At 62.3% G+C, this 114,716-nt stretch carries 102 protein-coding genes, 1 pseudogene and 2 riboswitches (2 of these 105 only partly in view); of the genes and pseudogenes, 48 read left to right on the top strand and 55 right to left on the bottom strand.

Annotation, left to right across the window (positions count from 1 at the left end; all coding sequences use genetic code 11):
* A protein-coding gene (locus tag G3O01_RS16875; RefSeq protein ID WP_205806278.1) for a hypothetical protein crosses the window boundary here: on the top strand, positions 1-128 show its 3' portion. The gene continues 25 nt to the left of window position 1, outside the view; 128 of the gene's 153 nt are visible here — the last part of the coding sequence; the start codon falls outside the window, past its left edge; it ends in the stop codon at positions 126-128.
* A 192-nt stretch (positions 129-320) separates the two neighbouring features.
* Here G3O01_RS16875 and G3O01_RS16870 read toward each other — a convergent pair whose 3' ends face one another.
* The 3 genes from G3O01_RS16870 to G3O01_RS16860 all read right to left on the bottom strand — a co-directional run bounded on the left by G3O01_RS16870 (position 321) and on the right by G3O01_RS16860 (position 3,628).
* Positions 321-1,463 (bottom strand): CmpA/NrtA family ABC transporter substrate-binding protein, encoded by a 1,143-nt coding sequence (locus G3O01_RS16870; protein ID WP_205806277.1) that lies wholly within the window; start codon positions 1,461-1,463, stop codon positions 321-323.
* Between the two features lie 10 nt (positions 1,464-1,473).
* Positions 1,474-2,049 (bottom strand): ANTAR domain-containing protein, encoded by a 576-nt coding sequence (locus G3O01_RS16865; RefSeq protein WP_205806276.1) that lies wholly within the window; start codon positions 2,047-2,049, stop codon positions 1,474-1,476.
* Positions 2,050-2,365: 316 nt separating this feature from the next.
* The gene (locus G3O01_RS16860; protein WP_205806275.1) at positions 2,366-3,628 is read right to left on the bottom strand and encodes a cyanate transporter; all 1,263 of its coding nucleotides are present in this window, start codon (positions 3,626-3,628) and stop codon (positions 2,366-2,368) included.
* Between the two features lie 177 nt (positions 3,629-3,805).
* On the opposite strand from G3O01_RS16860, the gene G3O01_RS16855 reads away from it, so the two are divergent.
* Entirely contained in the window at positions 3,806-4,510 is a 705-nt protein-coding gene (locus G3O01_RS16855) for a GntR family transcriptional regulator (RefSeq protein WP_205806274.1), read from the top strand.
* 146 nt (positions 4,511-4,656) lie between these two features.
* On the opposite strand, the gene infA is transcribed toward G3O01_RS16855, so the two are convergent.
* From infA to G3O01_RS16840, 3 genes are all read right to left on the bottom strand, one after another.
* The gene (gene infA, locus G3O01_RS16850; protein ID WP_205806273.1) at positions 4,657-4,923 is read right to left on the bottom strand and encodes a translation initiation factor IF-1; all 267 of its coding nucleotides are present in this window, start codon (positions 4,921-4,923) and stop codon (positions 4,657-4,659) included.
* Positions 4,924-5,047: 124 nt separating this feature from the next.
* A complete protein-coding gene (locus tag G3O01_RS16845) occupies positions 5,048-5,335 on the bottom strand; it encodes a hypothetical protein (protein WP_205806272.1) in 288 nt (95 codons plus the stop codon).
* Between the two features lie 520 nt (positions 5,336-5,855).
* Positions 5,856-6,074: a hypothetical protein gene (locus G3O01_RS16840; RefSeq protein ID WP_205806271.1), complete on the bottom strand. Its 219-nt coding sequence runs from the start codon at positions 6,072-6,074 to the stop codon at positions 5,856-5,858.
* 177 nt (positions 6,075-6,251) lie between these two features.
* Between G3O01_RS16840 and G3O01_RS16835 the strand changes: the two genes are divergently transcribed.
* Positions 6,252-6,659, top strand: coding sequence for a hypothetical protein (locus G3O01_RS16835; RefSeq protein WP_205806270.1), 408 nt, complete (start codon positions 6,252-6,254; stop codon positions 6,657-6,659).
* A 7-nt stretch (positions 6,660-6,666) separates the two neighbouring features.
* On the opposite strand, the gene G3O01_RS16830 is transcribed toward G3O01_RS16835, so the two are convergent.
* Positions 6,667-7,242 carry a histidine phosphatase family protein gene (locus G3O01_RS16830; RefSeq protein WP_205806269.1) on the bottom strand — a complete coding sequence of 192 codons (576 nt, stop codon included), beginning with the start codon at positions 7,240-7,242 and terminating at the stop codon, positions 6,667-6,669.
* A gap of 88 nt (positions 7,243-7,330) precedes the next feature.
* Positions 7,331-7,416, top strand: a riboswitch (cobalamin riboswitch).
* 63 nt (positions 7,417-7,479) lie between these two features.
* Between G3O01_RS16830 and G3O01_RS16825 the strand changes: the two genes are divergently transcribed.
* Both G3O01_RS16825 and G3O01_RS16820 read left to right on the top strand, forming a co-directional pair.
* Positions 7,480-7,704, top strand: a complete 225-nt coding sequence (locus G3O01_RS16825; protein ID WP_205806268.1) for a CbtB domain-containing protein — start codon at positions 7,480-7,482, stop codon at positions 7,702-7,704.
* Between the two features lie 21 nt (positions 7,705-7,725).
* Positions 7,726-8,499 (top strand): CbtA family protein, encoded by a 774-nt coding sequence (locus G3O01_RS16820; RefSeq protein ID WP_205806267.1) that lies wholly within the window; start codon positions 7,726-7,728, stop codon positions 8,497-8,499.
* 53 nt (positions 8,500-8,552) lie between these two features.
* Here G3O01_RS16820 and G3O01_RS16815 read toward each other — a convergent pair whose 3' ends face one another.
* Positions 8,553-9,422 carry a LysR family transcriptional regulator gene (locus tag G3O01_RS16815; protein ID WP_205806266.1) on the bottom strand — a complete coding sequence of 290 codons (870 nt, stop codon included), beginning with the start codon at positions 9,420-9,422 and terminating at the stop codon, positions 8,553-8,555.
* 107 nt (positions 9,423-9,529) lie between these two features.
* On the opposite strand from G3O01_RS16815, the gene G3O01_RS16810 reads away from it, so the two are divergent.
* Together G3O01_RS16810 and G3O01_RS16805 are read left to right on the top strand one after the other, a co-directional pair.
* Entirely contained in the window at positions 9,530-10,480 is a 951-nt protein-coding gene (locus G3O01_RS16810; RefSeq protein WP_205806265.1) for an AEC family transporter, read from the top strand.
* A 188-nt stretch (positions 10,481-10,668) separates the two neighbouring features.
* Entirely contained in the window at positions 10,669-12,225 is a 1,557-nt protein-coding gene (locus G3O01_RS16805) for a methyl-accepting chemotaxis protein (protein ID WP_205806264.1), read from the top strand.
* Positions 12,226-12,234: 9 nt separating this feature from the next.
* On the opposite strand, the gene G3O01_RS16800 is transcribed toward G3O01_RS16805, so the two are convergent.
* Together G3O01_RS16800 and G3O01_RS16795 are read right to left on the bottom strand one after the other, a co-directional pair.
* The gene (locus G3O01_RS16800; protein ID WP_205806263.1) at positions 12,235-13,479 is read right to left on the bottom strand and encodes an FAD-binding oxidoreductase; all 1,245 of its coding nucleotides are present in this window, start codon (positions 13,477-13,479) and stop codon (positions 12,235-12,237) included.
* 104 nt (positions 13,480-13,583) lie between these two features.
* Complete coding sequence (locus G3O01_RS16795; protein ID WP_205806262.1) at positions 13,584-14,363, bottom strand: ABC transporter substrate-binding protein; 780 nt, start codon at positions 14,361-14,363, stop codon at positions 13,584-13,586.
* A gap of 1,006 nt (positions 14,364-15,369) precedes the next feature.
* Here G3O01_RS16795 and G3O01_RS16790 point away from each other — a divergent pair.
* The 3 genes from G3O01_RS16790 (at position 15,370) to G3O01_RS16780 (ending at position 17,331) form a co-directional block, all read left to right on the top strand.
* Positions 15,370-16,335, top strand: a complete 966-nt coding sequence (locus G3O01_RS16790) for an ornithine cyclodeaminase family protein (RefSeq protein WP_205806261.1) — start codon at positions 15,370-15,372, stop codon at positions 16,333-16,335.
* Positions 16,336-16,426: 91 nt separating this feature from the next.
* The gene (locus G3O01_RS16785; RefSeq protein ID WP_205806260.1) at positions 16,427-17,071 is read left to right on the top strand and encodes a PAS domain-containing protein; all 645 of its coding nucleotides are present in this window, start codon (positions 16,427-16,429) and stop codon (positions 17,069-17,071) included.
* 62 nt (positions 17,072-17,133) lie between these two features.
* The gene (locus tag G3O01_RS16780) at positions 17,134-17,331 is read left to right on the top strand and encodes a DUF1653 domain-containing protein (RefSeq protein ID WP_205806259.1); all 198 of its coding nucleotides are present in this window, start codon (positions 17,134-17,136) and stop codon (positions 17,329-17,331) included.
* Here the strand turns inward: G3O01_RS16780 and G3O01_RS16775 are convergent.
* The 3 genes from G3O01_RS16775 to G3O01_RS16765 all read right to left on the bottom strand — a co-directional run bounded on the left by G3O01_RS16775 (position 17,328) and on the right by G3O01_RS16765 (position 20,898).
* Positions 17,328-17,693 carry a 2Fe-2S iron-sulfur cluster-binding protein gene (locus tag G3O01_RS16775; RefSeq protein ID WP_205806258.1) on the bottom strand — a complete coding sequence of 122 codons (366 nt, stop codon included), beginning with the start codon at positions 17,691-17,693 and terminating at the stop codon, positions 17,328-17,330. The two genes, G3O01_RS16780 and G3O01_RS16775, sit on opposite strands and share 4 nt — an antisense overlap.
* A gap of 5 nt (positions 17,694-17,698) precedes the next feature.
* Positions 17,699-18,835, bottom strand: coding sequence for a VIT1/CCC1 transporter family protein (locus G3O01_RS16770; protein WP_205806257.1), 1,137 nt, complete (start codon positions 18,833-18,835; stop codon positions 17,699-17,701).
* Between the two features lie 95 nt (positions 18,836-18,930).
* Positions 18,931-20,898 (bottom strand): sigma-54-dependent Fis family transcriptional regulator, encoded by a 1,968-nt coding sequence (locus G3O01_RS16765; RefSeq protein ID WP_205806256.1) that lies wholly within the window; start codon positions 20,896-20,898, stop codon positions 18,931-18,933.
* Positions 20,899-21,193: 295 nt separating this feature from the next.
* Between G3O01_RS16765 and G3O01_RS16760 the strand changes: the two genes are divergently transcribed.
* Both G3O01_RS16760 and G3O01_RS16755 read left to right on the top strand, forming a co-directional pair.
* Positions 21,194-21,460 (top strand): DUF2964 domain-containing protein, encoded by a 267-nt coding sequence (locus G3O01_RS16760; protein WP_205806255.1) that lies wholly within the window; start codon positions 21,194-21,196, stop codon positions 21,458-21,460.
* 311 nt (positions 21,461-21,771) lie between these two features.
* The gene (locus tag G3O01_RS16755) at positions 21,772-22,062 is read left to right on the top strand and encodes a DUF1488 domain-containing protein (protein WP_205806254.1); all 291 of its coding nucleotides are present in this window, start codon (positions 21,772-21,774) and stop codon (positions 22,060-22,062) included.
* Between the two features lie 814 nt (positions 22,063-22,876).
* Here G3O01_RS16755 and G3O01_RS16750 read toward each other — a convergent pair.
* The 5 genes from G3O01_RS16750 to G3O01_RS16730 all read right to left on the bottom strand — a co-directional run bounded on the left by G3O01_RS16750 (position 22,877) and on the right by G3O01_RS16730 (position 28,615).
* Positions 22,877-24,178: an NCS2 family permease gene (locus G3O01_RS16750; protein ID WP_205806253.1), complete on the bottom strand. Its 1,302-nt coding sequence runs from the start codon at positions 24,176-24,178 to the stop codon at positions 22,877-22,879.
* A 404-nt stretch (positions 24,179-24,582) separates the two neighbouring features.
* Entirely contained in the window at positions 24,583-24,843 is a 261-nt protein-coding gene (locus G3O01_RS16745; protein WP_205806252.1) for a DUF4148 domain-containing protein, read from the bottom strand.
* A 203-nt stretch (positions 24,844-25,046) separates the two neighbouring features.
* A complete protein-coding gene (locus G3O01_RS16740) occupies positions 25,047-25,826 on the bottom strand; it encodes a slipin family protein (RefSeq protein WP_205806251.1) in 780 nt (259 codons plus the stop codon).
* Positions 25,823-27,469 carry a nodulation protein NfeD gene (locus G3O01_RS16735; RefSeq protein WP_241024020.1) on the bottom strand — a complete coding sequence of 549 codons (1,647 nt, stop codon included), beginning with the start codon at positions 27,467-27,469 and terminating at the stop codon, positions 25,823-25,825. Before G3O01_RS16735 ends, G3O01_RS16740 begins: the two co-directional genes overlap by 4 nt.
* Before the next feature lie 84 nt (positions 27,470-27,553).
* Positions 27,554-28,615, bottom strand: a complete 1,062-nt coding sequence (locus tag G3O01_RS16730) for an AraC family transcriptional regulator (protein WP_205806250.1) — start codon at positions 28,613-28,615, stop codon at positions 27,554-27,556.
* Positions 28,616-28,859: 244 nt separating this feature from the next.
* On the opposite strand from G3O01_RS16730, the gene G3O01_RS16725 reads away from it, so the two are divergent.
* From G3O01_RS16725 to G3O01_RS16700, 6 genes are all read left to right on the top strand, one after another.
* Complete coding sequence (locus tag G3O01_RS16725; RefSeq protein ID WP_205806249.1) at positions 28,860-29,993, top strand: acyl-CoA dehydrogenase; 1,134 nt, start codon at positions 28,860-28,862, stop codon at positions 29,991-29,993.
* A 65-nt stretch (positions 29,994-30,058) separates the two neighbouring features.
* Positions 30,059-31,774 (top strand): AMP-binding protein, encoded by a 1,716-nt coding sequence (locus G3O01_RS16720; protein ID WP_205806248.1) that lies wholly within the window; start codon positions 30,059-30,061, stop codon positions 31,772-31,774.
* A 65-nt stretch (positions 31,775-31,839) separates the two neighbouring features.
* Positions 31,840-33,369: a CoA-acylating methylmalonate-semialdehyde dehydrogenase gene (locus G3O01_RS16715; protein ID WP_205806247.1), complete on the top strand. Its 1,530-nt coding sequence runs from the start codon at positions 31,840-31,842 to the stop codon at positions 33,367-33,369.
* A 686-nt stretch (positions 33,370-34,055) separates the two neighbouring features.
* Positions 34,056-35,081 carry a 3-hydroxyisobutyrate dehydrogenase gene (mmsB, locus tag G3O01_RS16710; RefSeq protein ID WP_346779199.1) on the top strand — a complete coding sequence of 342 codons (1,026 nt, stop codon included), beginning with the start codon at positions 34,056-34,058 and terminating at the stop codon, positions 35,079-35,081.
* On the top strand, positions 35,078-35,875 hold the full coding sequence (locus G3O01_RS16705; RefSeq protein WP_205806246.1) for an enoyl-CoA hydratase: 798 nt from the start codon (positions 35,078-35,080) through the stop codon (positions 35,873-35,875). Before mmsB ends, G3O01_RS16705 begins: the two co-directional genes overlap by 4 nt.
* Entirely contained in the window at positions 35,872-37,026 is a 1,155-nt protein-coding gene (locus G3O01_RS16700; protein WP_205806245.1) for an enoyl-CoA hydratase/isomerase family protein, read from the top strand. The genes G3O01_RS16705 and G3O01_RS16700 overlap by 4 nt, the downstream gene beginning before the upstream one ends.
* A 13-nt stretch (positions 37,027-37,039) precedes the next feature.
* Here the strand turns inward: G3O01_RS16700 and G3O01_RS16695 are convergent, their stop codons facing one another.
* Positions 37,040-38,047, bottom strand: coding sequence for a hypothetical protein (locus G3O01_RS16695; RefSeq protein ID WP_205806244.1), 1,008 nt, complete (start codon positions 38,045-38,047; stop codon positions 37,040-37,042).
* A gap of 334 nt (positions 38,048-38,381) precedes the next feature.
* On the opposite strand from G3O01_RS16695, the gene G3O01_RS45765 reads away from it, so the two are divergent.
* Together G3O01_RS45765 and G3O01_RS16685 are read left to right on the top strand one after the other, a co-directional pair.
* Complete coding sequence (locus G3O01_RS45765) at positions 38,382-39,728, top strand: site-specific integrase (protein WP_205806243.1); 1,347 nt, start codon at positions 38,382-38,384, stop codon at positions 39,726-39,728.
* Between the two features lie 130 nt (positions 39,729-39,858).
* The gene (locus tag G3O01_RS16685; protein WP_205806242.1) at positions 39,859-40,563 is read left to right on the top strand and encodes a hypothetical protein; all 705 of its coding nucleotides are present in this window, start codon (positions 39,859-39,861) and stop codon (positions 40,561-40,563) included.
* 67 nt (positions 40,564-40,630) lie between these two features.
* Here the strand turns inward: G3O01_RS16685 and G3O01_RS16680 are convergent, their stop codons facing one another.
* From G3O01_RS16680 to G3O01_RS16665, 4 genes are read right to left on the bottom strand one after another with little or no spacing between them, the layout of a single operon-like run.
* Entirely contained in the window at positions 40,631-40,891 is a 261-nt protein-coding gene (locus G3O01_RS16680) for a hypothetical protein (RefSeq protein WP_205806241.1), read from the bottom strand.
* Positions 40,892-40,924: 33 nt separating this feature from the next.
* The gene (locus tag G3O01_RS16675) at positions 40,925-41,404 is read right to left on the bottom strand and encodes a hypothetical protein (protein WP_205806240.1); all 480 of its coding nucleotides are present in this window, start codon (positions 41,402-41,404) and stop codon (positions 40,925-40,927) included.
* 2 nt (positions 41,405-41,406) lie between these two features.
* The gene (locus G3O01_RS16670) at positions 41,407-41,724 is read right to left on the bottom strand and encodes a hypothetical protein (protein WP_205806239.1); all 318 of its coding nucleotides are present in this window, start codon (positions 41,722-41,724) and stop codon (positions 41,407-41,409) included.
* On the bottom strand, positions 41,721-42,707 hold the full coding sequence (locus G3O01_RS16665; protein WP_205806238.1) for a hypothetical protein: 987 nt from the start codon (positions 42,705-42,707) through the stop codon (positions 41,721-41,723). The genes G3O01_RS16670 and G3O01_RS16665 overlap by 4 nt, the downstream gene beginning before the upstream one ends.
* A gap of 229 nt (positions 42,708-42,936) precedes the next feature.
* On the opposite strand from G3O01_RS16665, the gene G3O01_RS16660 reads away from it, so the two are divergent.
* A complete protein-coding gene (locus tag G3O01_RS16660) occupies positions 42,937-48,060 on the top strand; it encodes a hypothetical protein (RefSeq protein ID WP_205806237.1) in 5,124 nt (1,707 codons plus the stop codon).
* Positions 48,061-48,108: 48 nt separating this feature from the next.
* Here G3O01_RS16660 and G3O01_RS16655 read toward each other — a convergent pair.
* From G3O01_RS16655 to G3O01_RS16635, 5 genes and pseudogenes are all read right to left on the bottom strand, one after another.
* A pseudogene (locus G3O01_RS16655) lies at positions 48,109-49,889 on the bottom strand (ShlB/FhaC/HecB family hemolysin secretion/activation protein).
* Between the two features lie 29 nt (positions 49,890-49,918).
* The gene (locus tag G3O01_RS16650; protein ID WP_205806236.1) at positions 49,919-50,344 is read right to left on the bottom strand and encodes a hypothetical protein; all 426 of its coding nucleotides are present in this window, start codon (positions 50,342-50,344) and stop codon (positions 49,919-49,921) included.
* Between the two features lie 7 nt (positions 50,345-50,351).
* Positions 50,352-59,600 carry a hemagglutinin repeat-containing protein gene (locus G3O01_RS16645; RefSeq protein ID WP_205806235.1) on the bottom strand — a complete coding sequence of 3,083 codons (9,249 nt, stop codon included), beginning with the start codon at positions 59,598-59,600 and terminating at the stop codon, positions 50,352-50,354.
* A gap of 277 nt (positions 59,601-59,877) precedes the next feature.
* On the bottom strand, positions 59,878-60,261 hold the full coding sequence (locus G3O01_RS16640; RefSeq protein ID WP_205806234.1) for a hypothetical protein: 384 nt from the start codon (positions 60,259-60,261) through the stop codon (positions 59,878-59,880).
* 1,054 nt (positions 60,262-61,315) lie between these two features.
* On the bottom strand, positions 61,316-62,212 hold the full coding sequence (locus tag G3O01_RS16635) for a LysR substrate-binding domain-containing protein (protein WP_205806233.1): 897 nt from the start codon (positions 62,210-62,212) through the stop codon (positions 61,316-61,318).
* Between the two features lie 117 nt (positions 62,213-62,329).
* On the opposite strand from G3O01_RS16635, the gene G3O01_RS16630 reads away from it, so the two are divergent.
* Both G3O01_RS16630 and G3O01_RS16625 read left to right on the top strand, forming a co-directional pair.
* Positions 62,330-63,172 carry a class II aldolase/adducin family protein gene (locus G3O01_RS16630; RefSeq protein ID WP_205806232.1) on the top strand — a complete coding sequence of 281 codons (843 nt, stop codon included), beginning with the start codon at positions 62,330-62,332 and terminating at the stop codon, positions 63,170-63,172.
* Positions 63,173-63,254: 82 nt separating this feature from the next.
* Positions 63,255-64,568 (top strand): MFS transporter, encoded by a 1,314-nt coding sequence (locus tag G3O01_RS16625; RefSeq protein WP_205806231.1) that lies wholly within the window; start codon positions 63,255-63,257, stop codon positions 64,566-64,568.
* Positions 64,569-65,377: 809 nt separating this feature from the next.
* Here the strand turns inward: G3O01_RS16625 and G3O01_RS16620 are convergent.
* Positions 65,378-66,322 carry a LysR family transcriptional regulator gene (locus tag G3O01_RS16620; RefSeq protein WP_205806230.1) on the bottom strand — a complete coding sequence of 315 codons (945 nt, stop codon included), beginning with the start codon at positions 66,320-66,322 and terminating at the stop codon, positions 65,378-65,380.
* 103 nt (positions 66,323-66,425) lie between these two features.
* Here G3O01_RS16620 and G3O01_RS16615 point away from each other — a divergent pair, with 103 nt between their 5' ends.
* A complete protein-coding gene (locus G3O01_RS16615; RefSeq protein ID WP_205806229.1) occupies positions 66,426-67,847 on the top strand; it encodes an aldehyde dehydrogenase family protein in 1,422 nt (473 codons plus the stop codon).
* A gap of 216 nt (positions 67,848-68,063) precedes the next feature.
* Positions 68,064-68,552: a hypothetical protein gene (locus G3O01_RS16610; RefSeq protein WP_205806228.1), complete on the top strand. Its 489-nt coding sequence runs from the start codon at positions 68,064-68,066 to the stop codon at positions 68,550-68,552.
* Between the two features lie 36 nt (positions 68,553-68,588).
* Here G3O01_RS16610 and G3O01_RS16605 read toward each other — a convergent pair whose 3' ends face one another.
* Positions 68,589-69,092, bottom strand: coding sequence for a hypothetical protein (locus G3O01_RS16605; RefSeq protein ID WP_205806227.1), 504 nt, complete (start codon positions 69,090-69,092; stop codon positions 68,589-68,591).
* A gap of 109 nt (positions 69,093-69,201) precedes the next feature.
* Positions 69,202-69,549 (bottom strand): gamma-glutamylcyclotransferase family protein, encoded by a 348-nt coding sequence (locus G3O01_RS16600; RefSeq protein ID WP_205806226.1) that lies wholly within the window; start codon positions 69,547-69,549, stop codon positions 69,202-69,204.
* Between the two features lie 203 nt (positions 69,550-69,752).
* On the opposite strand from G3O01_RS16600, the gene G3O01_RS16595 reads away from it, so the two are divergent.
* On the top strand, positions 69,753-71,987 hold the full coding sequence (locus G3O01_RS16595) for a TonB-dependent receptor (protein ID WP_205806225.1): 2,235 nt from the start codon (positions 69,753-69,755) through the stop codon (positions 71,985-71,987).
* 93 nt (positions 71,988-72,080) lie between these two features.
* Here G3O01_RS16595 and G3O01_RS16590 read toward each other — a convergent pair whose 3' ends face one another.
* Positions 72,081-72,671 (bottom strand): hypothetical protein, encoded by a 591-nt coding sequence (locus G3O01_RS16590; RefSeq protein WP_205806224.1) that lies wholly within the window; start codon positions 72,669-72,671, stop codon positions 72,081-72,083.
* Positions 72,672-72,683: 12 nt separating this feature from the next.
* The gene (locus G3O01_RS16585) at positions 72,684-72,830 is read right to left on the bottom strand and encodes a hypothetical protein (RefSeq protein ID WP_205806223.1); all 147 of its coding nucleotides are present in this window, start codon (positions 72,828-72,830) and stop codon (positions 72,684-72,686) included.
* Positions 72,831-73,049: 219 nt separating this feature from the next.
* Here G3O01_RS16585 and G3O01_RS16580 point away from each other — a divergent pair, with 219 nt between their 5' ends.
* The 3 genes from G3O01_RS16580 (at position 73,050) to G3O01_RS16570 (ending at position 76,814) form a co-directional block, all read left to right on the top strand.
* Positions 73,050-73,550: a GNAT family N-acetyltransferase gene (locus tag G3O01_RS16580; protein WP_205806222.1), complete on the top strand. Its 501-nt coding sequence runs from the start codon at positions 73,050-73,052 to the stop codon at positions 73,548-73,550.
* 57 nt (positions 73,551-73,607) lie between these two features.
* Positions 73,608-74,243 (top strand): glutathione transferase, encoded by a 636-nt coding sequence (gene yfcF, locus G3O01_RS16575; RefSeq protein ID WP_205806221.1) that lies wholly within the window; start codon positions 73,608-73,610, stop codon positions 74,241-74,243.
* A 225-nt stretch (positions 74,244-74,468) separates the two neighbouring features.
* On the top strand, positions 74,469-76,814 hold the full coding sequence (locus G3O01_RS16570; protein ID WP_205806220.1) for a bifunctional diguanylate cyclase/phosphodiesterase: 2,346 nt from the start codon (positions 74,469-74,471) through the stop codon (positions 76,812-76,814).
* Positions 76,815-76,827: 13 nt separating this feature from the next.
* Here the strand turns inward: G3O01_RS16570 and mnmH are convergent, their stop codons facing one another.
* Positions 76,828-77,901, bottom strand: coding sequence for a tRNA 2-selenouridine(34) synthase MnmH (gene mnmH / locus G3O01_RS16565; protein WP_205806219.1), 1,074 nt, complete (start codon positions 77,899-77,901; stop codon positions 76,828-76,830).
* 165 nt (positions 77,902-78,066) lie between these two features.
* Between mnmH and G3O01_RS16560 the strand changes: the two genes are divergently transcribed.
* Complete coding sequence (locus tag G3O01_RS16560; protein WP_205806218.1) at positions 78,067-78,636, top strand: CBS domain-containing protein; 570 nt, start codon at positions 78,067-78,069, stop codon at positions 78,634-78,636.
* A gap of 6 nt (positions 78,637-78,642) precedes the next feature.
* Here the strand turns inward: G3O01_RS16560 and cobA are convergent, their stop codons facing one another.
* Positions 78,643-79,404, bottom strand: coding sequence for a uroporphyrinogen-III C-methyltransferase (gene cobA / locus G3O01_RS16555; protein ID WP_205806217.1), 762 nt, complete (start codon positions 79,402-79,404; stop codon positions 78,643-78,645).
* Positions 79,405-80,043: 639 nt separating this feature from the next.
* Here cobA and G3O01_RS16550 point away from each other — a divergent pair.
* From G3O01_RS16550 to G3O01_RS16515, 8 genes are all read left to right on the top strand, one after another.
* Complete coding sequence (locus G3O01_RS16550; protein ID WP_205806216.1) at positions 80,044-80,244, top strand: hypothetical protein; 201 nt, start codon at positions 80,044-80,046, stop codon at positions 80,242-80,244.
* An 86-nt stretch (positions 80,245-80,330) separates the two neighbouring features.
* A complete protein-coding gene (locus tag G3O01_RS16545) occupies positions 80,331-81,221 on the top strand; it encodes an SMP-30/gluconolactonase/LRE family protein (protein WP_205806215.1) in 891 nt (296 codons plus the stop codon).
* A 160-nt stretch (positions 81,222-81,381) separates the two neighbouring features.
* Positions 81,382-82,395 (top strand): LacI family DNA-binding transcriptional regulator, encoded by a 1,014-nt coding sequence (locus tag G3O01_RS16540; RefSeq protein ID WP_205806214.1) that lies wholly within the window; start codon positions 81,382-81,384, stop codon positions 82,393-82,395.
* Positions 82,396-82,514: 119 nt separating this feature from the next.
* Complete coding sequence (locus G3O01_RS16535) at positions 82,515-84,302, top strand: IlvD/Edd family dehydratase (RefSeq protein WP_205806213.1); 1,788 nt, start codon at positions 82,515-82,517, stop codon at positions 84,300-84,302.
* 41 nt (positions 84,303-84,343) lie between these two features.
* Entirely contained in the window at positions 84,344-85,537 is a 1,194-nt protein-coding gene (locus G3O01_RS16530; RefSeq protein WP_205806212.1) for a fumarylacetoacetate hydrolase family protein, read from the top strand.
* Positions 85,538-85,712: 175 nt separating this feature from the next.
* Positions 85,713-85,791, top strand: a riboswitch (cyclic di-GMP riboswitch).
* A gap of 60 nt (positions 85,792-85,851) precedes the next feature.
* Positions 85,852-86,673 (top strand): spherulation-specific family 4 protein, encoded by an 822-nt coding sequence (locus G3O01_RS16525; protein WP_205806211.1) that lies wholly within the window; start codon positions 85,852-85,854, stop codon positions 86,671-86,673.
* A gap of 956 nt (positions 86,674-87,629) precedes the next feature.
* Entirely contained in the window at positions 87,630-88,448 is an 819-nt protein-coding gene (locus G3O01_RS16520) for a hypothetical protein (RefSeq protein WP_205806210.1), read from the top strand.
* Between the two features lie 148 nt (positions 88,449-88,596).
* Positions 88,597-89,037, top strand: coding sequence for a PRC-barrel domain-containing protein (locus G3O01_RS16515; RefSeq protein WP_205806209.1), 441 nt, complete (start codon positions 88,597-88,599; stop codon positions 89,035-89,037).
* Between the two features lie 121 nt (positions 89,038-89,158).
* Here G3O01_RS16515 and rpoD read toward each other — a convergent pair whose 3' ends face one another.
* Both rpoD and G3O01_RS16505 read right to left on the bottom strand, forming a co-directional pair.
* Positions 89,159-91,156, bottom strand: coding sequence for an RNA polymerase sigma factor RpoD (gene rpoD / locus G3O01_RS16510; RefSeq protein ID WP_205806208.1), 1,998 nt, complete (start codon positions 91,154-91,156; stop codon positions 89,159-89,161).
* Between the two features lie 300 nt (positions 91,157-91,456).
* A complete protein-coding gene (locus tag G3O01_RS16505; RefSeq protein ID WP_346779198.1) occupies positions 91,457-91,717 on the bottom strand; it encodes a hypothetical protein in 261 nt (86 codons plus the stop codon).
* A gap of 396 nt (positions 91,718-92,113) precedes the next feature.
* Here G3O01_RS16505 and G3O01_RS16500 point away from each other — a divergent pair, with 396 nt between their 5' ends.
* Genes G3O01_RS16500 through G3O01_RS16490 form a run of 3 tightly spaced genes read left to right on the top strand, consistent with a single transcriptional unit; the run spans position 92,114 to position 94,288 of the window.
* Positions 92,114-92,728 carry a nitroreductase family protein gene (locus G3O01_RS16500; RefSeq protein WP_205806206.1) on the top strand — a complete coding sequence of 205 codons (615 nt, stop codon included), beginning with the start codon at positions 92,114-92,116 and terminating at the stop codon, positions 92,726-92,728.
* Positions 92,729-92,786: 58 nt separating this feature from the next.
* On the top strand, positions 92,787-93,776 hold the full coding sequence (locus G3O01_RS16495; RefSeq protein ID WP_241024018.1) for a zinc-binding dehydrogenase: 990 nt from the start codon (positions 92,787-92,789) through the stop codon (positions 93,774-93,776).
* Positions 93,773-94,288, top strand: coding sequence for a nuclear transport factor 2 family protein (locus G3O01_RS16490; RefSeq protein WP_346779197.1), 516 nt, complete (start codon positions 93,773-93,775; stop codon positions 94,286-94,288). The genes G3O01_RS16495 and G3O01_RS16490 overlap by 4 nt, the downstream gene beginning before the upstream one ends.
* Before the next feature lie 26 nt (positions 94,289-94,314).
* Here G3O01_RS16490 and G3O01_RS16485 read toward each other — a convergent pair whose 3' ends face one another.
* From G3O01_RS16485 to G3O01_RS16450, 8 genes are all read right to left on the bottom strand, one after another.
* The gene (locus tag G3O01_RS16485; RefSeq protein WP_205806205.1) at positions 94,315-94,620 is read right to left on the bottom strand and encodes an RNA-binding protein; all 306 of its coding nucleotides are present in this window, start codon (positions 94,618-94,620) and stop codon (positions 94,315-94,317) included.
* Between the two features lie 14 nt (positions 94,621-94,634).
* Positions 94,635-95,414, bottom strand: a complete 780-nt coding sequence (fabI, locus tag G3O01_RS16480; protein WP_205806204.1) for an enoyl-ACP reductase FabI — start codon at positions 95,412-95,414, stop codon at positions 94,635-94,637.
* A 2-nt stretch (positions 95,415-95,416) separates the two neighbouring features.
* Positions 95,417-96,598: an acetate/propionate family kinase gene (locus tag G3O01_RS16475; RefSeq protein ID WP_205806203.1), complete on the bottom strand. Its 1,182-nt coding sequence runs from the start codon at positions 96,596-96,598 to the stop codon at positions 95,417-95,419.
* Positions 96,599-96,627: 29 nt separating this feature from the next.
* A complete protein-coding gene (locus G3O01_RS16470) occupies positions 96,628-97,569 on the bottom strand; it encodes a phosphate acetyltransferase (RefSeq protein ID WP_205806202.1) in 942 nt (313 codons plus the stop codon).
* Positions 97,570-97,659: 90 nt separating this feature from the next.
* Entirely contained in the window at positions 97,660-99,963 is a 2,304-nt protein-coding gene (locus G3O01_RS16465) for a DUF3141 domain-containing protein (protein WP_205806201.1), read from the bottom strand.
* Between the two features lie 398 nt (positions 99,964-100,361).
* Positions 100,362-101,516 carry an acyl-CoA dehydrogenase family protein gene (locus tag G3O01_RS16460; protein ID WP_205806200.1) on the bottom strand — a complete coding sequence of 385 codons (1,155 nt, stop codon included), beginning with the start codon at positions 101,514-101,516 and terminating at the stop codon, positions 100,362-100,364.
* Positions 101,517-101,594: 78 nt separating this feature from the next.
* Complete coding sequence (locus G3O01_RS16455; RefSeq protein WP_205806199.1) at positions 101,595-102,443, bottom strand: IclR family transcriptional regulator; 849 nt, start codon at positions 102,441-102,443, stop codon at positions 101,595-101,597.
* A gap of 231 nt (positions 102,444-102,674) precedes the next feature.
* Positions 102,675-103,547 carry a DUF4148 domain-containing protein gene (locus G3O01_RS16450; RefSeq protein ID WP_205806198.1) on the bottom strand — a complete coding sequence of 291 codons (873 nt, stop codon included), beginning with the start codon at positions 103,545-103,547 and terminating at the stop codon, positions 102,675-102,677.
* A 235-nt stretch (positions 103,548-103,782) separates the two neighbouring features.
* Here G3O01_RS16450 and G3O01_RS16445 point away from each other — a divergent pair, with 235 nt between their 5' ends.
* The 4 genes from G3O01_RS16445 to G3O01_RS16430 all read left to right on the top strand — a co-directional run bounded on the left by G3O01_RS16445 (position 103,783) and on the right by G3O01_RS16430 (position 106,322).
* Positions 103,783-104,505: a sulfite exporter TauE/SafE family protein gene (locus tag G3O01_RS16445; protein ID WP_205806197.1), complete on the top strand. Its 723-nt coding sequence runs from the start codon at positions 103,783-103,785 to the stop codon at positions 104,503-104,505.
* 30 nt (positions 104,506-104,535) lie between these two features.
* On the top strand, positions 104,536-104,871 hold the full coding sequence (locus G3O01_RS16440; protein WP_205806196.1) for a YbjQ family protein: 336 nt from the start codon (positions 104,536-104,538) through the stop codon (positions 104,869-104,871).
* A 33-nt stretch (positions 104,872-104,904) separates the two neighbouring features.
* A complete protein-coding gene (locus tag G3O01_RS16435) occupies positions 104,905-105,099 on the top strand; it encodes a YqaE/Pmp3 family membrane protein (RefSeq protein ID WP_205806195.1) in 195 nt (64 codons plus the stop codon).
* 110 nt (positions 105,100-105,209) lie between these two features.
* On the top strand, positions 105,210-106,322 hold the full coding sequence (locus G3O01_RS16430; RefSeq protein ID WP_205806194.1) for a DUF484 family protein: 1,113 nt from the start codon (positions 105,210-105,212) through the stop codon (positions 106,320-106,322).
* Positions 106,323-106,337: 15 nt separating this feature from the next.
* On the opposite strand, the gene G3O01_RS16425 is transcribed toward G3O01_RS16430, so the two are convergent.
* The 3 genes from G3O01_RS16425 to G3O01_RS16415 form a co-directional block, all read right to left on the bottom strand.
* Positions 106,338-106,565, bottom strand: coding sequence for a DUF2964 family protein (locus G3O01_RS16425; protein ID WP_205806193.1), 228 nt, complete (start codon positions 106,563-106,565; stop codon positions 106,338-106,340).
* Positions 106,566-106,655: 90 nt separating this feature from the next.
* Positions 106,656-107,264, bottom strand: coding sequence for a hypothetical protein (locus G3O01_RS16420; protein ID WP_205806192.1), 609 nt, complete (start codon positions 107,262-107,264; stop codon positions 106,656-106,658).
* 80 nt (positions 107,265-107,344) lie between these two features.
* Positions 107,345-107,737 carry a hypothetical protein gene (locus G3O01_RS16415; protein WP_205806191.1) on the bottom strand — a complete coding sequence of 131 codons (393 nt, stop codon included), beginning with the start codon at positions 107,735-107,737 and terminating at the stop codon, positions 107,345-107,347.
* Between the two features lie 649 nt (positions 107,738-108,386).
* Here G3O01_RS16415 and G3O01_RS16410 point away from each other — a divergent pair.
* A complete protein-coding gene (locus G3O01_RS16410; RefSeq protein ID WP_205806190.1) occupies positions 108,387-108,791 on the top strand; it encodes a helix-turn-helix domain-containing protein in 405 nt (134 codons plus the stop codon).
* A gap of 27 nt (positions 108,792-108,818) precedes the next feature.
* On the opposite strand, the gene G3O01_RS16405 is transcribed toward G3O01_RS16410, so the two are convergent.
* The 3 genes from G3O01_RS16405 to G3O01_RS16395 all read right to left on the bottom strand — a co-directional run bounded on the left by G3O01_RS16405 (position 108,819) and on the right by G3O01_RS16395 (position 110,104).
* A complete protein-coding gene (locus G3O01_RS16405; protein WP_346779201.1) occupies positions 108,819-109,256 on the bottom strand; it encodes a lytic transglycosylase domain-containing protein in 438 nt (145 codons plus the stop codon).
* Between the two features lie 96 nt (positions 109,257-109,352).
* Positions 109,353-109,733, bottom strand: a complete 381-nt coding sequence (locus G3O01_RS16400) for a hypothetical protein (RefSeq protein ID WP_205806188.1) — start codon at positions 109,731-109,733, stop codon at positions 109,353-109,355.
* 14 nt (positions 109,734-109,747) lie between these two features.
* Positions 109,748-110,104, bottom strand: a complete 357-nt coding sequence (locus G3O01_RS16395; protein WP_205806416.1) for a hypothetical protein — start codon at positions 110,102-110,104, stop codon at positions 109,748-109,750.
* A gap of 419 nt (positions 110,105-110,523) precedes the next feature.
* Between G3O01_RS16395 and G3O01_RS16390 the strand changes: the two genes are divergently transcribed.
* Entirely contained in the window at positions 110,524-111,231 is a 708-nt protein-coding gene (locus G3O01_RS16390; RefSeq protein ID WP_205806187.1) for an MgtC/SapB family protein, read from the top strand.
* Between the two features lie 52 nt (positions 111,232-111,283).
* Here G3O01_RS16390 and G3O01_RS16385 read toward each other — a convergent pair whose 3' ends face one another.
* A complete protein-coding gene (locus G3O01_RS16385; RefSeq protein ID WP_205806186.1) occupies positions 111,284-111,850 on the bottom strand; it encodes a DUF4142 domain-containing protein in 567 nt (188 codons plus the stop codon).
* Positions 111,851-112,112: 262 nt separating this feature from the next.
* Here G3O01_RS16385 and wrbA point away from each other — a divergent pair, with 262 nt between their 5' ends.
* Positions 112,113-112,712 carry an NAD(P)H:quinone oxidoreductase gene (gene wrbA, locus G3O01_RS16380; RefSeq protein WP_205806185.1) on the top strand — a complete coding sequence of 200 codons (600 nt, stop codon included), beginning with the start codon at positions 112,113-112,115 and terminating at the stop codon, positions 112,710-112,712.
* Between the two features lie 38 nt (positions 112,713-112,750).
* Here the strand turns inward: wrbA and G3O01_RS16375 are convergent, their stop codons facing one another.
* From G3O01_RS16375 to G3O01_RS16365, 3 genes are all read right to left on the bottom strand, one after another.
* Positions 112,751-113,305 (bottom strand): YbaK/EbsC family protein, encoded by a 555-nt coding sequence (locus G3O01_RS16375; RefSeq protein WP_205806184.1) that lies wholly within the window; start codon positions 113,303-113,305, stop codon positions 112,751-112,753.
* A 55-nt stretch (positions 113,306-113,360) separates the two neighbouring features.
* Positions 113,361-114,371 carry a LysR family transcriptional regulator gene (locus G3O01_RS16370; protein ID WP_205806183.1) on the bottom strand — a complete coding sequence of 337 codons (1,011 nt, stop codon included), beginning with the start codon at positions 114,369-114,371 and terminating at the stop codon, positions 113,361-113,363.
* 104 nt (positions 114,372-114,475) lie between these two features.
* Positions 114,476-114,716, bottom strand: the 3' end of a protein-coding gene (locus tag G3O01_RS16365; protein ID WP_205806182.1) for a DUF3331 domain-containing protein. It continues 338 nt past the right edge of the window; only the last 241 of its 579 coding nucleotides appear in the window; its start codon lies beyond the right edge, outside the window — the gene reads right to left on this strand; its stop codon occupies positions 114,476-114,478.

The following is a 114,716-nucleotide window of genomic DNA, read 5'->3' as shown; positions in this document are numbered from 1 at the left end:
TTTGCCACCTGGGCGGCGCAAATTACTCGCTGCCGCTGGCCGCGCTATGGGTGATTGAAGTGGGTGAGGCGCTCATTCAATGCGTTGGTAACGGGCAACGACTCGATGTGATGCCGTTTGAAGCGTAAGAACGGTTGGGGGCCCTCAGGCGATGGTCAAGAACGGGTGGTGTTAGCCCGCTTTCTTTGCTTACTTTCTTTGCGGCGGCAAAGAAAGTAAGTGCCGCCCCGCACAGGGGCAACACTAATAAACCAATAACATCGCGCGGATGCCAGCAACAACACAAGCAAACCACTCAACGCGTCGCGAAGACGAAACCCCTAAGCCCGAATCGAAAACCCTTGCAAGTAATCCAACCCAGCATCGCCACTCCACCTCTTGCCATCGATCAACAAGGAAGACGGCACATCAGCATGGACAGCCACCCCAACATTAGCGGCCGCACGGCAATAAACCTCTACCTGATTAACCTCACCAGCGATCCGTGAAAAGTCATCACGCCAGGCAGTCATCCCCCACCGCGCATACTGCATAAAAAACCAGACCCCTTCCGCCGGATGCGGATAATTCACAGCACCGTCTTCAAAGAACCGCACAGGCCGCCTCTTGTCATCGCACCCGGCAGCAACGAGCCGCGGAGCAACAAGATCAGCAGACACACCAACAAACTCACTAGCCGCGAGCCTGCGAGCAATCTCCACCCGATGCACATCATCATCAAGCCATCGGCACGCTTCCAGCATGGTCTGAACGAGCGCGAGTGCAGTATTCGGATACCGCGTGACAAAATCGCGCCTGCTCGCCAGCACTTTCTCCGGATGATCGGGCCACACCTCGCTTGAATAAGCCGCCGTTCGTCCCACGCCGCGCTCCTGCGCCACCGCATTCCACGGCTCGCCAACACACAAGCCATCGAGCCGGTCCTGCGCAAGCGCGTCGACCATCTGCGGCGGCGGAATCACCACGCTCTCGATATCGCGCAACGGATGCACACCCTGCGACGCGAGCCAGTAATACAGCCACATCGCATGCGTGCCCGTCGGGAAGGTCTGCGCGAAAACCGGCTTGCGCCCCAGCGTCGCGAGCGCGGCAGGCAGCGTCTTGTGTTCGTCGAGCGCGGCGGCGAGCCGGTTCGATACTGTGATCGCCTGACCGTTGCGGTTCAGCACCATCAGCACGGCCATGTCCGTTTGCGGACCGCCGAGGCCGAGCTGCACGCCGTAGACGAGGCCGTAAAGCGAATGCGCGGCATCGAGATCGCCCGATATCAGCTTGTCGCGTATCGCAGCCCACGACGGCTGCTTCAGCAGTTCGATCGTGAGGCCATGCGCATGGCCGAATTCGAGCAGCTTTGCGGCGACGAGCGGCGCGGCATCGCTGAGCGCGACAAAACCCAGCCGCAGGTGCGTCTTCTCCAGCTTGCCGGATTCGTCGGGGGAAGGGGTGTGGACAGTTGAGTTCATGAGCAGCGCTTCAATCTGGCAAGTCGGCTGCGGCGACGATCTGGCGCGCAACTTCGGCGAGCTTCACGCCCTGGTTCATCGCGCGCTTGCGCATCGTCGCGTAGGCGGCGTGTTCGGTCATCTTTTGCGAATCCATCAACATGCGCTTCGCGCGGTCGATCAGCTTGCGCTCGGCAAGCTCGTTCTCGGCCTGGGCGAGCCGCTCGCGCAATTGCGATTCCTGCGCGAAGCGCGCGAGCGCCACTTCAAGAATTGGCGCGAGCCGCTCCGTCGCGAGTCCTTCGACGAGATAGGCGGTCACGCCCGCGCCCACGGCGTCGCGTATCAACTGCTGGTTCGCGTCGTTGCTGAACATCAGCACCGGGCGCGGCGCTGTCGCGTTCATCACGGCAAGCTGTTCGAGCGTGTCGCGCGAAGGCGACTCGGTGTCGATGATGATCACGTCGGGCCGCTGACTTTCGACAGCCCGATGCAGCGCCTGCGGCGAAGCCGTGGCGGCGAGCATGTCATAGCCGAGCCGGGCGAGCGTGTCGCGCAACTCGCCAATCGGCTTGTCAGTATCGGTTACGAGCAAAACACGCAGCATGGATTGCCCGGCATGGAGTATTGGGGGTTACGCAGCTTCATTCGTCGGATTGCGGGTTCTGCAATTCGCTTTGCGGCAAGTGACGGTGGCGGTTGCCCGTGGCCGTGATCGTGCAGAAAGCGGCAGATACTCTGCAACTTATGTGCCATCCGTCGCGACGGCCATCAAGTTGCTGCGCAAAGCCGGAAGTGGGTATGAGCGCGTCTCGCCGCTGCACCGTGGCAGTGCGTTCCCCCGTATGTTGCACCTGTTTGGCGCGGCAATGTAGGTGAGCGCGTGAGCCCTGCGGCGACTGCAGGCTAGCTCACAAAGCGCGTTATCTGGAGCCGAGCCAGCGTGCGTAACTGCGCGGCGAAAACACGAAGGTCAGCGCGATCATCGCCGCGATGCAAGCCGCGAGCATGATCCACGCAGCCGTGAAGCCGCCCGTCAGATCGCGCAGGCGTCCCGCCACGATCGGCGAGATCGCCGCGACGATGAAGCCGACGCCTTGCACGAACGCCACGAGTTTTCCTGCGATGCGGTGATCGTCGGCATGATCGAGCGCCGTCACGAGTGTCAGCGAGAACGTGCCGCCAAGCCCCGCGCCCGCAATGGCGACCCACGCGAGCGGCAGCGTGTCCGGCAACGCGAGCAGTCCGACGATCCCGATGAGTTGCGCGCTCAGTCCCGCCACGAGCCACGGCCGGCGGTCGCGGAACGACGCCGCCGCAAGTGGCAGCAGCAGCGCGGACGCTGCCTGGAAGACGGTCATCGCCGCGAGCAGCGAGCCGCTGTGCGCGACGCTTGCGCCGCGCTGCTGATAGTACGCAGGCAACCATGCGACCAGCGTCGTGTAGCCGCCGTTGACGAGGCCGAAGTGCAGACCGAGCGCCCACGCGCGGCGCTTGCGCCACATCGCGACGCGCGACGCATGCGGCAGATGCGTGGCGGCATGCGCAGCGGCGTGTCCGTTGTCCGTCGACGCGAATCGCTGTAACGCCAACCAGCACGCGCAGGCGAGGGCGGCAGGCACGGCCCACATCGCGAGTCCCGCATGCCATGACCCCGTTGTCTGCGCGACGTAAGGACTGAGGCTCGCGCCCAGGCCGCCGCCGCCCATGATCGACGCGGAGAATAGGCCCATTGCAAGCGGCACGCGCGAGTGGAAACGCTGTTTCATCACGCCGGGCAGCAGCGCCTGAATCACCGCGACGCCGATGCCCGCCACGAGCGCCGTAACCAGCAATGCCGTGCCACTCGACGCGCCAAGACGCGCGCTGCACGCGACGGCAATCGCGAGCAGACCCAGCGCGACGCCGCGGGTCTCGCCGACCACGCGCGTGAGCAGCCCCGCGCCGAACGCGCCGAACCCCATCGCGACGACGGGCAGGCTGGTCAGCAGCGACGCGCCCGAAAAGCTCAGCCCGGTAGCTGCACGGATCGTCGCCATCAACGGACTGACGGACGTCAGCAGCGGCCGCAGATTGACGCCGATTGCGACGACCACCGCGAGCCAGAGCACGTCCCGCCACGATAAGGCCGATGTTCTCGGGCGTTGCGCAATGCGGGGAGTGTCGATGCCGGGCGTCTGGTTCACGGGTGTTCCTGCGGGTGAGTCGAAATCTTTGGTTAACCATAGTAACGTAAAATGGTTAACCATTAGATTCGAATCTGCTATCGCCGGTATTCGCGCGGATGTTTTCGGCGCACATGCGGATGAGGCGGCGCGCCGCTAAAATACGGCCGCCAGCCGCATCCTTCTCACTCGCACAACATGGCCACTCGCCCGAACACCCCGCCCGCCACCGACGACGACAACGTCGAGGACCGCATCTACGCATCGATCACGCTTGCGTTGCTCGAAGGCCGCCTGCGACCGGGCGCGCAGCTCGTCGAACGCGATCTCGCGGCCGCGTTCGGCTGCACGCGCGGTGCGCTGCGCAAGGTGCTCGCGAGGCTCGGGTTCGAGGGCAAACTGGTGCTGGAGGCCAATCGCGGCGCGTTCGTGCCGTCGCCGTCGGAAGAGGACGTGCGTCAGGTCTATCGCGCGCGGCAGATCGTCGAGGCAGGGATCATGACTGCGCTATGCGGCGCGCTGTCGGCGCAGGACAAGCGCGTGCTGAAGGCACACGTCGCCAGCGAAAAGAAGGCACTGAAGGAAGGCCGCCTCGATGAACAGGTGCGGCTCGCAGGGCACTTTCATGTGCTGCTGACCGAGATTGCGGGCAGCGCGGAGTTGCAGGGCTTCGTCGCGCAACTGGTCGCGAAGACGGAGCTGTACAAGGCGCTTTACGATCCGTCGAAGGGCACGACCTGCGCCGCCGACGAACACGCGCAACTCATCGACGCGCTCGACACAGGCGACCTGAACGCCGCGCTCGAAGCGATGCGCGCGCATCTGGCGGAACTGGAAGAGCGTGTCGTGACGCGCATGCAGACGAGCGCGAGCGACGATATGGGGATGGTGTTTCGAGGGTGAATCTGGAAGGTGAGTCGCGCGGCATGCGTTGCACATGCCGCATCTTCTTGCGATCGACAACGGCGTTGCGCGTCGTCGATTTATTCGCAGCATCCCGCCCGACTCACGGCGAGACACATGGCTGAGCAGCTACATAAGCGGCTACGTTAGCGGCGGCGCATCGGCGCGCCAGTACGCGGACCGCTGCTGCGTTCGTCCTTGTGACGGAAGTTGATGCGTCCCTTGGTCAGATCGTAGACCGACAGTTCGAGCGTGACGCGGTCGCCCGCGAGGATACGGATGTGATTCTTGCGCATGCGGCCCGATGCATACGCGCCTACCACGACGCCGTTATCCAGCGTGACGCGATAGCGGCTGTCGGGCAGTACTTCGTCGACGATACCGTCTAGTTCAAGCAGTTCTTCTTTCGCCATGCACTACTCCTGGTCGATGAGGGAAGGGTGCCGCGCGCGGCGCGCAGCCAGTCTTGCGCGGCAGAGCGAACGCTGCCGCGGCGATGCGTGTGAAGCTGTGATGCGCGCCTCGCGGCGCACACGATCAAAGATCGGTGACGCTTTGTCCGTCGACGCGGCCGTCGATCACTTGCGCTGCGTGCTCCATGCACGCGATACGCGCCTTGCCCGCGCCTTCGAACGGGCGGAAATACGCGAGGCGGAACACGCGGCCATCGGCAGCGGGATTGGCGCCGACGCGGCAGATGCGCACCGATGCGTCGTAGCCACTATCGATCGAATTGCGGCTCGGCACGCCATTGGCGGTGCGGCGCGGATAGATCAGCGGGTGAATTTCGTAACCCTTGTAGGTTTTGATGCCTTGAGTCGTCATATGCAAAATCCTGTCATGCGGCCGCCAGCGCGCGTCACTGCAACGAGCAGGCGCGGCGAAATGGCGGCAAGCGGCGCAGCACCATGAGGCGCGCCGCAATGGAAAAAGTCTCGCGCGAGCCGTAAGCGCTGGCTCGAACGGAACCGCGATCAACGCGGAACGATTGGAGAAAAATACGCTGATGCGCAGGCACCGAACGTAGCAAATGTCACCCGGTCTGGTTCAGACGCGCAGCAGATTAACCGGAGTAACGTGGCCGCCGGGTTGCCGCAGCATGAAGTTGCGCGACGACGGGACGGATGGGATGCAACGCAAACAGTGCAACACGTTAAAACGAACAGACGTTGACGCGTTGCAGTCAGGCAGTTGACGATTGATGCTGAATGAAGCGGGCAGAGCGCTGCGTTGAATATATTATGCCCTAAAAACAGGGCTTTGTGTAGCAGAAACTTTCATCGCGCTGCCATCGTGAAGCATACGCGTGCGGGGCGCAGCCGCGTGGCGCGGCGGCCATGGGCGTTCAGTCGGCGGTTTGCGTCATGCGTTTTTGCAGCTCGCGCGTGGCGGCGAGCGGAATGCGCGCGTCGTCCCACTTGGCCAGCCATTCGACTTCCTTCGACGTGAAAATCTGGCCGTGATTGCGCAGCGCATATTGCAGCGAATCGATGATGTGATTGCGAATGATCTCGGGCGTGCGTGCATCGTCGAGCACGGAACGAAACGCTTCGAGCGTAGCCATCGGTTGCCTCTTGTCGGTAAACGCTTGTGATAGACCTGTCTTTTATCGCACATCAAAAAGCGCACTGCCACGCCGACAAAATTCGCGCTCGCTGACAGGTGCGCCGCGCTGGGTATGCGCTTTGCGACGTGCATGGCGCTCGCTGTCCAGGCGATTCCACACGACTCGAGGAGCTTCATGGCACTGAAAACAATCGCGCCGCTCGCGCTATGGACGGTCACCCAGCTGGCGATTGCCGCGTCGGGCGATGCGTCTTGCGGCGTGCTGTCGGGCGCGGGTGCGGCGGCTGCGTCGGGCGTGTCAGGGGTGTCGGCCGCAAGCGGCTTTGCGTTGCGCGACGGCGAGCCCGTCGATTTCATCGCGGGCGGCAAGACGGTGCGCGGCACCTTGCATGTGTTGAAGGATGGTGGCGTCTATCGCGCGTACTGGCAGCCTCAAGGGCGCCCCGAGCGCTACGTGCTCGCGAATGCGGGTACGGACGCCGTGCGTCTGATCGCCACACCGGCGCAAGGCTCGCCCGCCACCGACGGCATGCCCGGCACCACGCTCAATCCGCAGCAGGTTGTGTCGTGCCCGGCGCTGTGAGCGGCCGTTAGCCTTTGGCGGGCCACCATGTCCAGCCGCGCTCGCCGCGTTGGAGTTCGACGATGGAAAGGGGCGGGATCTCGAAGCGCGTGAACGATGCGGAGGGCGCCTGCAGCACATGGATCAGTGCCGCGCGGATCACGCTTGCATGCGTGACGGCGATCACCGTGTCGTGCCGCGCGAAGTTGGCAGACGCATCGAGCCAGCTACCGACACGCAAGACCAATGCATCGAAGGATTCGCCGCCGTGCGGTGCGGCTGATGGCTCGCGCGTCCATGCGGCGAGCGCCTCGGGTTCTTCATTGGCTACTTCGAGCAGGCGACGCCCGCGCCAGCGGCCCACGTCCACGTCGGCGAGAGCGGGCGCGACAGTGGCGGCAAACCCAAGTGCGTTCGCTGTTTCCAGAGCGCAGAGAGCTGGACTGACAAGGACAACATCGGCCGCCGGCAACCCGGCATGCGATGCGCGAAACGCAGAAGCTTCGTCGATGGCGCGCGCATCGAGCGGATCGTCGGCGGGGAACGTGCCCTTGCGCTGCGCGGCTGTCGCCGGGTGGCTGATCAACAACAGGCGTGTGCGCATCGAGAGCCTTGGTCCGGGAGACAGGAAGCGGGAAGAAAGAAGAGAACGTCTCGCAGTTTAGCCGTAGAATAGACGCCACTCGAAGCGCGGAAGCCGGTGCAAGCCCGGCGCGGTCGCGCCACTGTAATCGGCAGTGCGTACACGAACATGCAGTACACAAGCCGGAAGCCAGACCCAAGCTTCGACTTCCCTCATCAATCGACTATCGGGGCGCGCAACCCCCTGGAGATGTCCGTCATGAACGACGCCGTTCTCGACCACGCCGGTCAGACCGAACAACCCGCCATCACGCCGATTCCGCTGCGCGAGCTGCTGCCGTGGATCGTCTTCGGTGGCCTGCTGATGCTGCTCGCCCTCTATTTCGTCGGCGCCGAACAGGGCGCGACGTCGCTGATTCCCGGCATGTACGTGCATGAATTCGTGCACGACGGCCGCCATCTGCTCGGCTTTCCTTGCCACTGATCGCGTAGGGGAGTCATCACCATGGTTGGGAAGTTGTTGATGCGAGGGATGCTCGCAGGCATCGTCGCGGGCTTGCTGACGTTCGCGTTCGCGCGCGTCGCGGGCGAACCGCTCGTCGATACCGCGATCGCGCTCGAAGAAAAGATGCACGCCGCGCACGAACACGATGAAGCCGGCGCCGGCGGTCACGATCATGACGAGGAACTCGTCAGCCGCGGCACGCAGGCAGGCCTCGGGCTGCTGACGGGCGTGGTCGCGTATGGCATGGCGTTCGGCGGGCTGTTCGCGCTGACCTTCGCGTATCTGCATGGACGCGCGGGCAAGTTGAGCGCGCGCGCATTGTCTGCGTGGCTCGCGCTCGGTGCTTATGTGGCCGTCGTGCTGGTGCCGACCATCAAGTATCCGGCGAATCCGCCATCCGTCGGCGATCCCGATACGATCGGCACGCGCACCGGGTTGTTCTTTCTGATGATCGTCACATCGCTCGTCGTGATGGTGTTCTCGATGAAAGTGCGCAAGCATCTGGTGCCGCGCCTCGGCCACTGGAATGCGGCGATTGCGGGCGGGGTGGTGTTCGTCGCGATCATCGCCGCGATCCAGATCGCGCTGCCGACGGTCAACGAAGTGCCAGACGCGTTCCCAGCTACCGTGCTGTGGAAGTTCCGCGTCACGGCGCTCGGCATGCAGGCGATCATGTGGGCCGTGATCGGGCTGCTGTTCGGCGCGCTGGTCGAACGCAGCGAGCGTATCGCGCGTGCGTCCAATGCGGCGGCGCGCAAGTCGGCTTATCTGTAACGCTTCTTGTGCTCGCCCGCGTATGTATGCGCGGGCGAATCGCCTTCCTCAGTTCACGCAGCCATTTCCAGAAACCGCGCCAGACACGGATTGCGGTTGGATGGCGACCACACGAGCATCTGCGAAATGGTCGGCGCGTTGGCGAGCGGCCTGAACACGACGCCCGCCAGTTTCGCCTTGCGCATCGACTCCGGCACCAGCGCAATCCCGACGCCTTCATCGACCAGACTCAGCACCGTCTGCTGCAACTGCACCTCGAAACGCACGTCGGGCGCGAAGCCGCCCTGCGCGCAGTGGTCGACGATGGTCGCGCGAAAGCTCGGCGACACCGCTTCGGATGCCATCACGAACGGCTCGCGCGCGAGTTGTGCAACGTCGATTTGCCGCGCGCGCGCCAGCGGATGATCGCGCGACAGCGCGACGCACAGCGGCTCGGTGAAGATCGCGCGGGTATCGAGACCTTTGTTCGGCGCGCCAGGAAACATGATCGCCGCATCGATCTGGCCGCTCAGCACCTGCGAGGCCAGATCGTTCGAGACGACTTCGCGCAGGTTGAGCGCCACATCGGGAAACGCATCGCCATAGACACGCGCGTAGGCGGGCAGCACGCTGTAGGTCGCGCACATCGTGAAGCCGATGGTCAACTGCCCGCTATCGCCGATCGCCGCCGCACGCGCATGCTTCGCCGCCTGTTCAATCGACGCAAGAATGGCCTTCGCGTCTTCGTAGAAACGCTCGCCGGCCGCCGTCAGCGTGACGCTGCGCGGATTGCGCTCGATCAGCGTGACGCCCAGCGACGCCTCCAGCGCAGCCAGCTGGCGGCTGAGCGGCGGTTGCGACAGGTTCAGCCGCGCGGCCGCGCGCCCGAAATGCCGGGTTTCGGCGAGCGTGACGAAGTAGCGAAGCGGCTTCACGTCGATCATGATGCAAAAAAGGTATTGTCGAGGGATTGATTCGGCATTGGATTGTATAGGTGTAAACGCTTACCCTTGCGCGTTTCCGTCATCTTTGCCTTCGTTGCCGCAACTTCATGCTGTCTACGCTCGAAATCCTGCTGCCCGTCTTCGCACTGATCTTCGCGGGCTACTTCTGCCGTCGCCGCAATCTGCTCGGTCCGACGGCCGCTTCCGAACTGAACCGCTTCGTCGTCTGGCTCGCGCTGCCCGCGCTGCTGTTCGACACGATGGCGCATTCCACCTGGCATCAGCTCGATCAGCCTGCGTTCATCGCGACGTTTTCGATTGCCTGTGCGGGCGTGTTCGTCGTCGTGCTGCTGGTGCGTCTTGTCAGCGGCCGTCATCTTGCCGATGCGAGCGTCGACGCGATCGCGGCGTCGTATCCGAATACGGGCTATATCGGCTTTCCGCTCGGGCTGCTGGCGTTCGGCAAGGCAAGCCTCACACCGACGACGATCGCGACGATCATCGTCGCGTGCGTGCTGTTCGCGTTTGCGATCGTGCTCATTGAGATTGGTTTGCAGACCGAGCGCACGCCGCACAAGCTCGGCGCGAAAGTGGTGTGGCGGCTGTTGAAGAATCCGCTGATCGCGTCGCCGATTCTCGGCGTGCTCGCGGCGAGCGCGAATCTGACGATGCCGCAGAGCGTCGAGACCTTCCTGAAGCTGCTGAGCGGCGCGGCGAGCCCGTGCGCGCTGGTGAGCCTCGGGCTGTTTCTCGCCGCGAAGCGCCCGGCTGCGGAAGAAGCGGCCGAGCCGATCACGTCGTTCGTGCTGACGGCCATCAAGCTGATCGCGCAGCCGGCGCTTGCGTGGTGGATCGCGGCGCGTGTGTTCGCGCTGCCCGCGCCGATGGTCGACATGGCCGTGCTGCTCGCCGCGCTGCCGACGGGCACGGGGCCGTACATGCTCGCCGAGTTCTACGAGCGCGAGGCGCACATCACGTCGCAAACCATTTTGCTGTCGACGCTCGGCTCGCTGGTTTCGCTGTCGCTGCTGCTGTTTTATATGCACGCACCGGGTTGACACCCGCCGGCTGATCGATTGTCGCGGTCTCGCAACGCGCCGAAATGAGCAGTGGTCTGCTCATTTTTTTCGTCTTACACTCGCTCGAAGTTCCATATAAAGATTAACGTTTTATATATGGAACAAAACAAAGCCGAGAGCCAGAAAGGCGACGGCGAAAACACGCAGACTGCGAGAGACCAGACGACATGAAGACCTTGACCATCAACGCCCGGATTGCGACGACGATCGCGTTTCTCGGCGTGCTGCTGATCGCGACGGGCGCGCTCGGCATTTTCGGCATGGCGAAAAGCAACCGGGCGCAGCGCGAAGCCTATGAGGTCAATTTCGCGTCGGTGGTCGCGCTCGGCCGCTCGGGGACGGCGATGTCGCGGGCGCGCTTCGGCCTCGACTGGGCGATGAGCAATCCGCATTCGCCGCAACTCACCGAACAGCTGAACCGCGCGAAGCGCCTGCTGGGCGACGCCGACAAGGCATGGTCCGAGTTCCGCGCACTGCCGAAGACGCCCGAACTGCAGCAACTCACCGACGATCTCGATACCAGACGCACGGCTGTGCTGCGCGACGGCATCGACCAGCTGATCCAGGCGATTGGCAGCGGCGACACGAGCTGGATGGACGAAAGCCGTGCGAATCATCTGATCGGCCTGTATTCGGCAATGAACGCGAGCCAGGGCGCGCTCGAAAAGTATCTGGACGATGCCGCGCAGCAGGCCGCTGACCATTCGACGGCAACCTTCAAGGCGCTGCTGACGGCGTGTATCGCGAGCATTGTGGTTGGGCTGGGCGTCGCGTTTCTGAGCTGGCGCGCGTTGCGCCGCGCGATCATGTCGCCGATGCGCGATGCGCTCGGCCAGTTCGACGCGATTGCATCGGGCGAACTGCGCACGCGCGTCGCGATCCGTTCCGAGGATGAAATGGGCACGCTGCTGCACGGTCTCGCGACGATGCAGGACAAGCTCGGCGCGACGATCACGACGGTGCGCAAAGGCTCCGATTCGATCGCGGCCGCGACACAACAGATTGCGGCAGGCAATCTCGATCTGTCGCAGCGTACGGAAGAGCAGGCCGCGTCGCTCGAACAGACGGCGGCGGCGATGGACGAACTGACGTCGACGGTGCAGCTGAACGCCGAGAATGCGCAGCACGCGAACCAGCTGGCCGAAGATGCGTCGTCGATGACGGCGCGCGGGCGCGAAGCCGTCGGCAGTCTCGTCGAGACGATGCATGCGATCGACGCCGGCTCTTCAAGGATGACGGGCATCATCACGGCGATCGAAGGGATCGCGTTTCAGACCAACATTCTGGCGCTGAACGCAGCCGTCGAGGCGGCGCGGGCGGGCGAGGAAGGGCGCGGCTTTGCGGTCGTTGCGGGCGAGGTGCGCAGTCTCGCGCAACGCTCGGCGGCGGCCGCGAAGGAGATCGGCGTGCTGATCGCGGATTCGACCGCGCGGGTCGCGCATGGCGCGCAGATCGCGAACGGCGCGGGCGAAACGATTCGCGAGATCGAAGCGGCGATATCGCGTGTCGCGAAGATCGTCAGCGAGATCGCGACGGCGTCGCAGCAGCAAAGCGACGGCATCAAGGAAGTGAGCCTCGCCGTCACGCAGATGGATGAAGTGACGCAGCAGAATGCCGCGCTCGTCGAGGAGAACGCGGCGACCGCGGCCGCGCTGGCGGATGAGGCGAAGCGGTTGAGTGAACTGACGGCGGCGTTCAGGGTGGAGGGGGAGGTGTTGGCGTGAGTTGGGCGCTCACCCAAACCGCTCCGCCCGATAAGGCCGCGGATCGGTGAACGTCTGCCCGCCCGTCATCATCTCCGCGAGCAGCCGTCCTGTCACAGGCCCAAGCGTCAGCCCATGATGGTTGTGCCCGAACGCGAACCACAGCCCGCGATGACGCGGCGCCGGACCGATCACAGGCCGCATGTCCGGCGTGCAGGGCCGCATGCCGAGCCACGGTTTTTCATCGACGCGTTCGCCCAGCCCAAACGTCGCCCGCGCGAGCGGTTCGACGCGTTCGAGCTGAATGCCTGTCGGCGGCGCGCCGCGTTCGGCGATCTCGACGCCTGTCGTCAGGCGCAGGCGATTGCCGTCCATCGGCGCGATCACATAGCCGCGTTCGGTATCGACGACTGGTAACGACAACATCTGCCGTGCGGGCCGGTAATGCATGTGATAACCGCGCTTGGCTCGCAGCGGAATGCGATAGCCGAGCGGCCCGAATACCGTATCGGACCACGGCCCGAGCGCGAGCACGACTTCCTTTGCGCTGAGCGTGCCTTGTTGCGTTTCAACCGTCCACGCATCACCCGATGCGCGCAGGCTCGTCGCATCGCCCTGGATGAACGTGCCGCCGTTCATTTCGAAGAGGCGCGCATAGCCTTTCACCAGCGCGCCCGGATTCATCACGCTCTTCGGATCTTTCCAGTGAATCGCGCCGCAAATGCCTTCACCGATTGACGCTTCCTGCGCACACAGCGCAGCGGTGTCGAGCACGCGCACGTGCAGACCGTGTTCGCGAATCGCGTCTTCCGACAGCTTCGCTTCACGCTCGAACGCCTCGCGGGTGCGAAACGCCTCGATCCAGCCGCCGTCGTGCACGAGCGCGCCGACGCCCGCGCGCGCGATCAGCTTGTCGTGTTCGTCCACGCACGCGCCGATCAACGGCATCATGTCGCGCGCGGCGGCCGCGAGACGCTGCGGCGACGATTCCCACCAGAAGCGCGCGAGCCACCCCGCGAATGCGGGCAGCGCCTTGTAGTCCCAATAGAGATCCGTCGACTGATTGCGCGCGTAACGCAGCAGCGTGCCGAGCTTGCGCGGAAAACCGTACGGCACGATCGACGAGCGCTCGATCAACCCCGCATTGCCGAAGCTCGTTTCCTCGCCTGGCGCGCGCCGGTCGACGAGCGCAACGCGCCGTCCGCGATCCTGCAGATGCAGCGCCGACGACACGCCGACGATGCCGGCGCCCAGCACGATAACGTCGAAATCCATAACGATCGAAACTCTGTGTGTTGATGCCTCGGAAGCGCAACGAGCGCGTGTCGCCACGCGCTCGCGCATCGGGTCGAAGCCGGCGGCTCCGGCCCAGCAGCGTATCACTTCGCGATAATGTCGCGCTTGAAGTACTTCTGCGAGAGCGCCGTCAGCGTGCCGTCCTTCTTCAGGTCGGCGAGCGCGGCATCGACCTTTGCCTGCAGCGCCTTGTCGCCCTTGCGCAGACCGAAGCCCGTGCCTTCGCCGAGCGTCGCCGGATCTTTCAGCGGCTCGCCGACCATCTCGTAGCCCGCGCCCGCCGGTTTGCCCAGGAAACCGTCCTGTGCCGTCTGTGCTTCCTGCACGGCGGCGTCCAGCCGGCCTGCGACGAGGTCCGCGTAGACCTGATCCTGGTCCTGATACGACACGACCTGCACGCCCGCGTTGGCCCAGTACTTCTTCAGGAAGTCTTCCTGCGACGAGCCCTGCAGCACGCCGACGTGCTTGCCTTGCAGGCTCTTCACATCGGGCTTCAGGCTGGAGCCGCGCTTCGCGATCATCACGATCGGCACGACGTAGATAGGCGGCGTGAACGCGATGCTTTCCTTGCGCTTGGCCGTGATGTTCATTGCCGAGTTGATCACGTCGAACTTGCGCGCCTGCAGTGCCGGGATCAGGCCGTCGAACGCGTTTTCGACCCATACGCATTTCACTTTCATCTTTGCGCAGACAGCGTTGCCGACGTCTATGTCGAAGCCTTCAAGCTGGCCCGTCGCGGTCTTGCTTTCGAACGGAGGATAGGCGGCTTCGATACCGAAACGCAGCGTGTCGGATGATTGCGCGCAGGCGGCGCCCGCTGTCATCGCGAGGACGGCGGCGGCGAAGGAGAGCTTCAGGGTCATGACGGTTCCTGTCGGTTAGGCCACGCGCTGCGTGGGGTGTTTGTGGATTTAAAGTCTAGTATGGACTTTATAGACTATTTGAGTCTAGTGGTCAAAAATACTGTTTTTGGGGCAGGGTTTGGTTGGGTTTTGTCTTCGCGACGCTTTGAGTGGTTTGCTTTTGTTTTCGCTGGCATCCGCGATGCGTCTACGCGGCGCAGGCGTTGCCCCTGTGCGGGGCGGCACTTACTTTCTTTGCCGCCGCAAAGAAAGTAAGCAAAGAAAGCGGGCTAACACCGCCCGTTCTTGACCTCCGCCTGAGGGCCCCCAACAGTTCCTCCACTTCACACGGCGTCCTGCCATGCAATGCCCGTTGCCAGCGCCTTGAATGAGCGCCTCACCCACTTCAATCACCCGTAGCGCAGCCAGCGACAGCGAATGGTCACCGCCGCCCAGGTGGCAAACTGTGTGTAGGTCGTAGTGCTCCACACCTCAGCGCTCCTACGACACCGGTCGTGCTTTTCAGTCCGGAGTGATGCGCGTACGCCGCGAAAGCCTACACACCGTTTGCCGCTAAAGGACGTGTCCAATTCGACAACGCGTGCAGTGACGCGGGAGCATGAAGCGGGTGATGAGCCAGTTCGAAGCGCTGGCAACGGGCAGTGAATGGCAGAACGCCGTGTGAAGCGGAGGAACTGTTGGGGGCCCTCAGGCGGGAACAGGAATTAGCGGTGTTAGCCCGCTTTCTTTGCTTACTTTCTTTGCGGCGGCAAAGAAAGTAAGTGCCGCCCCGCACAGGGGCAACGCCTGCGCCGCGTAGGCGCATCGCGGATGCCAGCGAAAACAAAAGCAAACCAGAAGCAAATCGCGGATGCCAGCGAAAACAAAAGCAAACCAACCCAGCATCGCAGATAAACCTCCCCCTCGATATGAGACTTTTCCGTCCAGAATAGAAAAGTCTCAGGTAGACTATAAGTCTACATTCTGCCAATTGCGCCTGGCGCCGACCGACTCAGGAGATGAATCAATGACCACTGCCTTACCACTCGTCGCCGACGAACAGGCCGTCCGCCGGGCGCTCCCGGCACTCAACACAAGCCGTGCGCTGACCGCGATGTTCCGCGCACTCGCGCGATCGGAAGCCGTGCAGCCGCCGCAGACGCTCACGCTATTCCCGAACAACGCAGGCGATTTCATCACCTATCTCGGCGCACTCTCCGACGCAAAGGTATTCGGCGCGAAGCTGTCGCCATACATCGTGACGAACGACAAGCCGATCATCACGGCGTGGACAGCACTCATGTCGATGGAAACAGGCCAGCCGCTGTTGTGGTGCGACGCCGGCCTGCTCACCACCGAACGCACAGCGGGCACGACGGCACTCGCCGTCGACCAGCTTGCGCGCGCCGATGCGAAGCGGCTGGCAATCGTCGGCGCGGGCGCTGTTGGTATCGCGCATCTGCGGCATGTCGCGCCGCTGCGCGCGTGGGAATCGATACAGGTCTACTCGCGCGATCTCGCCGCCAATGAAGAAAAGCGCACCGCCGTCCAGGCCGCCGACTCGCGCGCGACGATCAGCGCAACCATCGAAGCCTGCGTGAAGGACGCAGACGTCGTCATGCTGTGCACCTCGTCAGGCACGCCAGTCTTGCCGCGCGACGCGCTGACGAAACCCGCGCTCATCACCTCGATCAGCACGAACGCCGCGAACGCGCATGAGATCGATCCCGCATGGCTGCCCGAGCTGGACGTCTACTGCGACTATCGCGCGACGACGCCCGCGAGCGCCGGCGAAATGAAGCTCGCCGCGCAACACGGCTGGTCGGCGGACAAGGTGAAGGGCGATCTGCCGTCGCTGCTCGCAGGCACCTGTGAGAACCCGACCTACGCGCGCCACGCGTTCTTCCGCTCGATCGGCCTCGGCCTCGAAGACGTGGCGATTGCCAGCGAGCTTTACCGCTTTCTGACGAATCGTGAAGGCCAGGCACAATAGATACAATGTCGATCAGCCGCCGCTGCACGTCGAGTGAACCAGACCCAGCGGCACCACGAAGAAGACTCTGCAAAGACCGCCAAGCCCGCCGATGCGCAAGAAGAACACGTCTCCCGTCAAGGATCTGCTGCTGACCCGCTACGCGCCCATCGCGGACGGCATCGCCGCGCTGTTCTTCCCGTACGCGGAAGTCGTGATTCACGATCTGCATGATCAGACCGTGCTGTATCTCGCGAACAATCTGTCGAAGCGGGAAATCGGCGACGATTCCGCGCTGGAAGAAACCGAACATTCGGCCCGCGAGCGCGTGATCGGTCCATACGAAAAGCTCAACTGGGACGGCCGCCGCATGCGCTGCGTGAGCAACGTGCTGTTCGACGATAGCGGGCAGCCGGCGGGCATGCTGTGCATCAACTTCAACATCGCCGTGTTCGAGGATGTGCGCTCCACGCTGGACCTGTTCATCAAGGGCGCGGGCATCGTCGCCCAGCCGGAAGAGCTGTTCCGCGACGACTGGCAGGAGCGCATCAACACGTTCCTGCACAGCTGGCTGAGCGAGCGGCAGATCGGCCTGAACGGGCTCACGCGCGAGCATCGGCGCGAACTCGTCGAAGCGCTCTACGCGGAAGGCGCGTTTCGCGGCAAGAGCTCGGCGAACTATGTCGCGAACGTGCTTGGCATGGGGCGTGCAACGGTCTATAAGCACCTGAAGCAGATGAAAGAGGGCGCGAGCTGAAGCTGGCCGCGCGCTGCTTCAGCGACTGCTTTGTTCATTCAGGAATCTGTGAGGAAACGACCGTGACCGTGCGTTATCGACATTACAAAGGCGGCATCTACGAATTCATCTGCGAGGCGACGCTCGAATCGGATCCGAGCGTGACGATGATCGTCTATCGCGCTGACAACGGCAGCATCTGGACGCGGCCGGCGTCGGTGTTCTTCGAGATGATCGAGCACGAAGGCCAGACGGTGCAGCGTTTTGCGCCGATCAACTAGAACCTTCTGACGGGCGGCGCGCTCGGCGCCGGCGCGATTTCGGCGTCTGGCACGTCGAGCACGAGATCGCTTTGCGCGACGGCCACGCACGGCAGGATATAACCCTGCGCCTTCTCTTCCGGGCTCACGCCCGGCCATTCGATCGTATAGCGCACGCTGCCTGATTCCAGCCGGCACAGGCAGGTTCGGCACGTCCCGTTGCGGCACATACGCGGCAGATTCAGATTTGCGAAACCAGCGGCTTCGAGCACCGTGAGCGATTCGGGCGCCTCGAATGTGTGGCCGAGCGGCTCGACGCGTACCGTGAAAGTCCGTTCTTCGCCTTCATTGGGCGCGCTGCGGCAGGTCTCTTTATCGTTCATGGCATTCACGACAGCGATACGCCCAGCAGTCTTCCGACGCCGAACGTGAACGCCGCCGCGATCATCCCGATCACGATCTGACGGAACGCCGAGAACGCGGCGCTGCGTCCATTGAAAAGCGACGTGAACACGCCGACGGCTGCCAGCCCGAACGCGCTCAACCCGATGCACTGCGCGATGGCGGGCGTGCCGTGCGACCACAGAAACGGCATCGCCGGAAAGATCGCGCCCAGCGAGAACAGGCAGAACGACACGCCCGCCGCCGTCCACGGATTGCCGCCCAGTTCCGAAGGGTCGAGGCCGAGTTCTTCGCGCGTCAGCGTATCGAGCGCTTTCTGCTTGTCGCGCATCACCTGTTCGGCGACACGCTTCGCCTCGTCCGCATCGATACCTTTCGACTGAAAAATCAGCGCCAGCTCATGCTCCTCGGCTTCGGGCGTGTGTTCGATCTCGTCGGCTTCTTTCGCGATCTGCGTGCGCGCCAGTTCGCGCGCATTCGTCACCGACAGCCATTCGCCGAGCGCCATCGAGCACGCGCCCGCGATCAGCCCGGCCAGCCCCGTCAGCAGGATCGCCTTGTTACTCGTGCCCGCGCCCGCGACGCCCATGATCAGGCAGAAGTTCGACACCAGCCCGTCGTTGGCGCCGAGCACGGCGGCGCGCAGATCGTTGCCGGATGTCACGTTCCGGTGCCACGACTCGGCGGCCGCGATCTGCGCACCTTTCGACGGCGCTTCCTTGCGACCTTTGACGTCTTCGACGATCTGCTGCATCACGGCGGCATGATGCTGCTCGTCCTTCGACAGTTGCGCGGCATCGGGCTGGTTCGCGTATTTGTCGCGGTCCGCGTATTCGGCGGCGGCCAGCGACGGCAACACGAACGTCGGCCCGAGCGTATGGATCAGGCCGCGCATCAGATGCGTCTTGAGGCTGTAGCGATGCGGCGGCACGCGCACGCCATTCGCATGCAGCTTGTTGGCCCACACATTTGCATGCACGCGTTCGGCGCTCGCCAGTTGCGTGAACAGCGTGCGGCGCTTCGGATCTTTTTCGACGCGCGACAGCGTCTCGTACAGCGCGGCGCTGTCGAGTTCGTCGGCGAGATTGGTGCGAAAGCGTTTGAGTTCGTGCCGGGAAGCCATCCGTTGATGCGCGACGGGAGCGATGTGGTGGGGTCAGGACGAAGCTTAACGCAGCGCGGCCCGGCGCGCTGCGGGCCACGGCGTGACAGATGTGTTCAGTGAGTGGTGCGCATCCGCATGTAGCGGTAGACCGTATTGCGCGCGAGGCCCAGTTCGCGCGCCGCCGCGGAGATGTTGCCGTTGTTGCGCGCGAGCGTCTGCTCGATCAGTGTCGCCTGCAGTTCTTCCATGCGCGCGGGCTGCGCCGGTGAGGGCGAGCCCACCGTCGCCAGCGCGCGCGGCGGCTCGCCGTGCATACCGTGACCGAGCGGCTCGCAGTCGTGCAGGAAATCGTCGGGCAAATGTTCGAGATCGATTTCGGCGGCGCCTTCGGCCATGATGCCCGCCGTGCGCAACACGTTCGCCAGTTGCCGCAGATTGCCCGGCCAGCGGCAGCGCGCGAAGCACACGAGCACTTCCTCGGATACACGGACGGGCATCTGCTCGCTGTCGGGTTCGTCGCTGCGCAGACGCGCCAGAATCCGCTCGACCAGCACGGGTAAGTCTGTTCGCTCGGCGAGCGCGGGCAACGTGACGACGAGGCCGTTGATCCGGTAATAAAGGTCTTCGCGGAAGGTGCCTTCCTCGATCATCGCGCGCAGGTTGCGGTGCGTCGCGCAGACGATACGCACATCGACCGGCACCGCACGCGTTCCGCCGAGCGGCACGACGCTGCGTTCCTGCAAAACGCGCATCAGACGCACCTGCTGCGCGAGCGGCATGTCACCGATTTCGTCGAGAAACAGCGTGCCGCCGTCGGCCTGCACGATCTTGCCGACGTTGCCGCGTTTTTTTGCGCCCGTGAACGCGCCGTCTTCGTAGCCGAACAGTTCCGCTTCGATCAGCGTATCGGGCAGCGACGCGCAATTGACCGCGACGAACGGCGCATTGCGACGCGGCGATTCTTCATGCATCGCGCGCGCGAGCCATTCCTTGCCGGTGCCTGTCTTGCCGAGCACGAGTAGCGGAATGTCGCGGCCGCGCACTTTCTCGACGCGGCTGAGCACTGCGGCCATACGGGCGTCGCCGGTGTCGAGTGTGGCGAAGGTGATTGCGGCGGCGCGCGGTTTGAGCGGCACCGAAACGGCCGCGGCGGACGTGGCGGGCGTGGTCGCGCGCGGGCCGCTTGAATCGGCGGAAAACGCGGGACGTGCTGGATATTCGGCGCGTGCGAGCACGCGCACGCCGCTGGGCAACATCAGCGTCAGGCATTCGCCGGGTGCGCGCGACGCCTGTTGCAGCACGACGGGAAACGCGGTGCCGAACAGCATTTCGAATGGTTGGCCGAGCAGCGTGTCGAGCGGCCGGCCGAACTGGAAGAGGGCGCTGCGATTCGCGGCGAGCAGCATGCCATCGCCGCCAAAAGCTGCGAGCCCTTCGAACAGCGTGCCGATGAACTCGTTACGCGCGTGAAAGCGAATGCGCACAGCACTGCCGAACTGGTTCGCGAACAGCTGGTTTTCGATGATCTGCGCCGACATGCGCACCAGCGCCAGCGTGTGCTTGTGAGAAGCGCGCGGGTCGCCGCTCACGTCGAGCGCACCGATCGTGCGGCCATAGGGATCGGCAATCGGCGTGCACGAGCAGGTGAGGATGCGGTTGGCTTCGAGAAAGTGCTCGCCGCCGTGCACGACGGTCGGCTGGCCGTCTGCGAGCGCCGTGCCGACAGCGTTCGTGCCGCGATGCGCTTCGGACCACGACACACCCGGACACAACGCGACGCGCTTGGCTTTCTCGACGAAATCGCTGTCGCCGAGACTGTGCAGGATCACGCCGTTGCTGTCGGTGAGCAGGACCATGCTTTCCGTGTCGACGATCTGCGCATGCAGCGTTTCCATCACGGGCAATGCATGCGCATACAGCGAGCGGTTGCATTCGACCAGATCGCGCAGCGCGAGCGGACGCAGCGGATGGAAGTCGGGCGCCTCGGACGCGCGCAGACCGAAGTCGCGCGAGCGCGCATGCGCCTGCGCGAGCACGTCGGCGCGAACCGTGACGGACGGCGTGACGGAACGTTGGGTCACTGCATGTCTCCGATGTTGTGCGCGTCTTGCGCGCGGCTTTCTAAGGTGGACTGCGCACTGGCGACTTTGCGCGCTGCAACACTGAAGGTCCGACGAAAGCTGTGACGACAGGGAACGCAGCCGGTCTGTGCCGGCTCATGCCGAACCATCTTACAGGAGGACGCGTAGCGCGTGTTCCGCTTGCCTTCTGGCGCAGAAGTGCAATGATCGTAGACAGGCACGCGTTCGCGCCGCGTGCCGGCACTGGGACTACGTCCATCACGGTCCCGGCCAGCGCCATTTCGAGGAGAACGTCATGGTGCGCACGGAGTTGAGAGTCGTCCTCGCCACGCTGTCGGTGTTCATTGCGTTGGGCGGTATCGGGCTGTCGATCCACGGTTCGCTGAACTATCTGGACAACGAGATCTGGGCGGGCGTGATTGCGATTGCGATCGGCATCGTCGGTTGCGTGACGATGCTCACGCTGTGGCCGCACGATCTGCCAGGCAAGACGCCGCCCGGGCATCCCGCCGACGACGTCGGGCCGCACGAACATCATCATCATCTGCCGACGCAGTTCTAGACGCGTCCGTACGCGCGACATTACGCTGCGGTGCCGCATTTTCGAGGGCTTGTGCGTAGGCAATTGCCCTTGATGTGAGGTGGGTGTCGGATTGATTGGTGCTGTTTCCGGGTGCATGGCGGCACCATGCTGGCGTGTGGCGAAACAAAACTTGCGGCGCGCCGGAAGTCGTCTACAGTGTTGAGATCAGTTGCGGTACGCGCGATGACGGCGTGTGTCCGTGGCTGACAGCCCGCGCTGCGATCCATAACGGAGGTGTGAACAGGGGCACGCGCGGTCCTCGGTGGTGTCCGTTCGACCAAGGTGTTCCCATGCAGATCAATTTCCCGAAAGAAGCTCCTGAGTACTCGGGGCGCGAGCTCACACTGGCATTTCCGGCTATGGTCGATGGGCAGAGGGTGGAATGCATGATCACCGCCGAGGCTCTGGAGGATCACTTCGGGGCGGCATCGCCGCGACTCGAAGACATGGTGGGGGCGTTTTCTACGCACCGCGAGAGGATCGAAGCCGCTACGCGGCGGCTTTTGTCTGAGACGCGCGCGCAGTGTGTTGTGCTGCGTAGCGGGTATGTGCGGTTTTATGAGGCTAATTGGCGGAATTAGGGTTTTTGCTGCGCAGGGCTGGGCTGGGTTGTTCAGGTTCTTCTGGCCTTTGCGCTGGCATCCGCGTTTTGTCTTGCCTGCTTCAAGCGTTGCCCCTGTGCGGGGCGGCACTTACTTTCTTTGCCGCCGCAAAGAAAGTAAGCAAAGAAAGCGGGCTAACACCGCCCGTGCTTGACCACCGCCTGAGGGCCCCCAACGGTTCTTATCCTTCACACGGCAACTTCTCAGTCCACGCTCGTTGCCAGCCTTCGAATAATCGCCTCACCCACTTCAATCACCCGTAGTGCCGCCTGCGGCAGCGAATGGTTGATGCCGCCCAGGTGGCAAACTGTGTGTAGGGCGTAGTGCTTCACGCGTCGGCGCTCTTACGACACCGCTCGTGTTTTTCAGTCCGGAGTGAGTGCGCGTAAGCCACGAAAGCCTACACACAGTTTGCCGCTAAAGGACGTGTCCAATTCGACAACGCGTGCCGTGACGCGGGAGCATGAAGTGGGTGAGGCGCCTGTTCAAAGCGCTGGCAACGGGCATTGCATGGCAGAACGCCGTGTGAAGCGGAGGACCCGTTGGGGGCCCTCAGGCGGGAACAAGGATTAGCGGTGTTCAGCGGCTTTCTTTTGCCTACTTTTCTTTGCCGCGGCAAAGAAAAGTAGGTGCCGCCCCGCACAGGGGCGACGCGTGAAGCACGACGGCAAATCGCGGATGCCACCGCAAACCCAGAAAAACCAAACCAGCGTCGCAAGACAAACCCAAGCCCACGGGATGCCAGCGAAAAGCTAGAACACCAACCAGCGTCGCAGACACAAAACCAAAAAACCTACTCTGATCCCAGATAAAAAAACCGAAACAAAAACACAGCAGCAATAATCCAGACAACGAGCTTGACCTGACGAGCACGACCCGTAAGCAACTTCAAACCAGCATAAGAAATAAACCCAAACGCAACGCCATTAGCAATGGAATACGTAAAGGGCATCATCAAAGCGGTCAGCGCCGCGGGCACAACCTCAGTAGCATCATCCCAAGGCAGATCAGCCATCTCACGCAACATCAGACAGGACACATACAGCAAAGCCGGCGCCGTGGCATAACCCGGCACAACCCCCGCCAGCGGCGCAAAAAACAGCGCAAGCAGGAACAGCACGGCAACGGTAATAGCGGTGACACCCGTACGCCCACCAGCCTGCACACCCGAAGCACTCTCGATATAAGCCGTCGTCGACGAAGTACCCAGCACAGACCCGGCGAGAATCGCCGTACTATCCGCCAGCAACGCGCGATTCAACCGATGCATCTTGCCGTGCACCAGCAACCCCGCGCGATTCGCCACACCCATCAGCGTGCCCGTCGCATCGAACAGTTCGACGAGGAAGAACACCAGAATCACATTCACTACGCCTGTCGACAGCGCAGCCTTGACGTCGAGCTGGAGTAGCGTCGGCGAAATCGAGGGCGGCGCGGATACGATCCCGTGGAACTCGTTGCCGCCGAAAAAGAAGCTCAGAATCGTGACGCCGACAATGCCGATCAGAATCGCGCCGCGTACGCGCAGCACATCCAGCATCACGATCGCGAAGAAGCCGATGATCGCCAGCACGACGTGCGGGTCATGCAGATTGCCGAGCGTGACGAGCGTCGCCGGATTGCCCGTGACAATGCCCGCCGTCTTCAGCGAAATGATCGCGAGAAAGAGGCCGATGCCGCCGGTGATCGCGACGCGGATCGAATGCGGAATGCCGTTGACGATCACCTCGCGCACGCGGAACAGCGTGACGATCATGAACAGGCAGCCCGAGATGAACACGGCGCCCAGCGCCGCCTGCCACGTGAAGCCCATCCCCTTGACGACCGTGTACGCGAAGTACGCGTTCAGGCCCATGCCGGGGGCGCAGGCAATCGGATAGTTCGCGTAGAAGCCCATGATGAGCGATGCGAGCGCCGCCACCAGGCAGGTCGCGACGAATACCGACTCTTTGGGCATGCCCGCATCGCCGAGGATCGCCGGATTGACGAAGATGATGTAGGCCATTGTGAGGAAGGTGGTGAGCCCTGCCAGCACTTCCACACGCAGGGTCGTGCCTGCTTCGTCAAAGCCGAAATACCGTTTTACGGAGTCCATGAGCCGAGTCTCTCGTCGTTTGAAATGTCGTTCGTAAGCGTTTGTTTGCTACTTATGCCGCATCCGTGTGATCGTGACGCCACGGGCGGATTTAATCACGATTGGTCAGCAAATACCGCATTTGACCCGCCCGCGCGTTGAGCCGATGCAACACCCGGCGCGCGAGCACGGTCCGCCGCAGCGACAGGCGGCGCATCGATGCGAATTTGCTGGCGAAGGGGCGTGATGATACCTGACGCGGCGCATCAGGCCGGATTACGAGGGGAACGGGAAGAAAGGCAGGGCAGGGAAAACGCTTTGCGATATCGCAAAGGTGGCGCGCAGTATCACGTCAGACTTGACGTTGCGCAATGCAAGCCATGACACGCGCGATTCCCGCGTGTCATGCATTCGGCCGACCGGTATTACTGTTGCGTGCCTTGCGCCTGCGCGCGATGCTGCGCGACGATACGGCCCGCCGCAATCGCATTGGCCGGATAATTGATCCAGTCGAGCGGATCGTAGCCTGCCTTGCGCCATTCGACGAGATCCGCTTTCACTTCGGCGCGGGTCTTGGGCGTGTTCTGATCATAGGCGCGCGATGTTTGCGCAAATGCAGACGAAACAGCTGCGACGCCCATAAGCGCACCGAGCGCACCGACAACAATACGAGGAATCAGCTTCATGGCTAGGGCCTGAAAGATTAGGATGACCCCTTTATTCTAGGTTCTGTATTCGCAATGGGTAAGGATCGTAAATGAAATGAACCGTTGCTCACTTTGCGTCCAATGAAGTGCCAGCGGCGTGGTTCATGCATGCTCCGCACGCTTGCGTGATCGAACGTTTGAGAGAGATTCGCACGCAAGCATTCCTCATCCATGCGGTGTCGCTAGCCCATATGCTGAGACGGTTTGCCCATGCGGTCGAGCACGGCCGTCAACAGATCGACAGGTAGCGGAAACACAATAGTCGAATTCTTGTCGGCGGCAATGGTTGTCAGTGTCTGCAGATAGCGCAATTGCATTGCCTGCGGTTGTTGCGCGAGCATCTGGGCTGCCTGCAACAGTTTCTCCGACGCCTGCAACTCGCCCTCGGCATGAATTACCTTCGCGCGCCGTTCGCGTTCGGCTTCCGCCTGACGCGCAATCGCGCGAATCATCGTCTCGTTGATATCGACATGCTTGATTTCGACATTCGATACCTTGATGCCCCACGCATCCGTCTGTGCATCGAGCACGCGCTGGATGTCGGTGTTGAGCTGCTCGCGTTCGGAGAGCAATTCATCGAGATCATGTTTGCCGAGCACCGCGCGCAATGTGGTCTGCGAAAGCTGGCTGGTGGCCTCGAAGTATTTCGCCACCTGAATCACCGCGCGCTCGGGGTCGACGACCCGAAAATAGACGACGGCATTTACCTTGACCGACACGTTGTCGCGCGTAATCACGTCCTGCGGCGGCACGTCGAACACGACGGTGCGCAGATCCATGCGCACGACCTGCTGCACGACGGGAATGATCAGCACGAGCCCCGGCCCCTTGACCTTCCAGAAGCGGCCGATCATGAACACCACGCCGCGCTCGTACTCGCGAAACACGCGCACCGAGGACGCGACCAGAATGATCGCCATAAGAATCAGGATGCTGCCAAAGCCGAAAGTGAAACCGATCATGTGCGTTCTCCCTGTTGTGATGCATTGCTGGCGGGAACCACGGTGAGCATCAGGCCGCGCCGCCCCGTGACGCGCACGGCGTGACCGGCCGCGAGCGGGGCGGTGCTGCACACGCGCCAGCGTTCGCCATGCACGCGCGCCCAGCCGACGCGCTGCGGCTCGCCGTGCAACAGGCTGTCCTGCGGGCTGTCGGCGCGCGGCTGATCGGTGTCGTCGGCGATGAGGCCGTCGTCGAGCACTACGCCGACGCTGCCGATCATCGCCTCCGCGCCCGTCACCACGGGCCGCCGGCGCGAGCGCAGCACGAGACCCGACACGCCGAAGATAAACAGCACGCTGAATACGACGACGGCGGCGATCATCGGCAGTGGAATGCCGTAGCCGGGCACGTCGGTGTCGATCAGCATCAGCGCGCCGATCGCGAACGCGACTATCCCGCCGAAACCCAGCGTGCCGAACGTCGGCAGGAAGGCTTCGGCGATCAGAAACGCCAGGCCGAGAAAGATGAGACCGAGACCCACGTAGTTGACGGGCAGCAACTGCAGCGCGAACAGGCCCAGCAACAGGCTGATTGCGCCCGCCACGCCGGGCAGGACGAAGCCGGGGTTCGCGAACTCGAAGAAGAGGCCATACATGCCGATCATCAGCAAGATCAAGGCCACGTTCGGATCGGTGATGACGGCGAGGAAATGGCTGCGCCAGTCGGCCTCGAGCGTCACGATGGGCGCGTGCGCGGTCGTCAGACGTTGCGGGCCGGCGGCCGTGTCGTAGGTGTGGCCGTCGACCTGCCGCAGCAGATCGCGCAGATCGCGCGCAATCAGGTCGACCACCTTCTGTTCGAGCGCGTCGTGCGCCGACAGGCTCACGGCTTCGCGCACCGCGCGCTCGGCCCAGTCGACGTTGCGGCCGCGCAATTGCGCGAGGCCGCGGATATACGCCTGCGCGTCCTGAAGCTGCTTGCGCAGTTCCGTCGATTGACTGTCCATCGGCAGCGCGCCGGAGGCCGCATTGTCCTTCGCGGCCGGGCTGGAGCCGGGCGTCGCACCCGGCAGCGCGGGCGGCTGGCCGGGCTTGGGCGCATCCTGGCCGCCGATGCCCAGTTGCACCGGCGATGCCGCGCCGAGATTGGTGCCCGGCGCCATCGCCGCGATGTGGCTGGCATAGGTGATATAGGTGCCCGCGCTCGCGGCGCGCGCGCCACCTGGCGCGATATATGTCGCGACGGGCACGGGCGACGCGAGGATCGCCTTGATGATCTGCCGCATCGACGTGTCGAGGCCGCCCGGTGTATCGAGTTGCAGGACGGCGAGTTGCGCGTGCTCTTCGGCTGCACGGGCGAGGCCGCGCACGATGAAATCGGCGGTGGCGGGGCTGATTGCGCCCGCGACGGGAATCACGACCACGCTGCCGGGCGCGATGGGCGATTGCTCGGCGCGTGCGCAAGGGGCGAGCTGTGTGGCGGCGAAGAAAATGCAAGCGAGCGTCAGCGCCTGCCGCAACAGCTTGTCCGCGGCGTTAAAAATGACGCGTGAGAGGCTAGCCCGCGCAGCACGGCCATCGGCGGCGAGAAAAGCGCCGCCCGCACGACCGCGCGCGCATTGCGAACCCGCTAGCCGGATCGGGAGAAGCCGGTACGTTCCCATCGTCGACGGCCGGCGCGCTGCGCCGCGACGGATCGCGTTCGCGTGGCGGTGCGCCTGGCCTGAAAGAGCTGGCCTGTCTTAAGCTTAGTCGGATTCCGCGAGTTCCGCGCGGCGGGAGATACCCGCGCCCGCCGCGTGCGCGTTGACGGCCCGATAGTCCGCCGGCCGCATCCCCGTCCACTTGCGAAACGCCCGGTGAAACGCACTCGGTTCGGCGAAGCCGAGCATCGCCGCGATATCGGCAATCGGCTGTCCGCCGCGCTGCAACTGTGCAATCGCGATGTCGCGCCGCAGATCGTCCTTGATCGCCTGATACGTATAGCCCTCCTGCTTCAGATGACGCCGCATCGTCGCTTCGGCGACGTGCAGGCGCTCCGCCATCTCGTCCGAGCCGGGCCACGCGGTCATCGGCAGCGCGCGCAGCGTCTTGCGCACCCGCGCCGCCAGCGAGCCGGGATTGCGGTACTTGATGATGAAGCTCGCGGGCGCGTCGCGCAGGAAGGGTTTGACGGACTTCGTGGTCTGCACGACGGGCAGCTCCAGGAAGTCCGGCGCGAGATCGACATACGACTCGCTCTGTCCGAACGACAGATCGTCGCAGAACATCAGCCGGTATTCGTGCGCGTCGGCCGGTTCAGTGCAGCGAAAGCGTGCCTCGATCAGCGGAATGCGCCGCCCGACCAGCCAGCACACCAGGCCGTAGACGAGGATGAAGTACGTTGCGTAGGCAAACATCGCCGGTTGCGGCGTGCCGTCGCGTTGCGTGAACGCGAGCCGCACGCGGTCGTCGTGCGTGACGATCTGCACGCTCATGTCGTCGAGTACGAGACGCATGAAGTTGACCGCGCGCGTGAGCGCCTGGCCGCCGTTACGCGCCGTCAGCGCCATTTGCGTCATCGCGATGAAGCTGCCGCTTTTCATCGCGTGGGAATCCTGGCCGAAGAATTCGTCGTCCAGCGCGCGGGCGATGTTGGCCCACAGCGCGCCGTACTGCGCCGGCGTCACGCGGCTTTTCGGGCTCGCGAGCATTGGCGGCGCGATGCCTGCTGCATCGATGATCGGCAGCACGTCGACGCCGCGCGCGCGGGCGAGCGCCAGCGTTTCCTCGACGAGACTGACGGAGATCGTGCCTTTTTCTGCTTTCATTCTCGCGAGATCGTGTTCAGTGGATTCTGGTAAATGCGCTCACGACGTGCGGCGTGGGTGCCCGTCGGTACCGCCATTCTGCCGCATTGCGACGGCGTCCGGTGTCCCGTTATGGCAAATGCGCTCACGCAGATTGAGCGGACCCGGCATCGAATCCCGCGTTCGCGCCGCCTACACTGGGCTCCAGCAGACGCGCCGTATGTGCAGTGCAGCAGGCGCGCAGAAGACATGGAGCGAGACACACATGGACGAGTTCTATACCGACGAGCAGCGGATGATCCGCGACGCCGCACGCGATTTTTCGCTCGAACGCCTGGCGCCAAACGCGGCGCAATGGGACCGCGACGGCCAGTTGCCCGCGGACGTCGTCACACAGATGGGCGAACTCGGCTTTCTCGGCATGATCGTGCCGCCCGAATGGGGCGGCTCGTACACCGACTACACCGCTTACGCGCTTGCGCTCGAAGAAATTGCCGCCGGCTGCGCCGCGTGCGCGACGCTGATGAGCGTGCACAACTCCGTCGGCTGCGGGCCGATTCTGAACTTCGGCACCGACGCGCAGAAAGACCGCTATCTTGCCGACCTCGCGACGGGCAAGCGCATCGGCGCGTTCTGCCTGACCGAGCCGCACGCGGGCAGCGAGGCGAACAATCTCCGCACGCGCGCTGTGCTGCGCGACGGTCAGTGGATCCTCAATGGCAGCAAGCAGTTCGTGACGAACGGCGCGCGCGCGAGTATCGCGATCGTGTTCGCCGTCACCGATCCCGACGCCGGCAAGCGCGGCATCTCGGCCTTCATCGTGCCGACGGATACGCCCGGCTTCAACGTCGGGCGACCTGAAAGCAAGCTCGGCATTCGCGCGTCGGATACCTGCCCGATTTCACTCGACGATTGCGCTGTGCTGGAAGGAAATCTCCTTGGCGCGCCGGGCGAAGGCTTGCGCATCGCGCTGTCGAATCTCGAAGGCGGACGCATCGGCATTGCGGCGCAAGCGCTCGGCATTGCGCGTGCAGCGTTCGACGCAGCGCGCGGCTACGCGAACGAGCGCATCCAGTTCGGCAAGGCGCTGAAGGAGCATCAGACCATCGCCAATATGCTCGCCGATATGGCGACGCGTCTGAACGCGGCGCGTCTGCTCGTGCATCACGCGGCGCGGCTGCGTAGCGCGGGCAAGCCGTGTCTGTCGGAAGCGTCGCAGGCAAAGCTGTATGCGTCGGAAGTCGCTGAGGAAGTGTGCTCGAAGGCGATCCAGATTCATGGCGGCTATGGTTATCTGGAGGATTACGCTGTAGAGCGGCACTATCGTGACGCGCGGATTACGCAGATTTACGAAGGAACGAGCGAAGTACAAAGAATGGTTATCGCGCGGCACGTTTGAGCGCAGAATAATCGGCCAATAGAGCGCATGACGCGCCTCACTCGCCAGAGGGACTGGAGACAACGATGACAGCAGCCCAAAGTTTTATCGACGCGCGCGACCTGTTGTTGCGCCATCGCACGGACTATGAGCGCGCGTACAGCGAATTCAGATGGCCGGCGCTCGGCGAATTCAACTGGGCGCTCGATTACTTCGACGTCGTCGCGAGAGGCAACGACAACCCGGCGCTATGGATCGTCGATGATCCCGCGCAGGAAGGGCTGAAACTGTCGTACGCGCAGATGTCGGAGCGTTCGTCGCGTATGGCGAATTTTCTGCGCGGGCTGGGCGTGGGGCGTGGCGACCGGCTGCTGCTGATGCTGCCGAATCGTGTCGAGTTGTGGGACGTGATGCTCGCTTCGATGAAGCTCGGCGCGATCGTGCTGCCCGCTACGACGCAACTGTCGCCGGATGATGTGCGCGACCGCGTGCAGATTGGCGGCGCGAATTTCGTCGTGGTCGATAGCGCGGAGACGGGCAAGTTCGACACGTTGAATACGTTGGATACGCCGGTCAGGCGCATCTCGGTTGGCGCGCCGCGTGAAGGCTGGACGGATATCGCCGCCGCGTATGAATGCTCTGCGACGTTCACGCCCGAAGGCATTACGCGCGCTGCCGATCCCATGCTGCTGTATTTCACGTCGGGCACGACGTCGAAACCGAAGCTAGTCGAACATACGCATCAGAGCTATCCCGTCGGCCATCTGTCGACCATGTACTGGATCGGCCTGCAACCCGGCGACATTCACTGGAACATCAGTTCACCCGGCTGGGCGAAGCATGCATGGAGCTGCTTCTACGCGCCGTGGAATGCGCAGGCGTGCGTGTTCGTCTACAACTTCGCGCGCTTCGTGCCCAAGGAAACGCTCGACGTGCTGGTGCGCTTCAATGTCACGACGCTGTGCGCGCCGCCTACCGTGTGGCGCATGCTCGTGCAGGAGCCGCTCGCGTCGTATGCGGTGAAGCTGCGCGAGATCGTCGGTGCGGGCGAGCCGTTGAACCCGGAAATCATCGAGCGCGTGCGGCATGCATGGAACATCACGATCCGCGACGGCTACGGGCAGACGGAGACCACCTGCCAGATCGGTAATTCACCGGGACAGCCGGTCGTGCCGGGCTCGATGGGCAGGCCGTTGCCGGGCTATCGGGTCGAACTCGTCGATGCCGACGATCATCCCGTGACGGAAGGCGAAATTGCATTGCCGCTCGCGCATCGTCCGCTCGGGTTGATGACGGGCTACGCGAACAACGCGAAGGCGACCGAACAGGCGATGCGCAACGGCTACTACCACACGTCGGATGTCGCGATGCGACGCGACGACGGTTATCTCGTGTACGTGGGCCGCTCGGACGACGTGTTCAAGTCCTCCGATTACCGGCTGAGTCCCTTCGAGCTGGAAAGCGTGCTGATCGAGCACGAAGCGATTGCGGAAGCGGCCGTCGTGCCGAGCAACGATCCGCTGCGGCTGTCCGTGCCGAAAGCGTTCGTGACCGTGCGACACGGCTTCGAAGCCGGCCCCGAACTGGCGCGCGACGTATTCCGCTTTTCGCGTGAAAAACTCGCGCCGTACAAACGTATTCGCCGCCTGCAATTCAGCGATCTGCCGAAGACGATCTCCGGCAAGATCCGCCGCGTCGAACTGCGACGGCGCGAACTGGAACGCACCGCCGAGCCGGCACGGATGCCGGACGAGTATTGGGAAGAGGACTTCCCCGAGCTTCGCAACGGAAATGGCAACTGAGCGGCAACTGATCGGCACGTAAGCATCAGTCAAGCCACCGATACCTACTTCAGGAGACATCCAGCATGAGCGCAAATCCTTCGACTCTGGCCGGCCGCAAGGTCGACACCGTCAAGCTGTTGATCAATGGCGAGTTCGTCGAGTCGAACGCGACCGAATGGCGCGACATCGTGAATCCCGCGACGCAAGAGGTACTCGCACGCGTGCCGTTCGCGACGAAGGCGGAAGTGGACGCAGCGATCCGTTCGGCGTACGCGGCGTTCGCGACCTGGAAGAACACGCCGATCGGTGCGCGCATGCGCATCATGCTGAAGTATCAGGCGTTGATCCGCGAGCACATGCCGCGCATTGCGAAGACGCTGACGGCCGAGCAGGGCAAGACCTTGCCCGATGCCGAGGGCGACATTTTCCGCGGTCTCGAAGTGGTCGAGCATGCGTGTTCGATCGGTACGTTGCAGCAGGGCGAATTCGCGGAGAACGTGGCGGGCAGCGTCGATACGTACACGTTGCGCCAGCCGGTCGGTGTGTGCGCCGGCATTACGCCGTTCAACTTCCCCGCGATGATTCCGCTATGGATGTTCCCGATGGCGATCGTCTGCGGCAACACGTTCGTGCTGAAGCCTTCGGAACAGGATCCGCTATCGACGATGCAACTGGTCGAACTGGCGATCGAAGCGGGCGTGCCGAAGGGCGTGTTGAATGTCGTGCATGGAGGCAAGGATGTGGTGGATGCGTTGTGCACGCATGAGCTGGTAAAGGCGATTTCGTTTGTCGGATCGACGGCGGTGGGCACGCATGTGTACAACCTGGGCAGCCAGCACGGCAAGCGTGTGCAATCGATGATGGGCGCGAAGAATCATGCGGTCGTGTTGCCCGATGCGAACCGCGAACAGACCTTGAATGCGCTGGTTGGCGCCGGTTTTGGTGCTGCAGGGCAGCGGTGTATGGCGACATCTGTCGTCGTGCTGGTGGGGGCGTCGAAGGACTGGTTGCCGGAGCTTGTGGAGAAGGCGAAGACGTTGAAGGTGAATGCCGGTCATGAGCCGAAGACGGATATCGGGCCGGTGGTTTCGCGAGCTGCGAAAGAGCGGGTTCTTGGATTGATCGAGGCTGGCGTTAAAGAGGGCGCAACGCTCGCGCTGGATGGACGTGGTGTTAGTGTGCCGGGCTACGAGGCCGGCAATTTCATTGGGCCGACGATTTTTAGTGATGTCAATGTTGAGATGGATGTGTACCGGACTGAGATCTTCGGGCCGGTGCTGTGTGTGATGACGGTTCCCACTTTGGACGATGCAATCGCGTTGGTGAACAGCAACCCGATGGGCAATGGGGTGGGGCTCTTCACGCAGAGCGGCGCTGCCGCGCGGAAGTTTCAGAGTGAGATCGATGTTGGACAGGTTGGGATCAATATTCCGATTCCCGTGCCGGTGCCGTTTTTTAGTTTTACCGGTTCCCGTGGATCGAAGCTTGGGGATCTGGGGCCATACGGCAAACAGGTTGTGCAGTTCTATACGCAGACCAAGACTGTTACCGCGCGGTGGTTTGATGATGCCACTGTGGGGGATGGGGTGAATACCACTATTAGTCTTAAGTAAGGGTCTGGGTTTGGTTTTTGGTTTGGTTTTGTCTTGCGACGCTGGGTGGTTTGCTTTTGGCTTTTGCTGGCATCCGCGATGTGTTTTGCCTTGTTCATGCGTCGCCCCTGTGCGGGGCGGCACCTACTTTTCTTTGCCGCGGCAAAGAAAAGTAGGCAAAAGAAAGCCGCTAACACCGCCAGTGCTAATTCTTGCCTGAGGGCCCCCAACGGTTCTTATCCTTCACGCGACAACGCTCTTGTTGATGCTAGTTACTAGCGCTTTGAATGAATGCGTCACCCACTTCAATCACCCGTAACGCAGCAAACGGCAGCAAATGGTTACGGCCGCCCAGGTGGCAAACTGTGTGTAGGTCGTAGTGCTTCACCCCTCAGCGCTCTTACGGCACCGCTCGTGCTTTTCAGTCCGGAGTGGAGCGCATAAGCCGCGATAGCCTACACACAGTTTGCCGCTATAGAACGTGGGCAAATTGATCGCGCGTGTGGGGACGCGGGCGTGCGAAGCGGGTGAGGCGTTTATTCGGAGCGTTGGCAACGGGCGGGGACTGAGAGGTTGCCGTGTGAAGTGGAGGAACTGTTGGGGGCCCTCAGGCGGAGGTCAAGAACGGGCGGTGTTAGCCCGCTTTCTTTGCTTACTTTCTTTGCGGCGGCAAAGAAAGTAAGTGCCGCCCCGCACAGGGGCGACGTGTGAAGTACGAAGGCTCATCGCGGATGCCAGCGAAAGCGAAAGCGAAAACAAAAGCGAAAACAAAAGCAAACCACCAAAGCCGTCGCAAGACAAACCAAAAGCACAGCAAACCACAGGAGACGTATCAAATGAAAATCGGCTTCATAGGACTGGGCAACATGGGCGCGCCGATGGCGCTAAACCTGCTGAAGGCGGGGCACCAACTAAACGTCTTCGACCTGAACGCGGAAGCAGTAGAAGCACTAAAAACAGCCGGCGCGCGAGCATCAAAAACACCAAAGGAAGCATCAACCGACGCAGAATGCGTCGTCACAATGCTCCCAGCGGCAGCGCACGTAAAAGCGGTACTCACAGGAGAAGAAGGCATCCTCGCGGGCATCGCGAAGAATGTACCGATTATCGACTCGAGCACCATCGACCCCGCCAGCGTAAAAACCTTCGCCGAACTGGCAAACAAAACCGGCAACACATTCGTAGATGCACCGGTATCCGGCGGCACAGGCGGCGCCACAGCCGGCACACTCACGTTCATGGTCGGCGGCACGACACAGACCTATGAACAGGTCAAACCCATCCTGCAAGCAATGGGCAAAAACATCGTCCATTGCGGCGACACCTCGACCGGCCAGGTCGCAAAAATCTGCAATAACCTCGTGCTAGGCATCACGATGGCCGGCGTCTCCGAAGCCATGGCGCTCGGCGAAAAACTCGGCATCGACCCGAAAGTGCTCGGCGGCATCATCAATACATCGACGGGCCGTTGCTGGAGCTCGGACACCTACAACCCGTTCCCCGGTGTGATCGAAACCGCGCCGTCGACGCGCGGCTACACCGGCGGCTTCGGCACCGACCTGATGCTCAAAGACCTCGGCCTCGCCACCGACGCCGCGAAACAGGCGCAACAACCCGTCTATCTCGGCGCGCTCGCCCAGCAGCTCTATCAGACGATGAGCACAAAAGGCGCCGGCAAGCTCGACTTCTCAGCCGTCATCAAGCTGTATCGCAAGGACCCAGACGCATCATGATCGAACTCGACTACATGCACGACGGCAGCGTCGCGTTGCTGACCCTCAAGCGCCCGCCCGCAAACGCATTCACGCCCGATGGCCTGCTGCAGTTGCAACACACTATCGAACGGCTGAACGGCGAACCGCAAGTGCGCGCTATCGTCATCACGGGCGACGGCCCGAAGTTCTTCAGCGCGGGCGCCGATCTCAATACTTTCGCCGACGGCAACAAGGAAGTCGCACGCATCGCTGCCGCGCGCTTCGGCGCCGCTTTCGAGACGCTGCAAAATGCGCGGCCCGTCGTGATCGCGGCGATCAACGGCTATGCAATGGGCGGCGGGCTCGAATGCGCGCTGGCGTGCGATATCCGCGTCGCCGAGCAGCACGCGGTGATGGCCTTGCCGGAAACGGCGGTCGGTCTGCTGCCATGTGGCTGCGGCACGCAGACGCTGCCGTGGCTGGTCGGCGAAGGCTGGGCGAAACGCATCGTGCTGACCGGCGAGCGCGTCGATGCGGCGACGGCACTGCGCATCGGCCTCGTCGAAGAAGTAGTCGAGAAGGGCGCGGCGCGCGAGTTCGCATTGCAGATGGCCGCGCGTGTCGCGGGTTTGAGCCCGCAAGCCGTCACGTTCAGCAAGGAATTGATCCAGCAGACGCGCAACGGCGTGCCGCGTTCGGCCGCGCTCGCCGTGGAGCGCGAGCGTTTCGTCGATCTGTTCGATGGCGCGGATCAGCGCGAGGGCGTCAACGCGTTCCTCGAAAAACGTGCACCGAAATGGCAGGGCGCGCAGGCGAAGGAGTCGCAGCGATGAGCGCTGTTCTCAACGAAGAAAGCGTGCGTGAGCCGGATGTGCTGTTTCGCGTCGTCAATCGCGTCGCGATCGTCACGCTGAACCGGCCCGCTGCGCTGAACGCGCTGTCGCACGAGATGGTGCGCGAACTGGCCGTGTTGATCGAACGCTGCCGCACCGACAGCGAGATCGCCGCCATCGTGCTGCGCGGCGCGGGCGCGAAAGGCTTTTGCGCGGGCGGCGACGTGCGCGCGCTGTATGGCATGCGTCAGCGCAACGAAAAAGGCTGGCAGCAGTTTTTCATCGACGAATACCGGCTCGATTACGCGTTGCACACGTTTCCGAAGCCCGTCGTCGCGCTGCTCGACGGCATCACGATGGGCGGCGGCATGGGGCTCGGCCAGGCGGCGCGGTTGCGCATCGTCACCGAGCGCACGAAGATCGCGATGCCGGAAACGCGCATCGGTTTTCTGCCCGATGTCGGCGCGACGCGCTTTCTGAGCGTGATGCCCGCCGAGATCGAACTGTATGTCGGACTGACGGGCGTGACGCTGACGGGCGCGGAAGCGCTACGTTTCCAGCTGGCCGATCTGTGCGTGCCGTCCGAATGGCTCGATACGTTCGAAGAGCGCTTGCTGCGCATCGCGACCGCCGACGTCGCCGCCGACGATCTGCTGCGCGCGTTGCGCACCGTGTTCGAGCCGCCGTGCAACATCGTGCCGCATGCGGGGCTCGGCGCGTTCACGCAACTGATTCTGCGTCACTTCGATCGGCGTTCGGGCATCGAGCGGATCGTCGCGACGCTGCGCCAGGATCTGGAGCGCGAGCATCCACGTGAGGTGCGCCAATGGCTGCAAGCCACGTATGACGCGCTGACCTCACATTCGCCGACCATGTTGTACGTGACGCGCGACGCGCTGTTGCGCGGCCGTCAGATGACGCTTGCCGAATGTTTCCGGATGGAACTGGGTATCGTCACGCGCGCAATCGAAGAGGGCGATTTCAGCGAAGGCGTGCGCGCGCATCTCGTCGACAAGGACCGCAAGCCGCGCTGGGCGCCCGCGACGCTCGCCGAAGTCCGGCCCGAGCGCGTGCGGCATTTCCTGTCGTCGCCGTGGCGGTCGCAGGCGCATCCGCTCGCCGATCTCGGCGTGGAGCAGGCGCTCGTATGAAGGCTGCGGAGAATCAGAACCGGTAACCGATACCGCCCATCAGCACATCCGTATCGCGGCTATAGCGCGTGACGACGCGGTTCCATGTCACGCGCGCGGCCCAGTGCTGCGTGAAGCGATACGACGCCGACACCGACACGATGCCCGAGAGGATGCCGTCGCCCGTTGGGCGATCATCGGGATCTTCGCCGTGATGGATCGCGGCATAGGCGCCCGCGCCGAAGCCGAGCGTCAGTTGATCGTCGAAAAATGCGCGCGTGAGCCAGAGCTGCGCGGTCAGACCGTCGCGGCGCGCTTTCAGGCCGCCGCCTTCATGCAGATAGCCGATCGTGCCGTCGACGAAGTGCGTCAGCCCGCGCCGGTATTCGATCGCCTCGCCCACCGACGACTGCGATTCAAGGCTGTTCAGGATGGTCTTGCCAACCAGCACCGTCACTTCGTTGTTCGTCACGTCGTGTGTGCGCGGCAGCGCCCACGCGCGCGGGCCCGGTTCGTCGGGCGCGTCGAGCTGATAGCCGACGCCGAGCAGCACGGCTGTCGTCGACGGACCGTGCGACACCTGCACGCGGTTCAGTTGCAGGCTCGTGGTCCAGCGCCGCGACGTGTACCAGGTTGCGCGCGCACTGAACAGGCCGCCCCAGCCGTGGGTATTCGAATAGCCCTGACCTTGCGAGGCGGCTTCCGTATCGAAGTAGCGATACGGCCCGACGCCCAGCGAGAACACGAAGCGGTTCTGCGCGAGGGGCAGACGGCCCCAGATTTGCACGGCCTGACCATCGCGATGATGGTCGGGCATGTGGCCTTCGTTCAACCAGGTAATACTGCCCGCGAGGTATCTTCCAAAGCCTTCCGTATAGTCGATCGCCCACGCGTAGGTGTTGGTGTCCGCACCCTTCAGCAAGCCGCCGTACAGCGCGATTTCCTGCGCCGACGCGCTGCGCGACAGTAGTGCGAAACAGGCCGCGCCCGCCAGTAGCAACCGTTTCAAGCGGTGGCGCGGTTTGCTTTTCAATTTCTTCAATGACTGCCCCTGTTGATGGAAATTCATTCTGAATGAATCAGGGGATTTATGCGGGTTAAGGGGCAGGTGGGTTGGTTACAGATTTTTGCAACGCAGTTGGGGGAGGTTGGTTTGGTTTGCTGGTGTTGTTGCTGGCATCCGCGCGATGTTATTGGTTTATTAGTGTTGCCCCTGTGCGGGGCATTTCTACTGTTGCATAGAGTTGCTTAGAGTGTCATAAGCCATAAAAATCAAACCCTTACGTTGCATAGAGTTGCATAGAGTTGCATAGGGTTGCATAGGGTTGCATAGAGTGTCATACGGAAAGTGTCCTCTATGTGTCCTACGCTGCCCTGTGCGACGGTCGATCAACGACCCAGGGAGAGGGCTAAAAATGGCACGCGTCAACATCAATCGCGATTACCTGCTGACCATCAAGGGTAACGGTAAGTCGCGCTACATTCCGGACGAAAAGCTGCGCGGGTTTTGCATCAAGGTATCGCCGACCGGCTCGGTCGCTTTCTATTACCGCTGGGACAAGCCACGCACCGCTGACGGCAAACGCCAGCAAGGCAGCCGGTTCATTGCCAACTGGCCGGGAACCGAACCCGGCAAGGCGCGCGACATGGCCGCGAAGTTCGCCGCGACGGTCGAGCATAGCACCGACGACAGCCGCACCATTCTTGCGAAACGTGAGCAGCGAGCGAACGAAGCCGAACGGGTCAAGGTGGTCCCGACGCTGGGGGAGTACCTGGCCGACACCTACGGCCCGTTCGTCAGGGCTGAACGGTCGACCGGCGCGCGGATCGTCGCGGACATCGAAAAAACGTTTATGTCGTGGCTGAACCGCCCGTTGAACGGCTTCACGACCAAAGAGTTTTCCGACTGGAAAACGGCCGAACTGTCCCGAGTGCTTCGCCCTGCCACGAACGGTGCGCCCGAAAAGCGCGTCAAGCCTGCGACGATGAACAGCAAGCTCAACAAGATCAAGGGGCTTTTCAGCCATGCGGTCGAGAATAAAACCATATCCACCAACCCGGCAGAGAACGTAACGAAATCGGACGAAGGACCGGAGCGGGTCCGCTGGCTTCATTGGGACGAGGCACAGCGACTGCACCAGGCGCTGGACGCACGCGAGGCGCGGCTGTGGGCTGACGATACGTCGACCGCCCGTCAGGAGTTCGCGGACCATGTCAAGCCTGCCGTGCTGACAGCGCTCAATACGGGCTTGCGCCGCAAGGAACAGTTTTCCTTGTACTGGACCGACATCGACATGTACGGCCGCGAAATCACTGTTCGCACCAGCAAGACGAACCGCTCGCGTGTGGTGCCGATCAATGACGAACTGTTTGCCGTGCTGACGGCATGGCGCGCGCAGTGTTTCAGCGGGAATGTTCACCCCTTGCTGGTCTTTCCAAACGAGTCCGGTGGAGCGCTGCGGGAAGTCAAGGCTTTCGTAGAAATTCGACGCGCGGCAAAAATCCAGAACTTGCGCTGGCACGATCTGCGACATACGTTCGCGACGTGGGCCGTAACGGGTGGCGCACCGCTTGATGTCGTCAGCCGCTGGCTCGGTCATAGCCGGATCGAACAGACGATGCGATACGCGCACCGTTCGCCAGAGTTTGCTTCGCGCGCGATCAATGCGGTGTCGCTTGGCCGCGCTTCGGCGAATAACCTCCTTGTCGCGGCGGCTGCGTAGGTTTGCTAGGTCTTTCCCCTCTGAACCAATGTGCGTCGAGACATCCAAATCTGGATTCAGCTATCCTTCCCCGTGTCGCAAATTTTGATTTTGGCGACACAACTAAAATTGATCTACACGGGGGCGTTCGATGGGGAAGAGTGAAGGCAAGCTGGTCAAATCGGATCACGTTAAAAAAGTGGTGCAATTCCTCGGAGTCGCTTTTGATGATTACATCGGAGCGAGAGTCTTACTTAATGCTGGTCTGTTGACACAGGGCGCGGTGTTGGCAAGTACGGCAATCGAGAAATACTTCAAGGCGATCATGGCGTCGCGAGGGATGGAAAGCCACGGCCATTTAAAAACAGCGCATTGGAACGCAGTACGGGGCATCAACAAGAGCTTGTATGACAGCATCAACCCCGCCTTCCTGCAATTGTGCAAAAAGTCGTATGACCTGCGGTACACCGACCAACTCGCTGTTGGCTACAACATCGTGATTGCGCAGCGGGAGTTTCTGGCAGAGCTTGACGGAGCGGTGGCATTGATTGAGCCGAGCTTTGTTCTCAATGACGGCGAGCGAGAGACGAAGTATCAAGTGTTGAATCGCACAAGGGATGCGCGGCTTATTGCCAACAATTACGTGCTTAATGGTGACGTAAAGGAAGCGTTTATCTACTCCCATCAGCAATTGGTGCAAGAGATCAGGCAGTTGCCGACGGGACTAATGGAAGCGGGATATACAACGGTTCGTCACCCAAGTGATCCATCAATGATGCGGGTCGGCCTCGCACAAGATCCGGCAAATCCCGCATCATTCAGGTTTTCACACGAAACCAATGCGCCAAGAACCTAGCATGCGGGCGTGGTTAAAGGTTTTTGTACGCTAAGCAATAGCGGCGCGCGATGCGCCGCGTAGTGCACTATGGTAACGGCTCGTCCGCTTCTTTCTTCTTCTTCGGCTTGCGCTTTCTGACGGGCTTCGGTGTCGACTCGGCTTTCTGTAGCGCTTCCTGGTCCCGCTTGATGAACCACGCGCGCAACGACTCGGGCAGGATCACGGTGCGGCGCGCGGTCACGCGTGTCTCTCTTGGGGTTTCGCCGCGCCTGCGCATCCTGTAGTACGTGTATCGGCTGATTTCGACCATCGCGCAGAACTGCCCGATGGTCTTGGGTTCGTCCATGACAGCGCTCCCTGAACGATGCGCCCCGTCGCATCAGGATTGATGGGCTTCCGTACCGTCGTTTTCGTCGAGTGCGTCGACTGTCGCCGGAACCTGGCGTTTCAGTAGCATCAGCAGCTTGCCCGCGTCGTCCTCCTGTGGATGCGCCTGCACCTGACAGGTGAACGCGCATGTACCGCCTTCCCTGGGTGACGCGACGATCTTGCAGAATCGCGTGTCGCCAATCACCACGTCATCACTCAACAGGTCGCACGCGTGAAGGTGCAACGAGACATGTTTGTATTCGCCCGTCCAGCGCAGCGGTCCCAGGCGCGGGTGCTTGAGCGCTGGCGGCTTCCTGCCGTCGAGCAGATAGAGCGACGTACGCAGTTGCGGACTCATGCTGTCGAGCGCCTCGCACGGCAGGTCGAACGTCAGTTTGATGTCGATAGCGGTGCGCTCCTGGTCGCCGTGCGATTCGCTTCTCACGTTCAGATGCGTAATCTTCACCGGATGGTGCTGTAGCGTGAACATGGTCACAGCCTCGCGCCAGCGCGGTTCAGCGCGTACTCGATGCCGTCAACCAGCAGGTCGGCGGAAAACTTGTCCGCGTCCTCGTGCAACTTGGCGATTGCCGTTGCGCCGTCTTCCTCAGAGAGCTTTTCCGCGATCTGATCGAACAGATGCAGGGTCGCGGAGATGCCCGCAAGGAAGGCCGCGCGCGTCATCAGCAACTGCATTCGTCCGGCACTGGACGGGATCAGGTGTCGGGAATGGCGCTCCCACATGTCGAAAATCGTCGGTATCGGCATGTCTCCATTGATTTTCTCGTCAGCCTGCGGCTGTTCGTTCATGGCGTTTCTCCCTGTTCGCGCGCAACCAGCCCGTACAGTTCGCCGAGTTCAACGCGCTGTTCTTCCGATGGAATGTGACGGATCAGGTCGGCCGCTGCCGCTCGATCATCGCGGTTGGTGGCGTTCCTGATGGCGTCGGCGACTTCTGCATAGTTCACGACCGGTTCGGTTGTGCCGTCCTGCGCGGGCGCTTTTGGCGCTCGCGATGTTTCCAGCTTGTGCTGCCAGCGCTCACGGGCCTGCGCCTTCTCCTTTTCGTCGACGAGTTGCGCGGCGCGTTCGCCAGCCTTGCGCATGGCTGCCGCGTCCTGTGCCCCGTCGATCTCTTTCAGCACGTCGGCCAGCGTTGGCGACTGCTGCTTTCTCAGCTTCTGCTTGACCGCGTCTGTACGCGAACCGGATGCGGATTCAGGCGTCTCGCGTGGCACTTCATCGACCGGTCCCATGTTGCGAACGCGTTCGATCTCCAGTTCGGCCATTGGCATGCCGCGCAGCACGTCGGCGAACTGGTCGCGCAGCGCAAAGCCACGCGCACGCATCTGGAGCATGCGCGGCGGATACTTTTTCCAGACATCTTTTCCCGTGAGTTCGGCCGTGCGTGCGTCGGCCAGTGAGAACATGGCCTTCTTGTCCCCGCGCCCGTGCCGCTGTGCGACACAGACGGCCGTCAGTGTGTCGCCGTCGCCCTCGAAATATTCCACTACGTCTTTGCACACTGGCGAAGCGAGCACCAGTGCGAGCATCGCGTCGCCCCATATTGACGGACGGTTGCCAACGACCGCGATGTTCTGAAGCGACTGCAATGCCTTGAGGCCGAGTTCGCTACCCCATTGCATCGCGACGATGATGTTGTCGCGCTTGCCGATGTAATCCTTCGGCACGAGATTCGAGTTTGCGAGTATTTCGGCAAACTCCATCAGTTCGGTGAAATTGCGCGGCGACAGGTCAGGCGGCTTGTCGTCAACAACCTGCAACTCATTCATCGCTTCCTCCCTTGGGTTTCACGAAACGGAAGTCCATGTACGTTGTCGGCGCGACTTCGTATCCCTTGCGGGCGACTTCCTTGCGCCGGTAACTGCCGCTTCCATCGGGCAGCAGACCGACCGCATTCGGGCCTATCTGGTCGAGCAGACACGCAGCAACAGATAGCCGACATGAAAAACTATATGCAATGGCTCGGCTACGGTAACAAGTACGACATTGCGACACTTCATGGCGGCAAAGGCGCGAAGGGTCACCTATGGCGACGTGGCGGGCGCGCGAGCCGTTCAGGATCGCACGCAGAACCTTGGCCTCTCGCCCGACGTGCTGCGCGCACAACGCACGCGTGACAATCCAGCCGCCGACGACACTGCACCTTCAACGCAACCTGAACCAGCCGGACTGCCAGCCTTGCCATCGCCCGAGCATGCCGCGCCTGGCGCTGGTTACACCGTCGATAGGTACGGTGTTGTGCGTCCGGCCACCTATGGCGATATTGCAGGTACACGCGTCGCACAGAAGCGCTCGCAAGACCTTGGCCTCTCGCCCGACGTTCTGCGCGCACAACGCATGCGCGACCAGCCGCCCACCGACGAGGCCGCACAGACTGCACGGCCGGAACCGGCGACAGCACGGACACCGCTCGAATCCGCTCGAACTGAGGCGGCAACGACACCATCGACAGCGGCGCCAGAAGCACAGCCGCCTGCCGAGGCCGAACCGGCTGTCTTGCAGAACCGCGACCGCTCGACCGCCGCCGCAATCCAGCAGATGAACACCATCGCGGCGAATCCCGACCCGAACCGTCTCGGCTTTTCTCGCGACTTCGCGAACGGTGCGCCTGTCGTCGAAGCGAATCCGTCGATGGACATACCGGCCGGACAGCTTGGACGCCAGGACGTGAGTGTTGCCGCCGATGGCCGGCAGATTCCCGTGCAGTATGCGGTGGTCGAAGCGGATACCCTGTTGCCGTCCAACCGTGCGGACGGCACGACCGTCGCGGGATATGAGAAAGGCCAGCCCGACATGCTGCGCGCGATTGCAGGCAACGGGCGCGTCGCAGGTTTGCAGGCCGCGTATGACCGTGGCACGACGGCGGGTTATCGCGCCGGTATCGCGCAGGACGCCGCGCTCACCGGCATACCGGCACGCACGATTGAAAACATGAAGCAACCCGTGCTGGTCCGCATGATGCCGCGCGACCAGGTCACACGCGACATTGGCGACGTGTCGAACACGTCGGGCACGGCTGCACTGTCCGCCGTCGAACAGGCACACAACGACGCCGCTCGCATCGATATGGATGCGCTGGACTTCGATGACAACGGCGAGCCGTCACCTGAATCCGTGCGCGCATTCGTGCGCTCGATGCCCGTGAGTGAACAGGTCGGGCTGCTGAATCCCGATGGCTCGCCCACACCTCAGGCCGTTGACCGGCTGATGGCGGCGACGTTCGCACGCGCGTATCACGATCCCGAACTGGTACGCCTGTATGCGCAGGCCACCGACCCGGAAGCGCGCACCGTGCTAGGTGGCATGGCAACGGCGGCCGGTTCGATGTCACGGCTCGACGGTATGGGCGATTTCGATATACGCGCTGCCGTGACCGACGCAGCGAAACTGGCCGTCAATGCGCGCAGGCAAGGCGTGAAGCTGAATGAGTTCGCCAAACAGGGCGATATGGCAATGTCGCCTGACACGCAGGAAATCGTCCGGCTTTTTGCGGAAAATTCGCGATCTGCAAAGAAGATTGGTGAAGCGTTGCAGCGCGTTGCGGACTTCGCCTATAGTGAGGCATCCAAACCAAATGAAGATATGTTCGGGCCTGTAGAACGCGCCGGACGCTCGCAAATACTGGAGAAATTGAATGACGCCACAAGGCCGCAAGATATGGCAATCGCCTCAGGGCGTGAGCCTTCTGCACAAACTGTTGAGGGGCAAACCACTCGACGAGCAGGACCAGCAGACCGTGAACCTGCTGAAACAGTCGGGACCGCCCGACCGCGCGATGCTGGCGGAAAACGCGCCGAAGCCGGACGCAGGCCGCAAGCCGTAAAGGAAGAACCGGCAGCGTCAGAAGAACCGCTACTGACGCAGCCGACGCCTGACGAACTGCGCGAGCGTGATGCGCGCCAGCGTCAGGTGCAGCAGGACGAACAGAAGCGCATCGACGAAGCAGAGAAACGCGCAAAGGCCGACGCCGAACGCGGTGACTTCCGGCTGACGGGCAGCGACCGCGACGCCGATGTCGCGGCGGCGCACGGCCAAAAGGCAATGTTTTCGCGTACGCGAAAAAAGGCTGCTGAACCCGACGTACCTGAACTGATGCTGACGCATAACCTGAGTGCGCGAAATCTCATGCACGCACTCAGGATGGGCGGCATTCCCGTCCCTTCACTTGCTGTTACGCGCAAGCAACACACTCCGACCGGGTTCGGCGAAATCTCGCTGCTTGGCTCACGCGAACTTGCTGATCCAAAAGGCGCAGCACGCACTAGAGTTTTCGGGGCCGACATCTACTCGCCGCGCTATCCGTCCGTCGAACACCATTTCAAACCTGGCGCACTTGACCGGCTCAGGAAGGAATTTGACGCAGCGCGCGAAATGACCGCCGACCGCGAGTTGGACGCATCCGAAGTGCAGCGTCAGGGCACGGAGGAATTCGAACGTCGCCCGCAGGTCATGGCGCGCTTTCTAATGGATAAAGGCGTCAAGCCCGACATCGCCATGAAGGAAGGCATCAGCCCTCAACGTGTCGAACGGCTGAAACGACAGGGATTCGAGCCACATTTCGGCAAGACGGACTATCTGGCGATGAAGCGCGATCCAGCGTTCCAGAAGCTGGCGCTAGAGGCACGCAAGGCCGACTATACCGACGCGGACATGCCGGATCGTGCGAAGCGTCTGGAAGCACAGACCCGCGAAAATCCCGACTGGCTCGCCGAAGACTACGCACGCGAGATGGCGAAGATCGGCGCGAGGCCCGAACCCGACCGTTATGCAACGGAAACGGCACTCCAGAAGCAGATCGACAAGGCAGGATTGACCGGCGAGTATCAGGACTACAACCACAACGTACAGGTCTATGACACCGTCGACGACCTGCCGGCACATCTGCAAAAGCAGGCGAAGGCCGAAGGCGCAAATGACGTGGAAGGTGTTTTCGATCCTAAAACCGGCCAGGTTGCACTAATAGCAGGAAACATCGACACACCAGAACGCGCTCGCGAAGTCGCGCGGCATGAACTTATCGGTCACTACGGCCTGGAAAACATGGTCGGTTCGAAGCTGATGGACGATCTGGCGAAAAAAGTCATAGCAGGCGAAAACGCGGGAAACAGCACCTTTAGAAAGATTGGCGCAGAAGTCGATGCACGTCAGGCGGGACTGTCCGCTGAACGGCGTGGGCGGGAAATGGTTGCGATGATGGCCGAACGGAACATGCAGAACAGTTTCGCGCGACGCGTGCTCGATGCCGTCAGGACGTTTCTCAGGAAGATCGGACTTACGAAAGGCGACTTGTCGGATGCCGAAGTCGCGAAACTGCTACGCGACACACAGGTGTATCTGCGTGACCGTGGGCGAAGCATCGCGGAACCGGTTGACCGTACGGCGCGCGCCATGTTTTCGCGGCCCGCGCCCGCGATCAAGACCGTACCCGGTACGTCCATCCCGCGTGTCGAACGGCAGCAGACGCTACGCGAGCGCATCCAGGACATTCGTGCGAACCCGAAGTTTGCCGCCCGCTCGGCGGCACGCAACACCGCGCGCATGGCGACGAAAGGTGGCGAAGCACCGCAGCCGAAAGCACTTGAAAACTTCGTCACGAATTTTTTCGACCACAGGAACCCGCTCGTCCAGCTCGTGCGCCGCAGCGGTAACACGGCAGCAGGAAAAGACTTTATCCATACGATGCGTATGTTCGAAGCGAAGACGCAGAAAAACATTGCAGACTTCGAACACGAACACGTCACGCCGATGATGAAGACGCTCGCCGACGCGTGGAAAACAAAATACAAGGACATGCCGTATTACAGGGAACATGGCTATCAGCAGTTTCTTGAGGACATCGGCTCTGTCGGTAACTACGTGAAGCACGGCAAGGAGCGCAACAAGGTTATTGCCGAAAAGACACAGGGCAATGACCTGGCGGGGTCCGGTCGCACCGACGAACAAATCGACGCGATCCAGCGCGACCTGGCGAAGCACGCCCCAGGACTCGAACAGTTCTACGAAAAGCTCTATCGCGATCACCTGAAACCGATGCTCGATCATCGCGACAAGGTACTGCGCGATTCGGGCCTGCTCACACCCGCGATGGAAAAGGCGCGACCTGATTACAAGTGGTATCTGCCGCTCACGGGCGACCCGGACGAAACCGAGGATGCGCTGTCGCGCTCGGCATCCGTCAGCCTCAAGTCACCGAAAGCGAAACAGGCAACCGGGCGCGAAGGCACGTTGTCACAGAACGCGCTGCATAACGTGCTGGAGCGTACCGACGTGGCGATGCGGCGCGCGGGCATGCAGGACTTCAAGCGTGATTTCGTCAGGCTGCTGGAGTCGTCGCCACAGGCGAAAGAACTGGCGCACGCGAAGATCAACGACGGACATGCGAACGAGATTTACGAGAAGTACATCGGCGACGACGGCATGATCCACCGCCGCGTGAAGGCGAACGCAAGCATGTCGCCTGATGCGCTTGTCCTGCACGACGGTGACCCATACATGCACCTGTGGTCGAAACAGGAACGACGCCGCAGCAGCGCGGCGTTAAGCCCATCGGCCGCGCCGGGTGGCACGGTCACGCCCATTCAGATACACATGGATTCCATGCTTTCAGGCATCGGGAAGGACGAACCAATGAAACAGCAGAACGCCGTACAGAAAGAAAATCATCCAGACGAAGCGCTCACGGTCGACGAGAAGTATAAAAAGCTCGCGATGGCTACGCTCCAGCGTGGCGCGCAGATGAGCGCGCGCTTCCGCTCCATTCGCATTCTGCTTGACGATCTTCATCGTCGACCGGCAATCACCCCGGCTGACCAGGAACGCGCCGACGCAATACTGTCAGTGATGCGGAAGAGTGTCGAAGTCTACGAGAACCAGGCCGAAGACTTCGTTCATTTCTCAACGGTTATTTGCATGAACGCAAACGGGTACAGCTTTCCAGACAAGGACCTGGCTGAATCGTTGCAACTGATGGCAGACCCGAAAATGCCGATAAAGCGACCGGGCCTTCCAGCCTATGTCCGTTGCAGGGGTGCGAAAAATGCAACCGCCGACGCAAACGCAAGTCGTGCCTTGACTCGGGTCCGCCGCCCGAAACGGAAGACCAAAGCAGCCGCCACGCAGTAAAACACATCGCCCCACTGACAGGCGGGTAAATCCGCCTGTCGTGTTATCTCAGAACTGCATCGTCGCCTGCACGCCAACCGTGACCCGCGCAGTCGGGAATCCGGCCGGTTTGTAGATGGGTGTGCCCGCGAACAGGTCATAGGACAGGCCCGCATACTTCGCCGGTATGCCGCCGCGAATGCCAATCACCGCGCCCGCGAGTTGGGTGCCCGCCAGAATCGCCGTGTTCGGGCCGAACACGCGCCCGTAGTCTATCCCTGCGTATAGCATCTGTCCCGTCTGGAAGATGGGCCATTGCAGTTCGTTGCGCCAGTAGAAACCTTTCTCTGCCGCGAGCATCGTTTCGCCGTCGAAACCGCGTACCGTGTAGCGGCTGCCGATGGTCAGATCGTCGATATAGAACAGCAGGTCGTTCGTGTACTGGCCGTGAAACGTCGTCACGTAGCGAAAGTTCTGCGATGCGACGGCGAACGGTATCGACAGGTTCGCGTCAAGCACGGCCATCCTGTACAGATAGGTCGGGTGCTGCACGGGCTGGTCGGTCGGGCTGTACAGGTCCGGGTTCGGGTCGCCCTTCGCGCCAAGGCCGTGAATGCCCTGACGGTAGGCGAGCGTGCCGTCGAACTGTGCGCCGCCGAAGTAATGACGGTCGGTCGCGCCTAACTCGATGAAGGTGTTGTTGCGGTCCTGAATCGGGATGGTCGTGCCTTCAATAAAGCTCTCGCCGAAGCGCTTCGATAGCTGCACGTATGCGCCGAATACGTCGGCCTGGCTGCGCGTGAGCACGCGCGCGAGACGGAACGCCGCCGTCTGCGAGTTGCCGCTGGAAACGAACGTATCGTTCACGGCGGCAATGTTCTGGTAGTAGGTGTTTGTGTTGCCCGATAGCGTGGCCGTCCAGTAGCCCCACGGCACGGAATACGATCCGTTGAAACCGTGCGAGCCGAGTGTCTTGTTGTTGAATGACAGATCCTGGTTCGCGCCGACCGTGAACACGTCGTTCAGGCCGAGCGGGTTGTCGATGCCGAGGCTCACGTTGCCTTGCCATTTGCCCGTTGCCTTCGTGCCCGAGTTGTCGGCCGACACGACGAACGTCCAGGGCTTCGAACGCTTGACGTTCAGAACGACATCGCTTTCGCCCGGTGCGTCGGTCGGCTCGATCTTCATGTCCACGTCCTGACTCGCAACGCGCTTCATCTGCTCCAGACCCTGCTCAAGATCGCGCAGGTTCAGAGGTCGCCGTCGCGTGCGGGAAAGGCAGACTTCCATGTGCCGCGCGTGTCGGGATCGGCAAAACGCAGATGACGCACGACACCCGGCACGAGCGCAACTTTCAATGTGCCCGTCGACAGATCCTGTTCGGGTAGCAGCACGCGCGTCGTCACATAGCCGCGCGAGAGGATCGTCTGTTGCAGTCCCTTTGTGAGTAGGTCGAGTCCGGCCTTGCCGATACATTCGCCCTTGTAGTGGTCGAGCCATTCGCGCCCGAACCAGAAAGGATCAAGCGGGAGATTGGACGCGCCATGCTTGCGCGCGACATCGGGGAGCGTGGCGGGTACGTCGAGCGCAAACGTGTCGATGCGAAAGCACGGTGATTCTTGAGGGAGTTCGGGATACACCCCGGCGTTCGGTACGGTCGAGCGAACGGCGGGCGCGTTCACGGCCTGCTCGCGCTGCTGTGCATCGCGTTGTTGCTGTAACTGCTGGTTCTGTTCGGCATTCGCGCGCGCGGCTGCCGCCTTGTCTGCCAGTGATGGTGCGCTTTGCGCAGACGCGAGTGTGACCATGGCTGAGAGCGGCAACGCCGCCAGCCTCTTACGAATATTCATCATGCGGTTTATTTTGAAAAACTAGCGCATCAACTATTTGCGTAAAGCTTTTTGAGTTCGGCTATAAGCGCGTGGTTTAACCCGAAATTCAAAGCGTCCCACGTCCGCAAGTTGAAACGTTCAAGTATCTCGTCCAATTTGCAGGTCGAGTTGAAGTACATGGCGTTCCACACAATTTCCGCATCAAGTTGATTCTCTGTGTCCCCGTTAGTCAGTAGGTTCTCAAGCGAGAGAACGCTATCATCGTCCGTCGAGATGTCCTTTCTGTGGGTGGCCTCTAAAAGACCACATCGAACGTTGACGCACAGAAACTCAACTACTGCACGCTTCCACATTTCAGGACTTTGGCCGTATTGCCCTCCATAAACATGAGGAAGCGCAGCGTTCGGCGAAAAATCGTCAAGACAAGACGCGATCAGTTGTCTTTGGTAGTCGATCTCATTGACAGAGTTCATGTCTCGCTCACTTGTTAGGGAATTTGAATTTTGCAACGTTGCCGTTGTTGATGTTTTTTACCGCTTGATTGTTGATCTCTACTGTGGCCGTCGAATCAGCGGTTTTGGACGACGCTTGTCCTGCCGGTCTGTACGTAACAGCCGTTCCATCGGGCAGGACAGCTACCCAGCTTCCCTCTCCGGTCACATTGTTGACAATCCGAACAGGAGTCTGGCCGTTGAAAGCGTCTTTTGCAAATTGCTCAGCAGTTGCATTCGGGTTACCCGTCGGTGGCATGGGTATTGGCGTGCCCTTACCACCGATACCTGAAGGTAGTGCTCCATCTCCACCCAATATTGACGGTGGAACGCTAGACTTCGACACATCAGTAGCGGTGAGAACATGGTCAACCAACCCCTTAATTGCGTCACTAACCGGAGTAAAGAGTTTGTCTAATAGCTCCGGTCCCGGCAATGGCGTTACGAGTTGCCCCGCCTTCATGCTTGGATCAAGCTCTGTTGCCGGATCGGCGATTACGCCGTCGCCTTTACTCGCGGTTTCGCCCTTAAAGCCAGGTAACTTGCTGAGTCCAGGCAACCAGGAAGGGGCCGAAGACATGGGTAGCGCAACCTGATTATTCTCCACCTCAATCTGTGCCGCGCCCGTCGCTGTCGCCGCATTTACGCCACCAGCCGTCGCGATCCCCGCAACCAGACTGTTCACCAGATTTTCACGCGCCTCACGATCAGCCGCCGACATGTTCGTGGTCGGCCCGAGTAGAGACCCAATCACGGAACTTGCCGCCGCGCCCATCGCGCCCGCGCCGCACGCCTGACTGCTTGCCGCGGCACCGGCACACCCGACAATCGCATGCAAGGCAGCGCGTGCCGTATCGCTATCCAATGAATCGGCTATCTGTTTGACCTGGTTCGCGCCAATTTCCTGTATGTACGCCACGGCGGCACTCTGTGCAAACTGCCTCATACCCCCCGACACATTCCCACCCGCCGCCACCGTCAGCGCAGTCAACACCTGCCGATACGATCCACTCGGCCCCCATTCCGCATTAAGCTGATCGGCCTGCTGCTGTGCCGCCGCGCGCTGTTCCGGCGTCAGGTTCGGATCATTCGCAGCGGCCTTGGCTGCATCGGCTTCCTTCGCCCGATTGTTCACGAACGTGCCAGCCTGATTGATGAACTGGCTGGTGATGTCGAAACCGGCTTCGATCTTGTCCTTGTCGAAGATCGGCGCAATCGTCGCCTGCGTGCCATTCGTATCGCGGCTGATGCTCGCGACGGCTTCGTCGGCCGTCTGCCCGGTCAGTTGCTGCTGCTTGTCGCTGTCAGTGATATGAATCGCGCCACCACTGATCGCGCTTCGGGTTGTCGAACTGGCATCACCCGATGCACCCATCACGACGGGCGGTGCCATCGACGCACCGCCTGCACTCGGCAACGTCGTCCCCGGAACCGGATTGACGTTTGTCGCCGTCCCTGTCTGCGTCTTGCCGATGTCACCACCATACCCGCCACTGATACCGACCGACGAACCGCTATACGATGCACGGTTTTCAATATCCGAATGCGTCAGCGTCGCCGTCGTCAGGCTGTTAAGCCCATTGTCGATCGCCGAATCACTACTCGCAATCACACCGCCTTTCAGATCGGTGTTGCCTTTGACGTTGATCTGGAACCCACCATCACCCGCCCTGATGCCGGACTGTTCAGTCACGCTCGCATAGTTGCTGTTCAGTTTCTCCTGGCTGAAGTTCGCCGACACGCTCGAACTGCCTGCGCAGATCGGCGGCACGCACACGCTCACCGACACGCCGCCGCTCATCTGCTTCGAGTCATAATGGCTCGTATCCTGCAAGCTCTCGATGTTCAGGTTTCCGCCGACGTTTGCGATCACCTGCTGGCCGTCCGCCACCGCACCCTTGAGATTCGTGTCGCCACCGGATTGCAGCGTGAGCGCGTTACCCGCATTGACATGTGCGTTCGTCCACGTCGTATCGTCGCCGTTGCCGTGACCCTTCGTCCCCGACACACCCGCCTGGAACGAGATGCCGTTCTGCTGACCCACGCCGATGGTGACGCCGATGCTCGCGTTCGAACCGCTGTTCTCGCTGCGCATGCTGTCCGAGTTTTGCGCGGCCTGGAGGTTGATGTTGCCCTGGGCATTCAGGGTCGCATTGTTCCCCGCCGTGATGTCGCTGCCGATCACGTTGATATTGCTGTTCGCGCCGGCACCTGCCGCAGCGATATTCACGTTATGACCGGCGCTGACGGTGCTGCCAGCAGCCGTAGCCGACGCTTCGGATGTGTTGCTGTGACTGTGGCTCGTACCAAGCGACACGTTCACACCGATGCCGCCCGCATGCGTCGGATCACTCGCCACTGCGTCATAAGCGTTCTTGCCAGCCAGCCCCGTGGTTGCCGCAGCCAGCGCATCGAGACGCGCATCCCCCTTCGTCTGCTTCACGTCCTTGCGCATCTGGTTCGCGGTCTGGATCGCCGCGATGACCGGGCTGCTCAGTCCAGCCGTGATGCCCGTCTGACTGAACGACTGCTGTTCGTTCTGCGTCGAGAGGTTTTGCGCGGCATCGATCGTGACGGTCTTGCCAGCCAGATTCAGGTCATTGCCTGCATGCAGCGTGCTGCCCGTCACATGCAGTTCATTGCCCGATGTTACGCTCAGGTTGCCGTTCAGCGAGCCGATCATGCTCGCGTTGTTGGTCACCTGTGTCGCCTGCTGCGCGTCCGTCGTCTTGCGCGAGCCGATGCTGTAGCCTTGCAGGCCTCCGTCAAGCTGGTTCAGCGGATTCAGGCCCGAGAGGAATCCGTATTCACGCTTCTGATAGTCGCTTTGCGTGCTCTGCGTATCCTGCGAGGTGGTAATGGTGACATTGCCCGCTGCGGCCAGCTTCACATCGTTGGTGCCGACGACATTGCTGCCCTGAACCGTCAGATCCTTGCCCGAGCGGACATTCACGGTATCGCCTGAGACGGTGCTCGCAATGCCGATGTTGGCCTGCGATGCCTGCATCTCATCGGTCGTCGAGCCATGCACGATGCTGCCGCGCTTCGATTGTGTCTGCGAATAGCTGTCGTGTTCCTCGCGGCCCTCGTTGATCGTGATATTGCCCGTGGACGCGATGGTCGCCGCGCCCGTGTCCGTCGACACCGACGAGCCGGTAATCGTCACATTGCCTTTCGACGTGTCGGTACTCACCGCCGCAAGCGTCGCATTGCCGCCCGCGCTAAAGGCCGTGCCAACCGACTGTTCGTCGTATGAATGGCTCTGCGCGCTACGCGTCTTGTCGCCGAGATAGACGTCATCCCGATTCGCCGTATTGGTCACCGTCGTGGCCGTCAGGTTGCCGCCCGCTACAACCGCCATATCGCCGCCCGCGCTGACCGTTGCGCCCTTGAGCGTCATGTCGTTGCCGCTCTGCATTGCAAGACTGCCGCCCGCGCCGATAGCGCTCGTTTCGTGGATCGTGCTGCTGGCGTTCGCATGCCGGTTCGCGCCATTCGTCACCGATTGCGATGTGTTCGACTGAACCGTATCGACGTTGATGTCATGGCCTGCCGAGATCTGGGCGCTACCGCCTGCGTCGATGACTGCACCATGCACGCTCAGATCGTGACCGGCCGCGATCACCATGTCTCCCGTCGATGCAATCGTGCCTTGTGCGCCGATCAGCGTCTGGTTGACCCTGCTGTTGCCGACCGTCGAACTGACGCCGACCGTATCGACAAGGGTCGTATTGACGATATCGTTACCCGCCAGCACGGCAACCCGGTTGCCCGTGATGCGCCCCGAAGCATTGACGACATCGTTCGTCGCCGAGATCACGGTCGTTCCGTTATCGGTGCTGCTGCCAATCGAGCCGCCGCGATTGACGATATTCGTCGCGCTGATAACCGTCTGCGTGCCGCCCTTGATAACGCCCGAGTTCGTCGCGTCGCCTGTCGCGTGAATCTCGACATCGTCGGCGGCGATGAGCGCGCCAGTCGGTTGCAGGTCGTTCGCGTGCGTGTGGGCAAGATAGACGACAGGGGCAAGCACGGTCTGCGTGCTGCCGTCCGGCAACGTCACGGTCTGGTTGACCATCCACACGATATCGCTTGTCAGCGCATCCATCTGTGCGGCCGTCAGCGCCATACCGGGTGCGAGGCTGAATTCCTTCGCCACGTTGGCGCCGTTGTTCATCAACGCGCGATACTCGTCCTCGTTGCTGTCATAGCCTTGCAGATACACGCGACCGGTCAGTTGGGTGATCTGGTTGCGGACCAGCGTTTGCTCATACAACCCGTCGCCCAGGCGCTTCTCGACCGTCGACGGGTCATAGCCCAACTGTTTGAGCAGATAGTCGCTCGAAATGAAGTTCGTATAGCTGGTCAGGCGTGGATCGGTTGCAATCAGATAGGACGCACCCGGCGCGGTGTTGAAGGTGTACAGACCGCTTTTCGGCAACGTGATGCTCAGCGATCCCGTCGGCCCCGCGACGGATTGCGGGGCGTTGATGGTCTTCGTCTGTCCCGTTGCGAGATCCACGGTCTGTGTACCGCCGCCCGCGATGCCGCCCGCCGTTCCGTTCGCACCGAGCGTGCCGCCCGTCGCGCCCGTCGCCGAGTTCGCTGCGACGACGTTCGTGTTGTTGATGTCGGTCGCGTTGATCTGCACCGCGTTGTTCGCGATGATCGTGCCGCCGAGGCCGCCAATGGCGACCGGCGTCAGGATGATCGACGGCTGGACGACCTTGCCCACGTCGCGCGAGATGTCCTCGTTCCATGCGTAGGTCGAAACGATGTCCTGCTTCTGGTACTGGTACAGCGTCTGCCCGGTATTGTTGACGGTCGTCCCGCCATAGTTGCCGCTCGCTACGTCGCCGCTCGCCTGGCTGCTGCCGATCTGGATCGCGCCGCCCGCGCCAATCGCGCTAAAGCTGTTGTTCAGCGTGCCGACGTTGGCAAGCACCATGTTGCCGCCCGCCATGATCTGCGCCTGCTGTGCCTGTGTGCCGGCCACCTGATCCTGCTGTGTTGTGGTCGTCGTGTCGCGTGCCGACTCGATGCGCTGATAACCGTGGTGCGCCTGGTTGTCGCCGGGGTATTCGGTGGCCGGATCGTAATTGACATGCGGATCGTAGTCGTCCCAGTAACTGACTGAGACTGTCCCGTTGCCGTTGGTCGTGAGCGTGTTGTAGTAGATGGTCTGCGGCTGGCCGTTCACGTTGACGACAAGCACGCGATCAACGGCGTTCGGGCCGCTGGCGGTCGACACGACATCGGCATTGCTGAACGTGGCGTCCAGCGGGTTCCTGTAGCCGTTGTCCCACATGTCCTGCGTGCAATAGCCCTTGTCGCCATTGGTTGGCGTGCAGGCCATGTATTTGTCGCGCTTGGTCTGATGCGCCGTCTCGACATCGGTCGTGACCGTCTCGACCGTGGGCGCGGGGCGCGTGTTGGTCAGTGTCTGTGTCGCGATTTCGATGTTGCCCTGGGCCTCGATGGTCGACTGGTCGTTCGTCACCGTGTTCGCGCGGTTCGCGAGCAGGCCGTTGCCGTCGCGTGTGCCGTTTGCGGCGATGTGGATGTCGCCGAGACTGAACAGGTTCGCGCCGCCTGTGTTCGAGATGTCAGAGCCGAACAGGTTGACGACGGATGCTCCGGCAATCACTGCCGCCGCGCCTGTGTTCGCAATTGAACCGGCGTTCAGCGTGACGGTGTTGCCGATGATGGTTGCGGTGTTACGGAGCGACGCGCTGTTTGTGGTGACGCTGTCGCCCTCAATGCGTCCTTCGTTCGTGATCGCGTTCGCAGCATTGACCGTCGTGTTAGACGAATTGATGTCCGCGCCTGCCTGGTTATCGACGTTCGCCGCGTTCAAGGTCAGCGCGTTCACTGCGCCGAGCTTGCCCTGATTCGTGAAACTGCCTGCGGTTGTGAAGGTCAGGTTGTTGTTCGCCTGAATCTGGTTCGCGCCTGTCAGCGTGAAGTCGCCGTTGACTGTAACGGTGCCGTCGTTGCCCGCGACAATGCGCCCGTCGCCCGTGAGCGTGTTCGTCGTGACGCTCAGGTTCTGGTCGCTGCCAACCGCACCGTTCTGGTTTGCCAGCATGCCGGTACGGATGCCGATACTGCCTCCGCTGCCTGTGTCGTTGCCGATACGGCCGTTCGTATTGTCCAGCGTCGACGTAGTGAGCGTGATTGCCCCATTGCCATGGATCGAGCCGCCCGCATTGATGACGGCAGCGTTCGGACCATTGAGCGTGACATTGTTCGCGCCCGACAGCGTGGCGTTCGTGTTGTCGGCAAGTCGCGCGATGGTCAGCATCAGGTCATGGCCCGCAACGAGTTGCGCGCCGTTGGTGTTCGATAGTGTCTGCGCATTGAGCGTGACATCGCCGTTGCCGCCGATCGTACCCGCGCCAGAGACGCCGTCCGTGTTGCTGTTCGTGATCGCGCTGGCGCTGATCGTGGTCGCGCCGGAACCTGTATTGGCAATGCGCCCGTTCGAGTTGTCCAGTGTCGCGCCCGTGACGGTGAGCGTTGAACCGGTGCCGTCCGCCTCGATCTGCCCACCCGTGTTGTCGATTGCCCCTTGGGCCGACATCGTTGCGCTGCCCGTACCCTGGATCATGCCCACGCGATTGCCGAGCGTGCTGCCGGACTGGACCGATACCGCGCCGCCCGCCGTGATCGTGCCGCCCGAATTCTCGACGCTGCCACCTGCGACCGACACGCCGCCGTTGCCGCCAATCAGGCCGTTCTGCGTGTTCGTGACCGCGCCCGTCGCCGTGACGCCCGTCGTGCCTTTGCCACCGTTGGCGATGGAACCGCCGTCGTTCGCTACCGACTGTGCCGACACTGCGAGCGCATCGTCTGCCTGGATTGTGCCGCCCGCATTGTTGAGTGCACCCGCGTCCGTCACCGACACCGTTTGCGCACCGATATAGCCCGCCGCGCTGTTATCCAGGGACGCGACCAGCAGGGTTGCGCCCGTCTGTGCAGCAAGTGTGCCGCCGCGATTCGAGACCGCGCCTGCGTGCACGTCGAGCGCGCCGTTCGTCGCAATCGTGCCGCCGTTGTTCGACAGCGCGCCCGTTGCAACTGACAGTGTTCCCGTGCCCGCGCTGGCAATTGTGCCGTTATCGTTTGTGAGCGCAGCAGGGCCGAGTGCCAGACTGTCGGCGTTGGTCTGAAGCGTGCCACCCGTGTTGTCGAGCGTGCCCGTCACATCGACGGTCGTTGCGCCCGTGCCTGTCTGCGTGATGCTGCCGCCGTGGTTGACGAGGTTCGCGGCGTGTAGCGTGAACTGGCTCGCTTGCGTGGTGCCCTGACTGTTGTCGAACGTCGCAGCCGTAATCGCCGCCGATTTGCCTGCGGCAACGGTATTTGCGTTCGTTAGCGTCGTACCGGCTGACAGCGTCGCGTTGTCGTTCGCCGCGAGGGTGCCGTTGTTGAACAGGCTTTGCACGGCCGATGCAATCAGGTTCTGGACCGCCGTGATCGAACCGGCGTTCGCGATCTGTCCCGCCTGAAGAGTCACGTTGCCGTTGCCGCCGATGCTGCCGCCCGTGCCGTTGTTCAGAAGGCCCGACAGCGTCAGCTTGAGTCCGTCCGTATTGAGCGACACGATATGGCCGCCCGTGTTGTCGAGCGAGCCAGCTTGCAGTGTCTGCGCGCCCGCTGCCTGTATCGTGCCGCCCAGGTTTGAGACTGCGCCGGAGACGGTCGTGGTCAGTGTGGAGCCTGAAACGATCTGGCCGTTGCGGTTCGACAGTGCGCCTGCCGCCAGGGTCTGCGCGCCATCTGACGAGAGTGCGCCATTGTCGTTCGTGAGCGTGCCCGATGCGCGAGCGTCGAGCGTGGTGCCTGCCGTCGTGGTCGCGCCTGACAGGTTCAGGTCGCCGCCATTGGCGGCAAGCGCGAGCGCGCCTTTGGCCGACGTGCTGCTGCCAGCGAGATTGACCGCTGATCCATTGATTGAGGCGTTGCCGCCCGCTGCATTGCGACCCGTCGCTGTGACGGCGCCTATTGCCGTCACAGACAGGTCGCCGGAACCGGCAATCGTGCCGTCACCGTTCACGCCTGCGCCGAGCGTCCCCGTTGACGCGACGCTACCTGCGCTGACAGTGGTGTTCTGCTGTGCGGCGAGCGTGCCGCTGTTGGTGAGCGCGCCCGATGTGTTCGTGTTGACGCTTTGCTGCGCGTAGGTCGTGCCGCTATTGTCGATGCGATCGCGCGCGCTCGCCGTGATGTTCCCGCTGGCGTTGGTCTGACCGGCGAGCACCAGCTTGCCCTGTGTCGTCAGGATCAGGTCACCGGCCTGCGCCGCCAGCACGCCCCTGTTCGACACGCCGACGCCGTTCTCCGTGCCAACCAGTACGATGCGATTCGCATACATGCCGCCAAGATTGCTCACGTCAATCGACACACCCGGCGCAGCGCCGCTACCTGCTATGGGCGTGGCCGCAAGCGTGTTGTAGTCGACGGCATTCGCGCCCGTTACGACGTTCAGGTTCTTCGCATAGATCGCGGCATTGGCCTGTACCGCACGCGCCAGCAGATCAACCTGGTCGATATTCGTGCCGTTGAACCCGGCGCCCTGCACGGTGATGTTGCCACCCGTGACATTAAAACCCGCAAGCGATCCATCGCCCGCGAAATTCGGCGTACCTGTCGTGAGCGTTGCACGCGACGTATTGATGAGGCCGCCCCCATCGACCATCAGACCGTTCGGATTCGCGATAACGACCTGCGCGCGCTGGCCCGCGACTTCCAGATACCCGCGCAACTGCGACGGCGAACTGCTGATGACCTGATTGACGATCACGCGCGCGGCATCGTTCGGCCCGAAGTTCGGATTGCCGTTGATGTACCCGGCCTGCTGCGTGTTGACGATGGTCGGCGAGTTGTTCAGGATCGCGCCGTTCTTCTGGACATCGAACTGGTTGTAGGTGTTCATCGACACGCCCGAACCAGCGGGCTTGTTGATGTTGACCTGGGGAATGCCGTTCTGCGTCGTGACGACGCCAGGCGCATGCCCGCCACCCGGCACGATCTGCGCGCCCGCCATGAGCGGCGAGAGGACAAGCAGGGCAGACAGTGCAAGCTGACGCAGCGACGCACCTATGTCCTGTGCTCCTGATGCGCGCCCCGTTGCGCGCGTCTCTCCTGCTTTACCTGCTGCTGTTGCGGTTTCCTCGACGGCCACGAGCATACCCCGCAACCGGCTGAATACGAGCCGGTAGGTCTTCTGATTCATTTTATTCGTGTTGCTTATTATTGGAGCGGTAAACCTATCGCAGGCCTCGTTGAAAAGTTGTTAACAAACATCAAGGAAAATTCAAATACAACAGAACCGGCAAAATCAGTCTTATCTGATTGCGCAGGCGAAAAAAAGCCCGCTCATGGCGGGCTGGAAAGCGGCCGTGTATTCCAGACATGATCGTCAACGGCCGGGACTGCGCTCGGGTCACGCAGTCGGTGAGGAATGTAGATCGGGCTTTCCCCGTCAGTCCATGAGAAATATCTGAAAACCGTTACACACGGCGCTTGAGCTTGAGCATCCTGAACGTCTCCCCCCGGCCTGTGTGATGGACCGCGTACCACAGACTCAGGTCAAACTTGCGTGCTGGCGCGCGCAACGACACGGCATCAATGGCACGGAGGCATGCGCGCCGCGCTGACTCGCCAGCGTTGGCTCTCAGCAGCGATTCGCCTGGTTCAAGTTGAGCGACGAGCCAGGGAAGCGATCCCGCGACGAGTGATGCGGCGACGCGCGACGCCTGGGTGGAGGAGCGCGCGCCACGCCCTCCAGTGCCGCGACGCCGGGTGCGGCTTTCCGCATCGGTTGTTACCGGGTGAATCACGATCGTATGTATCGCTCCGTGACAGCGAAGTTTCGAACAGTCAATGTCCTTCATCGTTGCTCTCCTGTGAGTGATGGGCCCTGATCACCTCCGCGTCCCGATCGTTCTTATGTAAGGGATGGAACGGCAAGCGTAAGCCGTTTATTCGGGGTGAATGGAGCGCCGGGGGGCAACGGTCGCGCCGCTCGTTGATGGGAGTGCAATGACTCGGACGTCGCAGAACTCCCGCAGAATGTGTCCTGTGGGTGTCCTGCAAAATAGGTGAAATCTGCTCTGGATATGGAGAGCGAGTTGAAAACCTTGCTGGACAAGGGTTTGCGGGAATGAGGGTTTCCCCGGAAAATGCCCCTGTGCGGGGCGGCACTTACTTTCTTTGCCGCCGCAAAGAAAGTAAGCAAAGAAAGCGGGCTAACACCGCCCGTTCTTGACCTCCGCCTGAGGGCCCCCAACAGTTCCTCCGCCTCAATCGGCGTTCTGCCTTTCACTGCCCGTTGCCAGCGCCTTGAACAGGCGCCTCACCCACTTCAAGCACCCGTAGCGCAGCAAACGGCAGCGAATGGTTACGGCCGCCCAGGTGGCAAACTGTGTGTAGGTCGTAGTGCTTCACACCTCAGCGCTCTTACGACACCGACCGTGTTTTTCAGCCCGGAGTGAAGCGCGTACACCGGGAAAGCCGACACACAGTTTGCCGCCATAGAACGTGGGCGATGCGATCGCGCGTGTGGCCACGCGGGAGTGTGAAGCGGGTGATGTGCTCAATCAGAGCGTTGGCAACGGGCAGTGAAAGGCAGGTTGCCGTGTGAAGCGGAGGAACTGTTGGGGGCCCTCAGGCGGAAACAAGGATTGGCGGTGTTCAGCGGCTTTCTTTTGCCTACTTTTCTTTGCCGCGGCAAAGAAAAGTAGGTGCCGCCCCGCACAGGGGCAACGCGTGAACAAGGCAAAACATCACGCGGATGCCAGCAAAAACACAAGCAAACCGAACCAGCGTCGCAAGACAACCCAAAGTAAGCGCCGCCCTGCAGAGGGGCAAAGCATGAAGCAGGCAATACAAACCGCGGATGCCAGCAAAAACACAAGCAAACCAAACAAAAGCGTCGCAAAGACAAAATCAGAGCAAACTCACAACCCCAGCCCTCGCCAGCAACCACTCCCGAAACCCCGCCACCTTCTCAACCCGAACCTCATTCTTCCGACAAGACAAAAAATGCGTCTCGCGCTGAAAGCGCACAAACGCTTCGCTGTGCACTTCGACGAGATCACCCCGCACGATCTCACGCTCCGCGAGCCGCATACTCTCCAGCACGACACCCATCCCGTCGGCGGCAGCGGAAATCCCAAGCGCCGCGCGATCGAATGAAGGACGCGGCGTAGTCGGCATATCGAGCCCATTAGCCGCGAACCAGTCGGCCCACGTAACGCGGCTCAGTTGCGTGTCGATCAGCGTCAGCTCGCGCATGCGCGCAGCGGGCGCACCGTCGCCGAGCAAGCCGGGCGAGCACAGAGGCACGATGGCTTCCTGCCCTAATGGAATCGTTTCGATCCCGGCACGATCGAGTGCGCTGCCGTATGAAATCTCGATGTCCACTTCCTGCACGCGCGTGAGATCGAGCGGCTCTGCACCCGTCGATAGACGAATCGTGATGTGCGGATAAGCCTTGTTGAATTCGGGTAGCTTCGGCCCGAGCCATTTCACCGCGAAACTCGGCGCGCAATGCACCGCGAGCACCTGTGCGTTCGGCGCGAGCGTGACTTCGCTGCAGGCCGCTTCGACGACATCGAATACGCGGCTCAGGCTTTCGAGCAGGCGCACCGCTTCGGGCGTGGGCTCGATGCGCCTGTTGCGGCGCAAAAACAGCGGACGCCCGAAGTACTCCTCGAGTTCTTTCACCTGATGACTGATCGCGGACGGCGTGAGGTGAAGTTCCTGCGCGGCGAGCGCGAAGCTCTCTAGCCGCGCGGCGGCTTCGAACGCGCGCAGCAGCACGAAATTCGGCATTCGCCTCATCTGTTTTCCCTTCAGGTGAATGTCATTCATGCTTTCATGAACAACCATCGTTTGTCAACGCGATCGGCGGAACCGACCATGTGCTTACCCCATGACCCCATGCTCAAAGGAGCCGACATGTCAGAAGTGATGGAAGCCCCATCGAAAACGATCGACCTCAAGGGCCGCGTCTCGATCTATCAGCCCGAGCAGGACGGCCTGATCTTTCCCGAGTTGCCCGCTTTCAAGAACCACGCTGAGCACCGGCAGCATCTGAAAGAGCGCCTTGTCGCCGCGTGCCGCGCGTTCGCGCTGCAGGGCTTCGATTACGGTTTCGCAGGCCATCTGACGGTGCGCGATCCGGAGAATCCCGGTCTCTACTGGACCAACCCGATGGCCGTGCACTTCTCGCAGGTGAAGGTCTCGAATCTGATCTGCGCGGACCACGAAGGCAATGTCGTCGAAGGCGAGTACGCAATCAATCGTGCGGGCTTCGTGTTGCATGCGGCCGTGCACGAAATGCATCAGGACATCGTCGCGATGTGTCATGCGCACACCGTCTATGGCACCGCGTTCGCGTCGCTTGGCAGGAAGCTCGATCCCATCAGTCAGGATGCCGCGGCGTTTTTCGAAGACCACGTCGTGATCGGCGAGGAAGCGGGGCAGGTCGCCGTCGAAGTGAAAGCGGGCCACAAGGTCGCGCATGCATTCAAGGGCGTGAAGGCGGCCATTCACCAGAACCATGGGTTGCTGACGGCGAGCCGGCACAGCATCGAAGCGGCCGCGTTCTGGTTCATTGCGCTCGAGCGCTGCTGCCAGCAGCAACTGATGATCGAATCGACTGGCATCAAGCCGCGCTTCGTGACGGAAGAGCGCGCGCGCTATAGCCGCGAACACGTGGGCAGCGAGTACATCGGCTGGCTGCATTTCCAGACGATCTGGGATCAGCTAGTGAAGACACAGCCCGACATGTTCGATTAAGCAGGTTCATTGCAGTACGACGCGGCGGGCGGCGCGCATTGCACGCCCGCTGCAACGATCAATACACGACGGAGACATCCCCATGAGTTCGATCAGCCAGGACGTGTATCTGCAGCGTTCGGGAGCGGGCGTCTATGCGAAGGTCGCATGGCGCCTGATTCCATTTCTGTTCTTCTGCTATTTGTGCGCTTACCTCGACCGCATCAACGTCAGCTTTGCGAAGCTGCAGATGCTGCAGGATCTCGGGATGAGCGATGCCGTCTATGGGCTCGGCGCGGGGATATTCTTCGTCGGGTATCTGATGTTCGAGGTGCCGAGCAATCTGATCTTGCTGAAGGTGGGCGCGCGACGCTGGATTGCGCGGATCATGGTGACATGGGGTTTGATTTCATCGGCGATGATGTTCGTATCGACGCCGACGCAGTTCTACGTTGTGCGTTTTCTGCTGGGCGTAGCCGAAGCCGGTTTCTTCCCGGCGATTCTTTTGTATCTGACGTACTGGTTTCCGGCTGGACGACGCAGCAAGGTGACGGCGTTGTTCATGACGGGTATTCCGATGTCGGGCGTGATTGGCGGACCGCTATCAGGCTGGATCATGCATTCGATGAGCGGTGCGCATGGGCTTGCCGGATGGCAATGGCTGTTCCTGCTCGAAGGCATTCCGACGGTGCTGGTCGGAATCGTCGCGTTCTTCTTTCTGGACGACAAGGTATCGGATGCGCGCTGGCTGCGTGAAGACGAGAAGGCGTTGATCGAAGCCGACTTGCAGGCTGAGAGTGGGCATCACAAACTGCATTCGTTGCGCGATGGGCTTGCCAGCCCGCGTGTGTTGCTGCTGTCGGCGATCTATTTCTTCTTCACGATGGGGCTGTATGGAGTGAGTTTCTGGTTGCCTTCGCTGGTTAAGGCTTCGGGTGTTTCGGGGACGTTGAATGTCGGGTTGTTGTCGGCGGTGCCTTATGCGGCGGCGGCCATTACGATGGTTCTGGTTGGGCGCAGTTCTGACCGTCATGGCGAGCGGCGTTGGCATCTGGCGTTGCCTGGCGTGATTGGCGCTGCTGCGTTGTGTGCGAGCGTTGTCTATGCGCATCAGACTGTGCTGGCGATGATTGCTTTGACCGTTGGGACGATGGGCGTGATTACCACGATCTCGCAGTTCTGGACAGTGCCGCCGGCTGTGTTGCAAGGTACCGCTGCTGCGGGTGGGATTGCGCTTGCCAATTCTGTTGGGTCGATTTCTGGGGTTGTTAGCCCGTATGTGATCGGGTTTATGCAGACATCGACTGGGTCGACCGGGAGTGGGGTGGTTGGGATTGCTGTCAGTATGGTTATCGGGAGCGCGCTTACGCTTGCTTTGCGGCGGTCGCATGTGAATGTTTTGAGTAAGCGGGAGTAGAGAGTTTTTTTGTCTTGCGACGCTTTTGGTTGCGTTTGCGTTTGCTGTCGCTTTTGCTGGCATCCGCGTTTTGTTACTGGTGCTTCACGCGTCGCCCCTGTGCGGGGCGGCACTTACTTTCTTTGCCGCCGCAAAGAAAGTAAGCAAAGAAAGCGGGCTAACACCGCCCGTTTTTGACCACCGCCTGAGGGCCCCCAACGGGTCCTCCGCTTCACACGGCGTTCTGCCCATTCACTGCCCGTTGCCAGCGCTTCGAACAGGCGCCTCACCCACTTCAATCACCCGTGACACAGCAACCGGCAGCGACTGGTTACGGCCGCCCAGGTGGCAAACTGTGTGTAGGTCGTAGTGCTCCACACCTCAGCGCTCTTACGACACCGATCCTGCTTTTCAGTCCGGAGTGAAGCGCATACGCCGCGAAAGCCTACACACAGTTTGCCGCTATAGGACGTGGGCGATTTGGTCGCGCGTGTGGCGACGCGGGAGTGTGAAGCCGGTGATGAGCCAATTCGAAGCGTTGGCAGCGGGCATCGAGAAGAGCGCTGGCGTGAACAGGACGGGGCCGTTGGGGGCCCGTGGGTAAAGGTCAAGAATTAGCGGTGTTCAGCGGCTTTCTTTTGCCTACTTTTCTTTGCCGCGGCAAAGAAAAGTAGGTGCCGCCCCGCACAGGGGCAACGCCTGAAGCACCAGTAACAAATCGCGGATGCCACCAAAACCAAAAGCAAATCGCGGATGCCACCAAAACCAAAAGCAAACCGCGGATGCCACCAAAACCAAAAGCAACCCCAGCATCGCAAGACAAAAAAACCTCACTTCCGTGCTCTCGACCGAACCTTCCCCTTCCCGGCAAACGCCAACCGCCGGGCATCAGCGGACTCCCGAATCATCGCGATCAACGCCCGCAACCCTGCGGGCACATGCCTGCGCCCAGGATAATAAAGACACAACCCATCGAGCGGCGGCGTCCAGTCCTGAAGCACGCGCACCAGCGTCCCCGCCTCGAGATCTTCAGCCACCGTCCACTCGGACAAATACGAAAGCCCAACCCCTGCCCGCGCGGCACTCAACATCAGACCAGCCTCGTCCAGGGTCAACGCACCCTTACCATCGACCCGCACCGTTTCACCGTGCCGCTCGAACTCCCATTGATAAATCGACCCGCTAGGCATCCGCGTACGAATACAGCGATGCTGCGAAAGCTCATCAGGCGTGCGCGGCACCGGATGCTCTGCGAAATACCCCGGGCTGCCCACCACGGCAAAGCGCTGCTTGTCACCAAACGGCACGGCAATCATGTCCTGTGGCACCGTCTCTGCCAGCCGGATACCGGCATCGAAGCCCTCAACGACGATATCGATCAATCGCCCCTCCGTCACGATATCGAGCTTCATCTCCGGATAGCGCGCCAGAAATGCAATAAAAACCGGCATCGCCTGATGCGCGGCGCCTACAGACGTGTTGATCCGCAACGTGCCGCTCGGCGTGTCGCGGAAACTGCCCGCCTGCTCGAGCGCGACACGGATCGTCGATAACGCGGGCGCCACGCTGTCCACGAACTGCGCACCCGCTTCCGACAACGACACGCTGCGCGTCGTCCGGTTGAACAGCCGTACGCCGATGCGCGCTTCCAGCGCCGCCACCGAATGGCTCAGCGCCGACGTCGACACGCCCATTTCATTGGCGGCGGCGCGAAAGCTGCGGTGTCGCGCGACGGACAGCACCGCTTCGAGTTCCGACATGCCTGTCGTTTTCATTGTCCTGTTTTGCTCAATAGGTCATGTCCGATTGTACGACTAGTCGGTTTAATCGCGCGTCGCTATCTTTATGGCACTGGATGGCAAGTCACGGGATACACAGATGCATACGATTGAGCAGATTTATATCGACGGCGCGTTTGTCACGCCGCATGGCGAAGAGTGGTTCGACCTTTTCAATCCGGCGACGGAGCAGGTGATCGGCCGCGTGCGTCTCGCCGACGCGAAAGACGCGCGCGACGCGATCGCCGCAGCGAAGCGCGCGTTTCCGTCGTTTTCGCGCACCAGCAAGCGTGCACGCATCGACATGCTCAAGCGTCTGCATGCCGCTGTCGTCGCGAAGGAAGACGAGCTTTATGAAGCGATCATCGAGGAATACGGCGCGCCCGTGTCGCGCGGCCGCTGGATGGCGCAGCATGCGAGCAACGTGCTGAGCGAAGCCGCGAAGGTGCTGGAGCAGTACGAGTTCACGCGCCGCGCGGGCACGGCGGAAGTGGTGATGCAGCCGCTCGGCGTCGCCGGATTGATCACGCCCTGGAACAGCAACGCCGGATTCATCTGCGGCAAGCTCGCGGCCGCGCTGGCGGCGGGCTGCACGACCGTCATCAAGCCGAGCGAGATGAGCGCGCTGCAGACGCAGGTCGTCATGCAGGCGCTGCACGAGGCGGACTTGCCGCCGGGCGTGTTCAACATCGTGACGGGGCGCGGCGATTCCGTCGGTGCGCAGATCAGCTCGCATCCGGACGTCGCGAAGATCTCGTTCACGGGATCGACGGCTGTCGGCAAGACCATTCTGCGCACGGGCGCCGATACGCTCAAGCGCGTGACGCTTGAACTGGGCGGCAAGTCGCCCACCATCGTGCTCGACGACGCCGATTTCGACCAGGTCGTGCCGCTTGCGATCAACGCGGGCTTCATGAACAGCGGGCAGGCGTGCATCGCGGGTACGCGCATTCTGGTGCCGCGCCAGCGTCTCGCCGAGTTCGAAGCGCGTGTGCGCGACGAAGTGGCGCGCGCGCAATCGGGCGATCCGCGCGATCCGGCTACCACTGTCGGTCCGATGGTCAGCCAGAAGCAGTGGGAGCGCGTGCAGCGCTACATCCGCATCGGCATTGACGAAGGCGCGCGGCTGATCGCAGGCGGGGAAGGGCGTCCCGATGGGCTCGAAGCGGGCTGGTTCGTGCGTCCCACCGTGTTCAGCGACGTGACCAACGACATGACGATCGCGCGCGAAGAAATCTTCGGCCCGGTGCTGTCGATCATCGCGTACGACGACACGGAACAGGCCATCCAGATCGCCAACGATACGAACTACGGCTTGCAGGCCTACGTGTTTTCGCGGAACACGGCGCGCGCGCACGAAGTGGCGTCGCGCATCGACGCGGGGCGCGTGCTCGTCAACACGCTCGCGCATGAACCTGCCGCGCCATTCGGCGGATTCAAGCAGTCGGGCATTGGACGCGAGTACGGCGTGTACGGGATCGAAGCATTCCTCGAACCGAAGGCGGTGCTCGGCGTGCTGTAAGCGTGTTCACGATGTCTTCGATGCGCTGACCGTGGCGGTGAATGACAGTTCGTCTTTCACCGCCTTTCCGCTTCTGTCTCGTGTTATCGGCGCACGGCGGCCAGGTGGGCCGATCGGACGGAGCGCAGTGCCTGTCAGCGTGCAATTGCCAGCCAGCGCGCATGTGATACGTGAAAGCCTGCGTAAGCTGGCGCCTGGCGGCGAGCCTCCCAACCCATGGGCCGCATTGATATCGTTTCAGCGTCTTCATTACTGCAAGGGCAGGCGTTGTTCCTGCCGATCGCCATGATCTCGCTGAAACGAATTTTTCTTCTCGCCGCGCTCGTCGCGCTGACGTCCGCCGCGCACGCGCAAGTGCCGCCTTCGCCCGATCTTCCGCCTCCGCACGACGGCGCGATGCATGACGGGCCGCCCCATGATGGCCCGCCGCCGCATGGTCCCGGTTTTGCGGTCATCAACGACCTCGAGCATCTGCAGCGTCTGTACGACATGAGCGGGCGCGACTCGGAAATGAACGCGGTCTATCACGACGTGCTGACGAAGACGCACGACCCCGCGCTGCGTCACTACGTGTATCTCGCGCTGGCACGCAACCAGTTGAAGCCGGCCAACGTCGATCAGGCGATCGACACGATCCGCAAGAGTCTCGACGAAGATGTCGAGACGCTCGACAAGCATCCCGCACCCGTCCCGCCGAAGCGCTAACGCAGCGCTAATCTGGCGTTTTACTCGCTGCCCGCATCACGCGAGCAGCGAGATCAATCCCCCGACCGTCAGGCCTGCCGCGAGCCATTTGCCCGCGGTGTAGAAGGCATTCTGTTCGTCCCTCGGCTGATCCGGCCGCTCCAGTCCCAATGCACCATACGCAAACGCCTTGACGGGTGAAACGTTTGCGGTGCTGCCGTCCGTACCGTTCGCTGCTTCGTCCGTTTCGGTCGTGGTGTCGGTCGAGGCCGGCGAATCTGTGTCCGTGCCTGTCGATGCCACCGCCGTGTCCGGGTCCGCCTGATTCACCCTCTCTGCCTGCTGCGCGCGCGAAGCCGCCGCCGCGCCTTCGGGCGAAATGCTGACGGTGACGCCGGGTTGCGCAGCTTTCGTTGCCGCGTCCTGCTTCGTGTCGTTCCGCACGGCACTCGCCGCGCTGACATCCGTCGATTGCGCAGTTTGCGCCGATGCGTCGCCGGACACGGAAGCGCGATGCGTCGACGGCGCGGACGCCGTCCCATATCCGACACTGCTTACCATTGCACGCCTCCTTCAGTCGCGAAATCCAGTTGCACTGATGGCGCTAACGTCTGGTTGCATGCACAACTTTAGGGCTGGTAAGGCGGCGTAAGCAAAAAGGCCGTATCTGTTACGCGGCGATATACACCCAGGCGTCGATGCCGGACTTCAGCTTGACGAGCACGCGTTTGTAGTCGGACACCTCGTACTCGTCGGCGGCGAGGAGTTCCTGGTGGGTGATTTCGAACACGGTGCCCGCCACTTCGTCGGCGGGATTGTTGCTCGGGCGCACGACGGGGTGATGCGTCTTGCCGCTGATCTCGACGACCTTCGGATCGCCGATCGCGAGCATCGTCTGCGCGTAGCCGGGCAGCGCGTCGCGGTGGCCGGTGAGTTCGCGGCCAAAGCTCGAAAGCTGAACGTTGCGGTCCTGCAGCGTGCCGTATGAAAAGAGATAAACGATGTCGGGCGTGTTCAAGAGGCGCTCCTCGGTTAGATCAGGCGAAAAGTCTACCGTCGCGGCTTCATACGTGCGCGCAACCGTCGTCGCGTGAAGCCTGGCGGAAAGACTCGGAAAGAAAAAATGTCATACGCGTATTGCAAATGAGAATAAATCTTATTAAGATTGCGCGCTTTCAATCCGCTTAATCGCGCCTCGTGCGCCGCACCGACAACGACGACATGACAGACCACACGCCTTTCAGGGGGCGCGCCGCCGGCGCGCGTGCTTTAGTTCGCCGCGCCAGCCGCTTGCCGGGCGCGACGCGCCTGCCGCTCGGTGCGGCGCTTCTGGTCAGTGCGGGTGTCGCGCTGTCGTCGGTGAGTTCGGCGGCGTGGGCGCAATCCGCGACGGATTCGACGGACACGAGCGCACAGTCGACGCAGCAGCAGGACAAGACGCTGCCGTCCGTGAAGGTGGCGGCCAAACGCGATCTGGCAACCGACAGCGAAAACATCAGCGCGGGTGCGTTGGGCACGCGCGCGCAGGTGGACACGCCGTTCTCGACCAACGTGAAGACGAGCGAGGACGCGAAGGATCTGTTCGCCAACACGGCCAATGATCTGTTCAAGTACGACCCGTCGGTGACGATCGTCGGCGATAACGCGACGGCCGAGAACTCCGTGTTCAGCGTGCGCGGCCTGCAGATCGACCAGCTCAATGGCGTGAAGGTCGACGGTCAGAGCTTTCCGTCGTGGGACACCGATCTTCCGCTCGAGCCGTTCGAACAGGTGCAACTGCTCAAGGGCCTGTCGGGCTTCATGTACGGCTTCGGCTCGCCGGGCGGCATCGTCAACTACGTGGTCAAGCGTCCGACGGATACGCCGTACCGCAGCGTGTCGGTGGGTTATCAGTCGGCGGGCGTGTTCAGTGAAAAGCTCGACGTGGGCGGGCGCTTCGGCCCCGACGACCGCATCGGTTACCGCTTCAACCTCGTGAACGAAGACGGCAATACGGCCGAAGCGAACGGCCATCTGCGCCGTCAGGTTGCATCCGTCGCGCTCGATTTCCGCATCACGCCGGACCTCGTCTGGAGCATGGATGCGTTCTATCAGAAGCGCAAAACGAATGGCACGCTGTTCGCGATGTACTTCGGTTCGGGCGTCGGCATTCCCAATGCGAGCTCGATCAGCCGCAACCTGACGCAGCCGCAGAACTACTACGAGACGGAGATGGCGTCGTTCGGCACGGGCCTCGACTACCGGATCAACGACAACTGGCACGCGAGCCTGAAGTACCGCTTCGCCAAGGAAAACCGCTACAACTCCGACAGCCTGCTGTACATCTACAACAACGCGGGCGATTACTCGAACACGCTTTACGCAGCGCTCACGCGTTACTTCTACCAGAACGTCGATGCAATGGTGGAAGGCAAGTTCAACACCGGCAGCGTCAAGCATGACGTCGTGTTCGGCGCGGGCTATCAGACGCAGACCAGCGTCTACGACAACAGCACGGGCTGGAACGACGGCTATAGCCTTGGCATCGGCAATCTGTACACCAGCACGCTGCTGACGAACGACGAAGTGCATATCGGCGAGAACATGTATCGCCAGTCGTACACGTCGCAAAGCGCGTTGTACGCGAGCGATACCGTCGACATCACGTCGCGGCTGTCGGTGCTGCTCGGCTTGCGTTACACGCAGTTCAAGCAGACTTCGTACAACACGGATTACACGGTCAGCGCGGGCTATAGCGCGAACCCGGTCACGCCGACCGTCGCGGTCATGTTCAAGACCGATCCGTATTCGACCGTCTACGCGAGCTACGTCGAATCGCTGCAGCAAGGCGGCGCGGCCAGCAATCTGAACGTGAACTACGGACAGACTTATGGGCCGCTGCGCAGCAAGCAGTATGAAGTGGGCTTCAAGACGGATCGTAAGAAGTGGGGCGCCAATATCGCGCTGTTCCGCGTCGATCAGGGCTACGAGTACACGAACACGGAAAACGTGTACGTGCAAAGCGGCACGAAGCGCTACACGGGCGTCGACGCAAGCGGCTGGGTGCAGCTGGCGAACGACTGGCGCTTCCTCGGCGGCGTGATGTGGCTGAACGCGAAGGCAGTCGATATCGACGATACGACGATCGAAGGCAAGCGCATCTATGCAACGCCCCGCTTCACGGCGACGGGCCGGGTCGAATACAACCCGTCGTACCTGCGTCAGCTGACGCTCGCATTCGGCGGCAAATATGTCGGCAACATGGCTGTCGATGCGGCGAATACGCAGTTCGTGCCGGCTTACACGCTGTTCGACCTGAGCGGCAAATACGAAACGCGCATCGGCGGCAAGGACGTGACGTTCCGCGCAGGCATCAACAATCTGTTCAATCGTCACTACTGGACGTCCGCGTATGGCTACTACGCGTTGCCGGGCGCAACGCGAACGGCCGTGGCGAGCGCGACGCTTCAGTTCTGATCCGGTTGCAGGCACAACGAAAAAAGCTCGAACGTTTCGACGTTCGAGCTTTTTTTTTGGGGGCTTCGTTTCGTGCGGTAGCGCTTGAACCGGCTATTGCGATGCGCCGCTTTCAGCGGAAGGCGGCGCGATCATCGCGACGCCGCAGAACCAGCCATCCGATGCCGGCTCGCGCGCCTGCCATTGCGTGCGCTTTTCCAGCACGTTATTGCATTGCACGGGCGGCACCAGGTCTTGCGTCGTGGCCGTGCATTGCTGGTCGTCGCGGTTGAACGCCTGCGTATCGAGCGTCTTTGGCTTGCCTGCGGGCTTGCTCACGGCAGCCAGATCCGCATCGACGGGTTTGGCGCGCTCTTCAGTGGGCGAAGGCTTGTGCAATTGCTCGCGAATTTCGTCGATGCGCGTCGAGTACCAGTCGGTCAGGCACGCGACATCCTTGCAGTTCTCTTCACGCCAGGCCCATTTGCTGTCGCTGTCTTTTCTATACGCGCGACGGTCGGCGGCCTGTTTCTGCGCGAGCCTGAACAGCTTGCCGAGTTCGTCGTCGGCTTTCGACAGCGCTTCGGTGTGGCAGATCAGCGTTTCCGCCGTCGAATGCGCGATTGCGCAGTTGAAGCTGGTCGCATGCGCGCTGGCTGCTGCCAGCATCCCGAGCGACGCGATGAGGTAACGGTTGAGCTTCATTCGCATGGAAACCTAGTGACAAACGACGACGCAGGTAACGGCGCTGATGCCCGCGGCCGCGCCGACGAGGCCGCCCAGCATGAAGGTCTGAAGCGACGTCGCGCATCCTTGCAGACACAGGACGGCCGCGATCAGGATGGAAGCAGTGGTAAAGCGCATTGGCCCCTCGATGCAGATAATCTCGATGAGCAAGCATAGGTGGCGCGTGCGCGCGCATTCCGGCGAGCAACGGGCGATAAAGCCGATTGCTTACCAGAAGTTGCGCGCTCGTGAGAATGTGAAAGAGAAGGCGCGTGCACAAACGTTCAAGACCGCGTGCTGCCGTGCGCGCTACGCTGGGTGCCATACGGTTGATCCGGTTTTCAGCACGAGGGCGACATGACGACTTCCATGACTCCAGCCAGGCCTCTGCTGCTTCCGCACATACGCGAAGCGGCTTTCCCGGGCGACACGGCACGTCTGGTCGAGATCGTTCGCGAGTACGTGAAGTGGCTCGATATGGACCTGTCGTATCGCGGCTTCGAAGAAGAAATGCAGTCGTTCGAGAAGAACTACACCTTGCCCTCGGGCATGTTCTTCGTTGCCGAAGGTGATGGCGAGTTTGCAGGCTGTGGCGGGCTGCTGCGTCATTCGGATGAAGTCGCCGAAGTGAAGCGGCTTTATGTGCGGCCCGCATACCGTGGGCTCGCGCTTGGCGAAAAACTGATGGAGGCCGTGATCGACAAGGCGAAGTCGCTCGGCTACGCGAAGCTCGTGCTAGATTCGGTACCTCAAACGGCTTTCGCGCAACGGCTGTACGAGCGTCTCGGCTTCACGGAGACGGCTGCGTACTATGCGAATCCCGTGCCGGGAACGCGCTTTCTCGAACTCGTGCTGTAGTCGAAGAGGGCGCGTTCCAGAACCGTCACCTTCATCACGCACGCCTGCAAGGAGTCTATGTCGTCGGCCAACTCACTGCTTCTTTATGCGGACACGCAATTCGCCAGTCCCTACGCGATGTCGGTGTTCGTCGCGCTTCACGAAAAGCATCTGACATTCGACCTGCGCACCATCGATCTCGGCTGTCACGCCAACAACGCACGCGACTATGCGGCCACCTCGGTAACGCAGCGCGTGCCGACGCTGGTGCATGACGGGTTCGCGTTATCGGAGTCGTCGGCGATCACCGAATACATCGACGATGCGTTCGAAGGCACGCCGCTTTATCCGGCTGACACGAAACAACGCGCGCGGGCGCGCCAGATTCAGGCGTGGCTGCGCAGCGACCTGATGCCCATCCGCAGCGAGCGTCCGACGGAAGTGGTGTTCTACGGCGCGCGGCGCGAGGCGCTCTCGGCCGACGCGCACAAGGCTGCCGACAAGCTCTTCTCGGCGTGCGACGCCTGGCTGACACCAGGCGCGACACAACTGTTCGACGACTGGTGTATCGCTGACGTGGACCTCGCGCTGATGCTCAACCGGCTCGTACTGCACGGCGACGATGTGCCGCAGCATCTGGCCAGCTACGCGCGGCATCAATGGCAAAGGCCTTCCGTGCAGCGCTGGGTCCAATTGCAGCGGCCGCCACTTTAATGCGTGCGGCATGCAGTTTTTCCCACATAAAGGGAATAGAAGGTTGCATCTGCAACTGAATTTGCATCGCATGCAAACTCGTCGTCCTGTCAAACGTCAAATGTCAAACGAAGCAGACGGGCTGGCATGCACCGCCCGTCTGTGCGAATTGATGTGAGGTATTAACCTCAGGCCTTTGCTGCCGTTATACATCGGCAGAGTGACTGGAACTGGCCTGAGTTGATAATGCTTTTCTCCCCGACGGAACAGACGTCCGACGCCGGATTTAGAAGCCGGTTTCATCGACGTTCGCTGGATCATCAGCGACCCCTTTCGACCGTGACGATGGCGTTTACCGTCGTCGCGTACATCACCTTCGCGTGCGCACGCAGCCTCGTTGCCGGGCCGGCCGTGCCGATCGCGTGGCGGCTCGCGTGCGCGCTCGTGCTGGCGCTGCTCGTGGTCGCCATACCACGCACGAAGAGCACCTGGGTGTTCGGCGGCATAGGTGTCGCATATACGCTCGTGCTGTTGTCCGGGCTTGCGTTGAGCGTGGCCGGACTCGACGAGCCGCTGTTATGGGCGCTGCCCGCAATGGTGGTGATTTCCATCTGCGCGGCGCCGCTGTGGCTCACGCCAGCACACTTCTGGATCGGCACGGCGTTGTTCTACGCGGCGGGCGTGCCGTTTCTGCTGAGCCTGCCGCATCCGCGCGGCGACGTCAGCGTCGTGTGCTGGATGTGGATTCTGATCGCGGTGCCGACATCGGCGGTGTTCCACTTTGGCTTCTACTGGTTCCGGCGCAATCACTTCCTGCTCGAAGACCGGCTCGCGCGACTCGCGGCGACCGATCCGCTCACGGGCCTGCAAAACCGCCGCGCATTTCTCGAGCAGGCGGCGCTGCGGCTGTCGAAGCTCGATAGCAGCGCGAAGACCAGCGCGATTTTTCTCGATATCGACTATTTCAAGTCACTCAACGACCAGTTTGGGCATGCGGTCGGCGATCAGGCGCTGTCGGATGTCGCGCGCGTGCTGAAAGAAATGACGGCGGCGGGCGATATCGTGAGCCGCATCGGCGGCGAAGAATTCGCGCTGCTGCACGACGCCGCGCTTCGCCCCGCCGCGCAACTGGCCGAAACGCTGCGCACGGCGATCGGCAAGATTGCGCGCCCTGACGGCCAGTTGAGCGCGAGCTTCGGCGTCGCGGAATACCGGCCGGGCGAAAGCGTGATGGCGCTGCTCGACCGTGCTGACGAGGCGCTGTTGCGCGCGAAGTATTCGGGCCGCAACCGCGTGTGCGCCGAGCGCGCAACGTTGGTCGACCCGGTGCGCCTGACCTGGACGCACGCTCGCGCGGACGACGGCATGGCGTCGCAGCCGGTCCGCCAGCAATGGGACGATTTCTGGCTGACCTCGCATTTCCAGCCGCTCTACAGCCTGTCGCATCAGAAGCAGGTCGGCTTCGAGGCCCTGCTGCGCGGTGAGCGTGAGGACGGCGCGCAGGTGCCGCCCGCCGAGCTGTTTTCGCCGAAGCCATTCACCGATCAGGGCGAACTGGATCGCACCAGCCACGCGCTGCATCTGAACAACGCGCGCCGTCTGATTCCCGACGACGCATGGGTCTTCCTGAACATCCTTCCCGCCACCTTCGTCGCCGACGGTTATCCCGATCAGCTCGCGCAGATCGCGCGAGACGCGGGCATTCCACCCGGGCGTGTGGTGCTCGAACTGCTGGAATCGCACGGCGGCAGCGTCGACGACATGTCGCGCGCGGCAGGGCAGTATCGCGATCACGGCTTCCTGATTGCCGTCGACGATTTTGGCGCAGGCCATTCGAACCTCGACCGCCTGCTGCGCATCCGGCCCGATCTCGTGAAGCTGGATGGCGAACTGATTCGCGCGAAGAGCCCCGGCGCGGATCAGCCGATTCTGCCGAAGCTCGTGTCGCTGCTGCATCAGGCGGGCATGCTGGTGGTCGTGGAAGGCGTCGAGACGACCGAGCAACTGATTCTCGCTGTCGAGTCGAACGTCGATTTCGCACAGGGTTATCTGCTGGGACGTCCGGCGCCCACCGTCACGCCGCCCGATGCCGTGCACCGGCGCATCGACCACGCATTCGATGTGATCGCGGAAGGGCGCGCGCATCAGCACGCGCTGTTCGAATCCGAAGTGCTGCCGTACCGGCGGGCGCTCGATGTCGGCGTCGATGCGTGGCTGCGAGGCGTACCGCTCAACGACGCGTTCTACGATCTCGCGCAGATGGAACTGTGCATCAGCTGCTTCGTGCTCGACGATACGGGCCGGCAGATCGGTCATGAAGTGACAGGCAAGGCGTCCGTGATCGACGGTGGCTCGCTGCATCCTGTCGCGAATCCGCGCGATGCGCGCTGGGACCATCGGCCGTATTTCCGCAATGCCGTGCTGAGGCCAGGCGTGCCGATTACGAGCAGCCCGTATCTGTCGCTCGCGAGCGGCAGGCCGTGCATTGCGGTCACCGTCGCGTTGCAGTCGGACGTCGGGCGTTGCGTGGTCGGCGCGGAACTCGACTGGTCGCTGCAGCGTTTGCCGTGGCCCACGGCCGAGCACTGGTGAAAAGCGCGACGGCTTAGCGTAACGCCAGTTCGCCCGTGGCTGAGCGCAGCTGTTCCAGCAGTGCGCGGGCCTGCTCGTAAAGGTCCGCGTCCACAGGCCGCAGCGCGAAACGTATCGACTCCGGCAGCCGTGCAAAATGCTTGCCCGTGCTGCGCGCGTACGCGGGGTCGTAGTGCAGATCGATCAGCTGCTCGAACAGTTCGACGCGCCGGTCTTGATCGATCATGGTGTGCCATTCGCCGATGCGCGCGCGTCCATGCAATTCAACGAGCTTCGCGAGCTGCGACTTGAATAACGTGCGATCGTCGAACAGGTGCCCATAGTCCTGCAGCAGCAGACGGATTCGCTCGTCGCGCTGCGTTGCCACGGTGACGCACGAGCCGCGATGAATCTGTTCCGTCAATGAAGCGGGCAGCGTGACCGTGCCGATGCGGCGGCTTTCCGCTTCGACGAACACAGACTGGTGCGGATCGAACCTGCGCAACGCGCCGACCAGCGCAGTATCGAACGCTTTCTGCGCAGGTTGCGCTTCATGCGGCAGCGAACCGAGAATCGAACCGCGATGCGCGGCGAGCGCTTCGAGATCGAGCGTTTGCGCATCGGCGCCTGCGAGTGCGTGCAGCAGGCGGGTCTTGCCGCTGCCGGTGTGGCCCGCGAGCACGATGTAGCGAAACTGCCGCGGCAGCGTATCGAGCAGTTCGACAACGTTGCGCCGGTACGTCTTGTAGCCGCCGTCCAGTTGCCGCGCGCGCCAGCCGATCAGATTGAACCACGTCGCCATCGACGCCGAGCGCTTGCCGCCGCGCCAGCAATAGATCAGCGGACGCCAGTTGCGCGGCCGGTCCGCAAAGGTCGTCTCCAGGTGCGCGGCGATGTTGCGCGACACCATTGCCGCACCGACGCGCGTGGCCTCGAACGGCGACACCTGCGCGTACATCGTGCCGATAATCACACGTTCTTCGTTGGAGAGCACGGGCGCGTTGAGCGCGCCGGGAATGTGGTCTTCGGCGAATTCGAGCGGCGTGCGGACGTCGACGATTTCATCGAAGTCGCCGATCCGGTCTAGCGGGACGAGAAGCGAGTTCACGGTCAGGAGCGAAGAGCCGCCGCGGCGCGGCGTATCGATCGATTATCGCACGCTGGTTTCTCTCCGTTCAGGCCGGGATCCGCGACGGCGCGCCGCGTGCAAATATCTCACGTTATGATGTAAAGTGACGTAAAGCGATGTAAGCTGAAAGTGTGGAGGCGCATCATGTCGATTTCGTCGGTATTGCAATGGTGTTTCGGAACGCAGCATCACCATGTCGAGCCCGCTAACGGTGCGGGTGACGGCGAACGGCGAGCGCTACTCGACGAATTGCAGCGGCAGGCGTATCTGCAAGGGTTGCTGCGGCTCACCTGTGCAGACGTGATGCGCAAGCCGCCCGTTACTGTCTCTGTCAGCGAAACAATCGGCGGCGCGCTGCAAACGCTCGACGCGCACCATATCAAGCTGCTGCCCGTGGTCGATGCGCAAGGGCGGCTCAAAGGCGTCGTCACGCACGTCGATCTGCAGCCGCTCGACGAAGTGCTGCCTTTTCTCAGGTTCGCTTCCGCTACGACCGCGCCCGAGAGCGAAAGACGCGAGTGGCCCGTCACGACCGTGATGTCGAGCCATGCGCAGTCCGTCGACGCGACGACGCCGCTCACGGACGTTATCCCGTACTTCACGAAAAATGGCCATCATCATCTGCCGGTGGTGGAAGAGGGCGGACGCGTGGTCGGCATGCTGACGCAGGCCGATATCGTGAAGATCATGTACGGTCAGGCCGCGCGCGTGTAATCAGGCCTACGCGCTCAAGCGGCGCAGTGGTTCGCTGCGTGTGGCCACCTCCACCATTGCCTCGCCGATCGCGCCGCCAATCAGGATCACGGCCGGGCTCGCGATCTGTTCTTCTGCCGCGCGTTGAGCGATGTCGCCGAGCGTCGCGCGCACGCGCCGCTCGCGCGACGTGCCCGCCCATTGCACGATCGCCGCGGGCGTATCGGGCGCCAGCGTGTTGCCCAGTGTTTCGCTGATGCTGTCGATACGGCTCGCGCCCATGTAGACCGCGAGCGTCATGCCCGTTGCCGCGAGCGCCGCCCAGTCGGGTTCGCTGCCGTCGCGCAGATGCGCGGTGACGAAGATCACGCCCTGGCAATGATCGCGATGCGTGAGCGACACGCCGAGCCCGGCCGCCGCCGCGAAGCCCGACGAAATGCCGTTGACGATTTCGACGTCGATGCCCGCGCGCCGCAGGTCCGCGATTTCTTCGCCCGCGCGGCCGAACAGCAGCGCGTCGCCGCCCTTGATGCGCACGACGTGCTTGCCTTGCAGCGCGTAGCGGCGCATCAGGCGCTGGATGAAAGCTTGCGGTGTCGATTTGCAGCCGCCGCGTTTTCCGACCTTGACGACGCGCGCGTGCGCCGCCTTCAGCGTCGCAATCTCCTCGTTCACGAGATCGTCGATCAGCAGCACGTCGCCCGCTGCGATGGCTTTGGCCGCCCTGAAGGTCAGCAGATCGAGGTCGCCCGGTCCTGCGCTGACGAGTGTGACTTTGCCCGTGTTCATCCCTTTCTCCATCGCGTGGTCGTCAGTCGTGGCCGCCAAAGCAAAACGGCGTCCCGTCCGTGCATGCACGAAGGGGACGCCGCTGTCCTGACTGATCCTGCCTGTGTTTTCACAACGGGCGCGCGATATTGCGCACCCGCGTTCGATTCGATGCCGGCGCCTTTGCCGGCGAAGGTTGTATCGCAAGTTCGAGGCCAATGCTTTCGGCTCAGACGTGCCGTGAGCGCGTGAGGCTTGGCTGGCTTCGCTGTGCGCGATGCGAATTCGCACTGGCATGTCAGCAGGCAGCGCAGCGCGCAGTACGATGCGCGCACTCGCGCAGTGCTGCGGCGCACCACGCGGGTGCCGGGAAGCATCATGATGAATCGTGGCGGCGACGCGCCGAAGGGCCCGGTGATGCGCAATCGCCCGCCAGAAAGGCAAGGACAGATTTCTGCGCGGATGGCATGGCGCTTGCATCATCTAACCGCCGCGGCTTCAACGACGAAGCCGCACCGAGCAGGATTGTGCAGCATCGAATTGGACAACGGCGTCCCCTCGGTCTGGTTTCGTACCGGGCCGTCGGGACGCCGTTTGCGTTTGGTTATAGCGTGCTTTGCATCGCAAGGCGACGAACGTCAAGCGACATCAGGAGACAGCATGAAGCAGCGCATCACGAAGTTGATCGAATTCCTTGTGCGGGACAAGGCGTCGATGAATTCGCCGGCGCAGAGCGACGATGGCTTGCGTGATGGCGCGAGCCTGCGGCCCGAACGTCTGAGAAGCCGGCGCGGCAAACGCGCCAGCATGCGTCGCGGCGATGCGTACCGGCCGGCGCGTGCGGCACGCTGCGCGAGTTGATCCACGCGCGACCGCGCGCAGGAATGTCTGCTACTGTTGACGGGTTCGCGCCGCGCATCTCATCTCCATCGCAGAGGAAAGTCATCATGCAGACATTCGAATGTGTCCTGCCCGCCGCCGCCGCGCTTGGCGAGTGTCCGCGCTGGGACGAGCGCCGCGCGAAGCTGTGGTGGGTCGATATCCAGGCGCCCGCGCTGCATGGTTTCGATCCGAAGACTGGCGAGGACACTGTCATTCCGATGCCCGAGAACATCGGATGTTTTTCGTTGACCGAGGACGATGGTTTTATCGCCGGCATGCGCACGGGCATCTTTCTGCTCGACGCGAAAGGGCAGGTCGTGCGCAAGCTGTGCGCGAATCCCGAGAACCCGGCGACGAGCCGCTTCAACGACGGCCGCTGCGATGCGCGCGGACGCTTCTGGCTTGGCACGCTCGATGAGCCGAAAGCGGGCAATGCCGCGTCGCTGTATCGATACGGGAACGGTGCGTTGACGAAAATCGACGCGGGCCTGCTCACGTCGAACGGCATGGCGTTCAGTCCCGACTACAAGTGGTGCTATCACTCGGATACGCCGCGCTTCACGATCTACCGTCATCCCTACGATATCGACAGCGGCGAGGTCGGGCCGCGCGAGGACTGGGTAAAGTTCGAGCCGACGCCGACGGATCGCGGGCGGCCCGATGGCGCGTCGGTGGATAGCGAAGGCTATTACTGGTCCGCGTTGTACGAAGGCGGGCGCGTCGTGCGCATTTCACCCGAAGGCAAAGTGGTCGAAGAACATCCGTTGCCTGCGCGCTGTCCGACCATGTGCGCGTTCGGCGGCGACGATCTGCGCACGCTCTACGTGACGACGGCGCGCAAGGGACGTCCCGACGAAGAGGTCGCGCAGTATCCACAATCGGGCGGCGTGTTCGCGATGCGTGTCTTCGTGCCCGGCCTGATCGAAAAACGCAGCGCGTTGCGCGTGACGGACTGACTGTTTTTCGCGGTGTCGTGTCGGATGCAGCGGGACAGGGCGCTGCCGGTATCATAGGCGCCTGTCCACGAACGCGTCCAAATCCATCCGCATGTCGAGCACTCCACGCACAGCCAGGCGCGTCTCCGCCTCACGCAGCACGCTCGCGGGACCGCCGCGCATGTCCGATGTCGCGGCGCTCGCGGGCGTATCCAAGATGACCGTATCGCGCGTTCTGGCGGGCCGCGGCGTTGCGCCCGCGACACGCGAGCGCGTGCAGCTTGCCATCGACGAACTCGGCTATGTCGCCGACGCGGCAGCGGGCGCGCTGTCGTCGGGGCGCTCGGCGTTCGCCGCCGTGCTCGTGCCGTCGCTCGCCAGTTCCAACTTCTCCGATACCGTGCGCGGGCTCACCGCCGCGCTCGAGCCGCACGGTCTGCAACTGCTGATCGGCGACACCGACTACGATCTCGACCGCGAAGAACGGCTTGTGCGGTCGATGCTACGCTATCAGCCGCGCTGCATTGCATTGACGGGCGCACAGCACACACCCGCGACGCGCGAGCTGCTGCTGCGCTCGGGCGTGCCCGTCGTCGAGATGTGGGACTTGCCCACGACGCCAATCGATGCCGCCGTGGGTTTCTCCAACGCGAAAGCGGCGCGCGAGATGGTGCGTTATCTGGTTGAGCGCGGCTATCGGCGGATCGGTTTTCTGGCCGGTGCCAGCGAACTCGACCGGCGCGGGACGGAACGGCTCAAAGGCTATCTGCAGGAAGTGAAAGCGCAGGGTCTGGGCGAGCCGCGCGTCGTGCGCCTCGGCGACTCGCCGATCACGATGAGCCACGGCGCGCCCGCACTCGATGCATTGTTGCAGCAATGGCCCGACACGGATGCCGTGATGTGCGTGAGCGACATGTCCGCGTTCGGCGCAATCATGCAGTGCCATCGGCGCGGACTGTCGGTGCCTGGCGATATCGCCGTCGCGGGCTTCGGCAATTTCGAAGTCTCCGCGTGCTGCACGCCCACCATCACGACGATTTCCGTCGACGCATACGGCATCGGCACGCGCACGGGCGAAATGCTCCTGGCCGCGCTCGAAGAACACGACGGCGGCGCGCGTCATGCGGCGGAGCGCGTGTCGACGCGCAAGAGCGTAAAAATCGACTACACGGTGATCGCGCGCGAAAGCGCCTGATGCGCGTGCAATGGCGGCCTTCGTGTCGCAGGAGACCGTGCTAACATGACCCGATGTTACCGATAACGTCCACGCATGACACATGCGTGAGATAGCACAAGCAGACACGGAGACACGAGATGACGGAGAAGACGCCCGCGCGCCGTTTGCGCAGCCAGGAATGGTTCGACGATCCTTCACACGCGGACATGACCGCGCTGTATGTCGAGCGCTTCATGAACTACGGCCTCACGCGCGAAGAACTTCAATCAGGCCGGCCGATCATCGGCATCGCGCAGACGGGCAGCGATCTTGCGCCCTGTAATCGACATCACATCGAACTGGCCGAACGCACGAAGGCGGGCATCCGCGACGCGGGCGGCATTCCGATGGAATTTCCCGTTCATCCCCTTGCCGAACAGAGCCGCCGTCCCACGGCCGCACTCGACCGCAATCTCGCGTATCTCGGTCTCGTCGAAATCCTCCACGGTTTCCCGCTCGACGGCGTGGTGCTCACTACCGGCTGTGACAAGACCACGCCCGCGTGCCTGATGGCGGCTGCGACCGTCGATATGCCCGCCATCGTTCTATCGGGCGGTCCGATGCTCGATGGCTGGTATCACGGCAAGCGCGTCGGTTCCGGCACCGTGATCTGGCATGCGCGCAATCTGCTCGCGGCGGGCGAGATCGACTACGAAGGCTTCATGGAACTGACGACAGCTTCGTCGCCTTCCATCGGCCACTGCAACACGATGGGCACGGCGCTGTCGATGAACAGTCTCGCTGAAGCGCTCGGCATGTCGTTGCCGGGTTGCGCGAGCATTCCCGCTGCGTATCGCGAGCGCGGGCAGATGGCGTATGCGACGGGCAAGCGCATCGTCGATATGGTGCGCGAAGATCTGAAACCTTCGCACATCATGACGAAAGAGGCATTCGAGAATGCGATCGTCGTCGCGTCTGCGCTCGGTGCATCGAGTAATTGCCCGCCGCATCTGATTGCGATTGCACGGCATATCGGCGTTGAATTGAGTCTTGCGGATTGGCAGCGCGTCGGCGAGCAGGTGCCTTTGCTCGTCAATTGCATGCCAGCGGGTGAATATCTGGGCGAGAGTTTTCATCGCGCGGGCGGCGTGCCTGCCGTGATGCACGAACTGAAGCAGGCAGGGTTGATACACGAAGCGTGCATGACAGTGTCGGGTCGCACGATTGGCGATATCGCTGCGCATGCCGCGACTGACGATCGCGACGTGATCCGCACGACTGACGAGCCGCTTAAACATGGCGCGGGTTTTATCGTGCTTTCCGGCAACTTCTTCGATAGCGCGATCATGAAGATGTCGGTGGTCGGCGATGCGTTCCGGCAGACGTATCTGAGCGAGCCGGGCAAAGAAAACACCTTCGAAACAAGGGCTATCGTGTTCGATGGTCCCGAGGACTATCACGCGCGTATCAACGATCCATCGCTGCAAATCGACGAGCATTGCATGCTTGTGATTCGCGGCGCGGGCACGGTCGGTTATCCCGGCAGTGCGGAAGTGGTCAACATGGCGCCGCCCGCTGAGCTTGTGCGCAAAGGCATCACATCGTTGCCTTGCATGGGCGATGGACGGCAGAGCGGCACATCGGCGAGTCCGTCTATTCTCAACATGTCGCCGGAAGCGGCCGTCGGTGGCGGGCTCGCGCTGTTGCGCACGAACGACCGTATCCGCGTCGATCTCAATGCACGCAGCGTGCAATTGCTCGTCGATGAAGACGAACTCGAACTGCGTCGCGCGAACATGAAGTTCGATATTCCGCCCGCGCAAACGCCTTGGCAGGAACTGTATCGGCAAACAGTTGGACAGCTTTCGACGGGCGGTTGCCTGGAGCCCGCGACGCTTTATCTGAAGGTGATTGCCGAGCGTGGCAATCCGCGGCATTCGCATTGAACGCAACGCAGCATCGACTAACGAATATTGGAGACTGCTTCATGACTGCATCGAATGAAATCAACTATCTTCCCGACGATCTCGATCGCGCGCTGCTGGTTGGCCGCGTGTGGCGCAAAACGGCGGAGTATGAAGGGCCGAGTGTCGTGGCCGTGCGCAACGGCGACGTGTTCGACATCACGGCGAGCGCGCCGACCACGGCAGATCTTTTCGAGCGCGACGACGCTGTCGATATCGCGCGCAATGCGCCCGGCGAGCGTCTTTGCAGCGCACGCGAACTGATCGCAACGAGCCTTGCGAACGACGCTTCGTCTGCCCTGCAACTGCTCGCACCGTGCGACGTGCAACCTGTCAAGGCCTGCGGCGTCACGTTCGCGGTGAGCCTGATCGAGCGCGTGATCGAAGAGCAGGCGGGCGGCGATCCCGCGAAGGCCGAAGAAGTGCGCCAGACCATCGCCGCGGTGATCGGCACCGATCTGTCGAAGATCAAGCCCGGCTCGGAAGCCGCGGCGCGGCTGAAAGCGGAACTGGAACGGCGTGGCGCGTGGTCGCAATACATGGAAGTCGGTATCGGTCCGGACGCGGAAGTGTTTTCGAAGTCGCAGCCGATGTCGTCGGTCGGCTTCGGCGCGGACGTTGGCTTGCTCGCGGCATCGACCTGGAACAACCCCGAGCCGGAAATCGTGCTAGCCGTGAACAGCAAGGCCGTGGTGGTGGGTGCGACGCTTGGCAACGACGTGAATCTGCGCGATATCGAAGGACGCTCGGCGCTGTTGCTCGGCAAGTGCAAGGACAACAACGGCTCGTGCGCGATCGGCCCGTTCGTGCGCCTCTTCGACGGCGAATTTACGCTGGATTCAGTGCGACGCACGAGCGTGGCGCTACGCGTAGAAGGTGTCGACGATGGATTCCTGCTCGATGGCGTGAGTCATATGTCCGAGATCAGCCGCGATCCCGCCGATCTCGTCGCGCAGACTTGCGGCAGGCACCATCAGTATCCGGACGGCTTCATGCTGTTTCTCGGCACGATGTTCTCGCCGATCAAGGACCGTGACACGAAGGGCAGCGGTTTCACGCATCATCTCGGCGACATCGTGACGATCTCGACGCCGCAACTTGGCGCGTTGCGCAACACGGTGCGGCTGTGCACGGAGATCACGCCATGGACGTTCGGCGTGCGCGCGCTGTACGCGAATCTCGCGGCGCGCGGACTGTTCGGTTCGAGCGTGCAATAAATGTTTCGCGGCGCAATGCCGCGAAATGAAGAAGAGGAAAACGTTTGCGAGTTGCGCTTTCGTTACTCGCAAACGTTCAAATAATCAGGATGACAAAATCATCCTTTTTCATTTCATTCTCTCCCCATTTAAATATCCTCGATAAAGCCTAAAGGCGGGCAATTGCGCGTCGATATACACGGAAAGGCAAACCCGGAGCGATCCGGCGACGCAAAGCTATAGGGACTCCACGCAGGAGTTAGCCAGTTGCCCGATGCATCCGCAGCGGGCCAATCGACGGGCGGCGATTCAAGCCGTCGTCAGGAGGCATTGAAATGTTCAACGCTCGCACGCCCATTTCGGGTTCTCGCGCTATTCACTGGTTGCGTCGTGTGGCGTTGCTTGCAGTGGCACCGCTTGCCATTGCCGTTCACACGAATGCATTTGCGGCGACCGTATTGCCGCTGACTGTTCCCGCTTATTTCGATCCTGTCGGCAAGGGCGCCGGCTACTGGAACGATCTCGCGACGACGGCGGCCAAAGTACCGACCACGGTCATTCTCAATCCCAACAGCGGTCCCGGCACGAGCGCGGACGCCACGTATATCGCGGCGATTGCGAAGGTGCATGCAGCCGGCGGCCGTGTGATCGGTTATGTGTCTTCTTCGTACACGAAGCGTTCGCTGTCGGCGGTCGTGACGGACATCAATCGCTATATCGCGTTCTACAAGATAGACGGTTTCTTCATCGACGAGATGACGTCGGATAGCGTGACGTCGCATATCCAGTTCTATCAGTCTGTCTATAACTACATCAAAGGGCTTTCGCCTGGGTATTCGGTGATGGGCAATCCGGGCACCAACATTCCCGAACTGTATGCGAGTCTGCCTACCGCCGATCAGTTCGTTGTGTTTGAAGATTCTGCGAAGCGTTATGCGAGCTATGCGCCGGCGAAGTGGCAGGCGGGTTATCCGGCTAAACGCTTTGTGCATATGGTGTATGGCGCGCCGGATGCGCAGATGCCGGGTATCGCGTCTTATGCAGTGACGCATGGCGCGGGCAGTGTGTTTGTTACTTCGACAGGGTTGCCGAATCCTTATAAGAATCTGCCTTCATTCTGGAGTCAGTTGGTGGGTACCGTGCTCGCTATCAAATAACCAAGAAGAAGGGCGTCTTGAGCGCCCGTGTTGTTGATGTTGGTGGACGCTGGGCGCGTGAGTGCCTGGCGTTTTTTTTGGGTTTTTGGTTTTGGTTTTGTTTGGTTTGCTTGTGTTGTTGCTGGCATCCGCGTTTTGTTTTGCCTGCTTCAGGCGTTGCCCCTGTGCGGGGCGGCACTTACTTTCTTTGCCGCCGCAAAGAAAGTAAGCAAAGAAAGCGGGCTAACACCGCCCGTTCTTGACCTCCGCCTGAGGGCCCCCAACAGTTCCTCCGCTTCACACGGCGTTCTGCCATTCAATGCCCGTTGCCAACGCCTTGAATGGGCGCCTCACCCACTTCGCTCACCCGTAGCGCAGCCAACGGCAGCGAATGATTGCGGCCGCCCAGGTGGCAAACTGTGTGTAGGTCGTAGCACTTCTCACGTCGGCGCTCGTACGACACCGATCGTGCTTTCGAGCCGTGACGCTGTTTTTCAGTCCGGAGTGGAGCGCATATGCTGCGATAGCCGACACACAGTTTGCCGCTATAGAACGTGTGCGATTTGATGGGGTGTGCCGTGACGCGGGAGCATGAAGTGGGTGAGGCGTCTTTTCAGAGCGCTGGCAACGGGCAGTGAAAGGCAGGTTGCCGTGTGAAGCGGAGGAACTGTTGGGAGCCCTCAGGCGGGAACAAGAACTGGCGGTGTTCAGCGGCTTTCTTTTGCCTACTTTTCTTTGCCGCGGCAAAGAAAAGTAGGTGCCGCCCCGCACAGGGGCAACGCTAATAAACCAATAACATCACGCGGATGCCAGCAAAACCACAAGCAAACCAAACCAGCGTCGCAAGACAACCCAAACTACATGTGCATGCTTGCCCTATCCCATCGATCAAATACCCTTAGAATGCGAACTGAAATAAACCACGTTACACGCATCAAGGCGCACCCATAGCGCCGTTCCCAACGGAGAGGAATGTTGTGCAATTTCTGAATCGCACGGTTGCTTCGGCGCATCGCATGTTGCCGCTGCTGTGTGTCGCGTTGGCGTTAAGCGCCGCGGCAACGACCACAACGCAGGCGGCGTCCAAAACCAGCGGAGCCGAAGAGCCAAACAACGCACACGCCGCAAGCGCCACGGCAACCCCCGACCATTTCACCGCCGACGACCCCGTCAAGGTGCGTGACATGCTCGCGAGCCAGATGCCATCGACGGGCACGCATTCGCTGACCGACCGCATCCGCAAGCTGGCGCGCGAGCCGTACGACCGTATCGTGCGCGGCCATGAAGCGAAGGCCGATACGGGTCAACGCACGTTCCTGTTCATGATCCCCGCGCCGCACGGCATTCTGTATCGCGCGAACACGGATATGCTCAGCGTGAACGTGCCGCTTGCGAGCGACGATCATCCCGATACGATCCAGCTTTATCAGAACATCGAAGGGCAAAGCGGACGCGGTCTCGTGATCGCGCCGGATGCGAAGGCAAAGGGCTTTATCCAGAAGATCGATTCGATCGAACTGGCAACGGAAGGCTCGGCGAAGACGACAGCGCGCGGACGTCTGAAGCTCTCGCAGGCCACCTTCGAGCAGGCCGACGACAACTTCGCGATCGTGCTCGTCTGCACGCTCGAGCCGCCGTATCTCACGGACGCGCGCGAACACAGCGACCCCACCGACGAAGAGCCGACCGACATCACACGCCGCACCTCGACGCTGCATGCAAGCGTGCAGGCCGTATGGCTCGTGAACCAGAAGGACGGTACGGTGCTGGCGAAAGGACTGCGGCTCGCAAAATAGCCGTTATGCACGATGAAGCGTGCGATCGTGCTTATCCAAAACGGTGCATGTACCCTTCTGCGACTTTTTCTTTCTGATGGGGTAATGTATAGCGCGCTTCTTAAAGCAGCGGCAGTCCCTCGCAACATTTCACATCGGAGAATAAGCTATGAAGGCAAAGTGGGCAGCGGTTCTGATCGCGGCATCGACCCTCGGCGTGATGTCCAGCCAGGCAAGCGCACAGGTGGCGGGTTCGCAGACGATCGGCGTGAGCGTCGAGCAGGAAGCGATCATCGTCAACGGCTGGAGCGCGAAGAAGAGCCTGCTTGGCAAGGCAATCTACAACGAGCAGGGCCAGAAGGTCGGCGTGCTGCATGACATCATCATTGCACCGGACAACGCTGCTTCGTTTGCGATCGTCGCTGCACATCAGTTCCTCGGCGTGTCGCAGCATGACGTTGCCGTGCCGTTCTCGCAGATCGACTTCACGGGCGGCAAGCTGGTGTGGGCCGGCGCGACCAAGGACGTTGTGAAGGCCATTCCGGCATTCCAGTACGCAAAGGTTCGCGCAACGCCGATCGCTCGCAAGGAATACAGCGAGCACCATTAAGCGCTCGACGCGGTTCGCATCGCGCGGACTGCGGGCATAAAAAAACGCGGCAGCCATAAGGCTGCCGCGTTTTGTTTGATGCGTCGAAAAGGCCGCGCCCGAGGGCGTCAGCCTTGAAACGTCAGCTGCGTTCGAGGAACGGGCGCAGCTTGTCCGCACGGCTCGGGTGATTGAGCTTGCGGATCGCCTTGCCTTCGATCTGGCGGATACGCTCACGCGTCACGTCGAACTGTCGGCCCACTTCTTCGAGCGTCAGTTCCGAAGCCGTGTCGATGCCGTAACGCATGCGCAGCACTTTCGCTTCGCGCGGCGTGAGAGCGTCGAGCGCTTCGTCGATCGCGCGGCGCATGTTCGCGTGGATCGCGGCATCGGCCGGCGACGTTGCGGACGTGTCTTCGATCATGTCGCCAAGCGTCGTGTCAGCATCTTCACCAACCGGCGAATCCAGCGACGCCGGATTCTTCGCGATCTTCAGGATGCTGCGGATCTTCGCTTCGGGCATGTCCATGCGCTCGGCGAGCACCGACGGATGCGGTTCCTGACCCGTCTGTTGCACGATCTCGCGCTGGATACGGTTCAGCTTGTTGATCGATTCGATCATGTGAACCGGCACACGAATGGTGCGCGCCTGGTCGGCGATCGCGCGCGTGATCGCCTGACGGACCCACCACGTCGCGTACGTCGAGAACTTCCAGCCACGACGGTATTCGAACTTGTCCACCGCCTTCATCAGGCCGATGTTGCCTTCCTGGATCAGATCGAGGAAGTGCATGCCGCGATTCACGTACTTCTTCGCGATCGAAATGACCAGACGCAGGTTGGCTTCGATCATCTCGCGCTTGGCCTGGCGCATCTTGCCTTCAGCCGAGCCGAGCTGCTTGTTGATCTGCTTGAGCTGCTGCAGCGGCAGTGCGATCGACGCTTCGATGTCGACCAGCTTCTGCTGTTCCGACTGGATGGCCGGCAGGTGACGCTCGAGCGCCGGGCCATACGTCTTCGACTTCGCGGCGACGCGCATCGTCCAGTCGAGATCGGTCTCGTTGCCCGGGAACGATTCGACGAACGCTTCGCGCGGCATGTCGCAACGGTCCACGGCGATCTGCAGAATGCTGCGTTCGATCGCGCGAACCTGCGCGACCTGTGCCTGCACTTCCAGGCAGAGGCGGTCGATGGTCTTCGCGGTGAAGCGGATCGGCGTGAGTTCCTGCTGGATCGACTCGCGCAGGTTCGCGATTGCCGTTGCACGGCGCTTGTCCGTGACGGGCATGTCGGGAACGCTTGCGAACAGGTCGCGCACGCGCGTGAAGATCGCGAGGCTGTCTGCCGTCAGCTGTTCGAGGCGAGCAGCGTTGGCCTTCTCGCCACCGTCGTCCGCCATGTCGCCGTCTTCGTCATCCGAGTCTTCGTCCGATGCGCTCGCTTCCAGTTCTTCTTCAGCGGCGGCTTCGGCGGCTTCGTCGTCGAGTTCGGCGGATTCGTTCGGGTTGCTGATGCCGTCGACGAGTTCGTCGATACGGATTTCGCCCGCGACCACGCGGTCCACATCCGACAGGATCGTCGCGATGATGGACGGGCACATCGCGATGGCTTGCACCATGTCCTGCAGGCCGCCTTCGATGCGCTTCGCGATTTCGATTTCGCCGGCACGCGTGAGCAGTTCGCTCGCGCCCATTTCACGCATATACATGCGGACCGGGTCGGTGGTGCGGCCGAATTCGGAGTCGACGGTCGACAGCGCGACTTCCGCTTCTTCATCGGCCTGATCGTCCGATGCGGCGGCCGACGGGCCGTCGTTCAGAAGCAGCGTTTCCGCGTCGGGCGCCGTTTCGTACACGGACACGCCCATTTCGCCGAACGTGCTGACGATGGTTTCCATCGCGGCCGTTTCGGTGAAATTGTCGGGGAGGTGGTCGTTGATGTCGGCGTGCGTCAAATAGCCGCGCTCGCGGCCAAGCGCGATCAGCGCGCGCATCTGGCGCTGACGTTCTTCAACGAGAGATTCCATCAATGCCATATCTTGCGGGGCGACGGCGGGTTGCGCCTTGCCCTTTGCTGCGCGCTTGGGCGCCTTCGCTGCGGTGGTTTCCAACTGGGTGCTGTCCCGGTCAAGCTTTGCCAATACGTTCTCCTCGGCAGGCTGTTTCGCATCCCCGCGCGCGCTCGCACGTCAGGTGGCGGGACCTGTCGGATCGTGAGGTGTGGGCGGGGTGTTGCACGAATCGATTGACGCGGGACGGTGCGCTCGGGGCCTTCCGGAGCGCCGGCATGCCGGTAACTCCGTCAGTCCTTCCGCGCAATGCCTTCCATTCAGGTCGCAATTCGACGCGTGCGGAAAAGTGAATCTGCAAGTATAGCAAGAAATGTGGTGCATTGCACCAGTTTTATGCAGTTGCTGATGCCCTGTACTGGTGCATGCGATTTATCGCCGTTCGCGCGACAGATCCGACGCGACGATCCCGGCCAGCGCCGCGACCAGCAGGCAGCCGACCGTCAGCAGCGTCTTGGCGACAGCCACGGACACATGTTCCGGCCCGATCACCGCGAACGCGCCGACCAGCAGCCCGAGCGCCGATAGCGCGAACATCGCCCACGGCGTGCCGCCGTGCTGCGCGGCATCCTTCGCGACGCAGGCGTTGTCCTGCGCGCGTTCCGGTTCGGGAACGGTAGACGGCGTGGTCACGGCAGGGGCGCTCGACGACGAAGAGATAGAACCTATCTTATGCGACGCATCGTTCATTTCGACTACGTGTTTCTTTCGATCCGGTAACCGGGACTGGTGGGCGCACGCCGTTGCCGGCAGCCGCGCTGCGAGATCCATCATGTTATGACATAACCGCGATGACGTCAGCGCATCGTGCGCGTGACGTGCAGAAGTACAACGTCTCGCGGCGGGGAATGGTTTACAGGCGGAAGCGCTTCCGCTACCTGGCTCGCTATCGACCAGCGCCGCGACCGCGTTGTGATCCATTTCGTTGCTCTCATTTCTGAGAGGTGCGATACCAGTTTTGTGCGTTCCTGTTCTGGCTTCGATGCGTAAAAGTGGCATCACATCGTCCCAAACAGCAGAGAGTGCTGGATGCCCACCGTCGAACACCACATCGAGTCGCGGATCTCCGCGAATCATTTCGATCCCGCGCGTCGTCTGACCGACCACGAAATCGAAGCGCTGATCCGCCTCGCGACCAGAGCGCCTTCAGCATTCAACCTGCAGAACTGGAAATTCGTCGCGCTTCGCACCGACGACGCGAAGGCGCGTCTGTTGCCTCACGCTTACTGGCAACAGAAGGTCGTCGACGCGGCCGTCACGTTCATCGTTTGCGGCACGCTCGAGCCGCACCGCACGATGCCGGCAGCGCTGCAGCCATCCGTGGATGCGGGCCTGCTCGATCGCACGACCTTCGACGGCTGGGTCGGTGCTGCGTGGTCGATGTATCAGGACAAGCCCGCGGCCCAGCGCGACGAGGCGATCCGCTCGGCATCGCTGGCGGCGATGACGCTGATGCTCGCTGCGCAGGCGAAAGGGCTGGCATCCGGCCCGATGATCGGCTTCGATCCGGCAGGCGTGGCGCGTGAGTTCGGCCTCGTATCGACCGACGTCCCGGCGATGCTCGTCACGGTGGGTTATCCCGCAGCGGGCAACTGGCCGCAAAAGCCACGCAGGCCCGTTGCCGATGTACTGCATTTCGCCTGAGGCCGAAGTCCCGTCCAGCGAAACCAGATCGAAGCGATCGACCATCCAAGCGGAGTCCATGATGAAAGCCTATGTAGTCGAACGTGCCGGCGGGCCGGAAGTGCTCGAACTGCGCGACGTGCCTTCCGTTGCGCCGAAGTCCGACGAAGTGCGCATCCGCGTGCGGGCATTCGGCATCAACCGCGGTGAAATCTATCTGCGCGCCGGCAAACTCGGGCCGATCGATGCGCCGCGCGTGCCCGGTATCGAAGCGGTCGGCGAGGTGCTCGACGATCCGTCCGGCGCGTTTCGCTTCGGCGAGCGCGTTGCCACCGCGATGGGCGGTTTGCAGTTCACGCGCGCGGGCAGCTACGCGGAAGAGGTGACGGTGCTCGCGAGCAATGTCGTGTCGCTCGAGGGCACGAGGTTGCCATGGGATCAGCTGGCCGCGCTGCCGCAGGCGTACCTCACCGCCTGGGGCGCGCTGCACAGGAGCCTGCAGATCGAAGCGGGACAAACGCTGCTCGTGCGCGGCGCCACGTCTTCGGTCGGCCTTGCCGCCGTTACTTACGCGAAGGCCTCGGGCGTGCGCGTGTTCGCCTCGACCCGCTCGAAAGAACACGCCGAGCGCCTGTATGGCGCTGGCGCCGATGTCGTCATCGTCGATAAGGGGGCGATCGCGGAGCAGGTTCGCGACGCGCACCCGGCTGGCGTCGACGCCGCGCTCGAAATCGTCGGCGCTGCGACGCTGCGCGACACGGCAAAGACGCTGCGTCCGTTCGGCGCGATCACGGTGATCGGTCTGCTCGGCGGGCCGCCCGTGTTCGAGCAGTTCAACCTGATCACGGACCTGGCGCCTGCCTCGCGATTGAGCTTCTTTCCGAGCCAGCTTTTCGGCACCGACGTGCTGCCGCTCACCAATGCGCCGTTGAAGTCACTCGCGCTCGATGTGGAAAACCGCCGCATCCCGTCCCACCTCGCGAAGGTTTTTGCCTTCGACGAAGTACGGGAAGCGCATCGTATGGTCGAGAGCAGTCGGGAGCCCGGCAAGATCGTGGTGCGGCTGTGAACACGGCACGCCAAAGGACGTTCTGCCTGACAGTCAGGACGCGCATCATTCCCGTGCTGCTCGCGGCGTCCGTGGCGTGGTCGCGTGCTGTGTTTGCCGCGCCCGTCGCTGACGCAGATCATGCGATCACGCAACAACTGCATCGCTATGAAGTGGCATTGAACACGTCGGACACCGACGCGATCATGAAGCTCTATGACGACGCGCCGGTCGTCATGGCACAGGGCGCACCTGCCGCCGTGGGTCGCGAAGCCGTACGCAGTGCCTATAAGCACGCGTTCGGCGCCGTCAAACTGAACGTGCGCTTCGCAATCGACGAGATCAAGCCCTTATCGCGCGACTGGGCCTTCGCACGCACGCACTCGACAGGCACGATCGAAAAGCTCGCAGGCACGCGCGCGACGCGGCCCGAAGCGAACCAGGAACTGTTCATCCTGCATCGCGGGCCGGACGGTGTGTGGCGTGTCGCGCGCTATATCTTTTCAGCGACGAATTCACCCGCAGCGGAATGACGTAAGCGCGAGTGGTGACGGGCAGGTCAGACGCGCCCCGGCAGCGCCGTTCTCGTCTGGCGGCGCGTTTCGGCCGCTTCGCTGACGTCCCAGAACGACAGCACCTGCACCGACAGCCGGCAGCGATGCCAGTACATGCCATGCAGGCGGCGCCGGATGTTATTCAGCGTCGTCCAGTTGGCACCCTTGATCGCGATGAGCGCGGCGGGGTGCTCGTCGGCTTCGCCGACCAGTTCGATCTCGCGGCAGTCCGCGTGCGAATAGCGGAACACGAGCGCTTTCACTTCATCGAGCGAAGCGGTTTGCGGGAGACCGCTGATCAATAGTTTCATCCGGATGCCCTGTTTCAGCCAATGATGCTCACGCCGCCGTCGACGAACACGGTGTTGCCCGTCATGCGCCGCGCGTAGGGTGTAGCGAGAAACGCGCAGGTGTAGCCGACGTCCATGATGTCGACGAGTTCGCCAATGGGCGCGCGCTCGGCCGCTTCGTTGAGCAGCAGGTCGAAGTCCTTCAGGCCCGACGCCGCGCGTGTCTTCAACGGTCCCGGCGAGATGGGATGCACGCGGATACGCTTCGGCCCAAGCTCATGCGCGAGATAGCGGCACGACGCTTCGAGCGCGGCCTTCACGGGGCCCATCAGATCGTAGTTCGGCACGACGCGCGTCGCGCCCAGATAGCTCATCGCGAACATCGAACCGCCGTCGTCCATCAGCGGCGCGGCGAGTCGCGCCATGCGGATGAACGAATGGCACGAGATGTCCATCGCCACCGCAAAGCCTTCCGCCGAACTGTTCAGCAGGCCGCCTTGCAGATCCGCTTTCGGCGCGAAAGCGATCGAGTGCACGGCGACGTCGAGCCGTCCCCAGGTCGCGCGGATTTCGTCGAACACGGCTTCGAGCTGGCCGGGTTCCGATACGTCGAGCGGCAGCAATAGCGACGCGCCAAGCTCACGTGCGAGTGGCTCGACGTATGTTTTCGCCTTGTCGTTCAGATAGGTGATCGCGAGTTCGGCGCCCAGATCGCGAAACGCACGCGCGCAGCCAAAGGCGATCGAATGCTCGTTCGCGATGCCGATGATCAGCACTTTCTGTCCCGCCAGCACCTTGCCTGTCGGCGTATCCATGCTCAATCCTCCAGCCGGCGCAGCGCATGCCGGGCGATCATCAGTTCTTCGTTGGTCGGAATCACCCAGACATCGACGGCGCTTTTTTCATTGCTGATGCGCGGGCCGTGACGTTGGTTCGCCTCTTCATCGAGCGACACACCGAGCCACGCCGCCAGTTCGCCCACGCGCTTGCGCACCGGGTCCGCGCGCTCGCCGATGCCCGCCGTGAACACGATCGCATCGAGCCCGCCGAGCGCGGCTGTCAGCGAGCCGAGTTCGCGCGAGATGCGATAGCAGAACAGTTCGACGGCTTCGGCGGCTTTCGGATCGTCGCTCGCGAGCAGCGTGCGCATGTCGCTGGAAATGCCGGACACGCCGAGCAATCCGGAACGCTTGTACAGCAGCGCTTCGATCGCACGCGCATCCATATTTGCTTCTTCGAGCATCCACAGCACGACGCCGGGATCGAGACTGCCCGAGCGCGTGCCCATCACGAGTCCTTCGACGGCGGTGAAGCCCATCGTGCTTGCGATGCTTTTGCATTGATCGAAGGCCGTCATGCTCGCGCCGTTGCCCAGATGCAGCACGACGGTCTTGCCTTTGGCCGCGCGTTCGTCGACTTCCGGCAGCACGCTCGCAATGTATTCGTACGAGAGCCCGTGAAAGCCATAGCGCCGCACACCTCGATCCGTGATGTCGGGCGGCAACGCGAAACGCGTCGCGACGGCGGGCTGCGTGTGATGAAACGCGGTATCGAAGCAGGCGATCTGCGGCACGGTCGAATTGCGCGCCATGATCGAGCGGATGGCGGCGAGATTGTGCGGCTGATGCAGCGGCGCAAGCGGCACGAGCGCTTCGAGTTCCTGCATCACATGTTCATCGACGCGCACGGGCGCCGAATACCTGTCGCCGCCATGCACGACGCGATGGCCGACAGCGAGCAGCGTTGCGCGTCCCTGGTTGTGGCTGCGCAGCCAGTCGAGCAGAAACGCGATTGCATTGTCGTGCCCGAGACGCTCGCCTTCGGGCCAGCGTTTGTCTTCGACCACTTCGCCGTTTTGCCGCTTCACGGTGAAGCGCGGATTCGTGTAGATCTCTTCGATCTTGCCGCCCGCGATCGGCTCGAGCTGCGCGCCTTGCGCTTCGAACGCATGAAACTTGATGCTCGACGAACCCGCGTTGATGACGAGGATGACGTCCATGCCGCTCCCTCAAAGCCTCAAAGGCTTGTTCAGACGATGGCGGAAGTGGGCTGCTCGCGTCGCGCGAGCGCGACCATCGATGCAACCGCGCACGAGGCCAGCCGCGTGATGACGGAATCGGCACGGCTCGTGAGAATGATGGGCACCTTCGCGCCGAGCACGATGCCGGCGGCGTCCGCGCCCGCGAGAAACGTGAGGCTCTTCGCGAGCATGTTGCCCGCTTCGAGATCGGGCACGACGAGCACGTTCGCGTGGCCCGCGACAGGCGAGTCGATGCCTTTGATCTTCGCTGCTTCCTCGTTGATCGCGTTGTCGAGCGCGAGCGGGCCGTCGAGAATGCCGCCCTTGATCTGCCCGCGGTCGGCCATCTTGCAGAGTGCAGCGGCGTCGAGCGTCGACGGCACTTTCGAGTTGACGGTTTCCATCGCCGACAGAATCGCCACGCGCGCAACGGGGAAGCGCAGCGCATGCGCGAGATCGATGGCGTTCTGCACGATGTCGCGCTTTTCGTCGAGCGTCGGCGCGATGTTGACGGCGGCGTCGGTGATGATGAGGGGATCGGCGCGGCCCGGCACGTCCATGATGAAGCAGTGGCTCACGCGTCGTTCGGTGCGCAGGCCTGCCGCGCGGGAAACCACCGCGCCCATCAGTTCGTCCGTATGCAGCGAGCCCTTCATCAGTGCCTGCGCTTTGCCCTCGTGCACGAGTTGCACCGCGCATTCGGCGGCTGCATGACTATGCGGCGCGTCGACGATGGGCAGATCGCCGAGATCGAGATTGCCTTCTTTTGCCGCCGCTTCGATCTTCGCGCGCGGGCCGACGAGTATCGGCGCGATCAGTTTCAGCTTTGCTGCTTCGACCACGGCCGATAGCGAATCGTGATCGCAAGGATGCGCGACGGCGGTCGGTGTCGGCGGGAGTGTGGCGGCAAAGGCGACCAGGCGCTCGTATTTATCGCGCTTGTGTTCCATGTTCCAAGCCCTCGTAGATGCTGCGAGCCAGATGCGCGTCATGCGCGGCGGACGGTGATCGTTCGCTCGCGCACGGCGCGGCTTCGTCTGTCATTCGACCTGCTGGCGTGCGGACTCCGCACGCCGCGTCGTCTTCTTCTTCGACGCCGATTCGAAGATCGTCAGCACGCGCGCGAGATCGGCGCGCTCGCTGTCGTCGAGCGGCAGCATCGTGCTGAGCTTGTCGATGTCGCGTGCGGCGTTGCGGATGTTGTCGGGCGGCGCGCTGGAAAGCAGGCCCGGCAGCGCACCGATCGCGGCCTCGCTGTCGAGGCGCAACAGCGCAGCCTGTTCGCGCACGACATGCTTGAACGACAGAATGCCATCGTCCGACAGCTTGCTCAGCATTTCGCGCGCGAGATTGAAGCGGCGCTCGTCCGCCTCGCCATGCGTGCGCCGCACGTACAGCAGCGCGCGTACGCTCGCTTCGATGAGACCGCCTTCCGTCATGTCGTGACGCAGCCGCTCGTGTTCCGCGACGATCGACGCTTCGCGCTCTTCGGTGTCGCCGGGTTCCGTCAATGCGGCGTTCGCTGCGCTGTCGCTCTGTGGCGGAAGGCCCGCAAAAGCCTGCAGCCACGGCGCGCCATAGACGGTCTCGAAGAGCTGCTCGACAGCGGCGTCGCGCATGTCGCGATAGAAATCGAACGACGCGACGATCGCATTCGACATCACCGTTTGCATCTGCATGAACGGATTGTCGGCGGCGACGGGCGCGCGCGCTGCCTTCACGCTTTCGGCTGCCTGCGCCACAGACGACGCGAACGGATTGCGATCGGACCACAGTTCATACGTGATGCGCAGCGGATGCAGCTTGCTTGAAAAATCGGAGGTCCACGGCGTCGTGGTTGCGCGCACCCACGGTTGCAGGAAGCTGCGATACAGACCGAGGTTGAAGCGCGATATATACGCAGCCGTGGCGAAGCGCCGGTCGCTTTCGGGATCGGGCTGCACGATCTCGCGCACATCGGCGACGGTGCGCGGAGAAATCGACAGCACGTATTGGCCTTGCACGAGATCGGCGTGCGGCGTTTCTTTCGTCTTGGCGCCGATGTGCGCTTCGTAAAGACCCGACGGCAGCAGATCGATCAGATCGATATTGCTGACGAATTCGCGATGTTCCTTCTTGCCCGTGCTGCTCGACACGAAGATGCCGAGATGGCCGATGCTGTCGTGCGTCGCATAGACGATGGTCTGGTCGTGGCCGAGCAGGTCGGCATCGTCGCGGTAGAGATCGGTGATCCAGCCGAGCGCCTGCGGCGGCGGCGTGATGTTGTCGCCATATGAGCAGAACACGACGATGGGCGAGCGGATATTGCGCAGATCGAGCCGCACGCCGTCCGACGTGACGATCTCGCCGCACACGAAGCGATTGCCGACAAACAGGTTATCGACGATGTACTGCATTTCGCCTGCGTTCAGAAACACATGGCCGCCCCAGTACTTTTCAAAGCCGAGATAGCGCGAGCCTTCCGAGTCGATGTTCGCGTACAGGTTGTATTGCTTGGTCCACAGCGTATTCGCCGGGTTCAGGTTCTCGAAGTTCTGCACGAGCCATGCGCCGTCGAAACGGCCATCGCCGAGATCGCCTGTTAGCGCGGTCAGCCACGAGCCGCCGAGCATGCCGCCCGAATAGCGCATCGGGTTCTTGCCGCGCCAGCCGGCCCAGTACGACACGGGCGCGCCCGCGACGACGATCGGGCCGAACAGTTCGGGCCGCATCGAGGCTGTCATCAGCACCTGCCAGCCTGCCTGGCAATTGCCGATGACAGCGGGCTTGCCGGGGCTATGGGGATGCAGTTCGATGACCTTTTCGAGGAACGCGGCTTCCGCGTGCATCACGTCTTCGACGGTTTGTCCCGGCACTGGGTCAGGCAGAAAGCCGATGAAATAGCACGGATGTCCTGCGCGCAATGCAGCGCCGATTTCGCTATCGCGCTTGAAGCCGCCGATGCCGGGTCCATGTCCCGCGCGTGGGTCGACCACCACGAAAGGACGCAGGCGGCCAGGGTCGCTGCCTTCGACGAAATCGCGGTCGGGCTTCAGGTCGTCGGGCGGAAGGATGCGCACGAGGCCGTAATTCACGGGGCGCGGCAATGTGCGTCCATCCACGACGAGTTCCGTGCCGAACTCGGTATCGAGTACGTTGGGCACGCGCTCCTGCAAGTGCGCCTGATACTGATTGCCGCGTTCACGCATCACGTCGGCGAACAGCACACTGCGTTGCCATGCATCGACGGCGTACGCATAGCCTTGCGCGATCAGATTGCCGGGCATGGATGCGAAGGGCATCGGCTGCGTGAATGTGTCAGACGAGGCAGTGAATAAAGCGGATACCGGTTGAGACTGATTCATGGTCGCATCTGCTCCCTTAAAGGGTCGGCGCCGTGGTCTCATGCGAGGCTCACATGCGCGCGCGATGCCCGCATGAAACGCTTACACGATGCGCGTGCATCGTCGCAGTGAGTCGCGCGGCCTGAAACCAGGGCGAGACATCAACGCGCCTCGATGAGGCGCGGCTTCGATCAAGATCAGCGAAAAAAATGGCAGAAGCATGACGCTTTGATGAATGCATACGTCGCACGCGCTTCACACGCGAGACGTTGCTTGTTGCATTGCGTCAATGACTCAGTTTAGGACGGGATGATTTTTCTGGCAATGTGAAATATGCCTGCTAATGCAGCGTGCTTATCACTGCATTGACATCGATCAAGGCAGTTGCGTTTTCTACGTCGATCGATGTCGGGTATGTATTAACGGCTTGCGTCGCGAATCATGTTGCGCGCGATCACCAGTTGCTGGATCTGCGTGGTGCCTTCGTAGATGCGGAACAGACGCACGTCGCGATAGAAGCGCTCGACGGCATACTCGGACACGTAGCCCGCGCCGCCGTGAATCTGCACTGCGCGATCCGCGACGCGGCCGCACATCTCCGAGGCGAACAGCTTGCAGCACGACGCTTCCGTCGCGACATCCTGACCGCTGTCACGGCGGCGCGCGGCATCGAGCACCATCGAGCGCGCGGCGTAAATCTCTGCGCGGCTGTCGGCGAGCATCGCCTGCACGAGTTGAAATTCGGCAATCGGCTGGCCGAACTGCTTGCGCTCCATCGCGTAGCGCAGTGCATCGTCGAGCATGCGCTCGGCTGCACCCACGCAGATCGCCGAAATATGCAGGCGCCCTTTGTCGAGCACTTTCATCGCCGTCTTGAAGCCGACGCCTTCCTTGCCACCGATGATATTGCTGGCAGGCACGCGGCAATTCTCGAAGATCACGTCACAGGTATGCGCGCCTTTCTGGCCCATCTTCCGGTCGATCTTGCCGAGCGACAAACCCGGCGTGCCTTTCTCGACGATAAACGCCGAGATGCCGCTTGCGCCCTTGATGTCAGGGTTGGTGCGCGCCATCACGGTGTAGATGCCCGCTTCGGGCGCGTTGGTAATGAAGCGCTTGGTGCCGTTGATCACATAGTGGTCGCCGTCGCGCACGGCCGTCGTGCGCAGCGACGCTGCATCCGAACCCGAGCCCGGCTCCGTCAGCGCAAACGACGCGATCAGTTCGCCCGACGCGAGCTTCGGCAGGTAGTGGTGCTTTTGCGCGTCGGTTCCGTCGATGATGAGCCCTTGCGAGCCGATGCCGTTGTTCGTGCCGATCAGCGAGCGGAACGCGGGCGAGGTTTTCGCGATCTCGAACGCGGCGAGGACTTCTTCTTCCATCGTGAGGCCGAGGCCGCCGTACTCTTCGGGAATAGACAGGCCAAAGAGACCGAGTTCGCGCATTTCGCCGACGATATCGGCGGGAATTTCATCCGTCTCGGCGACTTCGTTTTCGGCGGGCACGAGACGCTCGCGTACGAAGCGCGACAGCGAATCGAGCAGAATGGACAGTGTTTCCTGATCGCGGATCATCGTGTTACCTGTGTGCTGTGACGCGGTTTGCTTTGCGCGTTCGCATGAACGCGTGAAGCGCGCCGCGCCGGTTTTTCTTCATCGCCGCCCGATGGCGGCTTCCACTCGTTTGACAAGGGCCACGAGGCGCGGACCGATGTCGTTCACCAGTTTGTCGCGGCCCAGTACGAAGGCGGGGCCGCCGCAATTAAAGGCCATCTGCGTGCCGTCGGGCGCCGTGAACGGGACGCCGACACTCGCGATGTCCGCATCCCAGTCGCCATACGACAGGCAGAAGCCACGCGTGGCGTAATCGTCCATCGCGTCGCCGATGCCGCGTTCGATGCGCGGCCAGGCGGCTTCATTCTGCGCGCGCACCTGGTCGAGCACGGTGTTGCGTTCGGCGTCGCTGGCGGCGGCGAGGTACGCGCGGCCCATCGACGTCGTCGCAATCGGCAGGCGCGTGCCGATGCTGCGCATCACGGTGATGGGCGCGCTGCTGCGCACCCATTCGACGTACATCATCGACAGCCGGTCGCGCACGCCGATCGCCACCGAGCAGCCCGCGTATTCGGCCAGTTCCTGCATCAATGGCCGCGCGAGGTCGCGAATGTCGAGGTTCGACAGCATCGCGTAACCGAGCGACAGCACGCCTGTGCCGAGGCTGTACTTGCCGAGCGGCTCGTCGTAGTGCAGATAGCCGAGCTTCGCGAGCGTGCCGGCGAGCCGCGCGACGGTGCCCTTCGGCAAACCCGTTCTGCGCGCCAGTTCGGTCAGGCCGAGATGCCGTTCCTTCAGGCCGAAACAGCGCAGCAACTCGAGGCCGCGCGCGAGCGCCGTGACGAACTGGCGGTCTGTTTCGTACGGTTCGTCGTCGAAGCGCGCGATGTCGCGGTGTTCGGGCGGATGTGTGTCGCCTGCTCTGGTGCCTGGGCCTGATGCTGTCATGTCGCTCGACTCTGTGTCAACCGGTTATGGCTGTATGGTTCGCATGGCGGACCATTGTAAAGCGGAGTCAGGAGGCTTGCCAGCCGACGTGAGCGGTGATCTGGTGTGGCTTGCGAGGCCATCATCAGGTAGGTTTAAGGCAGGAGTGTGCGAGCTAACTGTCAGCTGGGTTGCAGCGCGCGGTGGACGCGTCGCATCGATGATTCGCCGTATGGTTCGCAATGCGGACCGTTACCACGTGCGGATCGAAGGCTGCGCGTTGTAGCTCGGCGAGCCGCCGGGACCATACGGATCGGGATTGCCGAAGCGCGACATCGTGCCGTTCTTGCGCGCGCGATTCAATTCGTCGCGCACTTCAGCGCGTGTCTTCGGTGCGCCGGTTGCAATAGCGGGCGAGGGCGCGGCCGGCTCGCTGATTCGCGCAGTGGGTGGCGCAGCGGGTTCGACCGGCGGGTCGTTCGTCGCGGCAGTTTGCATTGTCGGTGCGATCGGCGTCTCAGGCTGTGAGTTCGGAAGAGGAGAGGCCGCGACGATGGCGTGACTGGCTGGCGCGGCATCGTCGCTAGTGCTGTTGGGGCGGATGGCCGCGGTTGTCGAGGCATGGATCGCGGTTTCCTCCGCGTCCCGTTTCTGCGCCGGACGATGCGATTTACCCGGCCGCGCGGACATCTTTTTCGCCGATGGACCCGGCTGCGCAACCGGCTTTGCGTCCCGCTCGTCGAGCGTGGTGGTCAGCATCGCGCGCGTCTTCGCCTGCTCCTCGCGTACAGCCAGTTCCTTTTGCAGCAGCAGCGCTTGCGGCTCGTCCGCGCGCATCGTCAGCACGGCGTCGAGCAGCACGCGCGCGGACGCGAGATCGCCGCGTTGCAGGCTGTCGTGCACCGCTTGCAGCACCCGCTCGATGCCTGCATTGCGCGCGTCGTCGTCGAGCGGCACGTCTGGCGTGACGGGCCGCGCGGCGGACGATACGGCGGAATCGACGGGAGCATTCGCTTCGTTGGCGGACGACTCGCGATTGCCGAATCGCAGGCCGAGCGCGGTCAGCGCCAGCGCACCGACCAGCAGGCCGCCGGCAACGAACATTCTGTTGGATTCGCTCATCATGACGGTTTCCCTCGAGTCCACGCAGCGCGACGGGACGGATCCGTTCGCCTGCAATCCGCAGACAAAAGGTCGCACGACGCTCAAATACGCAATACGAGTTGTAGCAGCAATCGGATGCAGGACACCGCCATTTAAGAGGGCGGTCGAAGACAATTCATCGCAGGATTGCCGGATACGCCGCCGATTTCCAGTAGCATGGCGCCAACGCGTTTTCGGGCGCTTCTCGGGAGTAGGCATGGGCTATCTGCTGGTTCTGGTCGTCGGCCTGGCGGCGGGCACGCTAAGCGGCGTGATCGGCACCGGCTCGTCGATGATGCTGATGCCCGTGCTCGTGATGTTGTTTGGCCCGCAGCAGGCGGTGCCCATCATGGCGATCGCGGCGATCATGGGCAATTTCGGCAAGGTGCTCGCGTGGTGGCGCGAGATCGACTGGCGCGCGTGCGGCGCCTATTGCGCGACGGCCGTGCCGGGCGCGGCACTCGGCGTGCGCACGCTGCTCGCGCTGCCGCCGCATGCCGTCGAGATCGCGCTCGGCCTGTTCTTCGTCGCGATGGTGCCGGCGCGCCGCTGGCTCGCCCGTCGCGAGGTGCGTTTCTCGCCCTGGCATCTGGCGGCGATCGGCGCGCCCGTCGGGTTCCTGACGGGCATTGTCGTGTCGACGGGGCCGATCACGGTGCCCGTCTTCATGGGCTACGGCCTCGTCAAAGGCGCATTTCTCGCGACGGAAGCGGCCGGTTCGCTCGCCGTGTATGCCGCGAAGGTTGCGACCTTCAACCATTTCGGCGCGCTGCCGCTGCACGTCGTGCTGGACGGGCTGATCACGGGTTCCGCGCTGATGGCGGGCGCGTTCTGTGCGCGGCGCATCGTCGTGCGCATGAGTCCGGGCACGTTCAGGCTGGTGGTAGACGGCCTGATGCTGTCGTCCGGGCTGTCGCTGCTGTGGGCGGCGGGGCGCTGACCGGCAACGCTTCAACAGGGAAGGAACGACATGATCGAACGACACATGGTCACCACGACCTTCGATTTACCCGGCTACACCGTCGATACATCGCTTGGCATCGTGCGCGGCATCATCGTGCGCTCGCGCTCGGTGGTGGGCGCGATCGGCGCCGGGCTGCAGACGATCTTCGGCGGCAACATTTCGCTGTACACGTCGCTGTGCGAGCGCGCGCGGCAGGATGCCTACGAGCGCATGCTGGCCGAAGCGGCGACGCTCGGCGCGAATGCTGTCATCGGCATGCGGTACGATGCGACCGAGATCGGCTCCGGCGTGACGGAAGTGCTGTGCTATGGCACGGCGGTGCGCGTACGCCGTACGGTTTAACCGCAGTTTTTCAACCAGAAAGAAGGAAGTTACATGCGTCTGTTGCTTGCTCTGCTCTTGCCGTGGTTCCAGTTTTTCACGATTGGCCGCCCGATTGCCGGGATCATCTGCCTCGTGCTGCAGATCACGATCATCGGCTGGCTGCCCGCGGCGATCTGGTCGGTGTACGCGCTGAGCCAGTACAAGACCGACCGCAAGATCGAAGAGGCGCTCGGCCGGCGCTCATAAGCGCCACTACGTGTATGTGCCCGTTGCAGGCATCGGCCTCAAGCTAATGCGCTTCGAGGCCGATAACCAGACGTTGGGCCTCGGTTGCGGGCCCCAATGCAACGGCCACGATGAGCACAACACACACGCCCCAGTCCGTCCGCCTTCGCGCACTCGTCGACACGGTGCAACGCAATGAACGCACGTTGCGCCGCTTCCAGGATGTCGAACTCCAACTGATCCGCGCCCAGGATTTTCAGTCGCTGTGCCGCGTATTGCTCGACTACATGCCGCGCGAATTCGGACTGGAGCGCGTGACACTGTGGCTGAACGACACGCTGCCGCTGCTGTATGAACTGGCGTTGCGTCACGCGAGCGGCCCGAAACCCGGCGCGAACGCCAACCCTGCTTCATCGGTGAAGACCTCGCGCGAGATGGGCGATGCCGCCGCGCAACTGTGCGCGCAGGGCCGTCCGTGGCTTGGTTCGCTGGCGGCGATGGGCGTCGCGGCGAGCGATGCCTGCTTCGGCAACGCGCCTGGGCATGGGCGTCCTGCCAGCGTTGCGCTGCTGCCGCTGGCCAACAATGGCCAGACGAGCGGCTATCTGTGCCTTGCAAGCGACAACGAAAGCCGCTTCGCGCCGGGCATGGCGACGGACATGCTGGAGCGCTTCGCGGTGATCGTCGCGGCGAGCCTCGACAACGTCGCGCATCGCGAGCAGCTCGAACGTCTGGGTGCAACCGACGCGCTCACGGGCTTGCCCAACCGCCGCTATTTCGACGAGCGCCTGCGCGAAGAGACGACACGGGCATCGCGCTATCGCTTGCCGCTCGGTTGCCTGTTCCTCGATATCGACAGCTTCAAGCCGATCAACGACGCGCACGGTCACGCCGTCGGCGACCGCGCGCTGGCGATGGTCGGCGCCTGCCTGCGCAAGCAGACGCGCCTTGGCGACACGATCGCGCGTTACGGCGGAGAAGAGTTCGCGGTGCTGCTGCAAGGCGATCTGAAAGATTCGCTCGTGGTGGCCGAGCGCATGCGCGCGGCCGTCGCGCAACTCGATCTGCGCGACGACGAAGGCGAGCGCATTCCCTTGACGATCTCGATCGGCGTATCCGCGCACGGGATGCAGCCGGGCGCCGACCTCGACAGCCTTGGGCGCACACTCGTCGACGAAGCGGACCGCGCGATGTACAAGGCGAAGAGCGAAGGGCGCAACCGGGTGGCAACGCTCGTCACTTGAGCTGCACGCGCCGCACTAGTCGTCGACGAACAGCATCGACACGTAGAGGATCGTCGATACGACGATGATGCCGACACCGACGAACACTTTCGTGCGGTTGAATTCGAGTCCGCCGTTGATCGCGACCGCGATGCCGGCAACCGCCGACAGCGTGCCGATCGCGGCCAGCACGACGTGCGCCTTGCTCCAGATCATCTTGCGGCGCGCTTGGCGTTTCGGGGAGTTCCAGGGTTCGATGGGCATTGGATTGAACAGCTGCGACAGCGATGATCGGTACGAGCCAGTCCTGCTGTAGCGGCAGGACTGGCCAGACAGATGGGTGCAAGCGGACGGCTACTGGATCGGCGTGCCGTTGCGCGTGATCTGCACGGCGGTTGCGGACACATAATTCGCGCGAATGCTGTCGCCGACCTTGAGCTTTTCGATCGGCACATCCGGCGAGACTTCGACGATCACGGTGTGCTCGGGTCCGCGCAGCGTCACCAGGCGTTTCTTGCGATCGATCTTCTGCACCGTCGCCACCACTTCGACGTGGCGTGTGCGTGTGGACGCTCCGCCTTGCGCGGGCGTGGTCGATTCCGTCTCGACGCGCGAGCGCACGCCCTTCGTGGCGACCTTGTCGGCCGACAGCAGCAGCGCGCCCTTATACGAGATGTGCACTTCGTCGCCGACTTTCAGCTTCTTCACGTCGCCGACGTCGGGATCGACTTCGACGATCGTCGATTCGCCGCGCGGCCCGCGTATCGTCACTTCATTGTTGGCCGGGTTGATATGCGTGACGTGCGCCGTCACGTCGGCAACGGCGACCGTGCCGACGGCATTCGGGGGAGGCGAGGACGCCGGATTGTCCTGCGCGCGTGCGTCGGTGACGGGCGCGGCGAGCGCCGTACAGGCGACTGCAATGGCGAGAACGCGAATCGGGCGGCAAGCTGCAAGTTGCATGGAAGACTCCTCGTTATCGTGGACCTGCGGTCCGTTGGCCGGATAGTCGTAATGCGTCATGCATGGAACTGGCGTTGGATTCAGGCGGGCTGGGCGACGTGGCTGCCCGCTTTTCTTCTTGCATCGTCGTACACGCGGCGGCGTTCTTCCTCGACAAGCATGCGCTTGCGCTTGATCGACTGACGCTGGATGGGCGGCCCCATCACCGCGACGTAGGCGGCATACCGGTGCTTCTGGTAGCGGCGGAAAAAGTCCGGGCCGGGCAGGCCGTTGCTCAGCGCGAGCAGTACCCCGTAATCGATGTCCGACACTTCGCCGAGCGACGCAATCGCGCGTTCGAGCGCGTCATAGCGGGCGGTGAGCGGATCGCCCGCCCCGAACATGGCGTGAAACCGCTGATAGCTGAGAAGCCGTTCATGTTCGGCTGCGCGTCGCAAGGCCAGCACGATGCGTTCAACCCGTTCCACTTCCATCTCGACCTCCGCGCGTGATCAGCCGTCGCGCGTGCAGTTCGCACGTGGCACGACAGGCAATTGCAATTAACTGGTTATTCAATTGACGGCAAAAATCTTTTTTACGTTGTTGAATAATGATTTAAATCAATTGTCAGAAGGGCGATTTTCCAGACGTGCAGATACGCGTCGCTTTTTTGCCGCGACGAATAAGGTGACGATAAAACGCTGTTGTCATGACTGACGAATGTCAGGTGATCAGCGTATCCAACTTTGAAATCCAGGTATTGCCATACGACGTTCCCTCGCAAAACGTAGCAGGCGCACGGACCAGAGTGCGAGCTGTCAGGCTTGACTGTACTCGGCTTGAGCAATGGTTACTGCATGCTAGCAAACGATTTCGGTAACTTCAAGGCGCAATGTAATGCTCTTGAAAAAATGTGAGGAGTTTATATTGTTGACCAAAATGGATTGACTGTTTCGGGTGTTAATCGCAACGCAATAAAATCCGCAAATGATTTTTTCATATTCATAAAATTTTACGGATCGCATACACAAACCAGGCTGGAGCATATATTGGTCTTTTTTGACTTTTTCATGTCATGCGCGGCTTACGGCCCGTGATGCGCGATTCAGGGCTTTCATCACCCCACAATCAGCGAGATCGCTCATGCCCCCTCGAAACGAAGCATTGCCGACTGTCATGCGCCGGCTCGCCGCGGGCAAACTGCTGATGGAGGGCGCGTCTGTCAGCGATGTCGCCGCGCAGTTGCATATCTCCGAAAACACCGTGCGCAAGTACCGCACGCTGGTGAACGAGGGCGGGCTGGAATCGTTGCGGCAGATGAGCGTGGGCGGGCGTTCGTCGGTACTCGACGAAGCCGCGATGCAATGGATCGCGGCGGCGCTGAACGGCCCCGCGGGTATCCACGGCTTTCCGTCCGATGCGTGGACGAGCAACCGTCTGCGGGAGCTGATACGCGCGCAGTTCGGCGTCAGCTATTCGCGCGTGTACACATGGCAGATTGCGACCAATCTGGGACTCGGGCACCGGCTCACGAAATCCCGCAAGTAGCGGGAGCAGGGGCGCCCGCAGGCGCCGTCAGTGCGTAGCAGGCAGCAGTTCGCCCCAGGCGACGAGGATCTTCTGGATGCTGCGTGCGTAGGCGTCGCGCTCCTTCGGCGACTCCGAATGATAGGCGCCGATCGCACGCCACGTATTGCCGTACTTCACCATCTTCTGCTTGATGAGCCACGCGGCGACATAGATGTTGACGCACGCATCGGTGAGCGCGCGATGCGGAATGCCCAGGCGTTTCAGGTCGGTGAAATGCACCGAGTTGATCTGCGCCTGGCCGACGTCGATCGAGCCATTGCTGTTGCGGTTGACGGCAGCGGGATCGCCCTTCGATTCATGCCAGGCGACGGCACGCAGGATCAGCGGATTGACGCCCTGATAGACGGCGGCCTGCTCGAAGCAGTCGTCGGCGCGGGCCGTGCCGCAGGTCAGCGCGGCTAGCGACAGCGCGAGCGCGCCCACTGCGCGCGCGAGTGGGCGCCGCGAGCGGGAACTGGCGTAGGCGCAGAGTCGGTGAATAGACACGTGTGACGCTCCGTTGGGTTCGCTGATCAGTGGTTATCTGGCTAGCGCGAGTTCGAGCTGCTTGTCGACCGTGCGCAGATAGGTGCGCGAAGCCTCGGACACCACGAGGCGTGGTGCGGGCGCGGTCGGCCGCAAGTCGACGGCGGCGCGCACCTTGCGCTTTTTCGCGGTGGGCTTCGGTGCAACCGGCTCGTCGTCGTCGCCCGTGGAGGGCGGCAGCATCGCGAGCGTGGGCAGCGGCGGGTAGACCTTGTCGGCGGACGCCGACGCTGCCGCTGCCGTCGTGGCGGGCGCACCGCCCGTTGCGCCGTTTGCCGACAGCGCGCCGGCAACGGCGGGTTGGCCTGCGTGCGCGCCCTGGCTAGTGAGGGTGGCGAGCGCGAAGCTCGTGCTCAGAATGGCGGTGCGGAACATGACGTAGCTTCCCTTCATGGCGTCGCGGCCGTTGGACGGATCGACACGCTATACGGCTGGTTCGCGCCCGCCGTCAGGTTCTCGAGGCTGAGCTTCGCGGGATGCTGGGACGGCACGCCGCGCCAGATCGCCTGGTTCAGGTACGGCAGGTCCTGGCCGAGCGCCGTCACGAGAATGGTGGTCGGCTGCTTCTGCGCGGCCGCCAGCGCGCCTGCCTTGGCCAGCACCGATGAGAGCTGCGGATCGCGTGCGCCGAGCGCGTCGGGCGGAATCGTAAAGTTGATGACATCCGTCGACACAGGCGGCTTGTCCGTCTGCGACGCCGTATTGGCAGGCAGTTGCGCGCAGCCGGCCATCACGGCGAGAACCATACAAATCGCAAGCTGTTTCACGAACCGCTCCCAGGAAGTCGTTGACGCTATTTCGGGTTTGTCGGCACCGACGCGTCGAACTTGATATGCAATCCGCAAACGTTTGGCAAATCGGGAAACTTGACTCAGGAATGGCGCCCGGTCGGAAACTCTGACCGTGAGAGGGGATGAAAACGGAGAGGTTGCCTCAGCGTTTTGGCGGATTCCGGCGTGAAATTGACCACGCAGCGGATCTTATGCGAGTTGAATTTTCTCGGCCGGCGGACACGACGGTGACCAAAACCGCGCTTTCTGGTCGCGCAACATATCCGCGTCACACAGCGGTGATACACAGCGGCCTCAGCCTGTCGTCTTCATGCTCCGGCATGAGCAACCGGGTTCATCCAACGTGGCTTCTGTCTCAACCTGCAAACAACGACATGTCAGCGGATTTCATCTGGAGGCTGCTCGCCGCGTTCGCGTGCGGCGTGGCAATCGGTCTCGAACGTCAGATGCGCCAGCGCACGGCGGGCTTGCGCACCATCACGCTCGTGGCGAGCGGCGCATGCCTGTTCGTCACGCTCGGCATGCTGACAGGCAACGGCGTGGCGGGCGTCACGCAGATCGCCGCGTATGTGGTGTCGGGCGTCGGTTTTCTGGGCGGCGGCGTCATCATGCGCGACAAAGGCTCGATCCAGGGGATCAACACGGCCGCGACGCTGTGGTGTTCGGCGGCGGTCGGCGTGTTGTGCGGCGCGGGGCATTATGGGCCGGCGCTGGCGGGCACCGTCGTCGTGCTCGTGACCAACACGGTGCTGCGCGAAGTGAGCCGCGCGATCAACGCGACGCCGGTGTCGAGCGCGGATCTCGTGCGCGAATATGTGCTGACTGTGGTGTGCCGCGAACATGATGAGATCCATATTCGCACCGTGCTGTCGAACTCGATGTATTCGCAACCATTGTCATTTCAGAGCCTGACGAGCGAAGACGTCGAAGACGATCCGTCGCGCATCCAGGTGACGGCGACCTTGCGCATGCATCCGAAGGATCAGGCGAAGCTCGAATTGATGGCGAGCCGGATCAGCATGGAGAAGAGTGTGTCGAGCGTGAGCTGGTCCGCGAAGGAAGTGGAACCGACGCCCGAATGAAAAAAGCGCATCGCGGACGATGCGCTTTTTGCTCTACGTACTACCAGAAGCGTTACTGCGTCGCGAGATGCTTGCGCTTCGCGAGTTCCTGCGCAGCCGCGTATTGCGCCTGAATGGTGGGCAGTGCTTTCTGCGCTGCTTCTTTCAGTTGCGCATCGCGTCCCGACGCAATCTCTGCCTGGAACGCCGACAGCGTTTTCTGCTCGCCGCTCAATGCGATCTGCTCGATATACGCCTTGTCGAAGTCCCCGCCGCGCAGGTTCTTGATGCTGTCGAGCGTGGCCGTATCCGGGTTGTTGTGCGGCACGTCGACGCCGCGCGGGCTCGCTGCGCGCAGCGCGTTGGCGATCGTGAGATTGTCGGCGGCGACTTTTTCGGCGAAAGCCTTCACGTCGCGGTCCGTCGAGCGCGACGTCGCGATGCGCGCGGCATCGCGCTGCGTTGCGACGGCCTGCGTGCCGTCGTTGATGAAGGTCTGGTCGGCCGCGTGCAGCCGCACGGACTCAGCGGCCGGCGCAGCCTGTGCCGGTTGCGTGGTTTGCGCATTCACCGCCGATGCGAACAGCAACAGAGTAGTCGTGGATGCACAGACGATGGAAGCGATGGGCAAACGGATCATGTGTTCTCCTTCAGTGTTCTGCGAATGAGCTGTGAATCAGCCGAGGGCATTCTAGGGGCCCGTTGTGCGTGCAGGTGAAACGACGATGTCGCTTGTGTAACGGGGCGTAAAGGTTGTGGCGTGGCGCGCGTGTCGATGCAATGCAGCGGCGGCTGCAAAGACACGCATGATCTGTCGGTAGTATCGTGAGCGGCACGGCAATCGATGCAAGTCTCTCTCAACGCGAAGCATGCCCGCTTCGCTCTCTCGTCAGGAGATCGCAATGGCCAGGGTTCTCGTTCTCTATTACTCGTCGTACGGGCACATCGAACAGATGGCGGAAGCCATTGCAGAAGGCGCGCGCAGTGCGGGCGCACAGGTCGACATCAAGCGCGTGCCGGAGACCGTGCCCGAAGAGATTGCGAAGAAGTCGCACTTCAAGCTCGATCAGCAGGCGCCGGTTGCGACGGTCGCCGAACTCGAACAATACGACGCCATCGTGGTTGGAACGGGCACGCGCTATGGGCGCATGTCGTCGCAGATGGCGGCGTTTCTCGATCAGACGGGCGGGCTATGGTTGCGCGGCGCGCTCAACGGAAAAGTGGGCGCGGCGTTCGCATCGACGGGGACGCAGCACGGCGGGCAGGAGACCACGTTGTTCTCGATCATCACGAACCTGATGCATCTCGGCATGATCATCGTGGGCTTGCCGTACAGCCATCAGGGGATGATGAACATGACGGAGATCGTGGGCGGCGCGCCGTATGGCGCCACGACCATCGCAGCCGCCGACGGCTCGCGCCAGCCCAGCGCGATCGATCTCGAAGGCGCGCGGCATCAGGGTGAACTGGTGGCGAAGACGGCGGCGAAGCTGTTTGGCTGAGTGCGCACGCTAGGATTGCGCGTTCAGCCTGGGATGGTTTAAACCGCTTCGGGCGCGTCGGGCGGCAACGTCAGTTGTGCGACTTCGACGCGCTCGACTTGTTCGAGCACCAACGGCGCGAGCAACAGTTTCGCCGCGCGCACGCCTGCGCCCATCACCACTTGCTGGCGTTGCATCACGGCGGCATCGACGAGAATGCGCCAGCTCGCGGGCAGGCCGAACGCCGTGATGCCGCCGAACTCCATTGCACTCTCTTGCGTCGCGATCTCGCGCTGCGCGAACGAAATGCGCTTTGCGCCAAGCACGGCTTTGACGGCGCCGTTGACGTCGAGCCGCAACGAGCCGAGCGTCACGATCGCGGCCAGATGTTCGCCGCCATCCTTCTTGTACTTGACGACGATCGTGTTCGCGCAGTCTTCCATCGGGAAGCCGTAGCGCGCGCTGAAGTCGGCTGTATCGGATGCGTCGTCGGTGACGGAGAACACGACGATGTCGCGGCCTTCAATCGATGCGGCGACGTGTGCGGGCAGATGTGCGCCGATCTGATCGGGCGCGATGATGTCGAGCTTCTGAAGCGGTTCGTGCGAAAGCATGGTGACCTGTGAGCAGTGAGCGGACGAAAACAACGCGCACACATTGTACGTTCGATCATTCGTTGCGCGCGTGTGCCCTGGCGGGTTCGACGGCGAAGAGATGCGCGCTCATGAAGTCGACGAAGGCGCGCACCTTCGGCGTCAGTTGCCCGCCCGACGGCCACAGTGCGCGAAATACGCTGAGCGCGCCCGAGTATTCTCGCAGCACGGGAACGAGCGTGCCGTTCTCCACCTGCACACGCACCGTGAAGTCCGGCACGCATGCAAGGCCAAGACCTTGCTCGGCCATCGCGATCAACGGCTCTACTGCTGTTGCGACGGCTGTCGTGGGCAGGTCCACATCGATCGATTCGCCATCGCGTTCCAGCGGCCAGCGGCGCAGTTTGCCCGTGGTCGGAAAACGATGCTGAAGGCACGCGTGATGCACGAGCGCCTCAGGCGCGGTGAGCGGCGCATGTTTCGCAAGATACTCGGGCGACGCGACGATCAGATGCACATACGTGCCCATCGTGCGCGTGATCAACTGCGAGTCGTTGACGTCGCCCGTACGCATTACGACATCGAAGCCTTCTTCGATCACATCGACGACACGGTCGCTGAAGTCGATGTCCAGCATGATCTCCGGGTACGCCTTCATGAACTCGCCGATCACGGGCATCATGAGCTTCGTGACCATCGGCATGCTCACGCGCAACTGTCCGCGCGGTGCGGCATGCGCATGCGCCAGTTCGCTCTCGGCAGCTTCGATTTCTTCGAAGATGCGTTGACAACGCGTGAGGAACAGCGCGCCTTCATTCGTGAGCGTGATGCTGCGCGTGCTGCGATGAAAGAGACGTGCGCCGAGCCGTGTTTCCAGCCGCGAAATGGCCTTGCCGACCGCCGATGCCGATATGCCCAACTGGCGGCCTGCTTCCGTGAAGCTGCGGGTTTCGGCTGCGCGCACGAACACATTGAGCGAACCGAAGCGGTCCATTGCACTCGTGCTGGTGGTCCCGTCGATCGTCGCCGACGATGCGGAGTGCAGCGTGACAGGCGGCGTGTGCGCCCGACCGGCTTGCGTAGCCATGACAGGTCTCCGGAACGTAAAGCGCCGCCCGGCGCGTCAGCGGGGGCGGCGCATGGCACGCGAGGCGTGCGCGTCCGAAGTGTAGCGCGTTCGCGCTGCGTCGATCATTCGAGGTCGTCGAGCTGGTCGGCGAGGATCATCTGCGACATGTTGCGCGGGCGGCTCGTGGGACGGCTGAACGGTCCGTACACGGCATCGCCGCGCACGATGTTCGCGCCCGTCAGCGCACACACGCCGCGCGAGCGGGCGATACGGCGCACCCACAGTTGCTCGGTATAACGGCCTGCCGTCGAGTCGCGCCACGTGATCGAAATCGACTTCGCGCCGAAGCGTTCGACGAACGTG

This window comes from Burkholderia sp. Ac-20365, from assembly GCF_017104715.1.
GTDB lineage: Bacteria > Pseudomonadota > Gammaproteobacteria > Burkholderiales > Burkholderiaceae > Paraburkholderia.
The sequence above is the reverse complement of the archived record's forward strand: the minus strand, read 5'-3'. Positions and strand labels throughout refer to the sequence as shown.

Excerpts from the sequence above, each read along its gene's own strand:
- G3O01_RS16395 (WP_205806416.1), bottom strand. The coding sequence starts at position 110,104 with ATGGTTCTCGCCGTGATGGCCGGCTGCGCGCAACTGCCTGCCAATACG.
- G3O01_RS16680 (WP_205806241.1), bottom strand. The coding sequence starts at position 40,891 with ATGGACGAACCCAAGACCATCGGGCAGTTCTGCGCGATGGTCGAAATC.
- G3O01_RS16550 (WP_205806216.1), top strand. The coding sequence starts at position 80,044 with ATGAAGCAGCGCATCACGAAGTTGATCGAATTCCTTGTGCGGGACAAG.
- G3O01_RS16400 (WP_205806188.1), bottom strand. The coding sequence starts at position 109,733 with ATGTTCCGCACCGCCATTCTGAGCACGAGCTTCGCGCTCGCCACCCTC.
- G3O01_RS16530 (WP_205806212.1), top strand. The coding sequence starts at position 84,344 with ATGACTGCATCGAATGAAATCAACTATCTTCCCGACGATCTCGATCGC.
- G3O01_RS16455 (WP_205806199.1), bottom strand. The coding sequence starts at position 102,443 with ATGACAGCATCAGGCCCAGGCACCAGAGCAGGCGACACACATCCGCCC.
- G3O01_RS16615 (WP_205806229.1), top strand. The coding sequence starts at position 66,426 with ATGCATACGATTGAGCAGATTTATATCGACGGCGCGTTTGTCACGCCG.
- G3O01_RS16675 (WP_205806240.1), bottom strand. The coding sequence starts at position 41,404 with ATGTTCACGCTACAGCACCATCCGGTGAAGATTACGCATCTGAACGTG.
- G3O01_RS16805 (WP_205806264.1), top strand. The coding sequence starts at position 10,669 with ATGAAGACCTTGACCATCAACGCCCGGATTGCGACGACGATCGCGTTT.
- cobA (WP_205806217.1), bottom strand. The coding sequence starts at position 79,404 with ATGAACACGGGCAAAGTCACACTCGTCAGCGCAGGACCGGGCGACCTC.
- G3O01_RS16470 (WP_205806202.1), bottom strand. The coding sequence starts at position 97,569 with ATGGAACACAAGCGCGATAAATACGAGCGCCTGGTCGCCTTTGCCGCC.
- G3O01_RS16445 (WP_205806197.1), top strand. The coding sequence starts at position 103,783 with ATGGGCTATCTGCTGGTTCTGGTCGTCGGCCTGGCGGCGGGCACGCTA.
- G3O01_RS16665 (WP_205806238.1), bottom strand. The coding sequence starts at position 42,707 with ATGAATGAGTTGCAGGTTGTTGACGACAAGCCGCCTGACCTGTCGCCG.
- G3O01_RS16775 (WP_205806258.1), bottom strand. The coding sequence starts at position 17,693 with ATGAACGATAAAGAGACCTGCCGCAGCGCGCCCAATGAAGGCGAAGAA.
- G3O01_RS16410 (WP_205806190.1), top strand. The coding sequence starts at position 108,387 with ATGCCCCCTCGAAACGAAGCATTGCCGACTGTCATGCGCCGGCTCGCC.
- G3O01_RS16545 (WP_205806215.1), top strand. The coding sequence starts at position 80,331 with ATGCAGACATTCGAATGTGTCCTGCCCGCCGCCGCCGCGCTTGGCGAG.
- G3O01_RS16635 (WP_205806233.1), bottom strand. The coding sequence starts at position 62,212 with ATGAGGCGAATGCCGAATTTCGTGCTGCTGCGCGCGTTCGAAGCCGCC.
- G3O01_RS16810 (WP_205806265.1), top strand. The coding sequence starts at position 9,530 with ATGCTGTCTACGCTCGAAATCCTGCTGCCCGTCTTCGCACTGATCTTC.
- G3O01_RS16705 (WP_205806246.1), top strand. The coding sequence starts at position 35,078 with ATGATCGAACTCGACTACATGCACGACGGCAGCGTCGCGTTGCTGACC.
- G3O01_RS16570 (WP_205806220.1), top strand. The coding sequence starts at position 74,469 with ATGCTTTTCTCCCCGACGGAACAGACGTCCGACGCCGGATTTAGAAGC.
- G3O01_RS16390 (WP_205806187.1), top strand. The coding sequence starts at position 110,524 with ATGTCAGCGGATTTCATCTGGAGGCTGCTCGCCGCGTTCGCGTGCGGC.
- G3O01_RS16630 (WP_205806232.1), top strand. The coding sequence starts at position 62,330 with ATGTCAGAAGTGATGGAAGCCCCATCGAAAACGATCGACCTCAAGGGC.
- G3O01_RS16610 (WP_205806228.1), top strand. The coding sequence starts at position 68,064 with ATGGGCCGCATTGATATCGTTTCAGCGTCTTCATTACTGCAAGGGCAG.
- G3O01_RS16785 (WP_205806260.1), top strand. The coding sequence starts at position 16,427 with ATGCGCAAGAAGAACACGTCTCCCGTCAAGGATCTGCTGCTGACCCGC.
- G3O01_RS16465 (WP_205806201.1), bottom strand. The coding sequence starts at position 99,963 with ATGAATCAGTCTCAACCGGTATCCGCTTTATTCACTGCCTCGTCTGAC.
- G3O01_RS16435 (WP_205806195.1), top strand. The coding sequence starts at position 104,905 with ATGCGTCTGTTGCTTGCTCTGCTCTTGCCGTGGTTCCAGTTTTTCACG.
- G3O01_RS16625 (WP_205806231.1), top strand. The coding sequence starts at position 63,255 with ATGAGTTCGATCAGCCAGGACGTGTATCTGCAGCGTTCGGGAGCGGGC.
- G3O01_RS16590 (WP_205806224.1), bottom strand. The coding sequence starts at position 72,671 with ATGAAGCTCAACCGTTACCTCATCGCGTCGCTCGGGATGCTGGCAGCA.
- G3O01_RS16825 (WP_205806268.1), top strand. The coding sequence starts at position 7,480 with ATGAACGACGCCGTTCTCGACCACGCCGGTCAGACCGAACAACCCGCC.
- G3O01_RS16865 (WP_205806276.1), bottom strand. The coding sequence starts at position 2,049 with ATGCTGCGTGTTTTGCTCGTAACCGATACTGACAAGCCGATTGGCGAG.
- infA (WP_205806273.1), bottom strand. The coding sequence starts at position 4,923 with ATGGCGAAAGAAGAACTGCTTGAACTAGACGGTATCGTCGACGAAGTA.
- G3O01_RS16790 (WP_205806261.1), top strand. The coding sequence starts at position 15,370 with ATGACCACTGCCTTACCACTCGTCGCCGACGAACAGGCCGTCCGCCGG.
- G3O01_RS16595 (WP_205806225.1), top strand. The coding sequence starts at position 69,753 with ATGACAGACCACACGCCTTTCAGGGGGCGCGCCGCCGGCGCGCGTGCT.
- G3O01_RS16835 (WP_205806270.1), top strand. The coding sequence starts at position 6,252 with ATGGCACTGAAAACAATCGCGCCGCTCGCGCTATGGACGGTCACCCAG.
- G3O01_RS16815 (WP_205806266.1), bottom strand. The coding sequence starts at position 9,422 with ATGATCGACGTGAAGCCGCTTCGCTACTTCGTCACGCTCGCCGAAACC.
- G3O01_RS16830 (WP_205806269.1), bottom strand. The coding sequence starts at position 7,242 with ATGCGCACACGCCTGTTGTTGATCAGCCACCCGGCGACAGCCGCGCAG.
- G3O01_RS16685 (WP_205806242.1), top strand. The coding sequence starts at position 39,859 with ATGGGGAAGAGTGAAGGCAAGCTGGTCAAATCGGATCACGTTAAAAAA.
- G3O01_RS16670 (WP_205806239.1), bottom strand. The coding sequence starts at position 41,724 with ATGAACGAACAGCCGCAGGCTGACGAGAAAATCAATGGAGACATGCCG.
- G3O01_RS16845 (WP_205806272.1), bottom strand. The coding sequence starts at position 5,335 with ATGACGACTCAAGGCATCAAAACCTACAAGGGTTACGAAATTCACCCG.
- G3O01_RS16750 (WP_205806253.1), bottom strand. The coding sequence starts at position 24,178 with ATGGACTCCGTAAAACGGTATTTCGGCTTTGACGAAGCAGGCACGACC.
- G3O01_RS16560 (WP_205806218.1), top strand. The coding sequence starts at position 78,067 with ATGTCGATTTCGTCGGTATTGCAATGGTGTTTCGGAACGCAGCATCAC.
- G3O01_RS16640 (WP_205806234.1), bottom strand. The coding sequence starts at position 60,261 with ATGAAGGACATTGACTGTTCGAAACTTCGCTGTCACGGAGCGATACAT.
- G3O01_RS16515 (WP_205806209.1), top strand. The coding sequence starts at position 88,597 with ATGAAGGCAAAGTGGGCAGCGGTTCTGATCGCGGCATCGACCCTCGGC.
- G3O01_RS16840 (WP_205806271.1), bottom strand. The coding sequence starts at position 6,074 with ATGGCTACGCTCGAAGCGTTTCGTTCCGTGCTCGACGATGCACGCACG.
- G3O01_RS16755 (WP_205806254.1), top strand. The coding sequence starts at position 21,772 with ATGCAGATCAATTTCCCGAAAGAAGCTCCTGAGTACTCGGGGCGCGAG.
- G3O01_RS16660 (WP_205806237.1), top strand. The coding sequence starts at position 42,937 with ATGGCGGCAAAGGCGCGAAGGGTCACCTATGGCGACGTGGCGGGCGCG.
- wrbA (WP_205806185.1), top strand. The coding sequence starts at position 112,113 with ATGGCCAGGGTTCTCGTTCTCTATTACTCGTCGTACGGGCACATCGAA.
- G3O01_RS16735 (WP_241024020.1), bottom strand. The coding sequence starts at position 27,469 with ATGGGAACGTACCGGCTTCTCCCGATCCGGCTAGCGGGTTCGCAATGC.
- G3O01_RS16420 (WP_205806192.1), bottom strand. The coding sequence starts at position 107,264 with ATGCAACTTGCAGCTTGCCGCCCGATTCGCGTTCTCGCCATTGCAGTC.
- G3O01_RS16855 (WP_205806274.1), top strand. The coding sequence starts at position 3,806 with ATGGCCACTCGCCCGAACACCCCGCCCGCCACCGACGACGACAACGTC.
- G3O01_RS16800 (WP_205806263.1), bottom strand. The coding sequence starts at position 13,479 with ATGGATTTCGACGTTATCGTGCTGGGCGCCGGCATCGTCGGCGTGTCG.
- G3O01_RS16450 (WP_205806198.1), bottom strand. The coding sequence starts at position 103,547 with ATGATGAGCGAATCCAACAGAATGTTCGTTGCCGGCGGCCTGCTGGTC.
- yfcF (WP_205806221.1), top strand. The coding sequence starts at position 73,608 with ATGTCGTCGGCCAACTCACTGCTTCTTTATGCGGACACGCAATTCGCC.
- G3O01_RS16475 (WP_205806203.1), bottom strand. The coding sequence starts at position 96,598 with ATGGACGTCATCCTCGTCATCAACGCGGGTTCGTCGAGCATCAAGTTT.
- G3O01_RS16770 (WP_205806257.1), bottom strand. The coding sequence starts at position 18,835 with ATGGCTTCCCGGCACGAACTCAAACGCTTTCGCACCAATCTCGCCGAC.
- G3O01_RS16375 (WP_205806184.1), bottom strand. The coding sequence starts at position 113,305 with ATGCTTTCGCACGAACCGCTTCAGAAGCTCGACATCATCGCGCCCGAT.
- G3O01_RS16725 (WP_205806249.1), top strand. The coding sequence starts at position 28,860 with ATGGACGAGTTCTATACCGACGAGCAGCGGATGATCCGCGACGCCGCA.
- G3O01_RS16540 (WP_205806214.1), top strand. The coding sequence starts at position 81,382 with ATGTCCGATGTCGCGGCGCTCGCGGGCGTATCCAAGATGACCGTATCG.
- G3O01_RS16460 (WP_205806200.1), bottom strand. The coding sequence starts at position 101,516 with ATGATCCGCGATCAGGAAACACTGTCCATTCTGCTCGATTCGCTGTCG.
- G3O01_RS16425 (WP_205806193.1), bottom strand. The coding sequence starts at position 106,565 with ATGCCCATCGAACCCTGGAACTCCCCGAAACGCCAAGCGCGCCGCAAG.
- G3O01_RS16440 (WP_205806196.1), top strand. The coding sequence starts at position 104,536 with ATGATCGAACGACACATGGTCACCACGACCTTCGATTTACCCGGCTAC.
- G3O01_RS16795 (WP_205806262.1), bottom strand. The coding sequence starts at position 14,363 with ATGACCCTGAAGCTCTCCTTCGCCGCCGCCGTCCTCGCGATGACAGCG.
- G3O01_RS16605 (WP_205806227.1), bottom strand. The coding sequence starts at position 69,092 with ATGGTAAGCAGTGTCGGATATGGGACGGCGTCCGCGCCGTCGACGCAT.
- G3O01_RS16645 (WP_205806235.1), bottom strand. The coding sequence starts at position 59,600 with ATGAATCAGAAGACCTACCGGCTCGTATTCAGCCGGTTGCGGGGTATG.
- G3O01_RS16760 (WP_205806255.1), top strand. The coding sequence starts at position 21,194 with ATGGTGCGCACGGAGTTGAGAGTCGTCCTCGCCACGCTGTCGGTGTTC.
- G3O01_RS16535 (WP_205806213.1), top strand. The coding sequence starts at position 82,515 with ATGACGGAGAAGACGCCCGCGCGCCGTTTGCGCAGCCAGGAATGGTTC.
- G3O01_RS16525 (WP_205806211.1), top strand. The coding sequence starts at position 85,852 with ATGTTCAACGCTCGCACGCCCATTTCGGGTTCTCGCGCTATTCACTGG.
- G3O01_RS16500 (WP_205806206.1), top strand. The coding sequence starts at position 92,114 with ATGCCCACCGTCGAACACCACATCGAGTCGCGGATCTCCGCGAATCAT.
- G3O01_RS16495 (WP_241024018.1), top strand. The coding sequence starts at position 92,787 with ATGATGAAAGCCTATGTAGTCGAACGTGCCGGCGGGCCGGAAGTGCTC.
- G3O01_RS16720 (WP_205806248.1), top strand. The coding sequence starts at position 30,059 with ATGACAGCAGCCCAAAGTTTTATCGACGCGCGCGACCTGTTGTTGCGC.
- G3O01_RS16745 (WP_205806252.1), bottom strand. The coding sequence starts at position 24,843 with ATGAAGCTGATTCCTCGTATTGTTGTCGGTGCGCTCGGTGCGCTTATG.
- G3O01_RS16430 (WP_205806194.1), top strand. The coding sequence starts at position 105,210 with ATGAGCACAACACACACGCCCCAGTCCGTCCGCCTTCGCGCACTCGTC.
- G3O01_RS16385 (WP_205806186.1), bottom strand. The coding sequence starts at position 111,850 with ATGATCCGTTTGCCCATCGCTTCCATCGTCTGTGCATCCACGACTACT.
- G3O01_RS16700 (WP_205806245.1), top strand. The coding sequence starts at position 35,872 with ATGAGCGCTGTTCTCAACGAAGAAAGCGTGCGTGAGCCGGATGTGCTG.
- G3O01_RS16415 (WP_205806191.1), bottom strand. The coding sequence starts at position 107,737 with ATGGAAGTGGAACGGGTTGAACGCATCGTGCTGGCCTTGCGACGCGCA.
- G3O01_RS16585 (WP_205806223.1), bottom strand. The coding sequence starts at position 72,830 with ATGCGCTTTACCACTGCTTCCATCCTGATCGCGGCCGTCCTGTGTCTG.
- fabI (WP_205806204.1), bottom strand. The coding sequence starts at position 95,414 with ATGGATACGCCGACAGGCAAGGTGCTGGCGGGACAGAAAGTGCTGATC.
- G3O01_RS16620 (WP_205806230.1), bottom strand. The coding sequence starts at position 66,322 with ATGAAAACGACAGGCATGTCGGAACTCGAAGCGGTGCTGTCCGTCGCG.
- G3O01_RS16730 (WP_205806250.1), bottom strand. The coding sequence starts at position 28,615 with ATGAAAGCAGAAAAAGGCACGATCTCCGTCAGTCTCGTCGAGGAAACG.
- G3O01_RS16370 (WP_205806183.1), bottom strand. The coding sequence starts at position 114,371 with ATGGCTACGCAAGCCGGTCGGGCGCACACGCCGCCTGTCACGCTGCAC.
- G3O01_RS16740 (WP_205806251.1), bottom strand. The coding sequence starts at position 25,826 with ATGATCGGTTTCACTTTCGGCTTTGGCAGCATCCTGATTCTTATGGCG.
- G3O01_RS16485 (WP_205806205.1), bottom strand. The coding sequence starts at position 94,620 with ATGAAACTATTGATCAGCGGTCTCCCGCAAACCGCTTCGCTCGATGAA.
- G3O01_RS16870 (WP_205806277.1), bottom strand. The coding sequence starts at position 1,463 with ATGAACTCAACTGTCCACACCCCTTCCCCCGACGAATCCGGCAAGCTG.
- G3O01_RS16820 (WP_205806267.1), top strand. The coding sequence starts at position 7,726 with ATGGTTGGGAAGTTGTTGATGCGAGGGATGCTCGCAGGCATCGTCGCG.
- G3O01_RS16715 (WP_205806247.1), top strand. The coding sequence starts at position 31,840 with ATGAGCGCAAATCCTTCGACTCTGGCCGGCCGCAAGGTCGACACCGTC.
- G3O01_RS16580 (WP_205806222.1), top strand. The coding sequence starts at position 73,050 with ATGACGACTTCCATGACTCCAGCCAGGCCTCTGCTGCTTCCGCACATA.
- G3O01_RS16650 (WP_205806236.1), bottom strand. The coding sequence starts at position 50,344 with ATGAACTCTGTCAATGAGATCGACTACCAAAGACAACTGATCGCGTCT.